This window comes from Pedobacter aquatilis, from assembly GCF_032678425.1.
Taxonomy (GTDB): Bacteria; Bacteroidota; Bacteroidia; order Sphingobacteriales; family Sphingobacteriaceae; genus Pedobacter; species Pedobacter aquatilis_B.
Map to the genome: position 1 here is coordinate 115,343 of NZ_JAVTSG010000002.1, position 115,343 is coordinate 230,685.

103 protein-coding genes, 1 tRNA gene, 1 pseudogene and 1 riboswitch (1 of these 106 cut by a window edge) are annotated in these 115,343 nt (G+C 36.2%); of the genes and pseudogenes, 51 read left to right on the forward strand and 54 right to left on the reverse strand.

Annotated features, from left to right (window positions below; all coding sequences use genetic code 11):
• Positions 1-407: 407 nt before the first annotated feature.
• A riboswitch (TPP riboswitch) is annotated at positions 408-546 on the forward strand.
• Positions 547-645: 99 nt separating this feature from the next.
• Positions 646-1,269, forward strand: coding sequence for a nicotinamide riboside transporter PnuC (pnuC, locus tag R2Q16_RS06435; protein ID WP_316735902.1), 624 nt, complete (start codon positions 646-648; stop codon positions 1,267-1,269).
• The gene (locus R2Q16_RS06440) at positions 1,270-2,358 is read left to right on the forward strand and encodes an acyl-CoA dehydrogenase (protein ID WP_316735903.1); all 1,089 of its coding nucleotides are present in this window, start codon (positions 1,270-1,272) and stop codon (positions 2,356-2,358) included. It begins immediately after the preceding gene.
• Here the strand turns inward: R2Q16_RS06440 and msrA are convergent.
• The 8 genes from msrA to R2Q16_RS06480 all read right to left on the reverse strand — a co-directional run bounded on the left by msrA (position 2,348) and on the right by R2Q16_RS06480 (position 8,611).
• Entirely contained in the window at positions 2,348-2,899 is a 552-nt protein-coding gene (gene msrA, locus R2Q16_RS06445) for a peptide-methionine (S)-S-oxide reductase MsrA (protein ID WP_316735904.1), read from the reverse strand. The genes R2Q16_RS06440 and msrA overlap by 11 nt on opposite strands.
• A gap of 81 nt (positions 2,900-2,980) precedes the next feature.
• Positions 2,981-4,390 (reverse strand): hypothetical protein, encoded by a 1,410-nt coding sequence (locus R2Q16_RS06450; protein WP_316735905.1) that lies wholly within the window; start codon positions 4,388-4,390, stop codon positions 2,981-2,983.
• A 61-nt stretch (positions 4,391-4,451) separates the two neighbouring features.
• Complete coding sequence (locus R2Q16_RS06455; RefSeq protein WP_316735907.1) at positions 4,452-5,498, reverse strand: hypothetical protein; 1,047 nt, start codon at positions 5,496-5,498, stop codon at positions 4,452-4,454.
• A 97-nt stretch (positions 5,499-5,595) separates the two neighbouring features.
• Positions 5,596-6,477 (reverse strand): class I SAM-dependent methyltransferase, encoded by an 882-nt coding sequence (locus R2Q16_RS06460; RefSeq protein WP_316735909.1) that lies wholly within the window; start codon positions 6,475-6,477, stop codon positions 5,596-5,598.
• A 4-nt stretch (positions 6,478-6,481) separates the two neighbouring features.
• A complete protein-coding gene (locus R2Q16_RS06465) occupies positions 6,482-6,865 on the reverse strand; it encodes a type II toxin-antitoxin system VapC family toxin (protein ID WP_316735911.1) in 384 nt (127 codons plus the stop codon).
• Positions 6,865-7,104 (reverse strand): DUF2281 domain-containing protein, encoded by a 240-nt coding sequence (locus tag R2Q16_RS06470; RefSeq protein WP_316735912.1) that lies wholly within the window; start codon positions 7,102-7,104, stop codon positions 6,865-6,867. The genes R2Q16_RS06465 and R2Q16_RS06470 overlap by 1 nt, the downstream gene beginning before the upstream one ends.
• 20 nt (positions 7,105-7,124) lie before the next feature.
• Complete coding sequence (locus tag R2Q16_RS06475) at positions 7,125-7,877, reverse strand: ABC transporter ATP-binding protein (protein ID WP_316735913.1); 753 nt, start codon at positions 7,875-7,877, stop codon at positions 7,125-7,127.
• Positions 7,877-8,611, reverse strand: coding sequence for an ABC transporter permease (locus tag R2Q16_RS06480; protein WP_316735915.1), 735 nt, complete (start codon positions 8,609-8,611; stop codon positions 7,877-7,879). The genes R2Q16_RS06475 and R2Q16_RS06480 overlap by 1 nt, the downstream gene beginning before the upstream one ends.
• Before the next feature lie 146 nt (positions 8,612-8,757).
• On the opposite strand from R2Q16_RS06480, the gene R2Q16_RS06485 reads away from it, so the two are divergent.
• The 7 genes and pseudogenes from R2Q16_RS06485 to R2Q16_RS06510 all read left to right on the forward strand — a co-directional run bounded on the left by R2Q16_RS06485 (position 8,758) and on the right by R2Q16_RS06510 (position 15,507).
• Positions 8,758-9,447: an SDR family oxidoreductase gene (locus R2Q16_RS06485; RefSeq protein ID WP_316735917.1), complete on the forward strand. Its 690-nt coding sequence runs from the start codon at positions 8,758-8,760 to the stop codon at positions 9,445-9,447.
• 19 nt (positions 9,448-9,466) lie between these two features.
• Positions 9,467-10,147, forward strand: a complete 681-nt coding sequence (locus tag R2Q16_RS06490) for a PspC domain-containing protein (RefSeq protein ID WP_316735919.1) — start codon at positions 9,467-9,469, stop codon at positions 10,145-10,147.
• A 5-nt stretch (positions 10,148-10,152) separates the two neighbouring features.
• A pseudogene (locus R2Q16_RS20350) lies at positions 10,153-10,353 on the forward strand (LiaF transmembrane domain-containing protein); the annotation flags it as partial.
• On the forward strand, positions 10,350-10,400 hold the full coding sequence (locus tag R2Q16_RS20355; protein ID WP_410478157.1) for a hypothetical protein: 51 nt from the start codon (positions 10,350-10,352) through the stop codon (positions 10,398-10,400). The pseudogene R2Q16_RS20350 and the gene R2Q16_RS20355, both read left to right, overlap by 4 nt.
• A gap of 840 nt (positions 10,401-11,240) precedes the next feature.
• On the forward strand, positions 11,241-11,843 hold the full coding sequence (locus R2Q16_RS06500; RefSeq protein ID WP_316735923.1) for an RDD family protein: 603 nt from the start codon (positions 11,241-11,243) through the stop codon (positions 11,841-11,843).
• A gap of 153 nt (positions 11,844-11,996) precedes the next feature.
• The gene (ispG, locus tag R2Q16_RS06505; protein WP_316735924.1) at positions 11,997-13,979 is read left to right on the forward strand and encodes a (E)-4-hydroxy-3-methylbut-2-enyl-diphosphate synthase; all 1,983 of its coding nucleotides are present in this window, start codon (positions 11,997-11,999) and stop codon (positions 13,977-13,979) included.
• 253 nt (positions 13,980-14,232) lie between these two features.
• Complete coding sequence (locus R2Q16_RS06510) at positions 14,233-15,507, forward strand: mechanosensitive ion channel family protein (RefSeq protein WP_316735926.1); 1,275 nt, start codon at positions 14,233-14,235, stop codon at positions 15,505-15,507.
• Between the two features lie 85 nt (positions 15,508-15,592).
• Here the strand turns inward: R2Q16_RS06510 and R2Q16_RS06515 are convergent, their stop codons facing one another.
• On the reverse strand, positions 15,593-16,417 hold the full coding sequence (locus R2Q16_RS06515; protein ID WP_316735928.1) for an alpha/beta hydrolase: 825 nt from the start codon (positions 16,415-16,417) through the stop codon (positions 15,593-15,595).
• 325 nt (positions 16,418-16,742) lie between these two features.
• Here R2Q16_RS06515 and hemA point away from each other — a divergent pair, with 325 nt between their 5' ends.
• From hemA to R2Q16_RS06595, 16 genes are all read left to right on the forward strand, one after another.
• The gene (gene hemA / locus R2Q16_RS06520; protein WP_316735930.1) at positions 16,743-17,969 is read left to right on the forward strand and encodes a glutamyl-tRNA reductase; all 1,227 of its coding nucleotides are present in this window, start codon (positions 16,743-16,745) and stop codon (positions 17,967-17,969) included.
• Positions 17,970-18,540: 571 nt separating this feature from the next.
• Positions 18,541-20,121: a hydroxymethylbilane synthase gene (gene hemC, locus R2Q16_RS06525; protein ID WP_316735931.1), complete on the forward strand. Its 1,581-nt coding sequence runs from the start codon at positions 18,541-18,543 to the stop codon at positions 20,119-20,121.
• Between the two features lie 384 nt (positions 20,122-20,505).
• On the forward strand, positions 20,506-21,474 hold the full coding sequence (gene hemB, locus R2Q16_RS06530) for a porphobilinogen synthase (protein WP_316735932.1): 969 nt from the start codon (positions 20,506-20,508) through the stop codon (positions 21,472-21,474).
• 98 nt (positions 21,475-21,572) lie between these two features.
• Positions 21,573-22,943 carry a glutamate-1-semialdehyde 2,1-aminomutase gene (gene hemL, locus R2Q16_RS06535; protein WP_316735933.1) on the forward strand — a complete coding sequence of 457 codons (1,371 nt, stop codon included), beginning with the start codon at positions 21,573-21,575 and terminating at the stop codon, positions 22,941-22,943.
• 446 nt (positions 22,944-23,389) lie between these two features.
• Positions 23,390-24,256, forward strand: a complete 867-nt coding sequence (locus R2Q16_RS06540; RefSeq protein WP_316735935.1) for a sensor histidine kinase — start codon at positions 23,390-23,392, stop codon at positions 24,254-24,256.
• Positions 24,257-24,264: 8 nt separating this feature from the next.
• On the forward strand, positions 24,265-24,969 hold the full coding sequence (locus R2Q16_RS06545; RefSeq protein WP_269413539.1) for a response regulator transcription factor: 705 nt from the start codon (positions 24,265-24,267) through the stop codon (positions 24,967-24,969).
• Positions 24,969-25,484, forward strand: coding sequence for a hypothetical protein (locus tag R2Q16_RS06550; protein ID WP_316735939.1), 516 nt, complete (start codon positions 24,969-24,971; stop codon positions 25,482-25,484). The genes R2Q16_RS06545 and R2Q16_RS06550 overlap by 1 nt, the downstream gene beginning before the upstream one ends.
• A 196-nt stretch (positions 25,485-25,680) precedes the next feature.
• Positions 25,681-26,706, forward strand: a complete 1,026-nt coding sequence (hemE, locus tag R2Q16_RS06555) for a uroporphyrinogen decarboxylase (protein ID WP_316735940.1) — start codon at positions 25,681-25,683, stop codon at positions 26,704-26,706.
• Positions 26,707-26,763: 57 nt separating this feature from the next.
• Positions 26,764-26,973: a hypothetical protein gene (locus R2Q16_RS06560; protein WP_316735942.1), complete on the forward strand. Its 210-nt coding sequence runs from the start codon at positions 26,764-26,766 to the stop codon at positions 26,971-26,973.
• A complete protein-coding gene (locus R2Q16_RS06565; protein WP_316735944.1) occupies positions 26,973-27,254 on the forward strand; it encodes a type II toxin-antitoxin system YafQ family toxin in 282 nt (93 codons plus the stop codon). Before R2Q16_RS06560 ends, R2Q16_RS06565 begins: the two co-directional genes overlap by 1 nt.
• Positions 27,255-27,281: 27 nt before the next feature.
• Positions 27,282-27,836, forward strand: coding sequence for a CopD family protein (locus tag R2Q16_RS06570; protein WP_316735946.1), 555 nt, complete (start codon positions 27,282-27,284; stop codon positions 27,834-27,836).
• A 166-nt stretch (positions 27,837-28,002) separates the two neighbouring features.
• Positions 28,003-29,160, forward strand: coding sequence for a hypothetical protein (locus R2Q16_RS06575; protein ID WP_316735948.1), 1,158 nt, complete (start codon positions 28,003-28,005; stop codon positions 29,158-29,160).
• A gap of 653 nt (positions 29,161-29,813) precedes the next feature.
• Positions 29,814-30,383, forward strand: a complete 570-nt coding sequence (locus R2Q16_RS06580) for an RNA polymerase sigma factor (protein ID WP_316735949.1) — start codon at positions 29,814-29,816, stop codon at positions 30,381-30,383.
• Positions 30,364-31,104 carry a hypothetical protein gene (locus tag R2Q16_RS06585; protein ID WP_316735950.1) on the forward strand — a complete coding sequence of 247 codons (741 nt, stop codon included), beginning with the start codon at positions 30,364-30,366 and terminating at the stop codon, positions 31,102-31,104. Before R2Q16_RS06580 ends, R2Q16_RS06585 begins: the two co-directional genes overlap by 20 nt.
• 102 nt (positions 31,105-31,206) lie before the next feature.
• Positions 31,207-32,001 carry an outer membrane beta-barrel protein gene (locus R2Q16_RS06590; RefSeq protein WP_316735952.1) on the forward strand — a complete coding sequence of 265 codons (795 nt, stop codon included), beginning with the start codon at positions 31,207-31,209 and terminating at the stop codon, positions 31,999-32,001.
• Positions 32,002-32,117: 116 nt separating this feature from the next.
• Positions 32,118-33,110 carry an ABC transporter ATP-binding protein gene (locus R2Q16_RS06595; RefSeq protein ID WP_316735954.1) on the forward strand — a complete coding sequence of 331 codons (993 nt, stop codon included), beginning with the start codon at positions 32,118-32,120 and terminating at the stop codon, positions 33,108-33,110.
• Positions 33,111-33,119: 9 nt separating this feature from the next.
• Here the strand turns inward: R2Q16_RS06595 and R2Q16_RS06600 are convergent, their stop codons facing one another.
• Positions 33,120-33,530: a hypothetical protein gene (locus R2Q16_RS06600; RefSeq protein WP_316735956.1), complete on the reverse strand. Its 411-nt coding sequence runs from the start codon at positions 33,528-33,530 to the stop codon at positions 33,120-33,122.
• Between the two features lie 137 nt (positions 33,531-33,667).
• On the opposite strand from R2Q16_RS06600, the gene R2Q16_RS06605 reads away from it, so the two are divergent.
• Positions 33,668-34,228 (forward strand): DUF4230 domain-containing protein, encoded by a 561-nt coding sequence (locus R2Q16_RS06605; protein WP_316735957.1) that lies wholly within the window; start codon positions 33,668-33,670, stop codon positions 34,226-34,228.
• Positions 34,229-34,232: 4 nt separating this feature from the next.
• Here the strand turns inward: R2Q16_RS06605 and R2Q16_RS06610 are convergent, their stop codons facing one another.
• The 21 genes from R2Q16_RS06610 to atpD form a co-directional block, all read right to left on the reverse strand.
• Positions 34,233-34,583 (reverse strand): cupin domain-containing protein, encoded by a 351-nt coding sequence (locus R2Q16_RS06610; protein ID WP_316735959.1) that lies wholly within the window; start codon positions 34,581-34,583, stop codon positions 34,233-34,235.
• 176 nt (positions 34,584-34,759) lie between these two features.
• Entirely contained in the window at positions 34,760-36,010 is a 1,251-nt protein-coding gene (gene ilvA, locus R2Q16_RS06615; protein WP_316735960.1) for a threonine ammonia-lyase IlvA, read from the reverse strand.
• A gap of 329 nt (positions 36,011-36,339) precedes the next feature.
• Positions 36,340-37,500, reverse strand: coding sequence for a 2-isopropylmalate synthase (locus tag R2Q16_RS06620; RefSeq protein ID WP_316735962.1), 1,161 nt, complete (start codon positions 37,498-37,500; stop codon positions 36,340-36,342).
• A 10-nt stretch (positions 37,501-37,510) separates the two neighbouring features.
• On the reverse strand, positions 37,511-38,602 hold the full coding sequence (gene leuB, locus R2Q16_RS06625; protein ID WP_316735964.1) for a 3-isopropylmalate dehydrogenase: 1,092 nt from the start codon (positions 38,600-38,602) through the stop codon (positions 37,511-37,513).
• Between the two features lie 52 nt (positions 38,603-38,654).
• Positions 38,655-40,145: an ATP-binding cassette domain-containing protein gene (locus R2Q16_RS06630; RefSeq protein WP_316735966.1), complete on the reverse strand. Its 1,491-nt coding sequence runs from the start codon at positions 40,143-40,145 to the stop codon at positions 38,655-38,657.
• A gap of 206 nt (positions 40,146-40,351) precedes the next feature.
• Positions 40,352-40,933 carry a 3-isopropylmalate dehydratase small subunit gene (gene leuD / locus R2Q16_RS06635; protein ID WP_316735968.1) on the reverse strand — a complete coding sequence of 194 codons (582 nt, stop codon included), beginning with the start codon at positions 40,931-40,933 and terminating at the stop codon, positions 40,352-40,354.
• A 67-nt stretch (positions 40,934-41,000) separates the two neighbouring features.
• Positions 41,001-41,777, reverse strand: coding sequence for a class I SAM-dependent methyltransferase (locus tag R2Q16_RS06640; protein ID WP_316735969.1), 777 nt, complete (start codon positions 41,775-41,777; stop codon positions 41,001-41,003).
• A 161-nt stretch (positions 41,778-41,938) separates the two neighbouring features.
• Positions 41,939-42,232, reverse strand: a complete 294-nt coding sequence (locus R2Q16_RS06645) for an antibiotic biosynthesis monooxygenase (RefSeq protein WP_316735971.1) — start codon at positions 42,230-42,232, stop codon at positions 41,939-41,941.
• Between the two features lie 122 nt (positions 42,233-42,354).
• On the reverse strand, positions 42,355-43,761 hold the full coding sequence (leuC, locus tag R2Q16_RS06650; RefSeq protein WP_316735973.1) for a 3-isopropylmalate dehydratase large subunit: 1,407 nt from the start codon (positions 43,759-43,761) through the stop codon (positions 42,355-42,357).
• A 98-nt stretch (positions 43,762-43,859) separates the two neighbouring features.
• Positions 43,860-45,341, reverse strand: coding sequence for a ketol-acid reductoisomerase (ilvC, locus tag R2Q16_RS06655; protein ID WP_316735975.1), 1,482 nt, complete (start codon positions 45,339-45,341; stop codon positions 43,860-43,862).
• A gap of 298 nt (positions 45,342-45,639) precedes the next feature.
• Entirely contained in the window at positions 45,640-46,101 is a 462-nt protein-coding gene (locus R2Q16_RS06660) for a DinB family protein (RefSeq protein ID WP_316735976.1), read from the reverse strand.
• 135 nt (positions 46,102-46,236) lie between these two features.
• On the reverse strand, positions 46,237-46,875 hold the full coding sequence (ilvN, locus tag R2Q16_RS06665) for an acetolactate synthase small subunit (RefSeq protein ID WP_316735977.1): 639 nt from the start codon (positions 46,873-46,875) through the stop codon (positions 46,237-46,239).
• A gap of 80 nt (positions 46,876-46,955) precedes the next feature.
• Positions 46,956-48,701: a biosynthetic-type acetolactate synthase large subunit gene (gene ilvB, locus R2Q16_RS06670; RefSeq protein WP_316735978.1), complete on the reverse strand. Its 1,746-nt coding sequence runs from the start codon at positions 48,699-48,701 to the stop codon at positions 46,956-46,958.
• A 21-nt stretch (positions 48,702-48,722) separates the two neighbouring features.
• Positions 48,723-49,304: an ORF6N domain-containing protein gene (locus R2Q16_RS06675; RefSeq protein WP_316735979.1), complete on the reverse strand. Its 582-nt coding sequence runs from the start codon at positions 49,302-49,304 to the stop codon at positions 48,723-48,725.
• Positions 49,305-49,382: 78 nt separating this feature from the next.
• Positions 49,383-51,065 carry a dihydroxy-acid dehydratase gene (gene ilvD / locus R2Q16_RS06680; RefSeq protein ID WP_316735982.1) on the reverse strand — a complete coding sequence of 561 codons (1,683 nt, stop codon included), beginning with the start codon at positions 51,063-51,065 and terminating at the stop codon, positions 49,383-49,385.
• 55 nt (positions 51,066-51,120) lie between these two features.
• Positions 51,121-51,729 carry an O-methyltransferase gene (locus R2Q16_RS06685; RefSeq protein ID WP_316736767.1) on the reverse strand — a complete coding sequence of 203 codons (609 nt, stop codon included), beginning with the start codon at positions 51,727-51,729 and terminating at the stop codon, positions 51,121-51,123.
• 15 nt (positions 51,730-51,744) lie between these two features.
• The gene (gene ilvE / locus R2Q16_RS06690; RefSeq protein WP_316735983.1) at positions 51,745-52,635 is read right to left on the reverse strand and encodes a branched-chain-amino-acid transaminase; all 891 of its coding nucleotides are present in this window, start codon (positions 52,633-52,635) and stop codon (positions 51,745-51,747) included.
• 518 nt (positions 52,636-53,153) lie between these two features.
• Positions 53,154-53,843 carry a hypothetical protein gene (locus tag R2Q16_RS06695; protein WP_316735984.1) on the reverse strand — a complete coding sequence of 230 codons (690 nt, stop codon included), beginning with the start codon at positions 53,841-53,843 and terminating at the stop codon, positions 53,154-53,156.
• A gap of 153 nt (positions 53,844-53,996) precedes the next feature.
• Complete coding sequence (locus R2Q16_RS06700) at positions 53,997-55,244, reverse strand: sodium:proton antiporter (RefSeq protein ID WP_316735986.1); 1,248 nt, start codon at positions 55,242-55,244, stop codon at positions 53,997-53,999.
• Positions 55,245-55,465: 221 nt separating this feature from the next.
• Entirely contained in the window at positions 55,466-55,711 is a 246-nt protein-coding gene (gene atpC, locus R2Q16_RS06705; RefSeq protein ID WP_316735987.1) for an ATP synthase F1 subunit epsilon, read from the reverse strand.
• Between the two features lie 85 nt (positions 55,712-55,796).
• The gene (gene atpD / locus R2Q16_RS06710) at positions 55,797-57,299 is read right to left on the reverse strand and encodes a F0F1 ATP synthase subunit beta (protein WP_316735988.1); all 1,503 of its coding nucleotides are present in this window, start codon (positions 57,297-57,299) and stop codon (positions 55,797-55,799) included.
• A 161-nt stretch (positions 57,300-57,460) separates the two neighbouring features.
• Here atpD and R2Q16_RS06715 point away from each other — a divergent pair, with 161 nt between their 5' ends.
• From R2Q16_RS06715 to R2Q16_RS06725, 3 genes are all read left to right on the forward strand, one after another.
• Positions 57,461-58,369, forward strand: coding sequence for an NAD(P)-dependent oxidoreductase (locus R2Q16_RS06715; protein ID WP_316735989.1), 909 nt, complete (start codon positions 57,461-57,463; stop codon positions 58,367-58,369).
• A 138-nt stretch (positions 58,370-58,507) separates the two neighbouring features.
• Positions 58,508-58,972, forward strand: a complete 465-nt coding sequence (locus R2Q16_RS06720) for a peroxiredoxin (RefSeq protein WP_316735990.1) — start codon at positions 58,508-58,510, stop codon at positions 58,970-58,972.
• A gap of 97 nt (positions 58,973-59,069) precedes the next feature.
• Positions 59,070-59,143 (forward strand) — tRNA-Arg (locus tag R2Q16_RS06725).
• A gap of 15 nt (positions 59,144-59,158) precedes the next feature.
• Here R2Q16_RS06725 and R2Q16_RS06730 read toward each other — a convergent pair.
• Complete coding sequence (locus R2Q16_RS06730; RefSeq protein ID WP_316735991.1) at positions 59,159-59,470, reverse strand: hypothetical protein; 312 nt, start codon at positions 59,468-59,470, stop codon at positions 59,159-59,161.
• 222 nt (positions 59,471-59,692) lie between these two features.
• Here R2Q16_RS06730 and R2Q16_RS06735 point away from each other — a divergent pair, with 222 nt between their 5' ends.
• The 3 genes from R2Q16_RS06735 (at position 59,693) to obgE (ending at position 64,345) form a co-directional block, all read left to right on the forward strand.
• On the forward strand, positions 59,693-62,068 hold the full coding sequence (locus tag R2Q16_RS06735) for an ABC transporter permease (protein WP_316735992.1): 2,376 nt from the start codon (positions 59,693-59,695) through the stop codon (positions 62,066-62,068).
• A 283-nt stretch (positions 62,069-62,351) separates the two neighbouring features.
• A complete protein-coding gene (locus tag R2Q16_RS06740; RefSeq protein ID WP_316735995.1) occupies positions 62,352-62,921 on the forward strand; it encodes an adenylate kinase in 570 nt (189 codons plus the stop codon).
• 425 nt (positions 62,922-63,346) lie between these two features.
• Positions 63,347-64,345, forward strand: a complete 999-nt coding sequence (gene obgE / locus R2Q16_RS06745; RefSeq protein ID WP_316735996.1) for a GTPase ObgE — start codon at positions 63,347-63,349, stop codon at positions 64,343-64,345.
• Positions 64,346-64,484: 139 nt separating this feature from the next.
• Here the strand turns inward: obgE and R2Q16_RS06750 are convergent, their stop codons facing one another.
• Together R2Q16_RS06750 and R2Q16_RS06755 are read right to left on the reverse strand one after the other, a co-directional pair.
• Entirely contained in the window at positions 64,485-65,048 is a 564-nt protein-coding gene (locus R2Q16_RS06750; protein ID WP_316735997.1) for a YdcF family protein, read from the reverse strand.
• A 228-nt stretch (positions 65,049-65,276) separates the two neighbouring features.
• Entirely contained in the window at positions 65,277-65,642 is a 366-nt protein-coding gene (locus R2Q16_RS06755; RefSeq protein ID WP_316735999.1) for a YtxH domain-containing protein, read from the reverse strand.
• Between the two features lie 470 nt (positions 65,643-66,112).
• Between R2Q16_RS06755 and R2Q16_RS06760 the strand changes: the two genes are divergently transcribed.
• From R2Q16_RS06760 to R2Q16_RS06775, 4 genes are all read left to right on the forward strand, one after another.
• Complete coding sequence (locus R2Q16_RS06760; protein WP_316736001.1) at positions 66,113-66,493, forward strand: OsmC family protein; 381 nt, start codon at positions 66,113-66,115, stop codon at positions 66,491-66,493.
• An 85-nt stretch (positions 66,494-66,578) separates the two neighbouring features.
• Positions 66,579-67,832, forward strand: coding sequence for a DUF2130 domain-containing protein (locus R2Q16_RS06765; RefSeq protein ID WP_316736003.1), 1,254 nt, complete (start codon positions 66,579-66,581; stop codon positions 67,830-67,832).
• A 136-nt stretch (positions 67,833-67,968) separates the two neighbouring features.
• On the forward strand, positions 67,969-70,104 hold the full coding sequence (locus R2Q16_RS06770; RefSeq protein ID WP_316736004.1) for a glycoside hydrolase family 97 protein: 2,136 nt from the start codon (positions 67,969-67,971) through the stop codon (positions 70,102-70,104).
• Positions 70,105-70,464: 360 nt separating this feature from the next.
• The gene (locus R2Q16_RS06775) at positions 70,465-70,941 is read left to right on the forward strand and encodes an acyl-CoA thioesterase (RefSeq protein WP_316736005.1); all 477 of its coding nucleotides are present in this window, start codon (positions 70,465-70,467) and stop codon (positions 70,939-70,941) included.
• Between the two features lie 107 nt (positions 70,942-71,048).
• Here R2Q16_RS06775 and R2Q16_RS06780 read toward each other — a convergent pair whose 3' ends face one another.
• A complete protein-coding gene (locus tag R2Q16_RS06780; RefSeq protein WP_316736006.1) occupies positions 71,049-72,632 on the reverse strand; it encodes a M1 family metallopeptidase in 1,584 nt (527 codons plus the stop codon).
• 488 nt (positions 72,633-73,120) lie between these two features.
• On the opposite strand from R2Q16_RS06780, the gene R2Q16_RS06785 reads away from it, so the two are divergent.
• From R2Q16_RS06785 to R2Q16_RS06810, 6 genes are all read left to right on the forward strand, one after another.
• On the forward strand, positions 73,121-75,589 hold the full coding sequence (locus tag R2Q16_RS06785; protein WP_316736007.1) for a PIG-L family deacetylase: 2,469 nt from the start codon (positions 73,121-73,123) through the stop codon (positions 75,587-75,589).
• A gap of 101 nt (positions 75,590-75,690) precedes the next feature.
• Positions 75,691-77,382, forward strand: a complete 1,692-nt coding sequence (locus R2Q16_RS06790; RefSeq protein WP_316736010.1) for a sodium:solute symporter — start codon at positions 75,691-75,693, stop codon at positions 77,380-77,382.
• 26 nt (positions 77,383-77,408) lie between these two features.
• A complete protein-coding gene (locus tag R2Q16_RS06795; RefSeq protein ID WP_316736012.1) occupies positions 77,409-77,927 on the forward strand; it encodes a DUF2911 domain-containing protein in 519 nt (172 codons plus the stop codon).
• Positions 77,928-78,084: 157 nt separating this feature from the next.
• Positions 78,085-80,163, forward strand: coding sequence for a glycoside hydrolase domain-containing protein (locus tag R2Q16_RS06800; RefSeq protein WP_316736013.1), 2,079 nt, complete (start codon positions 78,085-78,087; stop codon positions 80,161-80,163).
• Between the two features lie 96 nt (positions 80,164-80,259).
• A complete protein-coding gene (locus R2Q16_RS06805) occupies positions 80,260-80,451 on the forward strand; it encodes a hypothetical protein (protein ID WP_316736014.1) in 192 nt (63 codons plus the stop codon).
• A gap of 74 nt (positions 80,452-80,525) precedes the next feature.
• A complete protein-coding gene (locus R2Q16_RS06810) occupies positions 80,526-80,981 on the forward strand; it encodes an NUDIX domain-containing protein (RefSeq protein WP_316736015.1) in 456 nt (151 codons plus the stop codon).
• Here R2Q16_RS06810 and R2Q16_RS06815 read toward each other — a convergent pair.
• Together R2Q16_RS06815 and R2Q16_RS06820 are read right to left on the reverse strand one after the other, a co-directional pair.
• On the reverse strand, positions 80,978-81,355 hold the full coding sequence (locus tag R2Q16_RS06815) for a DUF779 domain-containing protein (protein WP_316736016.1): 378 nt from the start codon (positions 81,353-81,355) through the stop codon (positions 80,978-80,980). The genes R2Q16_RS06810 and R2Q16_RS06815 overlap by 4 nt on opposite strands.
• A gap of 63 nt (positions 81,356-81,418) precedes the next feature.
• Positions 81,419-82,924, reverse strand: coding sequence for an aldehyde dehydrogenase family protein (locus tag R2Q16_RS06820; RefSeq protein ID WP_316736017.1), 1,506 nt, complete (start codon positions 82,922-82,924; stop codon positions 81,419-81,421).
• Between the two features lie 154 nt (positions 82,925-83,078).
• On the opposite strand from R2Q16_RS06820, the gene R2Q16_RS06825 reads away from it, so the two are divergent.
• Positions 83,079-84,005: an AraC family transcriptional regulator gene (locus R2Q16_RS06825; protein WP_316736019.1), complete on the forward strand. Its 927-nt coding sequence runs from the start codon at positions 83,079-83,081 to the stop codon at positions 84,003-84,005.
• Here the strand turns inward: R2Q16_RS06825 and R2Q16_RS06830 are convergent.
• Positions 83,997-85,097, reverse strand: coding sequence for a DNA alkylation repair protein (locus R2Q16_RS06830; protein ID WP_316736021.1), 1,101 nt, complete (start codon positions 85,095-85,097; stop codon positions 83,997-83,999). The genes R2Q16_RS06825 and R2Q16_RS06830 overlap by 9 nt on opposite strands.
• A gap of 94 nt (positions 85,098-85,191) precedes the next feature.
• Here R2Q16_RS06830 and R2Q16_RS06835 point away from each other — a divergent pair, with 94 nt between their 5' ends.
• Positions 85,192-86,046 (forward strand): NAD(P)-dependent oxidoreductase, encoded by an 855-nt coding sequence (locus tag R2Q16_RS06835; RefSeq protein WP_316736023.1) that lies wholly within the window; start codon positions 85,192-85,194, stop codon positions 86,044-86,046.
• A 274-nt stretch (positions 86,047-86,320) separates the two neighbouring features.
• On the opposite strand, the gene R2Q16_RS06840 is transcribed toward R2Q16_RS06835, so the two are convergent.
• On the reverse strand, positions 86,321-87,688 hold the full coding sequence (locus R2Q16_RS06840) for a hypothetical protein (protein WP_316736024.1): 1,368 nt from the start codon (positions 87,686-87,688) through the stop codon (positions 86,321-86,323).
• A 161-nt stretch (positions 87,689-87,849) separates the two neighbouring features.
• Here R2Q16_RS06840 and R2Q16_RS06845 point away from each other — a divergent pair, with 161 nt between their 5' ends.
• The 4 genes from R2Q16_RS06845 to R2Q16_RS06860 all read left to right on the forward strand — a co-directional run bounded on the left by R2Q16_RS06845 (position 87,850) and on the right by R2Q16_RS06860 (position 93,178).
• Complete coding sequence (locus R2Q16_RS06845) at positions 87,850-88,242, forward strand: BlaI/MecI/CopY family transcriptional regulator (RefSeq protein WP_316736025.1); 393 nt, start codon at positions 87,850-87,852, stop codon at positions 88,240-88,242.
• A 29-nt stretch (positions 88,243-88,271) separates the two neighbouring features.
• Positions 88,272-90,146, forward strand: a complete 1,875-nt coding sequence (locus R2Q16_RS06850) for a M56 family metallopeptidase (protein ID WP_316736027.1) — start codon at positions 88,272-88,274, stop codon at positions 90,144-90,146.
• A 29-nt stretch (positions 90,147-90,175) separates the two neighbouring features.
• Entirely contained in the window at positions 90,176-92,629 is a 2,454-nt protein-coding gene (locus tag R2Q16_RS06855) for an outer membrane beta-barrel family protein (protein WP_316736029.1), read from the forward strand.
• A 66-nt stretch (positions 92,630-92,695) separates the two neighbouring features.
• Complete coding sequence (locus R2Q16_RS06860) at positions 92,696-93,178, forward strand: DUF7004 family protein (protein WP_316736030.1); 483 nt, start codon at positions 92,696-92,698, stop codon at positions 93,176-93,178.
• 5 nt (positions 93,179-93,183) lie between these two features.
• On the opposite strand, the gene R2Q16_RS06865 is transcribed toward R2Q16_RS06860, so the two are convergent.
• The gene (locus R2Q16_RS06865) at positions 93,184-94,053 is read right to left on the reverse strand and encodes a DNA adenine methylase (RefSeq protein WP_316736031.1); all 870 of its coding nucleotides are present in this window, start codon (positions 94,051-94,053) and stop codon (positions 93,184-93,186) included.
• A gap of 144 nt (positions 94,054-94,197) precedes the next feature.
• On the opposite strand from R2Q16_RS06865, the gene R2Q16_RS06870 reads away from it, so the two are divergent.
• Positions 94,198-95,340 (forward strand): serine hydrolase, encoded by a 1,143-nt coding sequence (locus R2Q16_RS06870; RefSeq protein WP_316736032.1) that lies wholly within the window; start codon positions 94,198-94,200, stop codon positions 95,338-95,340.
• Positions 95,341-95,674: 334 nt separating this feature from the next.
• Here R2Q16_RS06870 and R2Q16_RS06875 read toward each other — a convergent pair whose 3' ends face one another.
• The 4 genes from R2Q16_RS06875 to R2Q16_RS06890 form a co-directional block, all read right to left on the reverse strand.
• Positions 95,675-96,940, reverse strand: coding sequence for an Hsp70 family protein (locus R2Q16_RS06875; protein ID WP_316736033.1), 1,266 nt, complete (start codon positions 96,938-96,940; stop codon positions 95,675-95,677).
• Positions 96,941-97,103: 163 nt separating this feature from the next.
• Entirely contained in the window at positions 97,104-98,345 is a 1,242-nt protein-coding gene (locus tag R2Q16_RS06880) for a PQQ-dependent sugar dehydrogenase (protein WP_316736035.1), read from the reverse strand.
• A 91-nt stretch (positions 98,346-98,436) separates the two neighbouring features.
• Positions 98,437-100,977: an ABC transporter permease gene (locus tag R2Q16_RS06885; protein ID WP_316736037.1), complete on the reverse strand. Its 2,541-nt coding sequence runs from the start codon at positions 100,975-100,977 to the stop codon at positions 98,437-98,439.
• Complete coding sequence (locus R2Q16_RS06890) at positions 100,970-101,701, reverse strand: ABC transporter ATP-binding protein (protein WP_316736038.1); 732 nt, start codon at positions 101,699-101,701, stop codon at positions 100,970-100,972. Before R2Q16_RS06890 ends, R2Q16_RS06885 begins: the two co-directional genes overlap by 8 nt.
• 79 nt (positions 101,702-101,780) lie before the next feature.
• Between R2Q16_RS06890 and R2Q16_RS06895 the strand changes: the two genes are divergently transcribed.
• Both R2Q16_RS06895 and R2Q16_RS06900 read left to right on the forward strand, forming a co-directional pair.
• Positions 101,781-102,443: an arylesterase gene (locus R2Q16_RS06895; RefSeq protein ID WP_316736039.1), complete on the forward strand. Its 663-nt coding sequence runs from the start codon at positions 101,781-101,783 to the stop codon at positions 102,441-102,443.
• Positions 102,444-102,555: 112 nt separating this feature from the next.
• Positions 102,556-103,758, forward strand: a complete 1,203-nt coding sequence (locus R2Q16_RS06900; RefSeq protein ID WP_316736040.1) for a GAF domain-containing sensor histidine kinase — start codon at positions 102,556-102,558, stop codon at positions 103,756-103,758.
• Between the two features lie 3 nt (positions 103,759-103,761).
• On the opposite strand, the gene R2Q16_RS06905 is transcribed toward R2Q16_RS06900, so the two are convergent.
• From R2Q16_RS06905 to R2Q16_RS06950, 10 genes are all read right to left on the reverse strand, one after another.
• On the reverse strand, positions 103,762-105,051 hold the full coding sequence (locus R2Q16_RS06905) for a gluconate:H+ symporter (protein WP_316736042.1): 1,290 nt from the start codon (positions 105,049-105,051) through the stop codon (positions 103,762-103,764).
• A 10-nt stretch (positions 105,052-105,061) separates the two neighbouring features.
• Entirely contained in the window at positions 105,062-106,540 is a 1,479-nt protein-coding gene (locus R2Q16_RS06910) for a gluconokinase (protein ID WP_316736043.1), read from the reverse strand.
• 86 nt (positions 106,541-106,626) lie between these two features.
• Positions 106,627-107,652, reverse strand: a complete 1,026-nt coding sequence (locus tag R2Q16_RS06915) for a LacI family DNA-binding transcriptional regulator (protein ID WP_316736044.1) — start codon at positions 107,650-107,652, stop codon at positions 106,627-106,629.
• Between the two features lie 145 nt (positions 107,653-107,797).
• Positions 107,798-108,247 carry a DoxX family protein gene (locus R2Q16_RS06920; protein ID WP_316736045.1) on the reverse strand — a complete coding sequence of 150 codons (450 nt, stop codon included), beginning with the start codon at positions 108,245-108,247 and terminating at the stop codon, positions 107,798-107,800.
• A 72-nt stretch (positions 108,248-108,319) separates the two neighbouring features.
• Entirely contained in the window at positions 108,320-108,931 is a 612-nt protein-coding gene (locus R2Q16_RS06925; RefSeq protein WP_316736046.1) for a Crp/Fnr family transcriptional regulator, read from the reverse strand.
• A gap of 169 nt (positions 108,932-109,100) precedes the next feature.
• Positions 109,101-110,207 (reverse strand): helix-turn-helix domain-containing protein, encoded by a 1,107-nt coding sequence (locus tag R2Q16_RS06930; protein ID WP_316736047.1) that lies wholly within the window; start codon positions 110,205-110,207, stop codon positions 109,101-109,103.
• 280 nt (positions 110,208-110,487) lie between these two features.
• Positions 110,488-112,215, reverse strand: coding sequence for a carbamoyltransferase (locus R2Q16_RS06935; protein WP_316736048.1), 1,728 nt, complete (start codon positions 112,213-112,215; stop codon positions 110,488-110,490).
• Between the two features lie 27 nt (positions 112,216-112,242).
• Positions 112,243-112,851 carry an exosortase Y gene (gene xrtY / locus R2Q16_RS06940; RefSeq protein ID WP_316736049.1) on the reverse strand — a complete coding sequence of 203 codons (609 nt, stop codon included), beginning with the start codon at positions 112,849-112,851 and terminating at the stop codon, positions 112,243-112,245.
• 10 nt (positions 112,852-112,861) lie between these two features.
• Positions 112,862-113,737: a glycosyltransferase family 2 protein gene (locus tag R2Q16_RS06945; RefSeq protein WP_316736050.1), complete on the reverse strand. Its 876-nt coding sequence runs from the start codon at positions 113,735-113,737 to the stop codon at positions 112,862-112,864.
• A gap of 361 nt (positions 113,738-114,098) precedes the next feature.
• A protein-coding gene (locus tag R2Q16_RS06950) for an XrtY-associated glycosyltransferase XYAG1 (RefSeq protein ID WP_316736052.1) crosses the window boundary here: on the reverse strand, positions 114,099-115,343 show its 3' portion. 150 nt of this gene lie beyond the right edge of the window; the window shows 1,245 of its 1,395 coding nt (coding positions 151-1,395); the start codon falls outside the window, past its right edge; the stop codon is at positions 114,099-114,101.

The window sequence follows — 115,343 nt, forward strand, 5'->3', positions numbered from 1 at the left end:
CTTTAATTTACAATCAATTAAGCTTTTGTAGAAATAATATATTGAGGATAAATAAAAATTACAGTTTAATTCCGCAAAATTTCCTTATCTTCATTAAGCTTCAATCTTCAGCCTGCTCGAGGCATCATTTAGAATTTCTTTCATAAGTTTGGATTAACCTTACAGCGAGGTTATAGCGACCTTTTAGCGACCTTATAGCGACATATCGTCTATCCGAATCCGACTCTATACCGCAAATGCTTCGATACCAGTTAAGCCTTTTGTTAATCAGAACATGAAAGCCGTTTCTCTATTATACTTCAATCGAATAAAAAAATAAATCTTTCAATTTAAAGACTATATTTGCCCTACTCAAAAGGGGTGCTTTTTGCATATGCAGTTTCTGCTGCTGAGCAAAAGGCTGAGATTACACCCATTGATTTGAAACAACCAAATCATATTATACAATTTTCAAATGTTTGAGAATTGAATTTTGATTATTGGAGTTTTTTAAATCATGCACCTGATTCGGATAATGCCGACGTAGGGAAGAGGTTACTTACAATACTGTTTCGCCCCTGAAAGCAGTCTGCAATTATTTTATTTATTTAAAGATTTTTTGTCGGCACATCTACTGTCAAAAATCGAAAAAGCAATTTATTGTAAATGAATTTTCAGGATTGGTTTAAGCTTTTTGCAGAGCAGATAGCAAACACTTCAATAATTGAGTGGTTGGCAGTTGGCTTCGGCGTTTCAGAAGTATTACTAGCCAAGAAAAATAACATCTGGTTGTATCCAACAGGCATAATTTCAATTTTATTGTCCATGTTCCTCTTGTTAAACGTAAAACTTTATGCAGAAATGCTATTAAGCATATACTATCTGGTGATGAGTGTATATGGCTGGGTTATCTGGAAAAAGCGGAAGGAAGATGGCGAAAACCAAGTTTCCTGGAGTTCAAATAAAGATTTAACCATCGCTGTTTTAATATCTACAATTGGTTTTGTTGTATTCTATTTTGCTTTGCGAAATCATACAGATTCTGATGTGCCAATTTTAGATGCTTTTGTTTCTGCAACCGCCTGGGCTGGAATGTGGCTTCTGGCCAAAAGGAAAATAGAAAACTGGATTTTTCTGAACATTTCCAATATTGTTGCCATCCCATTGTTGTTTCATAAAAAACTTCCGTTGATGGCTTGTTTAACAACTTTTCTGTTCGTTGTCGCCATATTTGGCTTTCTCGATTGGAAAAAAATCATCAATAAAAACAGACTAAAATTCGCTGCATAAATGGAAACATTAACATCAACAGACTGGCAAAAAACGGTTGCAGCCTTTGCAGCTCAATCAGAAAAATTAGGCGAATTACATCCTGAAATTTTGGAGCTTGCCTACCAGGAAGATTGGTTTAAATTATTTGTTCCGGCAGTTTACGGTGGCCCAGGTAAAAAACTTCCTGAAATATTAAAGTTGGAAGAACAGCTTGCCTACGCCGATGGAAGTTTGGGTTGGACGGTTACATTATGTGCTGGGGCAGCTTGGTTTGCAGGCTTTTTAAACCCTGAATTGGCACAAGAAATTTTCGCTGATAGAAGTGTTTGTTTTGCCGGTAGCGGGGCCATTGGTGGTATAGCAATAAAAACAGCTAATGGTTATCAAATCAATGGCCATTGGAAATATGCAAGTGGAGCTTTACATGCAACAATCTTTACCGCAAATTGCTTTATTAAAAATATTGATGGTTCTGATATTTTAGATGAAGATGGAAATCCAAAAGTTTTATCATTTATTCTGAAAAAAGAAGAGGTTGAAATTCTTTCGGGTTGGTCTTACTTTGGTTTGGTTGCAACGGGCAGTCATGCTTTTGAAGTGAAGGATTTACAGGTGCCGCTCAACCGAACTTTTAAAATCAATAATAATATTAATGTAGCAGATGATGGATTTGATTATCCTTTTCTACAACTTGCAGAAACTACGCTTGTGGTTAATACTTTAGGAATGACTAGGCATTTTATTGATTTAGTTGAAGAAGCTTTTCTATCTCGTAGTGGCTTAAAAAGATATTCAGAAGCACAGATTTCGCACTTTAAATCAGAATTAAATAAATGTAAGGATGATGTGGAATTACTTCGCAACAGTTTTTATAAAACTTTTGATGAATCTTGGATCCAATTGGGAAGTAGCAAAACTATAGGAGATGAGTTATTAAAACAATTAAGTTTAGTAAGTAGAAAACTTGCGCACACTTGCTGGGAAGTTACTGGAAAATTATACCCATACGCAGGCTTGGAAGCCGCGAAAACAGAAACAGAAATTAACCGGGTTTGGAGAGATATTCATACCGCTAGTCAACACGCACTTCTTACTTTTATCGATTAGCGTGAATTAAATGAGGTTTTACATGTTGTGTAAACTCTGCAAGCAATTTGTCCAGTTTCGGTTGGATAACAAAGGCGCAATAGGGCTTACCTGCATTTTTAATAAAATAATCCTGATGATAATCTTCAGCCTCATAAAAATCTGACACTGGCGACAGTTCGGTTATTATTGGCTTTTTATAGATCTGCTCATTTGATAACTTTTCTATCATTTCTTCCGCAAGTAGTTTTTGTACATTATTATGATAAAAAATTACAGAACGGTATTGTGAGCCGATATCATTCCCTTGTCTGTTGAGTGAGGTTGGCTTATGCGATTTGAAAAAAACCAAAAGTAATTCGCTGTAAGAAATTATATCTTCATCAAACTCAACCTGAACAACTTCGGCATGTCCGGTATCACCATTAGAAATTTCCATATAAGTTGGGTGCTTCAAAGTACCCCCCATGTAACCCGAAACTACACGCTCTACACCGTTTAAAACTTGAAATACAGCTTCTGTACACCAAAAGCACCCTCCGCCAAATGTTGCTGTTTGCATAATCTATAAACGCAATGCAGTGAGAAATGGTTTTCTTTGTTAAATGAAAATGCCTTACAAGTTAGTTGTAAGGCATCTTATTTAAATTTTTCGCGACTTCATCTTTTTCAATTCCTCCTGAAGATGTCTTGTGTCATGGTTTTCAGATTTTGACTTCTCAATAGCTATTTGTTGATTTTTTACAGCTTCTTCATAATATTCTAATCTGTATAAAATATGAGCCAAAGTATCATAATAGCCGCTTATTGGATTAAGTTCTATTGAACGTCTACTCCAAATCATTGCTTTGGTTAAATGATTAATGTTTTTTGTTCCAGTTTCATAGAACTTATATGCCGCATTATTTAGTTCATTTGCATAATTACTTGATACCGGACCAACGGATATGAAGGATTGGGTTACCGCAGTGGCACCTCTTGCTTTCATAATGCTATCCATTTTCTCTTTGGAAACGATTTTTTGACTTGAAACACCAGGTATTCCCCGTTGTTCCATTGCCTTACGATCTGCAGCTTCTGTTTTTCTAATGCTGTCAGCACTTAATCGCATGTAATAGTTGTCATAATGATATGTAGCCGTTTGGAGATACCTTGTTGTATCTTTTACAGCAAGGTAATAACGCATCATTTGCGTATCATAACCTTTCTGAGCTTTTAAATAATCATTATTCCAGGTGCTTCTAATAAAGTTGGCTGCAGATTGAGCCTTTACAATATTTTTAGCTTTAATAGCATCATTCATGGTATTATTAATCATGAAATTATTAAAGTTAACGCGTCTTTGTATCGGTTCTTTCTTATAAATACTGTCAATTATTTTTCTATTGGTAAAAGCATATTTGTAAGCATTACTATCGGTGTGCGGACCAGCTTCAAGGATATATAAAACAGTTTGGTAATCATTGAAATCTCCAATTTTTAAATTCTGCACATAAGCTTCTATTAATTCTGCATTGTTGTTTATACCGATTTTTTTTCTGGCATCTATTAATTTCTTTAACAACTGAACGTCATTTTTATTTGCAAGGTATTCTTGCTCAATTTCCGAAACAGGTTTTTCTTTCCACGCGTTTAAAGCATTGTCTATCATTAAAGTATATCTACTTTTCATTGGAGAATTTCCAAAGTCTTTAAAAAATACCTCCTTATTTTTGCGAAGAAAAATATATGCAGGGAAAGTATTAATTGCAGACTTAGATAAAATATTTCTGATAGAAGTATCTGTCATAATAGTTTTATACACTATAAAATTTTCATTAATTCTTTTAACAATTTCATCATCATCAAATGCAGAGCTAAAGTCTATTTTAGTTCCATTGGGCACTTGTGGCGCTGTCACATTAGGTACTGAAACAATTAGAATAACAGGTTTATCCTTTTTTATGGATTGCTCGAAAGCCTTTGTTAAAGAAGATTGTGTACTTAATTTTTGAGCAAAGCAATTTACTGTAAATAGAATTACAATAATTAAGGTAGATAAGAAGTTTTTCATGAGAGGTTTAAGATTTTGATTAACAGATAAAAAGCCTGCGTTTTAAGCGCAGGCTTTAATATTACTGGTATTGAATATAAATCGGTTTTGGGTTAAGTTTTAAAAGCTCTTCTGGAGTCATTAACCTGTTTGGAGCTTTTTTCAAATCATTCTTATAAAATATTTTAAAGCCCGTAAACTGAACGGGTTCTGAGAAAATAAAGTGTCTGTAAGTTCCTTTTTTCAATTCTGGTTCGCCCCATCCATCCATGTGCATAACAACCTGTACTTCCGGACGAAGTTTTATGTTTTGCGAGTTGGTTACCATTTTCTTCGTAAAACGATGTAGTACAAAAACCTTTGGAGGAAGGTTATGCTTTTTAACAATATCAGCTAAATAGCCAGTAACATAATTTATATCTGCAGCATCATATGTGCCGATTTTCTTTCCTGGTAACGAACCATCTTTCATAGAAAATTCAGGGTCGATACCTAGGTGTACGTAAGGCAATTCCAAGTATTTCTCAATATGAGGCAATTCAGCTTTGATTGTGCTTAACGCTACCTGTAAATCTAAAAACACAATTGTATTAGGTTGCATTTTAGAGATTTTTAAAACAGAATCAATCTGCTTGTTTCCCATGCGATTGATATACTTTCCATCTTTGCCCGGTGTTCCGCTTGCTACTGCAGCAATGTAATGTAAACCAGGTTGCACAGGAGTTGTAGGATCTGCTTTTTCCCAATGTTTAACCTCCGCATTTAAGCGTTGCCACATTTCTTTTGGCGCGTACTCGCCAAGGGCACCCATTTTTTTTGAATGCAAATTGCCATAGTAAACCACAATTCTTTTGAAAGGCAAAATTGCGCCGGCCAATGGGTAAGGTTGATTTTTTACTGGCCATTTGCCACTTGTATCTGTAATTGATAATTTTTTAACTAATGAATCGTAAAGTTTCGGATCAACCGGTTTCATTACGTTTTCAACTGAATCGGCTTTTTTCTTGGTTGTATCAGAAGATAATATTTTACCAATGCCACCGCCTTTGCCATCAGAATTGCAATTGGCAAATAAGCTTATTGCAGCAAAACCCAGTACGATTGTACCGGTTAATTTTGGAAATTTCATAGATATATTTTAGGTTAAATTTTAGACAGTTTTTCCGAATCTGTTTGGGATGAAATTATAACGAAATGTTGAGCGTTCAAAATAAAATAATTAACATTTACACATTGCAGAATTTACCGAAAACGCCAAGTGGTAATTTTACGCCTTCTGTAGCTTGCAAGTATAATTCGCCAGTTTCAAGATTCTTTACTGATGGGAACGATGTTCTGATCAGGTTCTCTACAATTACTGAAGAAAATCCAAGAGAATATGTATTTAGGATTAAGAAATGCTCTTTTTCATCAAGAAGTTGTACCACATCCTGCATCATTTCCTGTATATGATCTTCTAGTTTCCACTTCTCTCCATTTGGTCCATGACCATAAGCAGGTGGATCTAAAATGATTCCATTATATTTTTTACCTCTTTTAAGCTCTTTCTTCACAAATTTTAGCGCATCTTCAACCATCCAGCGGGTGTTTTTTAAGCCTGAAAGTTCTTGATTTTCATTAGCCCAGGTTACCACTTGCTTAATAGAATCTACGTGAGTGGTTTCTGCACCAGCCGAATTTGCAATTAAAGATGCCGCACCTGTGTAAGCAAAAAGATTTAACACTTTAGGTTGAGGCGTTTTAAATTTTTTGATTGATGATGAAATGTAATCCCAATTTACAGCTTGCTCAGGGAAAACTCCAACATGTTTAAATGAGGTTAAGCCTAAACGAAGTTTAATGGCAACCTCATTATTTTTGTATTCAACATGCCATCTATCTGGTATGTTTTGATTTTTCTTAACCCATTCTCCGGAAGTTGCCGAACGACCTCGGAAAGTTATATTCGCCCTTTTTTTCCATTCCTGTTCAGATAAAGTTTTTTTCCAAACCGCCTGTGGTTCCGGACGAATTAAAATTGCGGTACCAAAACGCTCTAATTTTTCAAAATCCCCGCAATCAATCAGTTCATAATCTTTCCAGTGGGTTGGGGCAAGTAATTGTATCATGTGTTTAAAATAACTTTAATTTTGGGTAATTTATGATGTGTTGATCATCGGTTATTAATGTCAAATCGTTAGCTAATGCTTGCGAAATAATCATTCTATCAAAAGGATCTTTGTGGATTAACGGAAGAGTGAGGTACTTGTCAAAATGTGATTGCTGTAAATCTAATACGGTAATATTAAAGCTTGCAATTACATCATACATTTCTTGAATATTTCTTGTGACGAATAATTTTCCGATATTAACCTTGATCACAATTTCCCAAATACTAGCAATACTTATAAAAATTTTATTGTCTTTATTTTCCAATGCTTTAAGATGCAGATTATTAACATTTTCTTCTCTATTAATTAGAGATATGAAAATGTGTGTATCAATCAAATACTGCATTACAAGTAATCTTTAAGATCTTCTAACGGTTCATTAAAATCTTTAGGGATAATAAATAGACCTTTTGCAGCACCATACAAACCTTTAGGTTCTTCAACTAAATTATTCTCTTGAGAAACTTTTGTAGAATGTTTGGCATGTTTGGCTTTCAAAAAATCAATAAAATCTTCAACCTCATTTACCATATTTTTAGGTAGGCTTTCTAATTTATCGATGATATTTTTTGTTGCCGCTGTCATAATCAAATATAAGAATTTTCTTAAAACTTATCTTTTGCAGCTTTCATAAAGCGGCTAGCGAAAACGAAGTCGTTAAGTTCTTTAATATCGGTATGGGCGATTTCTTTATTGCTGCCTTCCCAGAATTTTTTTCCTTCATGCAAGAATAAAATATAATCTCCAATACCCATTACTGAGTTCATGTCGTGAGTTACTACAATTGTAGTGGTTTTAAATTCTTCAGTTAATTCCTGAATTAATTCATCAATTACAATTGAAGTTTTTGGATCTAAACCAGAGTTGGGTTCATCACAAAATAAATATTTTGGATTCATTGAAATTGCCCTGGCAATACCAACACGTTTTTTCATACCTCCAGATAATTCAGACGGGAATAATTTATTTTTACCGGCTAAATTAACACGCTCTAAACAAAAATTAACCCTGTCAATTTTTTCATTTCGAGTTTGGTCGGTAAACATATTTAACGGGAACATAATATTATCTTCTACCGTCATACTATCAAAAAGAGCCGAACCTTGAAAAAGCATACCAATTTCTTTACGAACATCAATACGTTGTTCATAAGTCATTGGTGTAAAATCACGCCCATCGTATAAAACAGAGCCCGAATCTGGCTGATGCAAACCAACCATACATTTTAGTAGGGTTGTTTTACCCGAACCCGAACCTCCGATAATCAGATTGGTTACACCTTCTTCAAACTTTCCGGAAATGCCTTTTAAAACGTCATTCCCAGAGAATGATTTGTATATATCTTTAATTTCAATCATTACAATAATAATTGGGTTACTAAATAATCGCAAACAAGAATAGAAATACAGCTAATTACAACGGCTCTCGTACTGGCCTGCGAAACTTCTAAAGCACCACCACGAACGTAAAAACCTTCGTAAGCCGGAACCGATGTAATGATGAAGCCAAAAACAAACGCCTTAACCAAAGCCACAACTATTGTGTAAGGATTAAAATCAGTAGTAATACCTTGAATATACTCAGCAGGAGTTACCGCACCTGAAATAGAACCACCAATATAACCACCAGAAATGCTTAAAAACATTGAAATGATAACCAACATAGGTACCATAGTTATGCCCGAAATAATTTTCGGCAGAATTAAATAGCCGGGCGCATTAATACCCATTATTTCCAGGGCATCGATTTGCTCAGTAACCCTCATCGAGCCAATTTCTGAAGAAATTGCAGAGCCGATTTTGCCTGCCAAAACAATTGCACTAATAGTTGGGCTAAGCTCTAAAATACTCGAATCTCGGTTTACAGAACCAATAATTGTTTTGGGGATAAAGTCACTCACCAACTGGAAAGCAATCTGCAAAGTCATTACCGCACCAATAAAAGTAGAGATGATTGCAATTAAGCCAAGTGAGCCAACGCCCACATAATCCATCTGTTTTGCTATTTCCTTAAAGTATATCTTCAGTTTCTCCGGCTTTCTGAATACAGATTTGAGTAGCAGTATGTACCTGCCGAAATTGGTAAAATTCATCCCGTATGTATTGCTTAATTTAAATGTACATTATATAATACTACAAAGAAACGATAAAAAAGTTGTAGCCCTTTGTTAATTACAAAAATATTCGTGGTTTTGAATATAAATATGGTTTTTTGCTTACAAAAATTAAACCACAATACATGAAAGCTTTAATAACTGGTGCAACAAAAGGAATTGGTAGAGCCATTGCGATTAAATTATGGCAAAATGGATATGATTTAGCACTTATTGCCAGAAACAAAATCGAACTGGAAAGTTTTAGAGATGAACTAGTTGTAGAGGGCAGAACAATTTTAATTTACCCTGTAGATTGTGCTGATAAAGAGCAGGTCTATTCTTTTTTAAACAAAGTTGATGATGAATTTGGTTTTGTTGATGTTTTGGTTAATAATGTTGGAACATTTTTACCAGGCAGCTTGCTCGATGAAGAAGATGAAGCGTTCGAAAAGCAACAGCAGCTAAATGTAAATTCCAGCTATTACATCAGTAAGTTTTTTGCAAAAAATATGCGTTCTGCAAAGCGTGGACACATATTTAACATTTGTTCGGTGGCTAGTAAAGCGCCAGTAAAAAATGCTGGAAGTTATAGTGTAACAAAAGCAGCGATATTAAGTCTTAATAATGTATTGCGGCAAGAGTTAGCACCATACAACGTAAAGGTTACTGCTTTTTTGCCGGGTTCAACAAAAACCTCATCCTGGGATGGTACAACAATTCCGAATGAAAAATTTGTACAGCCCGAAGATATTGCAGAAACGCTGTTTACCATTTTAAACTTAAGTAAAGGGGTAAACGTTGATGAAGTTCTAATTACTCCGCTCGATTTTTAAACACAAAATGAACAACGTTATGGAAAAGAAGCTTTTTAGAAACGAACACGATAAAATGATTGCTGGTGTAGCTTCGGGCCTTGCAGAATATATGCAAGTTGAAGTAACCATAGTCAGGCTGTTATTTGCCTTATCTGCAATCTTTTTTGCAGGCGGCGGACTTATCGCTTACGTAGTAATGTGGATAATTGTTCCGGTTAATAATGACCCGGCTGCAAAATTTTCGAAGTTTAACGATTATTTTAAAAATAATCCAAACACACCGCCATTTGGCAATGGTGGGCAATATACTGGTCCGGTAGGTTCTGGCAATACAAATTGGAACCAGCCCTTAAGCGATACTCAGAAAGTACCGTTTGAGAGTCACGCAGATTTTAGTAAATACAATAAACCAAATGATACAGGACGAACAATTGGTGGCTTGGTTTTACTTGTAATCGGCTGTTTCTTTTTGATGAGAGAACTTGATTTTATCCCGGATTGGTTCCGTTTCAGGAATTTTTGGCCGGTTATTTTTATTGTATTAGGCATTAGCATCATCGCGAAAGCCAAAAGAAAAAATGAATGGGCAGCATTTCAAAATCAACAATCGGCGGCTACTGAGCCAAAAACTGAACCCATTACAGATGCGATTATAGTGGAAGAAACGGAAAAACCAAAAGACGATAACAATTCAAATCCTGTTAACCCTCAAGTATAAATATTATGAAATTAGATAGATTAATTTGGGGTATTTTACTGCTTTTTATAGGTGGTGTACTCTTGCTGGAAAACTTTAATGTAATCACTTTTTACTGGCGTAACGTATGGCATTTCTGGCCTGTGTTTTTAATCATAGCTGGTTTAAACATACTTTTTAATAAAAATAATACCCAAACCGGAAGCATCATTTCGATAGGTGTATTGGTTGTTACACTTGCCTTTCTATTTGTAAAAGGGCAGCAACAGCCTGATAGAAGTTCTTGGTGGGGGCATAAATTTAAAAACGATGTTGATGTTAACATTGATGATGATAACGACGACAATGATGATGAAGACACCGCAAGTAATCGTTTAAATTTTTCTGAAACTTTCAATGCCACTGATAGTGCTAAGAAAACTGTTTTAAATATTTCTGGTGGAGGAATTTCTTTCAATCTGGATGGCGAAACATCACAATTGATTAATGCTGAGGTGAAAAAGAAAAGACGTAGCAATTTCTCTTTGGTAAAACAATTAACAGATTCTGCAGTGATTTTAAACTTCAAAATGGAAGGTAAAACCAGCAAATGGAATTTTGGCGATGGCGGTAATGATGTTGATTTCAAATTAAATAAAGCCCCAAACTGGGATATAAATATGAAATTAGGTGCTGGAGAAGCAGATTTCGATTTCGAAAAATATAAAGTAAGGTCTTTCCGCTTTGATGGTGGTGCAGCCTCATTAGATATCAAAATCGGTGACTTATTGCCAATTACAGATGTTGTAGTAAAATCTGGCGTGGCTGATGTGAAAATTAAAATCCCTACAAATTCTGGCTGCCGTATAAAAACAAAAACGGGCCTGTCGGCAAAAGATTTTTCTGGTTTTGAGAAATTAAGTGATGGCGTTTACGAAACTGCGAATTACAAAACATCAACCAAAAAAATATTTATCAATTTAGATGGTGGTTTAAGTAATTTTGAAGTATCAAGGTACTAGGTTTTAAGTTGTAAGTTTAACGTTTTAGTTATATAAGCTATTTACAAAACCTTATAAAATTAGTTTTATAGCCTACATATACTTAAAACTTACTACGTAAAACGAATAACTCAATGGAATATACAGTTGTAATAAATGGCAAGCCACAAGGGCCCTTCAGTTTGGCAGAACTTACCAACTTGAATATTACACCAAATACATTTATCCGTAAACCCGGGATGGATGATTATAAAGAAGCTCATGCAATGCCTGAATTGCGTGAGCTTCTTGGTTTTAATTACCAAAAGACAGCACCACAATACTTCGCAAGTTTCGATTTACGCCTATTGGCATCTGTAATCGATCATTTCCTGATATTTATAATCTACTGCGTTTGTATCTTAATCAGCTTTGCTTTTATTGAAGGGAAAGACCAGCGAATTATGACCTTTGTAACGCCTCTGCCATTAATTTTTATCTCTAAATTGATTTACGGAATTTTTGCGGAATCTTCCAAAAAACAGGCAACAATTGGAAAACGTTTGGTAAATATCAAAGTAACTGATTTTGAAGGAAGCAGGATTTCTTTCGGTCGTTCATTTGCCCGTAATTGTTCGAAGATATTATCAGTAATTCCGGTCTTTTTTGGGTATCTATATAGTTTCCTTAATAAGAAAAACCAGTGCTGGCATGACATTGCAGCGAATACTTTGGTTATAAAAGATAGACTGATTTAACTAATTACTGAGTTTTGAGAGATTTATTTTGAAATTATGCGATTGCAAATAAAATTCAATAATTGAAAATTCAGTCATTCTATCTTTAAAGTTTAGTCATTCTCTCATTCAAAATGCACTCATTCAAAATTCTATCTATATCTTTGCATCAGCATGGAAAATATATTGGCAAAGCATCAATTGGCTGGCGGTTACTGTAATAGTTTAACTTCTTATTCGAGGTTTTTAACTCGTGAAGTAAAAATTGGCGACATTGCTTTGGGCGGTCACAATCCGATTCGTATCCAATCTATGACAACAACCGATACCATGGATACGCTTGGGAGCGTTGAACAAACCATTAGAATGGTAGAATCAGGTTGCGATTATGTCCGTATTACTGCCCCAAGCATTAAAGAAGCCGAAAATCTAGCCAATATTAAGAAAGAATTGCGCTTCCGCGGATACGATGTTCCTCTAATCGCAGATATTCATTTTACACCAAATGCTGCGGAAATGGCAGCTCGCATAGTAGAAAAAGTACGCGTAAATCCAGGTAATTATGCTGATAAGAAAAAGTTCGAGAATTTAGAATATACGCAAGACGCATATACAGCTGAACTAGAAAGAATCAATAAAAAGTTCATTCCGCTAATTAAAATCTGTAAGGAATACGGTACGGCTATGCGTATCGGTACCAATCATGGTTCACTATCAGATAGAATTATGAGCCACTATGGCGATACACCTCGTGGTATGGTAGAATCGGCAATGGAATTTATCCGCATGTGCGAAGCCGAAAACTATTACAACTTGGTTATCTCGATGAAAGCTAGTAATACGCAAGTAATGGTTCAGGCTTACCGTTTGCTGGTAGAAACTATGGTGAAAGAGGGCATGAACTATCCTTTGCATTTAGGTGTAACCGAAGCCGGGGATGGTGAAGATGGTCGTATCAAATCGGCAGTTGGAATTGGTGCTTTGTTAGAGGATGGTTTGGGCGATACCATTCGTGTTTCTTTAACCGAAGACCCCGAATTTGAAGCGCCCGTTGCGAAAGCTTTGGCAGATAGATATGTGAATAGAGTTGAAAGTCAAAAGTTGAAAGTTGAAAACAGCACTGTCGTATGTCATACTGAGCTTGTCAAAAGACAATCAGCAACTTACAGTCCATACCAATATTCCCGCAGAATTACGGAGAGCATTCAACATATTGGTGGGCATTTTCATCCATTGGTGATGATTGATGTTTCAAAACAAAACCTTAAAGACCCATACTTTTTAAGTGCTATAGGTTATAATTATAGTGCTGGTTTGGATAAATACAATATGGCAGACCAAGCCTGTGATTTAGCTTTCCTGGGCGATAATCTGCCTTCATTTTCATTTCCAGGGAATTTAAAACAGATTTACAATTACCAAACCTGGTTAAAACTAAAAGATAAAAATAACTGCCACCCACTTTTTTCTATTGATGATTTTAATAGCGCAACAGTTAAAGATGAAGGTTTAAATTTTGTAGAAATTGATGCTACAGAATTTAATCATATTTCACTTCATCAGCTACATGATGTTGTGCTGGTTCTTAAAACATCTGCTAATCACGGTATGGCCGAGCAAAGGTCGTTTTTTATCGCCTTGCAAAAAAAGAACATCCAAATTCCGGTTATAATTAAAAGAAGTTACGAGCATTTAGATGCAGATAGTTTACAGCTTTACGCATCAACTGATTTAGGTGCTTTGCTAACCGATGGCTTCGGCGATGGCGTTTGGATTGATGCTAATTGTCATGATTTAGCCTTAATTAATTCTACAAGTTTTGGAATTTTACAAGCAACACGAACCCGTATAAGTAAAACTGAATATATTTCTTGTCCGAGCTGCGGTAGGACACTCTTCGATTTACAAGAAACTACCCAGCTTATCCGTTCTCGTACCGACCATTTAAAAGGTTTGAAAATCGGTATTATGGGTTGTATTGTTAACGGACCTGGTGAAATGGCCGATGCGGATTATGGTTATGTAGGTACAGGTCCCGATAAAATTACTTTATATCGTGGGCAAGAAGTAGTTAAAAAAAATGTAAATACAGCTTTTGCTTTAGATGAGTTAATTGAGATTATCAAAGGTGATGGAAATTGGGTGGAGAAAGGTTAGTGATTTAAAGCTGGTCAGCATTTCCGGATTGTAGGGCCTAAGCATTATATCTCCGTTCTGCTCAAATCCGGCCTAACAAATTTTTAGGGATGCATTTACCCGCCAATTTACTGACTTTAAAACAAAAATTTTCAGCCGGCAATTTTTGTTTCTTTTTGTTGTTAAAAAGAAAGAAGCCTGTACGGCCAGGACAATAAGTTATTTGATAAAACATGATTTATTTTTCTAGCCAATAAAAAACTAAATTACGTCCATGAATATTCCAACCTTTCAAACCATATTTGGCGAATTCAGAAACTGGCTAATAGAAAAAGACCTTTCTGGAACCGAATTGGTTTATTCATACTTTTTTATCGGCTTGATTGGCGTAACGCTTTTCCTTTTCATTACCATATTTGTAACCAGGCAAGCATTTATCTTCGTAGTAAAAAGTGCTAAAACTAAACGCGATTGGCAAAACGCCCTTTTCGAATTTAGAGTTTTCAGGGCTTTTGCATTAATTTTCGGCGCATATATTATTTACAACGCCGTTCCATTTGTCTTTATCGATTTTAAAAATTGGCTTTTTTATGCATTGATTCTTTCCAGAATTTATGTTGTAATGGCCATCATGTTTGCTATAAATGCTTTTTTGAATGCTTTGGTTTCGATAATGGAATCTTCTCGAAAGTATGCTGATAAACCCATCCGAAGCTATAAACAAGTTGCCAAAATCATTATCTATATTTTAGGCTTTGTATTGATTTTGTCCATTCTTATAAACCAATCGCCAGTTTATGTTTTTACTGGTTTTGGTGCTGTAACTGCTGTTTTAATTCTTGTATTTCGCGATCCGATTTTAGGTTTTGTAGCGTCGGTACAAATGAGTGCAATTGATTTAGTACGTGCTGGCGACTGGATTACTGTAGAAAAATATGGTGCTGATGGTGAAGTAACAGAAATTAATTTAACTACTATTAAAGTAAGAAATTGGGATAAAACTGTAACTATTGTACCGAGTTATGCAATTGTTAGCGAATCGTTCAAAAACTGGAGGGCAATGGAAGAGAGCGAGGGCAGAAGAATTAAAAGGCACATCAACATCAAAATCTCTAGCATAAAGTTTTGCGATGAAGATTTGATAAATCGCTTAAAAAGTATCGATTTTTTAAAAGATTATCTTCGTGAAACCCAGCAACAAATAGAAGTATTTAATGCAGAAAATACCGTAGACCCAAACAATTTGGTTAATGGAAGGCACATGACAAATATTGGTACTTTTCGGGTTTATGCAGAAAAGTATCTGGAAAGCAATCCATACATCAATACCGATTTAACCTTTATGGTACGCCAATTACAAGCAACAGAAAACGGTTTGCCAATCGAAATTTATGTATTTTCAAAAGAGAAAGGTTTGAAAAAATTTGAAGAAGTTGCGGCAGATATTTTCGACCATTTGCTAGCTGCTGTTCCTTATTTTGATTTAGAAATTTTTCAAAGCCCAAGCGGAAGCGATATGCGTGGTTTTGTAGGTAGAGGAAACGATTAGCATTTAATTTCGAAAAAGGTTTTACCATCTAAGGTCATTTAAGCTAGTTTCTTCTATTTCTTAGATGGTAAAAATTAGATTCTGATTACTCTCCTAAAAAAATCAATACCTTTTCGCAAACCTTAAATAAAAGCGGCGGTAAAGTTTCGCCCTCAAATGGATGAGTTGCACCATAAACGTGGTTTGCCCCTTCAATTTTTATCAATCTGCTACCCAAATTAATGTCTGCTAATTTTTGTGCATTTTCAAATGGCACATTCACATCATCATCACCCTGAACAATTAACCATGGAATATTAACCTGTTTTGCCGCATTGAGAATGTTTAAACGCTCCGCATTTTCTTCAAAGTCGTTTAGCAAAGCAACATTTAACGGCATCTGTTCTTTAGTTCTGGCATTAGTAACGTGGATTTTTCCCGTCTTTTTCCAGTCAGCTTCTTGTTCTTTTTTCCAAAGACTATCAAAACTAGAAATTGAACTCCAGGTAATAATCTTATTAATGCGCAAATCATTGGCAGCTTCTATAATTGCCAAACCACCACCTCGACTATGGCCAATAACGTTAATTTCAGTTTCTTTTCCGTATGATTTTTCGATGAAATCCAAAACTGCATTCACATCAAAAAGCTCTTTAGAAAAAGTATTTTCAGCGAAGACATCTAAATCGCTAACATCTTTAGGATTATCAGCAGGTACACCACTGTGTGATAGATTAAATTTGATATAGCGATAGCCATTTGTGGCAAAGTAACGGGCAACAAGATTATGTGCACCCCAATCTTTAAAGCCTTTAAAACCATGAACAAAAAGTATTATGGGCGTATTTGGATTATTTTCATCAAAAGTTATGTCGCCAATAATTAATTTTTCATCTGAACCTATAAGGCTAAATTCGGTTTGTTTAATCATAATTTAAGAAGTTGATATATTTAATTAACCTATTAATACTGATTTTGTTGTGCTTCAAAATCTTAATATGAAAGGTTGTATTTATTTAAAAAGCCGAATAATCGATGTTAAGTAATTTACAAGCAACCATTTAGGCTGTATTGCGTATAGTAGATTAGTGGATATGAATTACACAGTTTCTTGCACATTGTAGATAAATGTTTTATGTCAGGTTAATGCGTTTATTTAAAACCGTTCTAAATTGACCTAAATTACAGATTAATGACGGTGACATTGGCTAACCGTATTACTTTTGTATCCCGATAATAGTTAATAACGGAATCACTTGGAATATTTAAAAGTAATAGCTTTTACGCATCACCACATCGACCTGAAATCTTTAGGGAAATTAGTTATTTGTGACCAGAGTCTGGATAACAGGTTGAAAAATATTCAAACGGAACTTCCCGTTAGCGAAATTTTTTACATCGGTACTTGTAATCGTGTAGAATTTGTTTTTCTAACAAAAGAAAAAACCAACAAAGAATTCGTTACTAAATTTCTCACCGTTTTAGATATGGGTTTGCCTCCTGAGTTTATGGAGCGTTTTCTCGATAATGTAACGGTTTACGAAAATGAAGAGGCTTTTAATCACTTATTAAGAACGTCTTGTTCTTTAGAAAGTTTAGTTGTTGGCGAAAAAGAAATTCTTGCTCAAATACGTAAAGCTTACGAAAACTGCCGCGACGCAGGTTTTACCGGAGATTATTTGCGTATGATAATGGATAGAGTTGTGAAAACAGCTAAAGAAGTTTACACGCACACCAATATTTCAAAAAATCCAGTTTCAGTAGTTTCATTGGCTTATCGTAAGTTAAAAGAATTAAATATGTGTGGCAACTCACGCGTTTTAATTATTGGTGCTGGCGAAACCAATCAAAATATTGCGAAATACCTTAATAAACATAAATACTCAAATTTTTCAGTTTTCAATCGTACGCTTTCTAAAGCCGAAACCTTGGCAGAAGAACTAAATGGTAAAGCTTATCATTTAGAGGCATTAGAAAATTTTACCGAGGGTTTTGATGTTATTATTACTTGTACTGGTTCTACTGAGGCTATTATTGACGAAAAACTTTATGCCAAATTGCTGAATGGCGATACGGGCAAAAAAGTAATAGTTGATTTGGCTGTTCCTAATGATGTTGCGCCAGCGGTTATCCACAACAATCCGATTCATTACATCGAGGTCGAATCTTTGAAAGAAGTTGCACGCAAAAATATTCAAGAGCGTTATAATGAATTGGTTCATGCCGAAGATATTATCAACGCCAACATTGCCGAGTTTTTTACGGTTTTAAAACAACGCCGTATCGAATTGGCGATGCAAGATGTACCTCGTAAAATTAAGGAAATCAAAAATACTGCCTTAAACGGTGTGTTTGCCGATGAAATTAGTCAGATGGATGAAGCATCTCGTGAAGTTCTGGAGCGTGTAATGAACTACATGGAGAAAAAATGTATCTCCGTTCCAATGATTATGGCCAAAGAAATTTTGGTTAAAGAATCATAACTTAACTATTTTTCTACTGCCGTTAGTGCGAGGCACGAAGCAATCTTTAAGGATTGGTTAATTATCATTCCTCAGCTATTTTTCTTAATCTTTAAAATAATTAGAAAAGCAATTTCCTGTGCTCTTCGGTTATTGCAGTCCCGCTTTTCGTTTCAATCTTTTTTAAACTTCTGTCACCCTCGTTTTATTGTCATTTCGAGGAGGAACAATGTGGCAATCTTTTTCGTTAATCATCAAAAAAGTATTTCCACTTCAATCAGGCGCTCGTCATTGCGAGGCACGAAGCAATCTCTTGAATTCTCGAATACTTGCACTAGCTAAATTATTTTTAGCCTGAACGAAAGGGAAACAGCAAGGCAAAGGCCTCAAATAATTTACAAAAACGGTTTGACGAATTTTTATGACATCATTTACAAGCCTTGATTTTTGTTTCTTTTTATCAAGAAAAAGAAAAAAGCCCTTGCGGCAAGCGAATACATCTTCATATTCTGTAACCTCACTGTCTCATTTTTAAACAAATCATGGTATAAAACAAATTAACCTTAAATTTGCAATTCATTAAAAGTTTATAGTGAAGAAATTAACCATTGGAACACGCGGCAGCGAACTTGCTTTATGGCAAGCTAATCATATTCAAAATGAATTGGCTGCAATTGGAATCGAAGCAGAAATTAAAATTATTAAAACGCAGGGCGATAAAATCCTGAATTTACGTTTAGATAAATTAGAAGGAAAAGGCTTTTTTACCAAAGAACTGGAAGAAGAACTTTTAGCAGGTACAATTGATTTAGCAGTTCACTGCTTAAAAGATTTGCCGACTACGCACCCTGAAGGTTTAACCATTGCTGCAATTCCTCCACGCGAAGAGGCAACAGAATATTTATTGATTTTAAAAGATTGTGTAGACATTTCGCAAAAGCTTTCTTTGAAAAAAGGAGCAATGGTTGGTACTTCATCAAACAGAAGAAAGGCACAGCTTTTGGGTTTACGTTCTGATTTAGAAATTGAAGATTTACGTGGAAATGTTCCAACTCGTATTCAAAAACTGCGTGATGAAGACTACGATGCAATTATGTTGGCAAAAGCCGGTATAAAACGTTTAGGTTTAGATGTTAGCGAATTTCATGTTGAAGAATTAGAACCAACTGAATTTGTTCCAGCTCCGGCACAAGGTGCTTTGGCTATTCAAATTAGAGAAAATGACAGCGAACTTTTTGATGCTTTACAAAAACTGCACGACCCGGCGACAGCAGAAGAAGTTGGCGTAGAACGTAAAGTTTTAAATCTTTTTGAAGGTGGCTGCCACATGCCTTTAGGTTGCTATTGTAAAAAAGAAGATAACGAATTTGAAGTGTGGACTTCAAAAGCTGAAACTTCCGAAGATTTTCCTGAGCGTTTGTTTTTACGTTCGGAAACAACTGATGGTTTAGCAGAAAAAATTGTTGCCAAATTCGATAAAGAACGTAAAAAACCTGCAAAGGTTTTTATCTCTCGAGAAATCGGTGAACACAGTTATTTCCGTAAGGCTTTAGAAAGTAATAATATAGAAGTTGAGGGGCGTTCGTTAATTCGTACTTTCCCAATTGTTACGGTTTTAGACCAATTTATTCTAAAAAATATCGATTGGATTTTCTTTAGTAGCCGTAATAGTGTGGAGTATTTCTTTAACTTAAAACCTTTGTTGCCGAAGAAAACACAATTTGGTGTTGTGGGCAGAGGTTCAGAAGATGCTTTACGCAAGTTTGGTCATTATGCTGATTTCGTTGGTGCAAGTGGCGATATTACCGAGGTTGCAGAAGATTTTGCAAAATTGGTGTCGGGTAAAAATATCTTGTTTCCAAGAGCGCAAGATTCGTTGCAATCGATTCAAAAATCGTTGCCAGAAGACGCTAAAATCATCGATTTGCCAATTTACGAAACGGTAATCGAAGAAAATATAGACCAAAGTTATGCTGATGTATTGATTTTCACCAGTCCATCAAATGTTGATGCTTACTTTGCTGATAATTTGTTAGAGCCTGGTCAGCAGGTTATTGCGATTGGAAATTCAACAGGTAAGAAATTTGATGAAATGGGCGTGAAATATGCTTTGCCTTATTCGCCTGATGAAATCGGATTATCGGAAGCGGTTTTTGGAATAGAGATAAGATAAGAAAGTCAGGAAGTCCGAAGACGGAGGTCAGACGTTTTGACGCAGAAAGTAGACTAAAGCTGAAAGTTTAAAGCAAAAAAAATAGCCACTTCGTCATTGCGAGGTACGAAGCAATCTCTTAAGCGTTAGATTGCTTTGTGCCTCGCAATGACGGAATTGATCTAAACCCGATTGAAGTGGAAATACTTTTTGTTGCAGGTCTTCGACAAGCTCAGACTGACAACAACAAAAAGATTGAAACGAAAAGCGGGGCTGCATTAACCGAAGGGTTACTGAAAATGCTTTTCAAATAAATAATGTTTCATAAAGACGCAAGCCATAATACGCTGAAAATTAAAATACTCAAGTCTTGATACTTGATACTAAATACTTGATACTAAAAAAATGTTACATCGTCCGCGAAGATTAAGGAAAAACCCGTTAGTTAGAGAGATGGTAGCCGAAACCCGACTATCGAAAGATATGTTTGTGTACCCATATTTTGTGGTGCCTGGAACGAATGTTACGCATGCTATTGATGCCATGCCTGGTGTAAACCATTATTCGGTTGATACTTTGGTTAAGGATGTGGAGATTGGAATGAAAAAAGGCCTGAATAAAATCATGCTTTTCGGTGTGGGCGATGAAAAATCTGCAGATGCAAAATCAGCTTATCACGACCACTCGTTAGTTCCAACTGCTGTACGAGAGTTGAAAAAACAATTCGGTGATGATTTATATGTGGTTACGGATGTTTGCGTTTGTTCTTATACCACTCACGGACATTGCGGCATTATGGAAAACGATTACGTTCAAAATGATAAAACAGTTGATGTAATTGCAAAAATGGCTTTGGCGCATGCACAAGCTGGTGCGGATATGTTTGCACCATCGGATATGATGGATGGCAGAATTGAAGCGATGCGTAATTTGTTGGATGAAAATGGTTTCGTAAATGCAGCTATTATGAGCCATGCTACCAAATTTGCTTCTGCTTATTATGGGCCTTTTAGAGAAGCGGCCGATTGTGCACCAAGTAAAGGTGATAGAAAAGCATATCAAATGGATTTTAGAAATCCTTTGGAAGCCTTGCGTGAAGCACAATTGGATGAGCAAGAGGGTGCTGATGTTTTGATGGTAAAACCAGGTTTAGCTTATTTAGATATTATTCAGCAGTTAAAACAAGATACCAATTTGCCAATTGCAGTTTATAATGTTTCGGGCGAATACTCGATGGTTAAAGCAGCTGCAGAACGTGGTTGGATAGATGAACAAAAAGTTGTAATGGAAACCATGCATGCTTTTGCAAGAGCAGGAGCGAGTATTATTACCACTTACCATATCAAAGATATTTTAAATAACGATTGGATGTAATTTGAGCTGAAAGCTTAAAGCAGAAAAACTAAGGCCATTATATTACGCTTTACTTTTTGCTTTGAGCTTTAGTCTTTCAGCTTTAAGCTTAATAAAAAATGTTAGATTCATTAAAGAAAATGTTTTCAGGCAACGAGGCCGATATTCCTGTAAATACTGGAAGTAAACCTGATATTTCGAGGGTAAAATCGGCGGAGTTGTACGAGAAATCAAAAACGTATTTCCCTGGAGGTGTTAATTCTCCAGTTAGAGCTTTTAAATCTGTTTACGGTACGCCACTTTTTATAGAAAAGGGCGACGGTTGCTACATTTGGGATGCTGATGGTAATCAGTTTATCGATTTTTGTGGAAGTTGGGGGCCACTGATTTTAGGGCATAACAATCCAAAAATTAGGGAAAAAGTTACCGAGGTAATGCAAAACGGAATGAGCTTTGGTGCGCCAACTGCTTTGGAAAATGAACTGGCAGAATTGATTATTAAAAACAATCGTTTTGTAGAAAAAATTCGTTTTACAAGTTCTGGTACGGAAGCGGTTATGTCGGCGATTCGTTTAGCTAGAGGTTTTACTGGCAGAGATAAAATCATCAAGTTCGAAGGCTGTTACCACGGTCATAGCGATTCGCTATTGGTAAAAGCTGGTTCTGGTTTAGTTACTTTCGGCGAGACTTCTTCGGCCGGTGTTCCAAAATCTTTTGCTGAAGAAACCATCGTAATTCCATTGAATGATACGGCTGCAATTGAGCAGGCTTTTGGGCAATTTAAAGACCAGGTTGCTGCGGTAATTATAGAAGGTATTCCTGCAAACAATGGCTTAATTTTACAAGATGAGGAATACATCAAATTCTTAAGCAAGATTACTAAAGATAATGGTGCACTATTAATCTTTGATGAAGTAATTACAGGTTTCCGTGTTGGTTTTGAAGGTGCTGCGGCATATTACGGTATTACGCCTGATATTGTTACTTACGGAAAGATTATCGGTGGCGGTTTGCCTGTTGGGATGTACGGTGCAAGAGCCGAAATTATGGCGCATATTTCGCCTGATGGTGGCGTTTACCAAGCGGGTACATTATCTGGTAATCCAGTAGCAATGGCTGCGGGTATTGCAACTTTAACAGAGTTAAATAAATCTGGTTTTTACAAAGATTTGAATAATAAAACGCAAGATTTTGTTGCGAGTATCCAGCGTTTTGCTACCGCTAGAAATTATAAATTTAAGGTGTTTACGGTTGGTTCTATCTTTTGGTTTGCTTTTACGGATAAAGATAAAATTCAATCGGCTGATGATATTGATGCGAGCAGCATGGAGAAATTCAAGGTGATGCACCGTGAGTTATTAAACCGTGGTATTTACTTAGGTCCATCTGGATATGAAGTTGGTTTTGTTTCTGCTGTGCATACTAAAATTGAGTTAGAAAAAGCGAAAAGAGCAATTTTTGAAGCGCTTGATTTGGTGTTTAAAAAGTAGGATTTTACCACAAAGAGTACGAAGGTTTTCACAGAGGAAAAAGAGTTTTTTAACCATTAAGATATTAAGAAAATAGAAGCTAATAAGTCGTCATTGCGAGGCACGAAGCAATATCTTTTGGTGGTTGGCTGTTTTGTATCTTGAAATGGCGGAAGTTAAATAAACCCGATTGAAGTGGAAATACTTTTTTTGCAGCAACTTTGAATAAATTGTCATGCTGAGGCACGAAGCATCTGCAACCGATGAAACAGATTCTTCGTTCCTCAGAATGACAGAAGTTTAAAAAAGATTGCAACTGAAAGCGGGACTGAAATAACCGAGAAAAACAGAAACTTGCTTTTCATACTTCGGCTACGCTTAGTATGACAGATATGCTCCGGAAAGATATTGTTAGATTAGAAAGTAATCTTAAAATCCTTAAATCAAAATAATCCTAGTAAAGACAGATGAAAAAATCGATTATCATATTTTACGCATTACTGCTTTATGCGTTAATCCAGCTCATTTCCTGGGGTACTTTGGTGGTGCGTTTGCAGCCAAGCCGTATGACAATGATTATGGGCGAGGGTTCTGTATTTTTATTTTTACTTTGTATTGGTGGGTATTTTTTACATCAATCGTTAAAACGGGAAGATAAATTAAGAGAGCAGCAACAGAATTTCTTAATGTCGATTACGCATGAATTAAAGTCGCCATTGGCTGCCATAAAACTTTCTATTCAAACCATTGTTAAAAGAGATTTGGATAAAGCTCGTCAGGTTTCGTTGTTGAATAATTCTTTGAAAGATATTGAACGTTTGGACGATTTGGTAGAAAATATGCTTTTGGCTACAAAAATTGAAAACCGTTCTTATACTTTTCCGAAAGAAGAATTTAATTTTTCGGAGTTGGTTTACAGAATTACTGATAGATTACAGGTGCATTCTTGCGGCAACGAACAGCTTATAAATGCACAAATTCAGCCAAATTTGCAGATAATGGGTGACAAATTTGCCTTATCGTCAGTTGTGACGAATTTGATAGAAAATGCGGTTAAATATTCAAGTCCTTGTGATGAGATAAATGTGGGTTTAGATATGGTTGATGGGCATATTCGACTCAGTGTAACGGATAAAGGACCAGGTATTTCAGATGCCGAAAAAATGTTGATATTTGATAAGTTTTACCGTGTTGGTAATGAGAATGTCAGGAAAGCGAAAGGAACAGGTTTAGGCTTGTTTATTGTGAAAGAGGTTTTACAATACCATGATGCAGATATTACAGTAAAAGACAATTTGCCTCAAGGAAGTATTTTTGAAGTAACATTTAGTTAATCTCAATTATGTCACAAAAATTAAGAATTCTATTGGTAGAAGACGAGGATCACTTGTTAGATGCTATCAAATTAAACCTCGAACTTGAGGGTTATAAAGTTCACGCCGTTAAAGATGGCAAAACCGCTCTTAAAGTTTTTAAAGAAGAACGTTTTAATCTAATCGTTTTAGATGTTATGTTGCCCGAAATGGATGGTTTCCAGGTTTGTGAAACAATCCGTTTAGAGAATGCAGAAGTTCCAATTATGTTTTTAACAGCTAAAAATACTTCGGAAGACCGTGTTTTAGGCTTGAAAAAAGGAGCTGATGATTATTTGGTTAAACCTTTCAACTTAGAGGAATTAATTCTTCGTGTTGGTATCTTAGTTAAACGCAGCTTAAAATCAGACGATTTAAAAGAATTAAATTCTTACAAAATCGGCGATAAAACTATCTATTTCAATTCTTTTGAGTTGAAACACGATGATGGTACAATTACACCATTAACTAAGAAAGAAACGATGTTGTTAAAGCTTTTAATTGAGCGCAAAAACGATGCAGTTTCTCGTGAGCAGATTTTAGAAACCGTTTGGAATTACGATGTTTACCCATCAACCAGAACGATTGATAACTTCATTTTAACGTTTAGGAAGTATTTTGAACCAGACCAAAAAAACCCAGTTTATTTTCACTCTATTCGTGGGGTTGGCTATAAATTTACTGATATCCATTAATGTATAACAGTATTGGCAGATATGCCTTAATGGCTGTTTTTATAGTTGCTACATTAGTTTGTATCTTCTTTAATCAATATGAGCTCGCAGCGGTTTCAGGCTTTTTATTTGGTTTCGTAGTTTGGAGTCATATTAGGCATGGTTCTGTTTTAATGGCTTCGAAATATTTTAAAAATAACGAATACGCAAAGGCGAAGCTGATGCTGGCCGAGGTGCCTAATCCTGAACGTTTATCGAAAAACAGGAGAGGTTACTACGAATTTATGCAGGGTAATATTGCTTTGAAAGAGGAAGATTACGATAGTGCTGAATATCATTTTCAGTTGGCAAGTCGTTTTCCAGTTGGTGGTAAAACCCAAAAAGGTTATGTTTTAATACATTTGGCAAATCTCGCTCTGCGAAAAAAGGATAAAGAGAAAGCAGAAGCTTATACAAAAATTGCGAAAGAACTTGCCGATACAGACCGTTCAAAGGATATTATTGTTAAAATAGAACGAGAAATTAGCAAATTATAATATTCGTATTGTCATTTTGAATAACGAAGAACCAGTTTAGGAATAAAAAGGTACTTCGTTTTTTTTTTATTTATACCTTTGCGCAATTAAAAATTTGCTCATCGTCATGCTGTCCCGAAAGTTCGGGATCAGCATCTTTTACAACTTAGACCCTGAAATGAATTTAGGGTGACGACATGGAAACACACAACAAATCATGAAGAATAATTTATTTTTAGACGCAGCATTTTCAAAACAAACAGAACGTCCACCGGTTTGGATGATGCGTCAGGCAGGTCGTTTTATGCCACAATATTGGGAAATTAAAAACAAATACTCTTTTTTAGAGATGTGCAAAAATCCTGAAATTGCTGCCGATGTAACCATGTTGCCTGTTGATTTGTTAGATATTGATGCTGCGATTTTATTCTGCGATATTTTAGTAACAGGTGAGGCAATGGGAGGCGATTTAAGTTTTACTCAAGGTGTTGGACCGAAGTTTGCAAACCCTGTGCGTAATGCTCAGGATATTGAAAACTTAAATGTTGATTGTTTGGATGAATTGCAATATGTTGCCGATGCGATTAAAGTTATTCAACAACGATTAGATAATCATATTCCTTTAATTGGTTTTGCTGGTGCACCTTTTACGGTTATGAGCTATTTAATTGAAGGTGGTTCATCAAAAGATTTTAAATTAACAAAGCTTTTTATTCATAACCAACCAGAATTGGCACATAAACTTTTGGCTAAAATTGCAAAGGTTACGGCTGATTATTTAAACTTGCAAATTGCTGCTGGTGTTAATGCACTTCAGATTTTTGATAGTTGGGCATTGGCTTTATCATGGAATGATTATCAGGAATTCTCGCACCGTTATATTCAGGAAATTATTGCCAACCTAAATAGAAAAGATATTCCAGTAATTTCTTTTTGTAAAGGAAGTTCTGTTTTCGCCCCAATTATGGCAGAAGCAAAACCTGATGTAATTTCAGTTGATTGGAACGCTGATCTACTGAACATTAAAAATGCATTGCCAAAAGGAATAGCCGTTCAAGGGAATTTAGATCCACATATTTTATATGCTGATAAAGCGGTAATCAAGGCGCAAATTCATAAATTGTTTGAGCGTATGCGTGGCACAGAAGGTTTCATATTTAACTTAGGTCATGGTATTATGCCTGATATTCCTTTCGATAACGTAAAATATGCGATTGATGTAGTAAAGGAGTTTAGGTATTAATCCCTAAATCCCTCAAAAGACACTTTGAATAGCAAGCGTAAATGATTAAATTTGAGTATGGAGACATTAATTATCGATATTCCTGAAAACAAAAGTTCGCTAGTGAAAAGCCTTTTGAAAGAGCTTGGTGTTACTATCCATAAAAAAAGCGCTAAGAAAGTTGGTGTTCCAAATAAACTTACCCGCAAAACAATTGAAGATGCACATAATGGAATTGGAATAGGAGAACCAATAAAAGATGTAAAATCATTTTTAGGTTCTCTATAATGTTTACTTTAAAGCCTACTAATCAGTTTAAAAAGGATGCTGAAAGAGTAATAAAGAGAGCTTCTAAAAATTTGGTTTTGATTGAGGATTTCTTAGAAAAGCTTAAGACCAATGGCGCAATCGGTATAGACAAGAAATATCATCCACACAAACTTTCAGGAAATTATAAAGACAACTGGGAAGCTCACATTCAGCCTGATTTATTAATAATTTGGTTTGAGGTAACTGAAGAGAACGATATTATTTTGTTGAGGTTAGGTACTCATTCTGACTTGTTTTAATTTGCAATTTTATTTCTTCAATACCTAATGATAGAAACCCTACAGCCATATTATTACTATTTCCTAGCAGTTCACATTGTATTCGTGATTAGCTGGATGGCGGGTTTGTTTTATATCCTAAGTCTTTTTATTTACCATACCGAAGCAAACGAAAAACCAGATCCTGAAAAAAGTATTCTGATTAAACAGTTTACAAAAATGGAAGCAACTTTATGGAAAATTATTGCAACTCCTGCAATGGTGATTTCTGTAGTGGCTGGTGTTTCGATGCTAACATTACATCCGGGTTTATTACAAGCTGATTGGATGCATGTTAAACTCGGCTTTGTTATTGGGTTAATTATTTACCATTTCATTTGCCAAAATATCGTAAAACAGCTTAAAAACAATCAGTTCAAAATGACAAGCTTTCAATTACGTTTATGGCGTGAGTTAGCTACGATTTTTATGATTGCAATTGTTTTCGTGGTTATCCTTAAAAATGCGCTAAACTGGATTTATGGTTTAATTGGCATTATGGGCGTTGCGATGGCAATTATGGTAGCTGTTAAGCTATATAAGAATTACCGGTTGAAAAAGTAAGCTAAAAAGGTTAAAGCAGAAAGGCCAAAGAATATATTTGAAAGTAATAACATCAGCACATTGTTAACCTTTCGTCAACTTGTATTCCGTTCTTGACACTTGATACCTGCAACTTTATACTTTACCAAAAAACTATTCTAAATTTGAGCGATAAAAAACCAAGCTCATGTTTACAACCCCAGGTTTGAAAAAAGCCTTACTCTTTATATCATTTCTTTTTACAAGTCATTTTGCTTCGGCGCAGTTTAATCAAGCTGCTTTAGAAAATAGAATTCGCCCAGATAGCAGCTTAACCAACGAAGTTCATTTTAATTTCTACAACTTTAACTACGTTCGTAATTACGAATATACCAACGATTTTCACGATGGTTATACCTTGTATGGAACGCAGCTACAACCTCAACTTGTTTATTATGCACATCCTAATTTAGCAATAACGGCAGGCGCTTTCATTCGTAAAGATTTTGGAAGAAATGGTATTACCGATGCAAAACCATTATTTAACTTAAAATATCATAAAAGAAATTTAACCTTAATTTTTGGAAGTTTGGAAGGCGGAATTCAGCATAAATATATTGAACCGCTTTATAATTTTGAAAGAACGATAACCAACCCAATTGAATATGGTACTCAATTATTGGTTGAGCGTAAAAGGTTTAATCTGGATGCATGGATTGCCTGGCAAAAAATGATTGAAAAAGGCGAAGCTGCAAAAGAGGAAATTGTAGGTGGTTTATCTACCGAAACAACTATTGCCGAAAACAATGGCTGGAAATTTAGCTTCCCTGCACAATTTTTAGCTTTTCACCAAGGCGGGCAAATTGATATTTTAAAGGAAATTCCGATTAGTACAGTTTTTAACGGGGCTGCTGGATTGAAATTGCACAAAGAAATTAACAATAACATTAAACAAGTTTATACAGATAACTATATTGCCGTTTATAAAGATTTATCGCCTGATAAGCGACGTGCTTTTCAAGGTGGTTTTGGGATGTGGTTAAATGCAGGTGTTGAGAGTAAATGGGGAAGTTTGGTTGCTTCTTATTGGAAAGGGAACAACTTCATTTCGATTAAAGGAATGCCTTTATATGAATCGGTTTCGAGTAATTTATATACTAACGGCTTAAAGCAAAGCGGCAGGAACATTGTTTCTTTGCGTTATGCCTACCAAAAGGAATTGATTCCGAATTTATACCTTGATGTTCGTTTTGAACCACATATTGACTTGGATAATACGGATAAGCAATTGCAGTTTAATCACTCATTTTTCTTGACTTATAAACAGGATTTTAGATTGTTTAAGGTTAAAAAAGCAGAAAGGTAAAAGACTAGAGTTAAAAATTAATTGCATTAGCGAACCGTTAGCTGAAGCAGATGGCAATGAAATGTTAATTGTTTTAAATTCTTTGCTATTCCTTGCCGTTGGCTTTAGCCAACTTATAAACAGGATTTTAGATTGTTTAAGGTTAAAAAAGCAGAAAGGTAAAAGCAAGAAAGGCAAACAATTAATTGCATTTGACCGTCAGCTGAAGCAGACGGCAATGAAATGCATGGCTGTATAAACTATCGCTATTCTTTGCCGTTGGCTTTAGCCAACGGAACAAGAGTCAGGTTTTTGGGCTTTGGCCAAATTTTGCACATTGCTGCTTTAGGTTAGCGAAGACCTAACATTTCTAAACCCGATAGAAGTGGAAATACTTTTTGTAGATGCTAATGTAAAAGATTGCCGCATCGTTCCTCCTCGCAATGACGACTATGGAGAGCATGATAGTTACAAAAAGATTGTAACGAATAGCGGGACTGACAATCAAAAAAGCTTCTGCCTTTGCTTTCCAAATCAAAAAAATATATCTTTCCAAGAAATTTATTTAAACTTTATCTTATTGATAATCAGTATTAAATAATAAATTTTAACTTTTTTTAACACCTCATGCAACCAATGTTTGTAATCTGCCATCTACTACATACAAACACACAATGAAATTGACGCGAAGCTATACGATAAACGATTTGATGGAGGGCTGCAAAGCTGGCGACCGGAAGATGCAAGAGCTGCTTTATAAGCAAACTGCATCTAAAATGTTGGCCGTTTGTATGCGCTACGCTAAAGATAGGATGGAAGCTGAAGATGTATTGCAAATGGGCTACATCAAAGTTTTTCAAAAGATTAAGGAATACAGAGGCGATGGTTCTTTTGAGGGTTGGATTAGAAGAGTGATGGTGAATACAGCAATTGAAAGTTACCGCAAAAATTTACGCAGTTTAAATGTGGTGGAAATAGATGAGGCGTACGAGCAACCATCAACCGGATTTGATTTTGGCACTTTGGGCATGCAAGATTTGATGAAGGTAATACAAAAATTGGCCGATGGTTATAGAATGGTTTTCAATATGTATGTAATTGAAGGTTATTCACACAAAGAAATAGGAGAAACTTTAGGTATCTCAGAAGGCGCTAGCAAATCTCAATTATCGAGAGCTAGAGCAATTTTAAAAGAAGAAATTATAAAAATGGAGGGATTTGGTTATGCAACCTATACAGGATAAGGATTTTGATAAATTATTCCAAAATGCTTTCGAAGATGCTGAAATAACACCATCGAGAGATTTGTGGAATAGTATTGAAAGTGAAATTGAACCTAAAAAGAAAAGGGTAATTCCAATTTATTGGTTATCTGCCGCGGCGGTTTTGTTAATTGCAACAGTTGGTTTTTTAGTTTACCAACAGCAAGAGGTTAAACCAAAACAATATGCGGATAATGTTACACCAAAAGTTGAAATGCCTGTCGTAACAGAACAGACAACTAAAGATTCATCGATTGCGATTTTATCGCCCGTTGAAAAGCGTGAACAGGCTTCGCCTGTAAGTGCTAAGCCAATTACAACTAAAGTAAAAGATGAGGTAAAACCTGTAGAAAAGCAAAAAGTGATTAACGCATTTGAAGTTCAAAAACAGGAACAGGTGATTGCCAAAGTTGAAGAATCCCAAAAAGATATTAAAACGAAAATTGAAGAAGCCATTTTACAACCAAAGCAAGAAACTGTAATTGCCGCTAATCCAACGATTATTAAAACTGATGATGTTGAAAACGATAATAGTCAGGTTGAAAATAAAGGAATTAGGAATGTTGGCGATGTGGTGAACTTGATTGTAAACAAAGTGGATAAGAGAAAGGATAAGTTTATTCAATTCCGTACGGATGATGATGATTCTTCACTTTCTTCGATAAATATTGGACCGTTTAAAATTGGTAAAAAGAGAAAATAGAACAGGATAGATAAGATTTAAAGATTTTTAGGATTTGGGTAGTTAAAATTCAATCATTCAAAACTCATTCATTCAATAATTAATTAGATAAACACACAAAATATGAAACGTTTAATTTTAACAGCACTTTTGGTAAGCGGACTTGCCGGTGTTATAGCTCCAAGTGTTTTTGCACAACAAGATTCGGTAAAGAAAAAAAGAGTAGATATTAACCTTGGAATGGTAAGATTTACCAAAGGTGGAAAAGACAGCGCGGCTGTAGCGGCTAAACCAGGTCGTTTTGTAGGTGGAATAACCTTTACCAGAGTTGATTTAGGTTTCTCGAGATTAATCGATAACGGCGACTTTAATTTATCACCAAATAATGAATTTTTGGATTATAAAGGTGGAAAAACAAGTACTTTCTCTTTCGACATCCTGCAATTCGGATATCGCTTTAATTCTAACTTTAAGGTTTATGTTGCCGGTGGTTTCGACTGGACTTTAATTAGATTGAGAAAAGATATTACCATCGCAAAAAACTCTAATGAATTTGTTTACACAGATCAATCAGTTCATTTTTCAAAAAATAGATTTTCGAGCAGTTATGTACACATCCCTTTAAACTTCGAATTTCGAACAAAAGAAAATAACAAGGGTAAAAGATTTTACTTTGTAGTTGGACCAGAAGTGAGTTTCTTACTAAACGGGAAAATTAAACAAGTAAGTGAAGAACGTGGTAAGGAAAAACAATACGATAGCTACCACTTTCAAGCGGTTCGTTACGGTGGTACACTTAGATTTGGTTACGGCGGTTTAGGTTTGTTTACCAAATACTATTTCAATGATATGTTTACTACTGCACAACAAGCAGGTTTAAAAAATATGAGTTTCGGAGTAACCTTTGGTTTGAATTAAGATATAATAACACACAAAATGTTAAATCCTGTTTCGGTTAGGCGGAACAGGATTTTTTGTTTAAAACATTTTCGGTAAAGCTTTAGTCTTTCTGCTTTAAGCCTTATCTTTACCATGTGAGCGATACCATAATCAGTGTAAAAAATCTAACGAAACAATACCAGACCGAACAAGCTGGTGGAATAAGAAACGTAAGTTTTGATATTAAAAGAGGCGATGTTGTAGCCATTATCGGCGAAAGTGGTAGTGGTAAATCAACTTTGTTAAAATCGATTTATGGGTTATTAAAAACCGATGAGGGCGAAATTTTTTTTAAGGATAAACGTGTTTTAGGTCCGGATGAACAGTTAATTCCTGGACATAAGCAAATGAAAATGGTTACCCAGGATTTTTCGTTGAATATTTACGCTAAGGTCTATGATAATATTGCCTCACAACTCTCTAATACAGATTTAAAAACTAAAGCCGAAAAAACTTTGGCGATAATGGAGCATCTTCGTATTCTTCCATTACAGAATAAAAAGATAATCGAATTAAGTGGTGGAGAACAACAACGTGTAGCAATTGCCAAAGCAATGGTTGCCGATACTCAAGTTTTATTATTAGATGAACCTTTTAGTCAGGTTGATGCGCTACTTAAAAATCAGCTTCGAGCAGATATAAAACGTGTGGCGGCTGAAACGGGCGTTACGGTTATTTTGGTTTCTCACGACCCTGCTGATGGCTTATTCTTAGCCGACCAGCTTTTGATTTTACGTAATGGTGAACTCTTGCAAACAGGTAAACCATCTGAAATCTATCAACAACCTAAACATATTTATACGGCACAAATTTTAGGTAATGCGGTGGTTTTATCTCGTAGCGATGCCGAAAAACTAGGCTTGAAAACTTTTGCGGGCAATGTTGTTTTTTATCCCGAATGGGCAGAAATAAATAATGGTTGGAATAGCAGGCGTTTTGAAGTAAAAGATGTTTACTACAAAGGGTTTTACGATGAATTATTGTTAGAAAGAAATGGTGTAACCGTTCGAGCCTTGCAATTAAATAGGGGCGAGCACAAAAAAAACGACCACGTTCAGTTGAACATTAGTCGTTTTTTAGAGTTTTAGATAAAATTTTTAATCTGCAGATGATGCAATAAGAACAATTCTGGCGCCTATACTAGCCGTTGGTCTTACAGGTAAGGTATTCCTATTGTTATTGTATTGCAGATAGACTCTAATTCTACCCGGAAATGAACTATAACTATATGAATCCGTTCCGTAAGTAAATGGTAATGCATCATAACCATCATCATTAAACCTCGCAAACGATAATATAATGCCATCATCTTCATATTGCTCAATTCTATTATCCATTATATCTACGTAGTAATAGAGACCATTAGCATCACTTCCAGAAAGCCATTGGTTAGGCTGAATGGTTTTATAAAGTGTTATGTTAGGCGTATTTTGAACAATTGTGTCTTTTTTGCATGATGCCAAACCTAGTGTGACAATGCAAAGCATTAAAATAGTGAGTTTTTTCATGTTGATTTTGTTTAATTTGTGTGTGTACGTTGCGTAATACAAAACAACTGCCAAAAAATCAGCTAAACACAATATGGATTAATAATTGTTAATTCATTTGTACACAACATTGAAATTCGAATTAATTTTAGCTTAAAATGAGAGTATTTTTTAGAGTTTTACCTTGGCTGATTTTATTGATTGCAGGCTACTTTTTTATCTCAAAAAAGTTTAGTATTAATACTTCTGTAGAAAGCAAACATCAGCTTTTAGTAGAAAAAATAGAGGCTATTGGTAAGTTGGAGCTGGTTCGTTACCAAATTAGCGATGTGTTGGAGCATAAAAATAAAACTGACTTTTTACCCGAGGCCAGCGTCTTACTCATTATAAAAGCAGAGGCTGTTGGTTGTATCGACCTTACAAAAATTACAAGAGATAATATCGAAATTGTTGCAGATACTGCTGTAGTAAATTTACCACAGCCAGAAATTTGTTATGTAAAAATCGACCATAAAAATTCTCGTGTATACGATACTAAAATGGCTTTCTTCCGCGAAGCGGGATTAGTTGATGAAGCTTATAAAGCCGCTGAAAAACATATTGCTGCCGAAGTAAAGAAATCTGATATTTTATTACAGACAAAAAATAACGCTACAGATGTTTTGAAGCCATTAATTGAAGGTTTGGGTTATAAAAATGTACGGTTGACTTTCGAATAATCCATTATTTTAGAAAATCCTCACGATGTGGATTAAAAATATCAATCAGCAAGCCATCTTCTAAACAAACCACACCATGAAAAACCATCGTTGGTGCAAAGAAAACATCGCCTTGTTTTAGTATTTTTTTATCGTTACCCATTGTTACTTCGAAACTGCCTTTTGCCACATAACTTAATTGTAAATGTGGATGGTCATGAATCGTTCCAACAGCACCTTTATCAAAATGAACTTTAACCAACATCAGGTTATCATCATAAGCCATTATCTTACGCTTAACGCCAGCGCCCAAATCTTCCCAATCGATATCGTTATCTGCGATTAATGTTTTGTTTGATAAATCTTTAAAATTCATTTTTATTTAGAGTTATGTCACGTTGAGCTTGTTGAACCGCTAACAGATTCAAGATGAATAAAGATGAGTTAAAATACTTTGTTTACACTATCGTCATTGCGAAGCTGGGTATGAGCGAGCTGAAGCAATCTTTTTACATTAGATTGCTTCGTGCCTCGCAATGACGAAGAGCCAAATTATACCAAATATTCAAACAAAGTCTGGTCTTGGTTTAACTCGATAATCTCGAATTTAAAATCTTTCATGCGTTGCAATAAACTTGCATAATCCTCTTTATTCGTAAGCTCGATGCCAACTAATGCAGGTCCGTTTTCCTTATTCGTTTTTTTGATAAACTCAAAACGGGTAATGTCATCATGCGGACCTAAAACTTCATTAACAAATAATTTTAAAGCACCTGGTCGCTGCGGAAAACGAACGATGAAGTAATGTTTCAAACCTTCGAAAAGCAAAGATTTCTCTTTAATTTCCTGCATGCGTTCAATATCGTTATTACCACCACTAATTACGCAAACCACATTTTTTCCTACAATTTGGTCTTTAACTTGTTCCAATGCAGCAACAGATAAAGCACCTGCAGGTTCTACAACAATCGCATCTTCATTATAAAGTTTTAAAATTGTTGTACAAATTTGCCCTTCTGGGATTAAATAAGTAGAGCTTAGCAGTTCTTTACAGTATTGATAAGTAATCCAGCCCATTCTTTTTACTGCAGCGCCATCTACGAAACGTTCAATATTTTCAACAGTTATAGGACCACCATTTTTCAGAGCCTCGCTTAACGATGGCGCACCCATTGGCTCTACACCAAAAATTTTTACATCAGGTTTTACCGTTTGCAAATAGGCACTTACGCCCGAAGCCAAACCACCACCACCAACAGGCACAACTATAGCATCCAAATCTGGCAAATCTTCAAAAATTTCCATGGCAACCGTTGCTTGACCTTCAATTACTTTTTCATCATCAAACGGCGGAATAAATGTCGATGCTTTTTCCTCACTATAAGTCAACGCCTCTTTCAAACAATCATCAAAAGTATCACCAACTAAAACAATTTCGATGTTATCGCCACCGAACATATTTACTTGTTTAATCTTTTGTTTGGGCGTTATTTCAGGCATAAAAATTACACCCTTAATACCCAGTTTTTTACAAGAATAAGCCACACCTTGCGCATGGTTACCCGCACTTGCACAAACGATACCATTTTTTAATGAATCGGGATTTAAAGCACTTATTTTATTATAAGCACCACGCAACTTATAAGAACGTACAATTTGCAAATCCTCTCGTTTGAGGTAAATATTAGCCTTGTATTTTTGCGATAATCCTTCATTAAACTCTAAAGGAGTGCGTTTTACCACACCTTCCAAATTTTTAAAAGCGCTTTCAAAATCGAAAGTGTTTTTTATTGTATCATTCATAATTATTCTCAAGTATTAAGTATCAGGTATAAAAACTTGATGCTTATTTTTATTTTTTGAAAAGCAGGTTTCTGTGCTTTTCGGTTATGGTAGTCCTGCTATTCGTTACAATATTTTTTCAACTTCTGTCATGCTTCCAATGTCGTCATTGCGAGGAGGAACGACGCGGCAATCTTTACAATGAGAATAACTAAAAATATTTCCATTGCTATCAGGTTTATTACACTTTCGTTATTGCGAGACACAATGAAATCCATTCTAATAAAGATTGCTTCGTGCCTCGAAATGACGGTACGGTTTTCAGCTTAAGCCTTTCACCATTAAGCTCACTAAGCCAAATGCAATGCAACCAATTGGTTCAAATCATTATCGTTAATGCCTTGTTTGCTATCGGCTAAAATTAAAAATTGTTTGTAAACGATATCCAATTCTTCTTTCTCCAATTTATGACTCAAACGATCTAAATGGTGTTTCAAAGCCGCACGACCGCTTCTCGCCGTTAATACAATTGTAGCATCAGGGAAACCAACATCTTCAGGTTTAATAATTTCGTAGTTTTCACGGTTTTTTAAGAAACCATCCTGGTGAATACCAGAACTATGTGAAAATGCATTGCCACCAACAATCGCTTTATTCGGTTGCACAGGCATATTCATTTGGTTTCTCACCATGTGGCTCATTTCATAAAAACGAGTCGTATCAATTTGAGTATTTAAGCCCAAAACTTTGTGCGTTTTCAAAATCATGACTACTTCTTCCATCGAAGTATTACCGGCACGTTCGCCAATACCGTTAATAGTACATTCTACCTGGCGAGCACCGTTTTGTAATCCCGCAATTGAATTTGCTGTCGCTAAACCTAAATCGTTGTGGCAGTGAACAGAAATAATTGCGTTATCAATATTTTTAACGTTTTCTTTCAAAAACAAAATTTTTGAACCGTATTGGTCTGGTAAGCAGTAACCGTTTGTATCTGGAATATTTACAACAGTTGCGCCAGCAGCGATTACGGCTTCAACCATTTTAGCTAAAAATTCAATATCGGCTCTGCCTGCATCTTCTGCATAAAACTCAACATCTTCCACATATTTTTTTGCATACTTTACGGCATCAACAGCACGTTGCAAAATATCTTCTCGTGTACTGTTAAATTTATGTTTAATGTGGAAATCAGATGCGCCTATTCCAGTATGGATACGTGGTCTTTTAGCATAACGCAAGGCATCGGCAGCAACATCAATGTCATTTTTGTTTGCACGGGTTAAAGCACAAATAATTGGGTTATTTACTGCTTTCGAAAGTTCGATAACGCTGTTAAAATCGCCAGGACTTGATACTGGGAAACCAGCCTCAATTACATCAACACCTAAAAGTTCAAGCGATTTAGCGATTTCTACTTTTTGGTTTGTATCTAATTGGCAGCCTGGAACCTGCTCACCATCACGTAAGGTGGTGTCGAAAATATAAACTTTGTTCGGGTCGTGAATCATAATCTTGTATTTAGGAATTGACTAATTTTTGTGATAAGAATTTTAAAACCAATTTGCCCATTTCGGCTGTGCCTAAAACTTTAAATCGGTTTGTAGTTTGGTCGGCAATATCATGCGTTCTGAAACCTTCTTTCAAAACAGCATCTACAGTATCAACCAGTAATTTGGCTTCATCTTTTAAGCCGAAACCAATTTCGAGCATTAATGCTGCCGATAGGATAGATGCTAATGGATTTGCTAAATCTTTGCCCGTAATATCGTGTGCTGAACCGTGAATTGGCTCGAAGAAACCTGTACTCTCGCCAACTGATGCCGAAGCCAGCATACCCATCGAACCTGCAATTTGCGAAGCTTCATCCGTTAAGATATCACCAAATAAATTCGCCGTTAAAACCACATCAAATTTTTTCGGGTTTTTGATTAATTGCATAGCTGCATTATCAATAAACATATGTTCAGTTTCAACATCAGGGTATTGTTTAGCAATTTCCTGAACGGTTTCTCGCCATAAACGAGAACTTTCTAGAACATTCGCTTTATCTACCGAACATAACCTTTTGCTACGCTGTTGCGCTGCCTGATAAGCTTTATGAGCGATACGTTCTACTTCGTAACGGTGATAAATCATTAAATCCGAAGCTGTATTTCTATCTTCTGAACGAGATTTTTCGCCGAAGTAAACATCACCAGTTAACTCACGGAAGAATAAAATATCTGTTCCTTTTAAAATTTCTGGTTTAATACTCGATGCCTGAAGAAGTTCATCAAATAGTAATATCGGGCGGAGATTTGCGAATAAACCTAATTCCTTACGGATTTTTAATAAACCTTGCTCTGGTCTAACTTTTAAACTTGGGTCGTTATCGTATTTGGCATGACCAATCGCACCAAAAAGGATTGCATCGCTTTTTCTTGCTTTTTCTAAAGTTTCATCAGGTAGTGGTTCTCCAGTAACTTCTATAGCTGCATGTCCCATCAGCGCTTCGTCAAACTCAAATTCATGTCCAAAAATCTCAGCAACTTTTTCTAATGCCGCTTTTCCCCATGTGGTTACTTCGGGTCCGATACCGTCTCCAGGTATTACTAAAATGTTCTTCTTCATTGTATTATATTTTTCCGTCATTGCAAGGTACGAAGCAATCTTTTGCTTTATCCTAAACAAGATTGCTTCGTCCCTCGAAATGACGAGTTTGAGTATTTAAATTTTCGACGACTTTAACCTCGCCTTTTTCTAATAATATTCTTTTTTCAATGCAAGTTGGCAGTTGCGATTCAAAATGGCCAACATAAATTAAGGTCATCCCGTTGCTACACAATTCATCAATTAATTGGTTAAAATGTTGTGTTTGCTGTTGGTCTAAACCTTGGCAAGGTTCATCCAGAATTAATAATTCAGGATTTTTAATGATTGTTCTCGCTAACAAAACCAAACGTTGCTTTCCTAAAGGGAGCGAGGTTAATAATTCGTTTTTAGATGCCGTTAAACCAAAATATTCTACCAGTTCATCAACTTGAGCACTTTTGGTATATGGTAATTGTTGGAACAATCCGACAGTATCATAAAAACCAGAAGCTATACTTTGCCAAACAGTTGCGCTTGCATCAAAATACCAATGAAATTCTGGAGAGATTAAACCAATATGTTGTTTGATATCCCAAATGCTTTCACCACTTCCGCGTCTGTTGCCAAATAAATAAAGTTCATTTGCATAAGATTGCGGATGGTCGCCATTAACTAAGCTTAATAAAGTTGATTTTCCCGAACCATTATGACCTTGTAACAGCCATTTTTCGCCTGCCTTAACTTCCCAATTGATGTTTTTTAAAACCTGTTTTTCTCCATAGCTGATGTTCACGTCAACCATTTTAACAATGTTTTCAGACGAATAAATTGGCGATTCCTTTAAAAAATCTGGGATTTCTTTATTGTGTTTTTCAGCAAAGGCTAATGTAATTTCCCTTGATTCAGAAACTGAAATTTGTCCGTCTTTTATCTCCGCAAAGCAATTAATTGATTCAGGTAATTCATCATCATTACAAATCAAAATCAACTGAACGCCATTTGCTGAAACCTCATCCAACAAAATATTTAAATTTTTACGTGATGCAGCATCTAATCCAGTGTAAGGCTGGTCGATAATTAACAACTGTGGTTTTAACCACAAAGCTTTAACCAATTGTAACTTTTTGTGTTCTCCACTTGATAATTCGATTAGCTGCGAACTTGCAAATGATGAAAAGTTTAACGCTTCTAAAATAGGCTCTACTTTATCTAAGTGAAGTCCTTTCTCTTTACCATAACTAACCAATTCTGCATGAACGGTTAATGTATCTTTGGCCTGCTGGCTGGTGTAACGTTGTTGGTAGTAGAAATTTGCAACGCCCTCTAAGTTTTTAAATTGATACCAACTTTCAACAAATAAAACTTCAGCTGGTAAATTGTTTTCTTTGAAATTGATTTTTACATCGCCGATTGCACTTTGCAAACCTGCTATTATTTTGGCTAACGAGGTTTTTCCACTTCCACTCTCGCCGTGCAAAACATAATGCTCACCAGTATTTATAGTCCAGTTCAAATCCTTTAACACCGATTTTTGTTGGTGTTTTAGGTTTAAATCTTGAATACTGACGAAACTATCTTTCATATTTTTATTTTTTTACCATCTAAGAAAACCTAAGTAAATCTAAGTTGGGTATTGATGTTTATTTGAACCGCGGATGTTCGGCGGTCGTCATTGCGAGGCACGAAGCAATCCTAAAAATATAGCTAGGATTTTAACCCCTCGCTTTAAGATTGCTTCGTGCCTCGCAATGACGAGTGTGTTCGCTCTAACCTTTATTCTTTCAGCTTTTAGCCTTTTTCAAATTCCTCTATTAATCCTTTTTGTGCTAAGATGAAATCGATGTCATCATAACCATTAATCAAACACGATTTTTTGTAAGGATTAATTTCAAAAGATTCGCTTGCGCCAGTTTCAACAATGGTAACCGTTTGGTTTTCCAAATCAACTTGTAAAGGGGCATTTGCATTTCCATCAACTGCTTCAAAAATTTGAGCTAAAAAGTCTTCGCTAACTTGTATTGGTAATAAACCATTATTTAAAGCATTGCCTTTAAAAATATCCGCAAAGAAACTGCTGATTACTACATCAAAACCAGCATCCTGTATTGCCCAAGCTGCGTGCTCGCGACTGCTTCCGCAACCAAAGTTTTTACCCGCAACTAAAACCTGTCCGCTGTAGGTTGGATTGTTTAATACAAATTCTGGCTTTGGCGTATTGTCGCCATTGTAACGCCAATCGCGAAACAAATTTTCGCCAAAACCTTCACGAGTAGTCGCTTTCAAAAACCTCGCAGGAATAATCTGATCGGTATCAATGTTCTCTATGTTTAAAGGCACTATTGCCGATGTTAATTTTGTGAATTTTTTCATTTTATTAGTATCAAGTAGCGAGTATCAAGTAACAAGACTTAATTTTCGCAATTTTGTATTTTGCTTTTCACTTTAGCCTTTCAGCTTTTTTTATCGCTTTCACTCTCAATCTTCTGTAATCTGCAACCCATTCTCCATTAATGAAATAATTGGGTTTCAGAATCTCAACCGCTAAATTTTTAATAGATTCAGCTTGGTCATTAGTTATGTTTTTAAAGGCGTGCTGTGCAAATTGATTAATCCAAGCATACATGCCTTCTTCGCCAATAAGTTTTGTAGGTCTGTCGAACAACCAAATTTGTTCTACTTCAAATCCTTTCGATTCTAGAAGGTTAGCATATGTGCTAATTGATGGAAAATACCAAAAATCAGTAATTACTTTATCTGCTAAACCTAACTGTTCAGCAGCAGACTTTATGGCATCGGTAATACTTTTTACATTGCCTTTACCGCCAAATTCAGCAACTAATCTTCCTCCAGTTTTCAGGCTTCCAAATAAACCTTCAACCAAATTATTTTGATCTTCAATCCAATGGAAAGTAGCATTGCTGAAAATGGCATCGAAGTTTTCTTTGTAAGGAAGTTTAGTTCCATCGACCACTTCAAAGTTTAAATTTGGATAGGCCGTTTTTGCATTTGCAACCATATCCGCTGATGCATCAGTTCCTAAAATAATCGCTCCGCTTTCGGCAATTTGTGCCGCCAGCTGACCAGTTCCACAACCCACATCTAAAATCTGCTCGTTGATTTTTGGCGCTAACCACTGCAAAACATCTGCTCCGTAATCAGATACGAAATGATGTTGTTTGTCGTATAACGTTGCATCCCAAACTATTTCTGGCATAACTTTTTCTTCTTTGAACAAGATTTTTAAGATTCAAGGATTTTAAGATTATTGAGGAATGCAAAAAGTAATCATCAAACCCTTTAAAATCCTAATTTTTTAGCTTCTTTTATTTCAATCTTTTATAGGTATATTTTAAAAACATTAAAGCCCTTAACCTTTTAACCTTCGACATTTGTATAATGTTCTACAACTGGAAAAGGCTCATAAAAATGATGCAATAATTTTTTCCAATCTTGATATTCTGCTGAACCTCTAAAACCTTCTGTATGCGCTTCCAATGTTTTCCAGTTTACTAATAGAATGTATTTATCAGTTTCCTCTAAACACTTTTTTAGCTGATGCGAAATGTAACCTTCCATAGAGGAAATGATTTTCTGAGCCTCTATAAAAGCTTTTTCAAAATCAGCTGATAAACCAGCCCTTACATTTAATATCGCAATTTCTAAAATCATTTCTCTATGTTTCCGTCATTGCGAAGTACGAAGCAATCTATTACTATAGAGATTGCTTCGTGCCTCGCAATGACGAGAGGATTAGCTCTTCTTGTTTGTTTTTTTCTTTCAGCTTTAACCTTTTAGCTTTCAGCTAAAAACTCCCTCACATCGGTAATCACTCCGGTTACAGCAGCAGCAGCAGCCGTTAAAGGACTAGCTAATAATGTTCTTGCGTTTTGTCCTTGTCTACCTTCAAAATTTCTGTTAGATGTAGAAACACAATATTTTCCAGCTGGAATTTTATCCTCATTCATACCTAAACAAGCACTGCAACCTGGTTCACGCAATTGGAAACCTGCCTCTTCGAAAATTTTATCTAAACCTTCGTTTTTAGCCTGCTGTTCAACTTGTTTCGAACCCGGAACAATCCAAACGGTAACATTATCCGCTTTGCGCTTATCTTTTACAAAATCTGCAACCTCACGTAAATCTTCAATACGAGAATTGGTACAACTGCCGATGAAAACATAATCAACAGGTTTGCCGATTAATGATGCATCATCATCAAAGCCCATGTAATCCAATGCTTTTTGATAAGAAAGTTTTTCTTTTTCTGGCTGTGCATTGGTTGCAGGAATATTTTCATGAATCCCCATTCCCATTCCTGGATTAGTGCCGTAGGTAATCATTGGTGCAATATCTTCAGCTTTAAAAGTTAAAACACTATCAAATTTTGCATCAGCATCGCTGTATAAAGTTTTCCAATAAGCTAAAGATTTATCCCACTCTTCGCCTGCTGGCGCAAATTCTCTGCCCTTAATGTAATCGAAAGTGATTTGGTCTGGCGCAATTAAGCCACCTCTCGCACCCATTTCGATACTCATGTTGCAAATCGTCATACGGGCTTCCATACTTAAACTTTCAATTGCCGAACCTGCATATTCAATGAAATACCCAGTTCCACCAGCGGCAGAAATTTGAGCAATGATGTAAAGGATAATGTCTTTTGCACCAACACCTTTTCCAAGCGTTCCGTTAACCTCAATTTTCATGGTTTTAGGTTTCGATTGCAATAAACATTGTGTTGCGAAAACCTGCTCAACCTGCGATGTTCCAATACCGAAAGCAATTGCACCAAAAGCACCATGTGTAGAGGTATGACTGTCGCCGCAAACCATTGTTTTTCCTGGCAAGGTTATACCCAATTCAGGACCGATTACGTGAACAATCCCTTGAAAAGGGTGACCTAAGCCATAAAGTTCAATTCCGAATTCTGCACAATTTTTAGTCAGCATATCTACTTGATAGCGAGAAAGCTCTTCTTTAATCGGCTGCAATTGGTTTAAAGTTGGCACGTTATGGTCGGCAGTTGCTACCGTTTGCTGCGGACGGAAAACAGGTAAGCCTCTTTTGCGCAAACCATCAAAAGCCTGCGGAGAAGTTACCTCATGTATTAAGTGTGTATCAATGTATAAAATATCAGGAAATCCCTCTTCACTTTTTACAACGTGCGCATCCCAAATTTTTTCTACTAATGTTTTTGACATTTTGTTTTGTATTTAATGTTGTCAGTCTGAGCTTGTCGAAGACTTTTCAAGAATAAAAAGAATTCCTTTGACAAGCTCAGGAAGACATTTTTTTTATTCTATGCAGTTTTAATCGCCTTCATTGCAGTCATCGCTTTGCGTAAAGTAGCGCCAATTTGTTCTACTTCGTGCGAGCGAATCGCTTCATTTACATCGATTAATTTTCTGTTATCTACAGCACCATCTTTGCCCTCGTTAAAGTTTTTACCAACTAAATCAGTATCTACTTTTTTCATGAAATCAGCTAATAACGGTTTGCAAGCTTGGTCGAATAAATAACAACCGTACTCAGCCGTATCAGAAATCACACGGTTCATTTCAAATAATTTTTTACGGGCAATGGTGTTTGCGATAAGTGGAGTTTCGTGTAACGACTCATAGTAAGCAGATTCTGGTTTGATTCCAGCTTGTACCATTGTTTCGAAAGCCAATTCAACACCTGCACGAACGAAAGCAACCATTAAAGTGTAGTTGTCGAAATATTCTTGCTCACCGATTTTAACATCGCCAGCTGGCGTTTTTTCAAAAGCAGTTTCACCAGTTTCAGCTCTCCAAGCTAATAGGTTTTTATCGCCAGCAGCCCAATCTTCCATCATAATACGGCTGAATTCTCCACTCATAATATCATCCTGGTGTTTTTGGAATAATGGTCGCATAATATCTTTTAGTTCTTCCGAAATTTCAAAAGCTTTAACTTTAGCAACATTGCTTAAACGGTCCATCATTGCCGTAATACCACCTTGCTTTAAGGCTTCGGTAATTACCTCAACGCCATATTGAACCAGTTTAGATGCATAACCTGCGTCGATTCCTTTTTCTACCATTTTATCGAAAGATAGGATAGAACCTGTTTGCAATAAACCACAAAGAATGGTTTGCTCGCCCATTAAATCAGATTTTACCTCAGCTACGAAAGATGATTTTAAAACACCAGCCCTGTGTCCACCAGTACCAACTGCATATGCTTTAGCCTGTGCTAAACCTTTACCTTGAGGGTCGTTTTCTGGGTGTACAGCAATTAAAGTAGGTACACCGAAACCACGAACGTACTCTGCTCTAACTTCGCTACCTGGGCATTTAGGTGCAACCATAATTACCGTTAAATCTTTACGGATTTGCATACCTTCTTCCACAATATTGAAACCGTGCGAGTAAGATAATGTTGCTCCATCTTTCATTAAAGGCATAATAGCATTCACAACTGCAGTGTGTTGTTTATCAGGCGTAAGGTTAATTACCACATCAGCAGTAGGAATTAATTCTTCGTAAGTACCAACTTTGAAGTTGTTTTCAGTTGCATTTTTCCACGAATCTCTTTTGCCTTCAATAGCCTCCTTACGCAACGTGTAGCTTACATCTAAACCACTATCTCTTAAATTTAAACCTTGGTTTAAGCCTTGTGCGCCGCAACCTACAATTACCAGTTTTTTGCCTTTTAAAGCGCTAACGCCATCTAAAAATTCATTGCTGTCCATGAAATCGCAAACACCAAGCTGGTTTAATTTTTCTCTAAGAGGTAATGTGTTAAAATAATTTGACATCGTTTTTATTGGTTAATTTCTATTTATTTATCGGTTCAATTATCAAGATTAAATGTTCTTCTTCTCTTGATGGTTAATATTTTCTTTTATTTGAAAAACAAGTTTCTATGCTTTTCGGTTATTTCAGTCCCGCTTTTCGTTGCAATCTTTTTAAACTTCTGTCACCAGTTCCATTTCCGTCATTGCGAGGAGGAACGACGTGGCAATCTTTTAAGTTAAGCCATTAAAAAAGTATTTTCACTTCAATCAGGTTTATAAAACTTCCGTTCGGTGTTTCAAACCATCACCTGTTCCATCCCTAAACAAGCTTTCTCAACGCTAAGGCATATCCAAAATGTAGGTTGTCATGGCCTATGGTTGTAGTTAAAACTTCTTCAATAGTATTTAACTGAACACCATAAGTTACAGTAGAGTAAGGTGTGATATTTGCAAATACGCCATGCTCATAATCCTCTTCAATTTTTTTGATGCTGCCCAAAGCAATACTTTTCAATTCAGCTACTTCTTCTGCAGACACAATGTAAGTCGGTTTAGTATCTTTCTTGTAACTATCTACAAATTTCACCGAACTTGCATCTTCCAAAATACCAGTTCTAACATAGCAAAGCGTTTGCGTGCTCACTACTATATGGCCGAAATTCCAAATAATGTTGTTGTTAAAACCATCAGGAATTTTATTCAGCTGTTCGATAGTTAAACCATCAATTAACTGAATAAATGCTTTTCTCGAGTTTATTATAAATTCAAATGCTTGCTTCATTATTTTTATTTTTCCGTCATTGCGAGGCTGGGTTGTGCGAGCCGAAGCAATCTTTCTTTTTTTTTGTGCTTCGACAAGCTCAGCATGACAATTTGCTTTAGTCTTTCAGCTTTTATCTTTTGGCTTTCAGCCTGCTTACATCGTAAATATCTTCTCGCCTTTATCTAAAAACTCATTTTCAACAAGTTCTTCTCCAGGTTCAAAGGCTTCAAATTCTTTTAATTTTTCGTGGAAACCGGCACTATCCTTAATAATTGCAACTCTAGCCGAACGCACAAATTCGATTAATTCGTAAGGTTCTAGAGCTTTTACTAAAGCGTCAGTCTCTTCTCTATGACCAGTTACAGCAAAAACCGTATAATCTTTTCTAATAACAACAGCACTTGCGCCATATTGTCTAAGCAATCTTTCTACAGTTACCTTCTCCGCAATTTCATCTGTAGAAACTTTGTATAAAGCCAACTCCTGCCATATAATTTCTTCGTTAGTATTGAAATAAACCTTCAAAACTTCAATTTGCTTTTCAATCTGACGAGCTAATTTTCTAACTACTTCATAGCTCTCTGTAATCACAATATTAAAGCGGTGAATCCCGTCAATTTCAGACGGAGAAGTATTTAAACTCTCGATGTTGATTTTTCTTTTAGAGAAGATAATCGCGATCCTGTTTAATAAACCGATACGATTTTCTGCATAAACCGTGATGGTGTATTCCTGCTTACCTTCAAAATCAGCTTTCGTTATTTTATGTTCTAATGTATTTTCAGTACTCATGTTTTTTGGATTAAGGATGAAAGAACAAAGAATAAAGACGTTTCAATCATTGCTCCTTGCTCATTTATCTTTGTTCTTAATTACTTCAATCTAATCTCACTTACGCTCATTCCTTGCGGAACCATTGGGAAAACGTTATTTTCTCTTCCAACCATTACCTCCAATAAGTAAGAACCGTCATGGTTAATCATGGTTTCCAAAGCGGTTTTCAAGTTTGCACGTTCATCAACTTTGTTGGCTTCAATGTAGTATGCTTTCGCCAAAGCCACAAAATCAGGACTGGTAATGTTCACCGAGGAATAACGCTTATCGTTAAATAATTCCTGCCATTGGCGAACCATTCCTAAGAAACGGTTGTTCAAAATCAAGATTTTAACAGCTGCACCAAATTGCATAATGGTTCCTAATTCTTGTGGTGTCATTTGGAAACCACCATCGCCAATAATGGCAATCACTGTTTTATCAGGCGCACCATATTTAGCACCGATTGCTGCGGGTAAACCAAAACCCATTGTGCCTAAACCACCAGAAGTGATATTACTTCGGGTATTATTAAATTTCGCATATCGGCAAGCTACCATTTGGTGCTGACCAACATCAGTAACGATAACCGCTTCGCCACCGCAAATTTCATTAATGTTCCGTAATACTTCGCCCATTGTAATTTCTTCACCAGTTGGGTAAAGTTCTGATGTAATTACTTGGTCTATTTCTTGTTGATTATATTCTTTGAATTTAGCAACCCAATCATCGTGTTTTTTGGCTTCAACCAAGTTGGTTAATAGCGGCAAGGTTTCTTTACAATCGCCCCAAACGCCAACTTCTGTTTTAACGTTTTTGTCAATTTCAGCAGGGTCAATATCTAAATGGATAACCTTTGCTTGCTTAGCGTATTTATCCAATCGGCCAGTTACTCGGTCATCAAAACGCATCCCGATAGCGATTAAAACATCGCATTCGTTAGTTAAAACATTCGGTCCATAATTGCCATGCATACCTAACATACCAACATTTAGAGGGTGATCAGTAGGAATTGCACCTTCTCCCATAATTGTCCAAGCGGCTGGAATACCACTTTTCTCAATGAAAGCCTTAAATTCTTCTTCAGCTGTTCCCAAAACAACACCTTGTCCGAATAATACAAATGGTTTTTTTGCTGAATTAATTAATGTAGCAGCTTGCTCAATATACTCAACCCTAACTTTTGGCTTCGGGCGGTAAGAACGGATATGATTACACTTTACATATTCGGGAAATTCCTCGATTTGTAATTGTGCATTTTTCGTAATATCAATTAAAACAGGGCCTGGTCTGCCGCTTTTAGCTATGTAAAAAGCTTTAGCTAAAACTTCTGGGATTTCTTTCGCATCAGTTACCTGATAATTCCATTTGGTAACCGGAGTTGTAATATTAATTACGTCCGTTTCCTGGAAAGCATCCGTTCCTAATAAATGGGCGAAAACCTGACCTGTAATACAAACTAAAGGTGTACTATCGATTTGTGCATCAGCTAAACCTGTTACCAAGTTGGTTGCACCTGGTCCACTGGTTGCAAAACAAACCCCTACTTTACCGCTAGTTCTTGCAAAACCTTGAGCCGCATGAATCCCACCTTGTTCATGACGAACTAAAATGTGTTGCAACTTATCGGTGTAATCATATAATGCATCGTAAATTGGCATAATAGCTCCACCGGGATAACCGAAAATCGTAGTTACGCCTTCTTCAATTAATCCATTTAAAAGAACCTGTGAACCTGTTCCTTTAAATAATTTCTTTGAGGTTTCTGCTTTTGCCTCCGTCTGTATTTCTTGTGCAGTTTCCATAATTATATTTTTACGGTTGTATTATTCTTTAATCTTAAAGCCTATTCGCTCCCTATCTTTCCACTTGAGTTGAGCAATTTTCTCGTCTAGCAAATTATCCATTGCATCATACAATTCATTTAGTTGAACATCGTGTTCTCCTAGTCGCTCTTTTATCTCTAATAATTGCTCACTAATGTTAGCTTGTTTAGATAAGAATTTTCTTACATCAACAAAAGCCCTCATAATGGCAATGTTCATATTTATTGCCTTTTCGCTTCGTAGCACGCCACTTAACATCGCTACCCCTTGTTCTGTGAAAGCGTAGGGTAGATTGCCACGGTGTTTTTGAGAACCGGTCACAATTTGTGACCGGTTCATCAGCACAATTTGTGAGGATGAACTAGTTTCACTTGAGGTTTCAATTTGAAACCTCAAGTTGTCCCATTCTTCTTTTGCGAGTTGAAACATAAAATCTTCTGGAAAACGTTCTGTATTTCGTTTTACTGCTTGATTCAATACTTTCGTTTCAACCTCATAAAGTGCTGCTAAATCGAAATCCAACATTACTCTTTCACCCCGAATTTCATAAATTCTACTTTGAATACTTTTAATGATTTGCATAGTAATTCATTTTAATATTTAATTCTTAGTCGGGATGACTAGTATATAAGGTTTGCATCCACAAACCTCAGCTAAATTCTAATACTCATCAGTTACGCAACCACTGGCTGCATCTGAAACGGTTTTAGCATATTTATATAAAACCCCTTTAGTTACTTTTAATGCTGGTTGTATATATTTTTTTCTTCGCTCTGCGATAACATCTTCGCTTACTTGCAATTCTATAATATTATTTACAGCATCAATTAAAATTGGGTCTTCATCTTCTACTAAGCCGATTAAACCACCTTTGTATGATTCTGGCGTGATGTGACCAACTACGAAACCATGAGTTCCACCAGAGAAACGACCATCGGTAATTAAAGCCACCGATTTACCCAAACCAGCACCAATAATTGCTGAAGTTGGTTTTAACATTTCGGGCATACCTGGCGCACCAACCGGACCAGAATTTTTAATCACAATTACATCGCCTGGTTTTACACGACCGCTTGAAATACCTGCAATTAAATCATGTTCACCATCAAATACACGAGCCGGTCCTTCAAATTTTTCACCTTCTTTACCAGAGATTTTTGCAACTGAGCCTTTTTCGGCTAAGTTTCCGTAAAGAATTTGTAAGTGACCTGTTGCTTTAATCGGCTCGCTTAATTTTTGGATGATTTTCTGATCGTAGTCCATGATAGATTTTACATCAGCTAAGTTTTCAGCCATTGTTTTGCCAGTGACAGTTAAACAATCGCCATGTAGTAAACCTTCGTTTAATAAGAATTTTAATACCGCAGGAATTCCTCCATATTGGTGTAAATCTTGCATTAAATATTTACCACTCGGTTTGAAATCGGCTAAAACAGGGGTAACATCGCTCATGCGTTGGAAATCATCTTGCGTAATTTCTACACCGATTGCTTTACCCATCGCGATAAAATGCAACACCGCATTTGTACTTCCACCTAAAATGATAATAGAACGAATGGCATTTTCGAATGCCTTTCTCGTCATAATATCAGACGGTTTTATATCTTTTTCTAATAAAACTTTGATGTATTTACCCGCATCCAAACATTCTTGTTTTTTTTCAGTACTTACCGCTGGATTTGAAGATGAGTAAGGTAAACTCATGCCCAAAGCCTCAATTGCCGAAGCCATGGTATTTGCTGTGTACATACCACCACAAGCACCGGCGCCTGGGCAAGTATGTTTGATAATGCCCTGATAATCCTCGTCAGATAAATTACCACAGATTTTTTGTCCTAAAGCTTCGAAAGCTGAAACGATATTTAATTCTTCTCCTTTGTAATGACCAGGAGCAATAGTGCCACCGTAAACCATAATTGACGGGCGGTCTAAACGAGCCATAGCCATAATTGCACCCGGCATATTTTTATCACAACCTGGAATAGAAATAATGCCATCGTAATACTGACCACCGCAAATGGTTTCGATGCTATCCGCAATTACATCACGGCTTACTAAAGAATAACGCATACCATCGGTACCATTACTCATGCCATCGCTTACACCAATGGTATTAAAAATCAAGCCCACTAAATCATTTTTCCAAACACCTGCTTTAACATCTTTTGCAAGATCGTTAAGGTGCATATTGCAGGTATTGCCATCGTAACCCATACTTGCAATACCGACTTGCGCTTTGGCCATATCAGCATCGGTTAAACCGATTCCATAAAGCATTGCTTGCGCCGCGGGCTGCGTTGGGTCTTGTGTAAATGTTTTACTGTACTTGTTTAATTCGCTCATTGTTAAAATATATTGTGGTTCTGTTAGTTGTTCTATTTCGAGGTAAAATACCTCCTTATTTTTTTACTGCGATTACAATCCCTGTTGCCCAAACTTGTTTGGTTAAATGCAAATCTTTTCGAGATTCTAAATCTGCAATTAACTTAATGGCTTTTTCCTGATGGCCATCAGGCCAATTTGGTTGTGGTAACATATCATCGATTATGTACAGTCCGCCTGGATTTAGCATCTCAATTGCTTCATCTAAAAGCAAATATTTTCCGTGCCATGTATCAGCAAAAATATAATCAAATTTTTTTTCTCTGTTATTTTCTAGCCATTCGCCGCCATCTGATAAAACTAAATCTAGACGTTTGTCATCTCCTAAAAATGTTTTCGCGATATTTAAAAACTGCTCATCATTATCTACCGAAATCAGGGTCGAATTTTCATCAATCCCATCTAAAATCCACGAAGTTGATAGACCAGTTCCCGTGCCTAACTCTAAAAAGCGACCATAAGGTTTTGATGCTGCGAGTGTTTTTAATAATGAACAGGTCAAAACATCTGAAGCCATATTAAACCCCGATGCTTTAGTTGCATCATCGATTTGCTGGTATGCTTTTGGAAATGTTTGATTGATATCCTGATTCATTGTTTTTATAATCTTATCTTGATACTCGATACTAAATACTTGATACTAAATAATTACTTCGTAATTCACTTTCTCAAGCACTAAGTTTTTATAAGCACGTTGTATGGTATAACCTAGTGATTCTCTCCATAGCGAACGAAAAACAATATCATCGATTGAAGCAATGCCCGCAATTTCTGTAGCTGTTCCGCATAAGAAAGCAGAATCTGCCTGGCGTAAATCTTCAACAGTTAATTTTTTCTCGATGCATTCAATATCTAAAACTGCACAAAGCTCTTTAACTGTTGCTCTAGTAATGCCTGGTAAAATATTTCCTAAAGATGGCGTGTAAAGTTTGCCGTCTTTCTCTAAGAAAATGTTTGCACCTGAAGCTTCAGCTATAAAACCATGCATATCTAAAAGCAAGGCTTCATCATAACCCTTAATATTTGCTGCGGTTGTTGCTAAGATTGAGTTTACATAATTTCCGCTCAATTTTGCCTCCATTGGCGTTGATTTCGGATTTGGTCTTTCGTAATCTGAAATGGTTAATTTCAATAATTTATTGCCAGAATATGCATCCCAATTCCATGCGCAAATTAAAATTGAAACACCACTCGGTTCATTCAATTTCATGTTTGGATGGCAAAAAACTAAAGGGCGGATATATGCATCCTTTAACTTATTTAAGGTAAGAAGCTTATAAGTCTCTTTAATTAATTCCTGCTTATCCCATGGAAAAGGAATATTTGCCAGCTGGCAAGAACGCTCTAAACGGTCGAAATGGGCAGCTGCTTTAAAGATTCGGTTGCCATTATGGGTTTTGTAGGCTCTAATACCCTCGAATGCTGCATAGCCATAATGTAGCGATTGCCCATAAAGGTCGGTACTGCTATCTACAGCCTTTTCAAACTTTCCATCAAGGTAAATAATTGTATTAGAGTTATAGTATTGCATAATACCGATGTTTTGTTATTTAAAAAAAGCGTCCTGTTTTTGTCAGGACGCTTTAAGTATATTTAGTTTATATCTTTTAAAAGCAGTCCGTTTTCTTTCCTAGTAAAATGTTTAGGAGTAGCAGGTTAATAATAATGACAGGTAACAACACAACGTTGCCAGATGCAATTGCAGTAGCGTTGTTTAAAAATGTGTTGCCTTGATTAGTCATTATTTCCTTATTCTTTATAAATACCAATTTAGTTTTTGGTTCAGAAATATGCAAGGGAAATCAAAAAAAAATGAAATAAGAATAATATTTTGATTTTAATTTATAAATCAGAATTTTATTCTTCCTGATGGTGTGTTTAGTGATTTTATGCTGATAGCTGTAGACCGAATATCAAAACGGTATATGGTATGTTTGTTATGCTTGCATTGTAAATTTATATTTTTTCTTCCTAAAATGAAGTGAACCGTTTAAAAATTTGAAAATTTTCATGCTTAGTTTAAAATAAAATTTAAGCTGAGAAATGGCTTTATTTCTTAATATCTGGATATTTATAATGCATCATTTTCATGCCATAGAGCCATCTATCTTTAATGTTTAATAGATTTCCTTCAAATTCAAAACCTGAGAATAATTTAGAAAGTGTAGTTTCTCGTCTTATTGATTTTTGAAGTTTTTTAAGTGATAATTCTCCCAGTCTTTGGTAGTAAGGGTCGATGATATTTTGCTCTCTTAATAAGAGACGTCCATCCCAGACTTCAGCATCTAATCCTTTTAAAGGTGCGTGTTCAAAAAGGGATTTTAAATCCTTCCAAATATCATCAAAAATAATTGCGTTGCCTGTAATTACAAATGTTTCAATTTCCTTATTTGAGTTTCCTGCAGCAAGTGCAATAGGATTAAGGAGGTTTTTAAGTTTCGATGTGGTTTCTCTTGCTGCCGCTGGCCATCTGGTTTGAAAACCTAAAGAATCTGTTTTTTCTTCAAACCATTTATAGAAATCGCAACGCTGATAAATATCCTGATATTCTAAATAGCCATTTGTTTTTTTTAAGTTGATTTTATTAGCTTGATTCCAAGTCTCTGAATTTTTTTCTCTATCGTCTTTTAGCCAATTGCCATCATTTCCGTTGAGCTTCCGCTCAGGATAAGTTTTACGGTAGTCATTAAAGGTTAAAAACTCTTTTGCATTCACTCTTATGGAAAGAAGAATAAGCAAAAAAACACATAACTTTTTTGAGTTAACCATCTTATTAAAGTGTACTTTAATAAGATACGATTAAAACGAACGGTTGGGTTGCTAATTGGGAAATAAAAAAAGCCTTTCCGAAATAATCGAAAAGGCTCTGAATAAATTATGATTCAGCTGCAACTATTCTTCTTCTTTAGAAAGCACTCTTGATGCAACTTTCCCAACGGTCAATCCCTGAACGATAATTGAGAACACTACTACAAAATAAGTAGCCGCAATTAAAGTTGGTTTATACGGACCTTCATCCATCGATAAGGCTAATGCAATAGAAACACCACCTCGCAAACCTCCCCAAACCAATACCTTAATTGTGCCATTGCTGAATTTATTTTTGAATGGAATAAGTAATACAGGAATGTATATCGATAAAAATCTGGAGAATAATACAATAACGATACTTGCTGTTCCAATTATCCAGTAAGATGTTATGTTTTGGATGATTAATAATTCAAAGCCAATAAAGAGGAATAAAACAGCATTTAAGATTTCATCTATCAGTTCCCAGAATTTGTTTAAGTAATCCTTTGTTGTTGCCGACATTGCTGTTCGCTTTCCATAATTACCAATAACTATACCTGCTGCAACCATGGTTAAAGGTCCGGATATATGCATAGAGTGCGCAATAAGATAGCCACCCATTACAACCGAAAGTGTAATTAATACGGAGACTTTATAATCATCAATTTTTCGCATTGCGTTAGATGCGCCTAAACCTAAAAGCGCACCAAGGATGAATCCACCTAAAGCTTCTTTAATTAGTAACCATGAGATATTTAAGAATGAGATTTCGACCTCGCTACTTTGCGTTAGCTGAAGAATTACGGCAAAAACCACAACAGCAACACCATCATTAAATAGCGATTCTCCCGCAACTTTAGTTTCTAAAGATTTTTTCACTTTGGCTTCTTTCAGCACGCCCATTACGGCAATTGGGTCGGTAGGGGATATTAAGGAACCAAAAAGTAAGCAATAAATAAAAGGAATATGAACGCCTAGTATAGGTCCTAAATAAAATAAAATTCCACCGACAGCAAAGGTTGATATGACAACACTTACGGTTGAGAATATAATAACTGGTCCTCTTTGTTCTTTTAAATCAATTAAATTGATATGTATCGCTCCAGCAAATAACAGGAAGTTAAGCATGGCGCCCATAAGCACTTCTGTAAAATCTACATCAGAAAGTAAAGTAGAAAAATGATTGAAAGCTTTGGGAAATAAATTGCCGGTAATAACTAAGATAATAGAGGCGAGCATGGCAATAATCATGATGCCAATTGTTGATGGTAGTTTTAAGTAGCGTAAATTGAGATAGGCAAAAAATGATGCAATAACAATAAGCACCGAAAACGAATAGTATAATTCCATTTAAAAAATTTAGTATAAAAAATTATGCTTTGCAGCTATCCCGGTAATATAATTAATTCAATTTTTTTACAAGAATACAATATCTATGGTATTGGGAATTTTTACTCAAAAAGGAGTTTAAAATGAAATTTGTTTAACGAAATGAAAAAAGCCTTTCCGAAATTAATCGAAAAGGCTTTTTAAATTGCAATTCCTAATTAGGAAAGCTTAACGAATGTCGATTAAGCGATACCTTCTGCTAAAACAACAATCTTATTATTTAAGGCTTCAACAACTCCACCTTTAATAAAGAAACGTTGTTCGTCGTTTTGGTTTGCTTTTATAATAACTTCTCCATCCTCTAAAGTTGAGATAATAGCAGCGTGGTCTTTCAAAATTTGAAAAGAGCCTGAAGTTCCTGGAACGGTAACCGCTGTTACTTCGCCTTCGTAAACTTTTTTATCTGGAGTTAATATTTCTAAGTTCATTTTTTTTGATTTGAGTATCAAGTAGCTAGTATCAAGTATCAAGAGGGTAATGGTGGTCTTGATACCCGATACTCAAATCTCGATACTAGTTCGCTTCTGCTAATAATTTTTTACCTTTTTCAATAGCATCTTCAATGCTACCAACTAAGTTAAATGCAGCTTCTGGATATTCATCAACTTCACCATCCATAATCATGTTGAAACCTTTGATGGTATCTTTAATGTCAACCAATACACCTTTTAAGCCTGTAAACTGCTCAGCTACGTGGAAAGGCTGTGATAAGAAACGTTGAACACGACGAGCTCTTGATACAACTAATTTATCTTCCTCAGATAATTCGTCCATACCTAAAATCGCGATGATATCTTGTAATTCTTTATAACGTTGTAAAGTTTCTTTAACACGTTGTGCAGTGTTATAGTGCTCATCGCCTAAAACAGCAGGAGAAAGGATACGAGAAGTAGAATCTAATGGATCTACTGCTGGATAAATACCTAACTCAGCAATTTTACGAGAAAGTACTGTAGTTGCATCTAAGTGGGCGAAAGTTGTAGCCGGAGCCGGGTCAGTTAAATCATCTGCAGGTACATATACCGCTTGTACAGATGTGATTGAACCACGTTTAGTTGAAGTAATACGCTCTTGCATTAAACCCATCTCAGTTGCCAATGTTGGTTGGTAACCTACCGCTGATGGCATACGACCTAATAAAGCCGATACCTCAGAACCTGCCTGAGTAAAACGGAAGATGTTATCAACGAAGAAAAGGATGTCTTTTCCAGCGCCTTCGCCATCACCATCACGGAAATATTCTGCAACTGTTAATCCTGATAATGCTACACGAGCACGTGCACCAGGAGGCTCGTTCATTTGACCGAAAACCAATGTTGCTTTAGATTCTTTTAATTTTTCAGTATCAACTGATTTTAAATCCCATCCACCTTTTTCCATTGAGTGTAAGAAATCATCACCATAGTTGATTACGCCTGATTCGATAAACTCACGTAATAAATCGTTACCCTCACGAGTACGCTCACCAACACCTGCGAATACTGATAAACCAGCATAAGCTTTTGCGATGTTGTTAACCAACTCCATAATTAATACCGTTTTACCTACACCAGCACCACCGAACAAACCAATTTTACCACCTTTAGCATAAGGCTCTAATAAATCGATTACTTTAATACCTGTAAAAAGTACTTCAGTTTCTGTTGATAAATCTTCGAACTTAGGAGGAGTTGCGTGAATCGGACGACCGTCTACTTTATCTACCGCTGTGATACCATCGATAGCATCGCCAACTACGTTAAATAAACGACCTTTAATTTGGTCACCAACTGGCATTTTAATCGCTGAACCAGTATCAACTACTTTCATTCCACGAACTAAACCATCAGTAGAGTCCATTGAAATTGCACGTACACGGTCTTCACCTAAGTGCTGTTGAACTTCTAAAACAATTTTTTGTCCATTTTCTTTTGTTATCTCTAACGCATCGAAAATTTTAGGTAGATGGGCATCATCAGCAAAGCTAACGTCAACCACTGGGCCGATAATTTGTGCTATTTTTCCTAAGTTAGGCATATCTGTTGTGAGTAAATTTATTATAGTCAATGAATTAAAGCTGTTTGTAAGGGCTTCAATTCGGTTGGCAAAGTTAAGTTATTATTAGCGAATTTTAAATATATATTACAAATTTTTCTTAGACGATTTTAATAGGTATTTTAGAGGCATAAATTCATCAAATGAAAACCGTTTTAACTACAGGTAGTAATGGCCTTTTGGGACAGAAAATAACTGAAAAGGTATTGGCAGAAGGCAGAGTAAAACTTATTGCTACATCAAAGGGCGCAAATCGTTACCCAACTTCAATTGGTTATGATTACGCTGAAATGGATATTCTGGATACTGCCCAAGTAAGAGCGGTAATTGAAAAGTATAAGCCCGATGTGATTATTCACACGGCTGCAATGACGAATGTGGATACTGGAGAAGCAAATAAGGAACTCTGTCACCAATTAAATGTAGATGCAACTCAAAATTTGGTATCACTTTGTGAGGAATTGAATATTCATTTTATACATTTAAGTACCGATTTTATATTTGATGGGGCAGACGGGCCTTATCAGGAAGATGATGCACCAAATCCGCTGAGTTATTACGGCGAAACCAAACTTTTAGCCGAGCTTGCGGTTAAAGAATCAAAAGCCAATTGGACAATTTTACGTACCATATTGGTTTATGGCATTACCAATGATATGAGCAGAAGCAACATTGTACTTTGGGCAAAAGGTGCATTAGAAAAAGGCCAACCGATTAATGTGGTAAACGACCAATGGAGAATGCCTACTTTAGCTGAAGATTTAGCTGAAGCTTGTTTACTGGCGGTTGAGAAGAAAGCTCAAGGTGTTTATCATGTATCGGGCAAAGATTACATGAGTATTGCCGATTTAGTGCGAAAAGTTGCCGATTATTGGTCGCTCGATAAATCGATTCTATCTGAAATCAGTTCTGAAAGTTTGAATCAATCTGCAAAAAGGCCAGTTAAAACAGGTTTTGTGTTGGATAAAACAGTTAAAGATTTAGATTATAAACCACATAGCTTTGAAGAAGGATTGAAGATTGTTGATGAGCAGATGAAAAGTAGAAAGTAGAAAGTAGAAAGTAGAAAGTAGAAAGTGAAACTGGACCAACAAGATAGCACTTCTCTTTTGAAACTTTGCACAGCAATTCACCAATTACAACACTTAACCATTTTAACAATTCAAACAATTAACCAATAACAACAATATATGTCACTACAAATTGGCGATAACGCCCCAGATTTTAAATTATACAGTTCTGATTTAACAGAAGTTTCTTTAGCAGCCTTTAAAGGCAAAAAAGTTATCATTCACTTTTTTCCGATGGCTTTTACAGGAACTTGCACAGAGCAATTATGCACGATGAGAGATAACTTTAGCTATTATGAAGGCGTAAATGCACAAGTTTTAGGTATCTCTGTAGATTCTCCTTTCTCTTTAGCTAAATTCAAGGAAGTTCAGAATTATCAGTTTCCTTTATTGTCAGATTTTAACAAAGAAGTATCTGAAGCTTATGGTTCATTATACCCTGAATTTGTATTCGGATTAAAGGGAGTATCGAAAAGGGCTGCTTTTGTTATCGATGAAGAAGGAAAAATTGCTTACGCAGAAGTTTTGGAAGATGCGAAGGAATTGCCTGATTTTAAAGCGATTGATGATGCAGTGAAAGCATAACGCTTTTTAGAGGTTAAGATTTCGAATATTTTTTTAAAAATTTATTTTGAATTTTGATTTCAAATCTTACCTTTGCAGTCCGTTAACAAACGGAAATGCATTTGTAGCTCAATTGGATAGAGCATCTCACTACGGATGAGAAGGTTTGGGGTTCGAATCCCTACAAGTGCACTTAAAAGGATTTCATTAATTTGAAATCCTTTTTTTGTTTGATGCTTTTTCAGGCATTATCGAAAAGTTTAAGTAGAAACCAATTTCAATCAGAAATTGGCAAAATATGTTTGGCTTACCTGAAATGAAAAATGGTACTAAACAAACAAATTCTTCAATATTTATGCGGTATTTCATCGTGAATCCTTCGGGAAGTGTTCGGAAATCCTTCGGGAAAGATTCGGGTTTTGGTTTAGATTTTCCTAAAGTTCGGGCAAATGCTTTGTAATCGTAATATGATGTTGTTTTAAGTCTAACCTGGTTTCTTTTCGATTGATGCCTCGACAAATGCTGTTTTTATAGAGGTTTAAGTCAAAAACAAGTAAATAAATGCACAACTTTTTAAGAGCATTAAATTGATGAAATGCAGCAAGAAATGTGAACTGTCCATATATGAACATAGGCTGTTCGCAATCGGACAAAAATGATATTCAGATATCATCTACTGGTTCTCATTTAATGTTTTTAAGCTTGGCACATGAATTGAATCGCTTGGTGAAATTGTCAAATATGCTTAGACACCATCTGTTACTCGTTTACAGAAACTTCAGGAAGTATAAAACTTCTTTCCTGATAAATCTCCTCGGCCTAAGCGCCGGACTAACCTGTAGTTTATTAATTTATTTATGGGTTAATAATGAGTTGCAGATGGATAGCTTCCACAATAAAAGAATCTATCAGATTATCCAGAATGAGCATTTGAGTGATGGTGTCGAGACAGTAGAAGGAACACCCGGAATTTTGGCTGAAGCTATGGCAAAAGAACTACCAGAAGTTGAGGTTGCGGCGGCTGCTTCCCCGGCCTTTTGGCTTGCACAGAGTAAGGTTTCTGCAAAACAGAAGCCTGCAATTAAAGCGGCGGGGAAATTTGCAAGCGCTGATTTCTTCAAGGTGTTTTCTTATCCGCTTATTACTGGCAACAAAAATAATGTTCTTAGAGGTGTTAAAACGGTTGTTATTTCAGAGAGTATGGCAAGAAAGCTCTTTAACAGCGTTGATGTAATAGGGGAGAAAATGGTTTGGAGCAATACCGAAATGCAAGCTGAAAACCAGGCTACCATATCAGGTGTATTCAAGGATATGGCTCAAAATACATCAGAAAGGGTAGATTTTTTTGTTTCTTATGATGTTCTATTGGGTCCTGATGGAAATTCCGGTTACAGAAAATGGATAAACTATGGCCCAAGTACTTATGTATTGCTTAAGAAAGATGCTGAAATAGATGTATTCAATTTGAAAATAAAAAATTACCTTAAAACTAAAGGTGTTAAAAGTTACACGCTATTTGCAAGACCTTTTGACGAAAGTTATCTCTATAATAGATTTGAAAATGGCAAACTCACCGGCGGACGAATTACGTATGTTAAGCTTTTTTCTTTATTAGCAGTTTTTATCCTCACTATTGCTTGTATTAATTTTATGAACCTTTCTACCGCAAAAGCGTCCAGAAGATCAAAAGAGGTTGGGGTTAAAAAAGTTTTGGGTGCACAAAGAGGGGCTTTAATTCTGCAGTACCTTTCAGAATCTATTCTACTAACTATTATTGCTGTATTTGTTTCATTGCTTGCTGTTGAATTGTTGTTGCCGCAATTTAATCAAATAACAGGGAAGCAACTGAGCCTGGAATTTAATGTTCCTTTAGTAGTTGGCATAATTATAATAACTGTTTTTACAGGATTGCTTTCTGGCAGTTATCCGGCCTTATTTCTGTCTGGTCTAAAACCATCTACAGCCTTGAAAGGTAAACTTCAGCTTACAGCGGCAGCACTATTTACAAGGCAGGGTTTGGTAGTATTTCAATTTGCTTTCTCAGCGATTCTCATTGTGGCGGTAATTGTAATCTATAAACAGATTGAATTTGTGCAGAAATCCAATCCAGGATTTCAAAAAGACAATGTGATATATTTCGAAGCTAATGGTGCATTTAAAAATAGAACAAACTTCATAATAGAACAGGTCAAAAAAATTCCTGGAGTCGTTAATGCGTCGAGCATTGATAGGGAGCTTTTAGGCGACCTGAGTTATACATTAGGAGATTTTGACTGGGAAGGAAGAGACAAAAGTGAAGTTATCAAATTTCAACGGGCAGATGTAAATGCTGGCTTGATAGAAACTTTGGGAATGGAAATGGCAGCGGGGAGAAGTTTTTCAGACCAATATCCTGGCGATACTTCAAAAATTATCATCAATGAAGCTGGTATAAAAAAAATGGGACTCAAAAATCCGGTTGGAAAACTATTTAGGTTATGGGGCATTGATATGCAGATTATTGGTGTGGTAAAGAATTTTCATTTTGAATCGTTACATCGAAAAATAGATCCTTTATTTATTAGATATAAGCCGTCACATACTAATCGGGTAATGGTTAAAATTAGGGCTGGATATGTAAACGAAGTTCTGGAGGCACTAAAGAAGTTTAATGCCAAATATAATCCCGCCTATGAATTTGACTATAAATTTCTCAGTCAGGATTTTCAGGCTCAATATAACTCAGAAAACAGGGTAGCGGTGTTGTCGAAATATTTTGCTCTGCTTGCAATTATAATTTCTTGTCTGGGTTTGTTTGGCCTAGCTGCCTTTACCGCCGAGAGAAGATTTAAGGAGATAGGTATTAGAAAAATATTAGGTGCTTCCGAAATTAATGTGGTGTATATGCTTACAAAAGATTTTACAAAACCTGTAATTATTGCAATTGTTATTGCATTACCGCTTGGTTATTTACTTAGCAAAAGCTGGCTAAATTCCTTTGCATATCGAATCGATTTGAAATTCTGGTTCTTTTTAATTTCGGGTTTCGTGGCTTTCCTTATCGCCTTATTAACAGTATTCTTTCAGGCGATTAGGGCGGCAAAAATGAATCCAGTTAAGGCAATTAAAACAGATTGATATATTTTATCTGGTAAGAAATTGATTTTGCCTCTCAAGCAAAATTTGTGTTTCTTGATAGAATATTTGGTTAAAATTCAATATTTCCATTGATTCTTTTTAAAACCATTTAGAATGGTTTTAAAAAGCCCTGATTTACAAATTAATTAGCGAATTTAAACGGCATCTAAATTAATAATTATATATTTGCAGCCTTGAAATGCAGCACCTTGTGCAATTTTCAATTTTAATATTCGGCCGCATTACGGCTTTTTTAATTTTAAAGACAACCTAAACCACGTTAATGCTTAATTTAGTTCTCTTTGGCCCTCCGGGGGCGGGTAAAGGCACCCAATCAGCAAAATTGATTGAAAAATATCAGTTAGTACATGTTTCAACAGGCGATCTTTTTAGAGCACACGTTAAAGGAGAAACAGAATTAGGAAAAAAAGTTAGTCAATTGTTGGCCGATGGAGAATTAGTTCCGGATGCGATTACAATTGCAATGCTTGAAGAAGAAGTAGACAAAAACCCTGATGCAAAAGGTTTTGTATTTGATGGTTTTCCTCGTACGGTTCCACAAGCGATTGAGCTTGATTTATTTTTAGAGCGTAAAGGCAGTAAAATTGCTGGAGTTATTGCTTTAGATGTAGACCAGGATGAGTTAACAAAGCGTATTGCAGAGCGCCATAAAATTAGTGGCCGTCCTGATGATGATGCAGAGAAGTTGAAAAAACGTATTTCTGAGTACTTCGATAAAACTATCCATGTTCTACCTTATTACGAGGAACAAGGAAAGTTAGAAAAGGTAAACGGAATTGGCGAAATAGATACAGTTTATAATAACCTTTGTTCGGTTATTGATAAATTTTAATAGAATATTTAATTTTTAAGCATCCGCAGAAAAGCATAAATTGTTTTTTGCGGATGTTTGTTTTTTAGCGATTTTTGAAAATCAAAAATTTAATTGCTTAATAATAACGGTTTGATGTAAAATTTAAAATCGTCAATTCAAAAATCTAATTGCTTAATAATAACGGTTGATGTAAAATCAAAAATCGTCAATCAAAAATTTAATTGCTTAATAATAACGGTTGATGTAAATCTAAAATCGTCAGTCAAAAATCTAATTGCTTAATAATAACGGTTGATGTAAAATCAAAAATCGTCAATCAAAAATTTAATTGCTTAATAATAACGGTTGATGTAAAATCAAAAATCGTCAATCAAAAATTTAATTGCTTAATAATAACGGTTGATGTAAAATCTAAAATCGTCAATCAAAAATCGTAAATCAATATGTCGCAAGGGTCAAATTTCGTAGATTATGTAAAGATTTGTTGCCGTTCTGGTAAAGGCGGTGCAGGTTCTGCACATTTACATCGTGATATTTTAACATCAATGGGTGGCCCTGATGGTGGAGATGGTGGTCGTGGTGGACATATTACCGTTGTTGGTAACAGCAACATCTGGACATTATTGCATTTAAAGTACCGTAAACATATTATTGCCGAAGATGGCTTAGCTGGCGGAAGCTCACACAAATTTGGTCGACAAGGTAAAGATGAGATTTTAGAAGTTCCACTTGGAACAATTGCTAAAGATGCCGAAACAGGTGAAGTACTATTTGAAATTACTAAACACGGCGAAACCAAAATTTTAACGGCAGGTGGCCGTGGTGGATTAGGTAATGCACACTTTAAAACCGCAACGCAACAAACACCACGCTTTGCACAACCTGGCGAACAAGGTAAAGAGGTTTGGAATATTCTCGAACTTAAAGTTTTGGCCGATGTTGGTTTGGTTGGTTTCCCGAATGCGGGTAAATCTACTTTGCTTTCTGTAGTTTCTGCTGCGAAACCAGAAATTGCCGATTATCCTTTCACTACAATTGTTCCTAATTTAGGTATTGTAAGTTATCGTGGAGGCAAATCATTCGTAATGGCCGATATTCCTGGAATTATCGAAGGTGCATCAAAAGGTAAAGGATTAGGTTACCGTTTCCTACGTCATATTGAGCGTAATTCTGTATTGCTTTTCATGGTTCCTGCAGATACAAGCAGAACAATTAAAGAAGAATATGAAATCTTGAAAAGTGAATTGCTTTCTTACAATCCAGAATTAATGCAGAAACCACATATTTTGGCAATCACCAAATCAGATATGCTGGACGAAGAATTAATGGCAGAAATGAAGCAAGATTTGCCATCAAATATTCCATCGATTTTCATATCATCTGTTGCACAAAAAAATCTGTTAGAATTAAAGGATTTGCTGGTTAAGGCAATTGAGGGGTAGTTTTTAGTCCGGAGTTGGTAGTCTTAGGTTTTCGTCATGGGGCCTGTTGTTTTCTTGCTTAGAACAATTAAACAATTAGACAATTTAACAATTCCAGCAATTAAACAATTCAAACTTTCCAATATTCCCAAAACCAAACCTATCCCCTAAAACGGTCAACAACACAACCCACCCATTCTTTTAAAATATACTGCCAGGCCGCTAGTGCACCTGCATCTGGCATGTAATAATCAGATATATCGTAACTTTCTTTGCCTATATAATCTGTAGGATAATAATCCAGTTCGCGTTTAAAAGCACGATTAAAAATCATTTTAGAGCGAGGGATGTGCCATGCACTTGTAATGATCAGAACGGAGGCATTCGGGCGATAGTTATTGGCCAGTTCTACACTATATTTAGCATTCTCGATGGTGTTTTTACTTTTATTTTCAACTATAATCGAAGAATCAGGTATGCCAATATCTTTTAGGTATTTTAATGTAATATCTGCCTCAATCGGTTCAGTACCAATTAACTTACCTGAACCACCACTAATCAGAATTTTTTTAACAACCCCAGTTTTAAACAAATGTATCGTTTGAATGAGCCTATCTCCACGGTCGCTAACAGCTAGTTCGCCATCCTTATTAGATTTTGAAAAACCACCTAAAAGAATACCAATATCATATTTTCTTTGTGGGGGATATTTAGCCTCATACAAATTATAGATTTTGCCTATCAGGAAACTGTTAGAGAAAACAAAAAATAAAGAAACTGCGAGTATAAGAAAACGTTTCCTGCGAATGGGTTTTTTTGAGAAAAGCGCAAATAATAAAGCAACAGAGATCCAGATAATGGGTTGCAGAATGAATATTAAAATCTTCGAAAGAATAAAAACCATAAGAGCAAAATAATCCTGTAAAACTAAGATTATTTTGCCAAATGTTTATTACCCTTGTCCTTCTTGAACCTGCCCATTTTGATGCGCGTGTTCCAGGATATCCTGAACGTCAGATTTACGTTTTTTCTCTACTTTGTGTTTGAAATGTGGCACTTCATGCTCAACAATATCATTTTCTATGGCTTCTACGCCAAATACTTTTTCTTTTAATAGGTTGTATTTATCCTGAAAACCATAGCGAAGATTTCTGGCGCCACCAGCGATTTTTCCTCGTGTTCCTGCGCCACTATCTGGTGCAAATAAAATGCTTATCACCGCACCAACAGCTAAACCAGCAACCAAAGCGATGGCAATTTGTGCGTTATTATGAGATTTGTGCGTTAAATATTTTCCGATTAACTTTCTGTATTTCATGATAATATATTTTTAAATGGAACAAATGCTACCTGATAATGTTTCGTTATTTTTTAAATTCAACTGTAATTCAGAATCTTAAGAAATGATTTTTTGGAGCGCAATTGCACTGCTACTATTAAAAGTTAGTCCCGCTTTACGTTTCAATCTTTTTTAACTTCTGTCAATTCTAGTCATTTTTGTCATTGCGAGGAGGCACGACGTGGCCAATCTTTTTCGCAAATACTTAAAAAAGTATTTCCACTTCAATCGGGGCTGAATGGCAAAGGCATTTTTTAATTTTGAAAGTTTGCATGGTACCAAACCCTTGTTTCTAAACCTGATTTTAATGGAAAGCCCGCAAGCGAGGTACGAGTGCGGACTTGTAATGGTAAGCAGGGCTGCAAACCGCCAAAAGAGCCGAATCTTTCGTTTTCAAAAAAAAACAATTTGATTTTAACTAAGTTTAAATTTTATAAATCGAAATTAATATGGTAAAAGCAACGATAAATAAAGAACATTACGCTTGTTCGGTAAATAATGGCTCGCATGATATTGTGGTTGATGAACCTGTAGAACTTGGTGGAACGCATAAAGGTTTTGCACCAAAAGGATTGTTAATGGCGTCATTGGCTTCTTGCGTAGCGATAACTTTGAGAATGTATGTGGATAGAAAAGGTTGGGAAGTGGATAAAATAGAGGTAGAGGTGAATATGGGGATTGAAAATGCGCAAAATATTTTCTTAGAAGAAATTACTTGTACGGGTAATTTAACCGCTGAGCAAAAAGAAAGACTTGAAGATATTGCTGCTAAATGCCCCGTGAGTAAAATCTTAACTGCTGGTAATGAAGTGCGCTCGAAAGTCTTATAAAAAGGTGCAAAACTCGTTTATCTATTCCTGAAAAGCTTTGGTATCTTTGTAAAACCCTGGCTTTCTCTGGAGTAAAAAATTATTTATGGCTACTGAAATTAAATGCCCCAACTGTGCCCATGTTTTTCCGATGGAAGAAGCAATGGCCGAAGATTACAAGAAAGAGCTGCGTGAGAAAATGGTCACATTTACGAAGCAAAAAGATGAAGAATTTCAGCGGAAATTAGCTACGCTTGAAGCTGAAAAGCAACAACAACAAAAAGCATTTGACTTGAAATTAGTCGACGAAAAAAATAAATTGAAAGGCGATTTAGAAGAAAATTTGCGTAAAAGCATTGCTTCTGATTTCGAAACTAAATTACAATTGTTGGAAGGCAATGCCAAAAGTAACGAGGAAAAGTTAAAAATTGCCCGTGAAAAGGAATTGGAATTTCTACGTCGTGAGCAGGGGTTGAAGGATAAAGAAGCCGAAATGGAAATTGCCTTTCAGCGTAAAATGCAGGAGCAACGTACAGAACTTGCCGAACAAATTCGCAAGCAGGAAGCCGAAAAAAACAGCATAAAAGAAACCGAGCATCAGTTACGTTTAAGAGAGCTAGAAAAGCAACTCGACGACCAGAAGAAGCTTGCCGAAGAAATGAAACGTAAGGCCGAGCAAGGCAGTATGCAATTGCAAGGCGAAGTGCAGGAATTGATTTTAGAAGAATTGCTGCGTAGTAATTTCCCTTTCGATTTAATAGAAGAAGTTGGTAAAGGTGTTCGCGGTGCAGATTGTGTACAAGTTGTACGTAATCAATTTGGGCAAGAATGTGGCAAAATTATATATGAAAGTAAACGTACTAAAGACTTCGGCGGCGACTGGATTGAAAAGCTAAAAAAAGATATGCGGAGCATGGGCGTTGATGTTGCAGTAATTGTAAGTCAGTGTTACCCTAAAGGTATGGATTGTTTTGGTCAGCGGGATGGCGTTTGGATTTGCTCTTTTGAAGAAGTTAATGCGGTTGCCTACGTTTTACGTGATGGCATTTTACGTTTATCAACGGCAATGAAATCACAAGAAAATCGTGGCGATAAAATGCACATGCTTTACGATTATTTGACTGGGGCGGAATTTTCGGAGCAATGGAAGGCCATTCGTGAAGGTTTTATGAGCATGAAACTTTCGATTCAACGGGAACGTGATGCAATGGAACGCTTATGGAAGGCCCGTGAAAAACAACTGGAAAAAGTGTTGTTAAATGCAACACACATTCGTGGCTCAATTGAAGGTATTGCGGGCAGCGATAGCATTCAACTAAGTTTAACGGATGATGAAGATGAAACTTTGTTGTTGGATTAATAACTAGTAACTCAGATAAAAGAACTCGTCATTGCGAGGAACGAATCAATCTACTAAAGAAATATTGAAATGAGATTGCTTCGTTCCTCGCAATGACGGATTACATAAACACAATTAAAAAATTAAACTATATAAAGTGAATAAAAACCAAAACAAAAAAATCATTAACCTCTCTACATTATTAGCATTAATTTGCGTTTTATTATTTTCCGGGAACGTTTCCGGACAGCAATTAAAATCTCCTGATGCGAATTTGGTGGCTAATTTTTCTTTGGCTGATGGCGGCGTGCCAACCTATAGCTTAAAGTATAAGGGCAAAGAAGTTATCAAAACAAGTAAGCTTGGTTTGGAACTTAAAGAAGGTAAATCATTAATGAATGGTTTTACAATTTCAGATAGCAAAACATCTACATTTAAAGAAACCTGGAAACCAGTTTGGGGCGAAGTAAAGGAAATTTTAAATCACTATAACGAATTGGCGATTACTTTAACTCAAAAGGAAACCAATCGTTTTATAATCATTCGTTTACGTTTATTTAATGATGGTTTGGGTTTCAGATATGAATTTCCAGAACAAAAAAATCTGGATTATTTCGTAATTAAGGAAGAAAAAACACAGTTTGCCTTGGTTGGCGACCATAAAGCTTTCTGGTTACCAGGCGATTATGATACACAAGAATACAGTACGGTAACTTCAAACTTATCAGAGGTTCGCGGCAAGATGAAAACGGCGGTAACACCAAATGCATCGCAAACTACTTTTTCACCAACAGGTTTACAAACACCTTTAATGATGAAAAGCAAAGATGGTTTGTATATCAACATTCATGAGGCCGCTTTAATCAATTATTCGTTAATGTCGCTTAATCTTGACGATAAGAACATGGTTTTAGAATCGTGGTTAACGCCAGATGCTGTAGGAGATAAAGGTTATATGCAAGCCCCTTGTTTAACACCATGGAGAACCATTATTGTAAGCGATAAAGCTGCTGATATTTTAACTTCTAAATTAACCTACAACCTTAACGAACCGACCAAATTCAAGGATGTATCTTGGATTAAACCGACAAAATATGTTGGCGTTTGGTGGGAAATGATTACTGGAAAAAGCACCTGGGCATACAATGATTTAACCAGCGTACAATTAGGGGTAACCGATTACTCGAAAACTAAACCTAATGGAAAACACGCAGCAAACACGGCTCATGTTAAAGAGTACATTGATTTTGCAGCAAAACATGGCTTAGATGGTGTTTTGGTAGAAGGTTGGAATGAAGGTTGGGAAGATTGGTTCGGTAAGACCAAAGATTATGTTTTCGATTTTGTAACGCCTTACCCAGATTTTGATGTAAAGGAATTGCATCGCTATGCCGCAAGTAAAAACGTTAAAATGATCATGCACCATGAAACTTCTTCATCGGTTCGTAATTATGAACGCCATTTAGATACGGCTTATAAATTTATGAAAGCCAATGGTTATGATGCAGTAAAAAGTGGTTACGTGGGCAATATGATTCCTCGTGGCGAACACCATTACGGACAATGGTTAAACAACCACTACTTATATGCCATTGAAAAAGCGGCTGAATATAAGATTATGGTGAATGCACATGAGGCCGTTCGTCCAACAGGTTTGGCTCGTACTTACCCGAATTTAATTGGAAATGAATCTGCCCGTGGAACGGAGTATGAGGCTTTTGGCGGTAACAATGCCGACCATACTACGATTCTACCATTTACACGTTTAATAGGCGGACCGATGGATTACACACCAGGTATTTTCGAAACTAAGGTAAGTGCTTACAATCCAGAGAACAATTCTTTCGTACATAGTACTTTGGCTCGTCAGTTGGCATTGTATGTTACGATGTATAGTCCGCTACAAATGGCGGCTGATTTACCTGAAACGTATAACAAATATCTTGATGCTTTTCAATTTATTAAAGATGTGGCTGTTGATTGGGATGATACCAAAGTTTTAGAAGCTGAGCCTGGAGATTACATCACCTTCGCCCGCAAAGCGAAAGGAAAAAATAACTGGTTTGTTGGTCGCACGAATGATGAAGTTGCCCGTACTTCGAAAATTGATTTCAGCTTCTTAGATGCTGGTAAGAAATATACAGCAACCATTTACGCGGATGCTAAAGATGCGCACTACGAAACCAATCCAAAAGCCTATACTATTCGTAAAATGGAAGTAACGAATAAAACAAAGTTAACCTTGAACTGTGCACCCGGCGGTGGTTATGCAATTAGTGTTATGGCTAAATAAGATTATGATTTAACCGCAAAGAACGCTAAGTTTTTCGCGAGGGATTTTAATGAGTCGTTCCATTCGGAACGACTTTTTTGTTTTAAAATGCTCCCGCAGATTAAAATGATTTACGCAGATTTATAATTTTCTCTGCGCTTTACCATACTCTTTCCGTCATTGCGAGGCACGAAGCAATCTCCTTTAATATCAATTGTTTTGAGATTGCTTCGTGCCTCGCAATGAAGAGCATAAAGCATGTTTCTTATCCGCTACGCAATCTCAAAATTAAAATGATTTTCACGAAAGCCATAATTTTCGCATATTGCTGTTGACAAAATTATCTGCGTAAATCATTTTAATCTGCGAGACTTTACAACCATGGCGAGAACTAAAAACCACATCGAACTACAATTTTTAAGTGAACCATCTGATGTAAATTACGGCGGTAAGGTACATGGTGGAATGATGATGAAATGGATTGATCAGGCGGCTTTTGCCTGTGCCTTGCAATGGAGCGATTCATATTGTGTAACGGTTTACGTTGGAGGCATTCGTTTTTTTCATCCCGTTCATATTGGGCATTTGGTTAAAATGGAAGCCAGGATAATTTACACTGGCAAAACCAGTATGCACATTGCTGTTGATGCCTACTCAAAGCCTGTAGGTAAAACCGATTTTGTTAAAAATACACATTGCATTATCGTTTTTGTTGCAGTTGATGATGAAGGACAACCAAAACAAATTCCTGCTTTTAAACCTAAAACAGATAAAGAAATTGCCATGCACGGTTATGCGATAAAGTTGATGGAACTAAGAAAAAGCATTGATAAAGAAATGGAACCTTACATCGCTTAAAATACCCCTAAATAAAAAAAAGTCTTAGTTTTCGCTAAGACTTTTTTTATTTAATGTAGTCGTCATGCCAAGCTTGAGTGCCAGGCCAACCGAAATATTATTTCAATCTATTGAAACTTCCCTTTTTGATTTAACAAAGAAAAATATTTATCAAGATTTACGCCTAACGATTTTTCAAAAGACGCCTTAAAATCAGCAGGCGATGGGTGCTTGTTTTTCCACTCGCTAAAATAGGCCTGAAATGCCTTATCAAACCTTTCCTGCCCAATTTCAGCTTCCAGAATATACAACCAAAGTGCTGTTTTGGCATAAGAGATTAAACCATATTCTTCTGATGTTTTGAAATCTGCTGCAGGCGTTTCAATTGCCGATTCCATTGGAACGTTTGATAAAGCACCATAAATACTTGCCTGAAATTTATCTGCTGGTAATTCTTTAATATTCGCCGGAATTACATCGCCAAAAATTGAATTTGCCCTGTATTTTTCTGCTTCATATCTAAATTGATAGAAAGTGTTAAAACCCTCATCTTGCCAGGTGTGCATTCTTTCGTTACTTCCCAGCATACTCATAAACCAGTTATGGCCAACTTCGTGTGTAATTACACCATCCAATGTTTCTTTTTTCGCATCAGGACTGGTAATCAAAGTAATTGTTGGATATTCCATACCACCACTAGCATTATTTTTGGAACCTTCTATGGCTTGTACAGTTGGATATTCGTATTCACCAACCCATTTGCTGTACTTTTTCGTTGCATCTTTAATGTAATCGATGCTATTTACCCAAAGCGTATTTTTCTTATTATGGTAATAGCTAAATGCGTCAACCACTTTCCCCGATGCAAGTTTTACCGTGTCGTATTGTATAACCAAATCCTTATCTGCAAACCAAGCAAAATCGGGTACGTTTTTTATCGAATAGGCTAATTTTTTCTCTGCTGATTTGCCAATCGGTTTATATAGTTCCGGTTTGTTTCCTCTGTTTACCGTATTTTTTGCACCGATGGTTTTGTATGCCTTTAATTCATCGGCATTTTCCAGAACACCTGTTGCACCAACAACATAAGAAGATGGTAAGGTAATATTTACCTTATAATCTGCATACTCGCTGTAAAATTCTCCCATATCTAAATACGGAAACTCATGCCAGCCATCTTTATCGAAAACTGCTGGTTTTGGATACCACTGTGTAACCATAAACTGAGTTTCTGCATAGCCCGAGCGTGAAAAATAACTTGGTAATTTTACATTAAAATCAGTGGAAATAGAGATTGAGTCGCCAGGTTTTAGAGGCGATGGAAGCAAAACTTTAACCACATCAATATATTGCGGATTTGGGTGCGCTTCAATTTTAGCCACATTGCCATCAACCTTAAAATTTAATCCATCAATACTGCCATAAGCAACGTTTTTAAGTTTTTCCTTACGCGAGGTATCGTTTCTAATTTGCTGAAATAATGCAGTAGATTCATTTTTATACGCATTTGGCCAAATATGAAACCAAATAAAATCTAAGTTAGATGGCGAATTGTTCTTGTAAACAATAGTTTCAAATCCTTTTAAAGATTTGTCTTTATCGTTTAAAAAAACATCAATATTATAAGTTAAATGTTGTTGAAAGTAATTTTGCTGAGCAAAGATTGAAAAAGCAAAGAAGGAGAATAAAATGGTTAGAAAGCTTTTATGCATATTGAATTTGTTTAAAATATTTAATGAGCTAATAAACTAAAATCGATTTTAAAAACAACGTAATTATCTAAATTAAATTCTAAAACTGCTTTAAGTTTCTAGTTTGCATTAATTAGAAAATGAAAAATTGAAGCTTTTGGAGGACAACAGTCCCGTTGTTCGCTTTATCTTTTTGTTAATGTTAGCGATACTTTGACTTAAGCGCACCAAAAAGTATGCCGTTACCACCGGGTTTATGATGAAAGGGCGGAGCATTAAACCCCAACCCATTTGCACAACATTAAGTTTTATAGCCCCCGATTGACGCGTAAAACGCCCGTCTTTTACGGGCTTTGGAGCAAAAAGCGGGACTGAAGCAACCGAAGGATTACAAGGCCTTGCGCTTCAAAATATAAATATGCAAACATTTACATTTGTACCTTTTTCGTTTCCTGCGCATTAAAATAAAAAGCAATTTAGCATCTTTGAACCAATACAAAGCAAATTCTATGTTTAAAGTTATAAATGCCGCACTTGGACTGGTTTTTTTCTCCTTTCTATGTTCGGCTCAACAAGTTCGTCCGGCTAAATCCTCAGAAATATATCGCGATTTAAAAACGCTTAAACACATGCCAAAGGTATTGTATTTGGCTGCACATCCGGATGATGAAAATACGGGTTTACTTTCCTGGTTAATTAACGAGCAAAATGTAGAAACAGGCTACTTATCTTTAACCAGGGGCGATGGTGGTCAGAACCTTCTAGGTACAGAACAGGGTGCTGCTTTGGGTTTAATTAGAACACACGAACTTTTGGAGGCCAGGAGATTGGATGGTGCACAACAATTTTTTACCAGAGCGATTGATTTTGGTTTCTCCAAAAATACAGACGATACTTTTAAGCAATGGGATGCCGATAGCATAACGGCGGATGTAGTTTGGGTTATTCGTAAATTTCGTCCGGATGTAATCATTTGCCGTTTTCCGCCAACTGCTGCTGCAGGGCATGGGCAACATGCTGCATCGGCTGTAGTTGCAGAAAAAGCCTTTAAACTAGCTGGAGATAAAAACGCATTTCCCAATCAGCTAAAATATGTTCAAGTTTGGCAACCCAAGCGCTTACTTTGGAATACCTTTAGGTTTGGTGCTACCAATACCACTTCCGAAAGCCAATTAAAGGTTAGTGTTGGTCAGTACGATGCGCAATTGGGTATGGGCTACGGCGAACTGGCAGGTTTAAGCAGAAGTTTGCATAAAAGCCAGGGTGCCGGAACACAATCTGTTGCGGGTGTGCGAACAGAATATTTTTCTCCGGTTTTGGGTGATATTGCTAAAAATTCCTTATTCGATAGAGTTCCGTTAAACTGGTCGGAGAAGGGAATAGGAGATATTGATGATTTGATTGATGTGCTTTTGCTTTCTTTCGACTACAATCATCCTGATAAAAGTTTGCATGGTTTGTTAATGTTACGCAAAAGAATTGCTGCCATACAAGATGCTGGTTTAAGAAAAGATAAATTGGCATCGATTGATAAAATTATTTTAAGCTGCACTGGGTTTATGGGCGAGGTAGTGACCAACCAACCCGAAGCCAATGCAGGTAACAGCTATAATTTCCGTTTAAATGTGGTTTCGAGGTCTGCAGAACCTGTTATTTTAGAACAGGTAAATTGGATTAATCAAACTGATAATTTGAACAGGAGAATTACTGGCGATTCGTTAGTTACCATTGAACGTAAAATTCAAATACCTGCAAACGCGGCCCCAACAGAGCCATATTGGTTAGAAAAACCAGCAAAAAATGCAGCAACTTTTAGTGTAGCAAATGATACCTTAATTGGTTTGGCGGAACAAGAAGCTGCATTGAATGTAGTGATATTGTTAAAGATTGGCGCCGAGAAATTTACAGTAAACTTACCACTATCTTTTAAAAAGCTAGACCCGGTTAAAGGTGATGTTGTGGAACAATTACGAATTGTACCAGCGCTTGATTTAAGCTTTACCGAACCTGTTTATTTTGCCAAAGAGAAGGAAGGCTTGGCGCTTACCTTAAAATTAAAGGCAAACAAAAACCTTAATTATGGTAAGGTAAGTTTCAAAATTGGAAATAATACCATCAAAACTTTCACTGGAATAAATCTGGCTGAGAATACTGTAACGATAAAAGACTTTTTAATTCCGGCTGAGGATTTGGCAAAAATTAAAACCAGTCAGAATAAATTAGAAGCTGTTTTCACTTCTGAAAACAACGATTTTACTAAAGGTCAAATCCTGATTCAATATCCTCATTTACCATCCTTACAATATTTCGTTCCGGCAACAACATGGCTCTTGAAAGATGATGTTAAGGTATTGGCAAAAAAGGTGGGCTATATACAAGGTGCGGGTGATTTAATACCCGAATTTTTAAGACAAGCTGGTTTGCAAGTAGATGTTTTAAGTGAAGCTGATATTTTAAATCCAACAAAGTTGATTACCTACGATGCAATTGTAACCGGAGTAAGGGTTATCAATACTGAAAAGAGAATAAAAAACTGGCAAGCCGCTCTAAAAAATTATGTTGAGAATGGGGGCACAATTGTAATGCAATACAACACCACTCAAGATATGGCTTTGCAAGATTTTGGGATTTATCCTTTCAGTATTAGCGGCAAAAGAGTTACCGAAGAAAATGCTACAGTTAAATTTTTAAATCCGAAACACAAGCTGCTAAATTATCCTAATAAAATTACTGCTGAGGATTTTAACGGTTGGGTTCAAGAACGAGGTGCTTATTTCCCTGATAAGTGGGATGAAAAATATGAGCCACTTTTCGAGATGAATGATACAGGAGAAGAGCCATTAAAAGGCTCAACATTGTATGCAAAATACGGGAAGGGTAATTTTATTTATACGCCATTAGCATTTTTCCGCCAATTACCGGCCGGAAATGTTGGCGCAGCAAGATTGTTTTTTAACTTTATATCAGCAGGGAAGTAAATGAAAAAAAGCTTTAAAAATTGGAACACCTGGTATATTTTACTGGCGCTAGCATTAGTGTTTCAAATTGTGTTTTACTATCTGTTTACTAAATTCTGGGCATGAGTAATTTAGATTGGTTTGTACTCATTTTTACCCTGGTTGCCGTTGTTGCTTATGGTGTTTTTATTGGTCGTGGGCAAAAGAGCAACGAATCTTACTTAAAGGCCGATAGTAAAATGCCTTGGTACATTGTGCTACTCGGTATTATGGCTACGCAGGCTAGTGCAATTACTTTTTTATCAGCACCCGGACAAGCCTATACCGACGGGATGCGTTTTGTGCAATATTATTTTGGTTTGCCATTGGCGATGATAGTAATCTGCATCACCTTCATTCCGATATTTCAAAGATTGAAGGTTTACACCGCTTATGAATATCTGGAGAATCGTTTTGATAAGAAAACAAGGGTTTTAACTTCATTACTTTTCTTGTTCTCCCGCGGTTTATCAACCGGAATAAGTATTTATGCCCCAAGTATTATTTTATCGAGCGTTTTAAACTGGAATATTTATTTAACTAATGTCTTAACCGGGGGTATACTTTTAATCTACACCTATATCGGAGGCGCAAAAGCCATTGCACATACACAGAAACTACAGTTTTTAATTATTTTAGGAACGATGGCTTTTGCAGGCTATTTATTGGTACAGAACATGCCAAATGGGATAGGCCTTAAAGATGCTTTATACCTTGCAGGGAAATCTGGAAAGTTAAATGTTATCACCACAGATTTCGATTGGAAAGATAAATACAACATTTGGAGTGGTGTTTTTGGTGGTTTTTTTCTTGCGCTTTCTTATTTCGGTACCGACCAAAGTCAGGTTGGACGATACATCACCGCAAAAGATAATACCAATGCAAAAATGGGTTTGCTCTTAAATGGCTTAGTTAAGATTCCGATGCAGTTTGCCATTCTTCTAATCGGAGCCTTGCTTTTTGCTTTTTTCTCTTTAAAACCGGCGCCTATTTATTTTAATGAACGCTCTTATCAATATTTAAAAGAAACTAAACCAGAACAAGCAGCGGTTTTTGAAAAGGAGCATCAAGCTTTACAGCAAAAGTTCAATACCGAATCGAAAGAAATATTAGCAAAGAAAGAAGATAATTCAGCATCTTTAAATCAATCAATAGAAAGTTTTAAAACGACTCAAAAAGAGGTTGCTGCTTTGCATGGCAGGGTAGAAGAGGCTATTAACAGCTCGAATTATAATGCCGAAAAAACCGATACAAACTACATTTTTTTATATTTTGTTAAGAATACACTCCCTGCCGGGATGATTGGATTACTCTTTGCGGTTATTTTCCTGGCAAGTTGGGGTTCAATTTCTGCGGCATTAAATTCATTGGCGGCCTGTTCTTTAAAAGATGTGCATTTAATTTTTAATAAAAATAAACCAGATGATGCGACTGAATTAAAATATAGTCGTTTGCATACATTGGCTTGGGGTATTTTTTCTATAGCGGTTGCGATGTTTGCAACCCAGATGGGTTCGCTTATCGAAGCGGTAAACGTACTTGGCTCACTTTTTTACGGGCCAATTCTAGGTATTTTTCTGGTTGCGTTTTACTACAAGAAAATTAATGGAGCTAATGTTTTTATTTCAGCAATTTTATCCGAGATAACGGTTATCGCCATTTATAAGTTCGATGTGGTTTCATTTCTCTGGTTAAATATCATTGGTGCGGTAGCGGTTGTACTTTTTTCGACAATTGGATTATTATTTTATCGGCCCAAAGCTTTAAATTCGTAAAATCAAAAACAACAAAAACAAATACTATGAAAACAATGATTAAATCAGTTTCCCTATTGTTTGCTGCAATCACAATTTCAGTAAGTGCAATGGCTCAAGAAGCTAAAAAACCAGCTAGTCCGGCAGCAACTGCTACAGGAAAAGTAAAGGATGCAACCATTACAATTGCGTATAGCAGTCCTTCGGTAAAAGGACGTAAAATTTGGGGTGGTTTAGAAAAGTATGATGTGGTTTGGCGTGCAGGTGCTAACGAAGCAACAACTTTCGAAACCGATAAAAACATTACCGTACAAGGCAAGGCTTTACCAGCAGGTAAATACAGTTTCTTTTTAATCCCTAAAGAAAGTGGGACCTGGACTGCAATTTTTAACAAAGAACCAAAACAGTGGGGTGCTTACAAATATGAAGAAGCAAAAGATGCTTTACGCGTAGATGTAAAAGTAAAAGCTTTAAAAGCAACTCAAGAAACGTTAGTTTACAAGGTGAATAAAGGTGGTTTTACTATGGATTGGGATAAAGTTTCAGTTCCGGTAGCGATAAAATAAACCAATTTTTATAAGATATTTAAGCCATTCTGATTTATCAGGATGGCTTTTTTTGTTGCCATACTTTTCTGTAAAGAAGATAAAATATAACGATATATTAACCTTAAAATACATACTTTAGCCGGAAGAAATCCCAAACAAATTATTGATATTAAAGATGAGAAGAATTTTAACTGCTATCTGCTTTTTAGTTTACTTAAACGTTTTAGCTCAGAGCAAATCAACTAATTTTTCAATTGCAACAAGCCGTCCGGTAGATTTGGTTAACGTCTTTTTAGGCTCATCCGGAGACCATGGGCAAATGTCGCCAGCTGCTTCGTACCCCTTTAGTATGTTGAGTATTTGTCCGCAAACTTATCCTAAAACGCACACCGGATATGAGTTTTTGGCTAAGAAATTTGAAGGGTTTACGCATAATCGTTTTGAAGGTGTAGGTTGCCAGGGTTCGGGCGGAAATATTTTGATAAAACCATTCTTAGGAACTGAGCCTTCAAAATCTGTTCTATTAAAATCAACAGAAAAAGCTGAGCCTGGATACTATGAAGTTGGTTTTGAAAATAAAATTAAAGCGCAGTTTTCGGTTTTGGGTAACGCGGGTAAACATGCTTATCAATTTCCAAAAGGTGAAAAAGGATTTTATCTGGATTTAGGTTATGCCTTTAATGGAGCTTTTGTATCTGAAGAACATATAATAAACGGTAATGTGGTGAGTGGAACATTGGTCTCTAAAACGACATGTAGCGTAGGCAAATATCGCTTATATTATTATTTGGTTCTTGACGGAAATGCAATATGGAAAGAACAAAGTAATCATAAACTGATTGCCATGCTAAATAGCACATCTACAATGGCTGATATTAATATTGCATTTTCATCTGTAAGTGTTGATGCTGCTAAGAAATCGGTAAATAAGGGTTCGTTTGCGCAAATGAAAGCACAAAGCAGTAAAGATTGGAATGATAATTTAAGCAAAATAGCGGTTGATGGAAATATTGAAGATGCGAAGTTATTTTATTCTCTTTTGTATCGTACAATGCAGTCGCCTTATGTAATTTCAGAAACTGATGGACAATACCGCAACACAAAAGGCGAATTGAAGAACGATACTGAAAAACGATATAATGGTTGGGCAATTTGGGACAATTACCGTACGCAATTGCCTTTGCTTTCTATAATAACGCCAGAGCGTTATCAAGGTATTGTAACTTCCATTGCTGATTTGTATAACTCAGGCAAAAAGGATTATGCAACACAAACTGAGCCATCAAATACTGTTAGAACGGAGCATGGAATTGTGGTTTTATTAGATGCATATAGAAAAGGTTATAAAGTCGATTTTAAAACTATAACTGATTCTTTGGTAAAAGAAGTGAATGGTTTGGATTACAAATCTCCCGATAAAGCATTAGAATCTAGTTATGATAACTGGGCGCTTGCTGAAATTTTTAAGATTCAGAATAATAAAGAAAAAGCAGACAATTACTTAAATAAGGCTTTAGAATATAAAACCTATTGGAACAAAGATTTTAAAGATTTAGCAAAGAATGATGTAGATAGAATGCAGGCCAGAGGCTTGTATCAAGGAACGATTTGGCAATATCGTTGGTTTGTACCTTATGATTTTAAAGGCTTAATTGAACTGGATGGTGGCGAAACCAATTACCTTAAAAACTTAGACGAATTTTTTGAAAGAGATTTGTACAACCACGCAAACGAGCCTGATTTACAAGCACCTCTAATGTATAACGTTACCAAAGCAGGCTATAAGTCTCAAGATTGGATGCACCAGTTGGCTGCGGATACAGTTATTCAAAACTACTTTAATGATAATAGCAGAGGTATTGGTTCTTTTATTGGTAAAATTTACCAGAATAAACCACAGGCATATGTACGTACAATGGACGATGATGCAGGTGCAATGTCGGCATGGTATGTATTTACAGCCAGTGGATTTTCACCCGCTTGTGTGGGTTGGCCGGTTTATTATTTAAATGTTCCGCTTTTTAAATCGGTTACTTATAAAGTTAAAGCTGGTAAAACATTTAAAGTAGATGTAGAGAATTTCAACCTAAAAAACAAATACATAAAGGAAGTTTTTCTGAATGGTAAAAAGTTTAACAAAAACTATATTACACAAGAAGAAATTAATGCTGGTGGGGTTTTAAAAATCGTTGCCTCAGCTACGCCAATTTTGGTTTCAGAAACTGAAAACTGGATATCGAGCTTGGAAAAATAAAAGTGATTTGTTGTTTTTTAGTCAGATTGATTTTTATTTGTTTTAGAGGCAAACAAATTTGATTTATGTGGTGTTCTTGATTAAAATATACATCACATGGCCCCTTTAAAAACAGACGAAATTCAGAATGATACCTTAACACGTAATAGCATTTCAGAACAAAACAATAATAGTCATAACACAATGCATCCAGAGGCATATAAAGTAAAAGGACCTTCTCCTGAAAAGATGAAGACGGTTTCAGAATCTTTGCGTACTTATGCTCATGGAATATACGGGTTACTTTAATCCAAATGTTTAACTTATTAAAAAAGCAATCTGGTTCAGGTTGCTTTTTTGTTTTGTATTAAAAATTAAAAATTTTGAAAATAAGCGCCGGCATATTGACTTTCAGAAAGATTGCACCCCAACTGGAATTTTTTCTGGTTCATCCGGGCGGGCCATTTTTTGCAAAAAAAGATGCCGGTGTTTGGACAGTGCCTAAAGGCGAATTGCTGGATGGAGAGGAAATGCTTGAAGCCGCCATTCGCGAATTTGAGGAAGAAACTTCTATTAAAATTACTGGCGATTTTCATCCATTAAAAGAAATTACCCAAAAGGGAGGGAAACAGGTTTACTGTTGGGCGGTTCAATTCGACTTTGATGCCTCGAAAGTTGTGAGCAATACATTTGAAATGGAATGGCCTCCGCGAAGCGGAAAAAAACAAATAATTGCTGAAATTGATAAGGGCGAATGGTTTATTTATACGCAGGCCAAGATTAGAATTAACGAAAGGCAAATCCCTTTTCTTGATGAAGTTATAGAACGTTTTGGCTAATCTTCTTCTAAAGAAATCAATGGTTCTAAATTTTTAATTTCCTCATCGCTAAATAACCTCGAATCGATGTAAAAACCTACGTCCAAAGTTGATTCAAGTGAAAAACTCGCTGCTCTGCCTTCCATTGCATCAAGCGTTAACTGCGTATGTTTCCAATATTCAAATTGGTCGCCTGCCATGTAAAATTTACAACCTTCTATTTCGCCGATACATACATCGTTCGATCCGATTAGAAAACCACCCTTTTCGAAACAATGTGGATAAGAACCCTCGCAACAGCCGCCACTCTGGTGGAAAATGAGTTCGCCATATTCTGCTTTTAGTTTATTGATAACTTCTGCACCTTTTTCTGTAACTAATACTCTTTTTATCATCTTACCTAAATTTAATAAATAAAAACCGGCTGTTCCATTATAAACAGCCGGAAAATTGTCCCCTTAAAAGAAACCTAACTTATTTTTATCGTAAGAGATAAGCATGTTTTTGGTGCTGCGGTAGTGGTCTAACATCATTTTATGGTTCTCGCGACCAAAGCCTGATTTTTTATAGCCGCCAAATGGTGCATGGGCAGGATAAGCATGGTATTGATTTACCCAGACTCTTCCAGCCTGAATAGCTCTCGGAACCTGGTAAAGTTCGTGTGCATCTCTAGTCCAAACGCCTGCACCTAAACCGTAAAGTGTGTCATTCGCAATTTCAATTGCTTCTTCAACTGTTTTAAATGTAGTAACACAAACCACCGGACCAAAAATTTCTTCCTGAAAAACACGCATTTTATTGTGGCCTTTTAAAATGGTTGGTTCGATGTAATAACCGGTTGATAAATCGCCTTCCAATTTATTTGCTTCACCACCAACTAAAACTTCTGCACCTTCCTCTTTACCAATTTTTAGGTAAGAAAGAATTTTCTGGTATTGCTCATTTGATGTTTGTGCACCCATCATGCCTGTTCTATCCAACGGGTGATTAATCTTAATCGCTTTTGTGCGTTCAATTACCTTTGCAATAAACTTATCGTAAATGCTTTCCTGGATTAACAAACGAGAAGGACAGGTACAGATTTCACCTTGATTTAAGGCAAACATTACAGCACCCTCTACAGCTTTATCTAAAAATTCATCATCTGCGTCTGCGACCGATTCAAAGAAAATATTCGGCGATTTCCCACCAAGTTCCATTGTAGATGGAATGATGTTTTCTGCGGCGTACTGCATTATCAATCTACCAGATGTGGTGCTACCTGTAAAAGCTACTTTCGAAATTCTAGATGAGGTAGCCAACGGTTTGCCAACTTCTATACCGTATCCATTTACAATATTTAACACACCAGGAGGCAATAAATCGCCAATTAATTCCATTAAAATAATAATGGATACTGGTGTTTGTTCGGCAGGTTTTACCACTGTACAACAGCCAGCAGCCAAAGCAGGCGCAATTTTCCAGGTTGCCATTAAAAGTGGGAAATTCCATGGAATGATTTGTGCTACTACGCCAATTGGCTCGTGTAAAGCAATGCTTACGGTATGTTCATCATGTTCTGAAATGCTTCCTTCATCACCTCTGATTACACCTGCAAAATAGCGGAAATGGTCAACAACTAATGGTAAATCGGCAGCTAAGGTTTCGCGAACGGCTTTGCCATTATCAATCGTTTCTACAGTTGCTAAATATTCAAGATTATCTTCAATTTTTTGAGCAATTTTAAGAAGGATATTACTTCGATATGTCGGGGCACTTTTACTCCAGGTTTTAAAGGCTTCGTGTGCAGCATCAAGCGCAAGTTCTACATCTTCTTTGCTCGATCGGGCTGCTTTTGTGAATACCTTTCCATCGATAGGAGAGATGTTATCGAAGTAAATACCTTTTACGGGTGGTACAAATTTTCCTCCAATAAAATTGTCGTAATGTGGTTTAAAGCTCGGTTTGCTTATTAAATTTTCCATGATTTTGAGATTTGGTTAATACAAACCTAAGGGCAAAGCCATTGGCACAGATAGTGAAATTGTAGCAAATGGTAGCATTATTGTTTCAGGCTATGTAACCTTATCGAAATACACTTATATTTGAATATCAAGTAAATAATCTAACCAAATTAATATGCAGCATACTTTGGATACCGTTAACTTGAGCAAAACGGAAAATTTACAAACACTGGTCGAAAACAGAACCTCTTACACTTTAGAACGTTGTGAGCTGAATGTTTTTGAAACTTATACAAAATCTTATATGGTTCCATTAACCTTTAACGATTTTGTAATTACCAGTATGCTTCGCGGAAAAAAGGTAATGCATTTGTTTGATAAGCAGGGATTTGATTACAACCCTGGCCAAACCGTTATTGTGCCGGCTTCGGTTACCATGAAGATTGACTTTCCAGAAGCAACCGGTCAAAATCCAACTCAATGTATTGCACTTGCCATCGAACAAGACCAGATTAAAAAGACGATTAATTACTTAAATGAATTTTTTCCAAAAGAGGGAAGTGCTGAGAAATGGGCTTTAGATTATAATCAGTATCATTTTCAAAACAATCAGGAAATTGCATACCTGATTAATAAAGTGGTGAAAATTTGTGCCGAGAAATCGGTAGAAAAAGATATTCTGGCCGATTTAACCTTAAAGGAACTTTTGGTGAGGATAATGCAAAGTCAGAATTTATATGCACTGAGTAATACACAAGAGAGCGTAAACCAAAACCCAATAGCTTACATCATCGATTACATCAAATCAAACCTCAACGAAAAAATAAACATTGATGGCTTAACCGACAAAGCCTGCATGAGCAGGGCAACATTTTACAGACTTTTTAAAAGGGAATTAGGCATTTCTCCTAACGATTTTATATTGAGCGAAAAGATAAGCAAAGCGAAAACCCTTTTAGCTAATCCGGCAGCTAAAGTTACTGCAGTGAGTTACGAATTAGGCTTTAGCGATGCAAATTATTTTATTCGTGCTTTTAAGAAGATTGAAGGTGTTACGCCGGGCAATTACCAAAGTAACATTATCAATCAAATTTTACACTAATTCAAAAACTGAAATCTCTTTCTCAACACCGTTAATTATAATGGAAATTTGATGTTGACCCGGATAAAATTTCCTTGTCGTAATTAATACAAATTTCTGTTTACGATTTAACATTACGCTGCTACCTGGTAAATAATCACGCTCAGAAATTTTAAATACCTTCTTGCTTAATTGACCATTTTGCTTCATGTAATAAACACCATATTCTAACCTAACCTTTTGCTGAACGGTATTCGTGTTTGCAATATTGAAAGAAAATTCGAGATGCCCACCTATATTTACCACTGGTGTTAATACCTTGAAATTTGAAAGGTCGATGCCTTTATCGCTTAATCCGTAGTGTTTTAAAATTTCTGAATGCCCTTGTTTCAGCAGTGTTCTGCTGCCATGTTTTATAATTGCATCAGTTTCTTTGCTTAAACCAGACCATCGTGTTGCAATTTCTAAAACAATTTCAGGATGGCTCTTTGCAATATCATTCAGGTTGTTTGCTACACTTCTGCGTACGTACTCAGAGGTATCTGCTTTTAAATTTTCTAATATTGGCAATACACCAGAAGGGTCTTTTTTTAATGCCGGAATACCCATAGCCCAAGGTAAACGCGGTCGGCTGCCTTCACTTGCTAATCGGCGAACTTTAAGGTTTTCATGTTTAGACCATTTTAACATTTCCTCAAGCATTGCATCACCATATTTTAAAATAAACGGCCGAACGGCAAATTCACAACTTGTAAATTGTGTAGTCAATTCCAAAGCTTTTACTGCACTTTTGAAATCATTTAAGCCATAAGTTTCGATGTAATCTGGCAGAAACATATAAGGTAAAGAATCTTCGCCAATACGTTCAATTCTTAATTGCGCAATTATTTTTTCAATCAATAAAGCACTTTCATCAAAGTTTTTTGGCATAAAATGATGTAAAACAACTGTGGTATGCTTCATCCTTTCCTTTAGTTCTTTTGATTCAAATTCCTTAATATAAATCATTTTGATAAACTTATCCTTACTAAAATCTGGTAAGGTTTTAATCAAAACATTCGATAGGTTTTCGTAGAAATTTGGAGAATATAAATCTTTTAAAAGGTAGCTCATGGTCTTAAATTGAATCACAAATTAACTCATAATTTTAACATCGTGTAAAAAAGCTTTTGCACATTTCAATTGGTATTTTGTTGATATTTGCCAGATGGAAAAATTAAATATCGGGTGGATTGGACTTGGCAATATGGGTAATCCTATGTCGGCGCAATTAATTAAAGCAGGTTATCAGGTTACGGTTTTCAATCGAAGTAAAGATAAAGAACATGCACTTTTAAATATGGGTGCCAACTTATCTGCAAGCCCGGCCGATTTAATTAAGCAGAATGATATTGTTTTCGTAATGGTTTCTGATGATGCGGCAATTAAACAAATATTTACTGAAACAGATGGTTTGCTGGAGCACGATTTAACCAATAAGATTATCGTAAATATGAGTACGGTTTCGCCAGGCGTGAGTAAGGAAATGGCTTTGCTTTGCAAGGCAAAAGGTGGCGCTTATTTGGATGCTCCTGTTTCAGGCAGCATTAAGCAAGCCGAAACGGGAACTTTAGTCATTATGGTTGGCGGCGATGAAGCAAGCTTTAATCAGGTAAAACCTGTTTTTGAAAAACTTGGAAAACTGGCCATGCTCATTGGTGAAACTGGTGCTGGCAATAATGCAAAACTTGCCATTAACGGACTTTTAGCTTTACATGCACAAGGTTTGGCAGAAGCAGTTTTATTTGCACAATCGAAGAACATTGATACTCAAAATTTACTTACGCTGATAGAAAATAGTGCAATCGGTAATATCTTTAGTAAAATAAAGGGCGATGCAATTGTAAATAACAACTATAATGCAGCTTTCGCTTTAAAGCACATTGTAAAAGATTTAAACCTTGCAAAATCTGAAGGTTTAACTTCACCGCTTGCCCAAACGGCGCTAAAAACTTATGAGGATGCTAGTCAAGTCTATGGAAATGAAGATATTATAGCGGTTTTAAAATCTTTAAAAGTGTAAGGTTTACCGATACATTTTGGCAATACATCGATTCATTGGAGATTACGGATTTAAAAATTTCGTACTTCACTCCATAATCGATGTATAATGAAAAATTTAATCGCGTCCCTTTTATGCCATCATGATTATCAAGATGCATTTATAACTAAACCTATAAAATTTAGGATGATGAGCTATGTTTATTCTACAAAACATATTTGCTCAAAATGTGGTAAAGTAAAGTTTTTCCCTGCTAAGGAGAAAGATTCTTTCATATTTTAAGCATTTCTGGGGTCTACATTTTCATTAGCGAAGGATAAATACGTATAAAAATTTGTCCGCCGATAGGATTTTTTCCATAAAGATTATCCAATGCTAAGTTGGTGTTGTAAATAGAAAACTGCCCGCCAATTGCTGACCTGAATTTAGAAAATTTAAGTAGGTCATAATTTATTCCCAAGCTCAAAACATTAACGCCGAATAAATTTTTGCTATATAGGTTTTCATTCAGATTTAATTCTTCTGTTGATTTTTGAACCCACTCGTATCTACTATACAACGAAAGCTTCTTTATTCGATAAGCAGCTTCGAGTAGTGCAGCATTTTCTCCCTCATGACCTCTGCTTTTATTCAGGCCCCACAAAGCGGTTGCATTTAAGTTTTGTTCATCGCCTAATGGCAAAGCATAAATTGCAGATGCAATTGTTCGATTAACATTTTCATTATCGTGCAATAGTTCCGGGCTTTTAATCCAGCCTTGAGAAATTTGCAATGCCCAGTTTTTATTCGGGTTGAAGGATAATCGGGCCGAATAGGAGTCAAATCTGGGCTTATCAAAATCAAATCGGTTTTCATCAGGTTCTCGGCCTGTGAACGATGAAGCTTCGATTTTGAATTTATCATATCTGAAACCAATGGTGGCTACGCCGAAAGTAATGTGTGTGCCGTCATTCCAGTGGTGCGAAATTGGGGCATCGGGATTAGCTAAGGCAGATGGGCGATGCATAAACGCCACAGAACCTAATGCAGGTTCGCCTGGATAACCTAAATAAAAAGTAAGGTCGGACTTCTTAGAAAAGGAGTAGGTGTAGGCAACTGATAGTTCTGAAAATAAATCATGGGGATGTTGCTTATCCACTAACGGATTTCCTTTCCAGCTTTCGCCTGTTTGAAATAATAGCGGATATCCTGCGCCACCTTCAGTCAATCTATCAAAAGAAAGCATGGCGCCAAAATGAAACAATCCTTTTTCACCAACCTTTCGCTGGCCCATTGCCATAAACCAATTTGGAGCATCAAATTTGTCGCCACCTCTACTGCCTTTATTTCCAATGTCTTGTTTAGTGTAACGCAGCGCCACGTTTCCATGTAGCATATACATCCATTTTTTAGAATGGAGCATTAGGCCATACATCGGGGCTGCATCTGGCAACCACGATGTTCCTGAGCCGTTTCTACTCATCGGTAAATTGAGGGAATAGGCGTGGCTCATTGGTATAGCGTGTTTCATGTTATGCATGGCATGGTCGGTGTGTTGCATGCTTGTATCCGCATTAATTTTTGCCGTATCTTTTTTAACAGAGTGATGCATTTCGTGTTGCGCATTTGCTATCGAAAGACTACCGATAAATAAAATGCCAAATAATTTGAATTTCAAATCCATATAAAACTAATTGATGATTTCTTGTGTGTAGTGCAAAATTAGGCTGATTTGCGTATCTGGTGTTACATGATTTAGAGAATGATTTATATAATTCTTTATTCATTAAAAAGAAAAAAATAAATAATATTTGTTTCGTACGAAAAGTATCGTACCTTTAGAATATGAAAATTAATATAGCGGAAAATAATTTACCAGAACCTACAAAAGCAGAACTGGAAATTCTTCAGGTTTTGTGGGAATTTGGTCCTTCAACCGTTCGTTTTGTAAATGATAAGTTAAATGAGCAACGTGAGGTAAATTACACTTCTACACTAAAACAAATGCAGATTTTAGCTGAAAAGGGGATCTTAAAGCGAGATGAAAGCCAGATGAAACATATTTACATTCCGGTTGAGGCAGAATCTAAAACTAAAGACCAAATGCTTGATAAGTTTGTGAATACGCTTTACAAAGGTTCGGCATCATCATTAGTGATGCAATTATTAGGAAACGAAAAAACTTCTAAAGAAGACATCGATAAGATTAAGAAGCTACTCAACGATTTAGATAATTAAAGCTACAAACTCATAAAAGAACCACAATTATGAAATTTAATTTAACAGATTTTTTTGCTCTGGATTGGCTTAATGCTTTTGGTGCTATGTTATTCCACTCACTTTGGTTGGGCGTAATATTATCGTTTTTAGTTGCAGTTATTATCTTTTTTACAAGAAATGGATCTGCAAATTTGAGGTATAACTTACTTATTTCAGCAATGGTTTTATTTGTTGCCTCGGTTTCTTTTGTATTCTATAATGCTTTCGATAATCAAAATGTAATTGAAATACATGTGGCATCTAATTTAGCCGTAGATAAATCATCATCACAAATAAATACAACTACTGCCTACAATGTTACGGCAGGTTTTGAAACCTTCCGAAACATCTGGAATGCTTATTCCCCACAAATTGTTTTGTTATGGTTTATTGTGATTTGCATAAAAAGCATTCAGTTATTTGTTGGCTTGAATGGCGTTTATCACCTCAGAAAAACTAAAGTTTATTCGGCAGGAAAAATATGGGAAGATAAGTTAGATACATTAGCTCATCAATTTGGAATAAGCAGAAAAGTGAAAATTGTGCAATCGGGATTGGCACAAGCACCGATGGTAATAGGACATTTAAAGCCATTGGTATTAATTCCACTTGGTTTGCTCAATAGCATTTCTATAGCAGAAGTAGAAGCAATTTTATGCCACGAATTGGCGCACATTAAACGAAAGGATTATCTGGTAAACTTATTACAAAGTTTCGTAGAGATTATATTTTTCTTCAACCCGGCGGTGATTTGGGTATCTAAACTTATCCGTGAGGAACGCGAAAACTGTTGCGACGATTTAGCAGTCGCCAAAGTGGAAAACAAGAAAAGTTATGTTAAGGCATTAATCGTTTGCCAGGAATTTCAATTAAATGCACCAAAATATGCAATGGCATTTAGCAATAAGAAAAGTCCGTTGTTCGAACGGGTTAGCCGAATGCTTTTTGATAATAAAAAAACTTTAAATAAAATGGAAAAAACAATTCTTAGTGCTGCCTTAGTATCGGTTGTGGTATTTTCAGCAGCTTTCAAAAACCTGAGTGCAAAAGATAATCATGCAAAAAATACAGCAGCCTTCACGATAAATCAGCCCGCTCAAAGTTTACAAGATTCTTTAAAAAATAAATTAGCTAAGCAAAAGGCTGATGCTGATAAAAAACAAGCAGAAAAACTGAAAGCAAATGTTGATTTAGAGAAGGAAATCGCACTTCGTATGGAATCGCAGGAATTAAAAGATAAAGAAATCAAAGCGGATGCTGCTCGAAAGTTGGCCGATGAAAAATACGTTGAAGATCAGAAAAAATATGATGAACATCAAAAACAATACGATGCTGAACAAAAAAAATATGATGCTGAGCAAAAGCGCTATGATTTAGAGCAAAAACGTTATGATTTGAAACAGAAACAGATGGAGACAGATCAGAAGTTGAAAACTGCCATGCAGAAATCCATTAATAATGCTCGTGAAAAAGCCGAACTTCCTGTGCCGCCAACACCTCCGAGTCATGGTGCTGTTAATGTACCTCCTGCAACACCAACTCCACCATCTGTTAATATAGATGGAGATGTATCAGTTTCGGTAGAACAAAATTCTAAAAAGAGTAAAAGCAATTCAAAAGTTTCAGTTAAAACGGGTACTCAAAGAGTGGTAGAATCTGTTACAAGCACAGATACAGATGATCACGATTATAAGGGTATCATTAAGGATTTAATTAAGGATGGTATTATCAAAACCCAAAATAAGCTATCGTACAAGCTTGATAAAGATAACTTCATTATTAATGGCGTAAAACAAAATAGCAGTTTTCATCAGAAATATAAAAGCAAATATTTACCTAAGAATAACAGCGCATTGTTATACGAATACGAAGAATCTAACTAGCACTTCACGCTAAAATAAATCTCAATTTAATGAATAAAAAATTAACGGCTTTTTTTGTCGTGTGGATAAGTATTGCCCTTAATTTCGTACAAGCACAGCAAAATTCATCAAAAATTTCCGGCCGTGTGGTAAATGGCGAAAATAATAATCTCGAGCTTGCAACAATAGCGTTGTACAATAGCAAAGATTCAGTTTTACTTAAAACAACACTGAGCGAAGCGAGTGGACAATTTAGCTTTAATAATTTAGCTTTTGGTAAGTATCATCTACGGGTTTCATCAATTGGTTTTGGCCTTTATAAAAGTGGCGAAATAGAATTGAGCGAGAAAGATAATCAGATAAATATTGGTGATGTAAAGCTTCTGGCCAATCAGAATATGCTAAAAGAAGTTACGGTAAGTGGTAAAAAAGCTTTCGTTGAACAGAAAATAGATAGAATGGTGGTTAATGTAGATGCATTGATATCTAATGCGGGTACTAACGCTTTGGAGGTGCTTTCTAAATCGCCGGGAGTAAACGTAGATCAAAATGGAGTTATCAGTTTAAAAGGAAAAAGTGGCATTAATATTTTTATCGATGATAAACCAACTTACTTATCGGGACCTGATTTAGAAAATTATCTGCGCTCGTTACCATCTTCTACGTTAGAACAAATTGAGATTATGACAAATCCTCCGGCAAAATATGATGCCGCCGGAAATGCAGGCGTAATAAACATCAAAACTAAAAAGAATAAGGTTGCGGGCTTTAACGGAGGCATAAATTTGAGTTTAACTCAAGGGCAATTAACCAGATCTAATAATAGTGCAAATTTCAATTTCAGGCGAAATAAACTTAACGTTTTTGGCAACATAAGCCATAACCTAAATAACAGTTTTACGGATTTAGATTTAAACCGGACTTACAAAAACGCAGACGATTCGCCAAAGTACTACTTTAATCAAAACTCGTATTTTAGGCGACACGGAAATACGTTTAATGCAAAGGCTGGTGTAGATTTTTATCAAACAGAAAAAACAACCTGGGGTTTTGTTTTCACGGGAATGAGCCGCATTTCTGAACAGGTTAATAATAATACGAGTAATTTACTAAATGCAAATAAACAACCAGACTCTGTAATTAAGGCTAAAAATATTGATAACATAAATTATAAAAATGCAGCTTTTAACCTAAACTACAGGCATAAATTTGATAAGGAAGGTGGCGATTTTTCTTTTGATTTAGATTACCTTAATTACCGAAACCAAACCGAACAAGCTTATACTAACGATAGTTATTTTGCCAATATGCAGCTTAAATCTCAGGATTTGCTTACCGGCGATTTACCATCAAACATCCAGATTTATACAGCAAAAACCGATTATTCTAAAAACTTAAATAAACATTGGAAATTTGAGGCAGGTTTAAAATCTAGTTATACCAAAACTGATAACGCAGCAAATTACTTGTATACTGCAAACCAGGTTACGGTTGTAGATTACGAAAAAACTAATCAGTTTGTATACAAGGAGAACATAAATGCAGCCTACGCTAACGTAAGTATGGAAGGCAAAAGGTTTTCACTGCAAGGTGGATTAAGGTTTGAAAGTACAATCTCCGATGGGCATCAGCTTGGTAATTTGCTCAAGCCAGATTCATCTTTCAGAAGAACATACAACAATCTGTTTCCAACTTTATATTTCTCTTATAAGCTTGATACGGCAAGTAAAAATCAAATTGGTTTAAATTATGGAAAACGGGTTGATAGACCATATTATCAAGACTTGAACCCTTTCTTCTCTCCACTTGATAAATTTACCTATTATGTTGGAAATCCTTTCTTGCGTCCATCGTTTACGCAAAGTTTGGAGCTTTCGCATACTTATAAAAATAAGATAACAACCACATTGGGCTATAGTTGGGTTAAGGATGATGTAAACGAAACCATCGAAATAGTTGAAGGTACCTATTACAGCCGACCAGCCAATATTGGTAAAGGAACAGTTAAAAATATTTCAGTAAATGCCGATTTTGATATTACAAAATGGTTAAGCACGCACATTTATGCTGAGCTTGCCAATATTGTATCTAAAACAGATTTTTATACCGGCTTTTTAAAAACCAATGGAACTTATTTCAGAACAAATCCAAATCTTCAGTTTAAAATAAGTCCGACCTGGAGCGCTGAAGCGAATTTAAGATACCAATCGAAGTTTTCGAGCGTGCAGTTTTTAATTGGCCCTATACACGAATTTGGTGCTGCCGTTCAGAAAAAATTATCAACAAGAAGTACCTTGAAATTATCTGCATCAGATATTTTTAGAGATAGAGTAGTAGTTGGTGTAATCAATAATTTAGCAGCAACAAACGCTGGTTGGATAAACAGACAAGATTCCAGAAGTTTGATTTTAAGTTATAGTTATCGTTTTGGAAAGGCATTCTCTGCTCCAGCTAAGCATGAGTCTTCTGGCGCAGATGCCGAAAAAAACAGGGTTAAAAATTAAAAATGATAAAGGAAATTATTTAGCTTTAATATACATCCCGTTTTAATTGATTTTAAATTTTACGGTATGCCCACGCTAATTAAAATACTTAATAATACACGCATCGAATTTGATAATGGAAATTTTGACGATTGGTGCGTATATCTTTCCAAACCAAATGAACGTAGGTATGCACCTTTAGATACAGAGTACTTTGAGCGATTGCAGGCTTTGGGCAGGAAATACACAACTCAAAAAATCTACAACGATTTTATAAAATTTTACACGCTCACAGATAAAAATATTAGTGAGGTAATTTTAAGGTTAATAGATGCGATATCGGATGAATATGTTGAAGACGAGCAGGAAATCAACATTTGGTTTACGGTAATTTACGCAGGAATGATTGCCGAAGAAAATAAAGCCAATGCTATTTTGAAAAAACGTGTTAAACGTTTGGGCATGCATCAGGTTTTAATTCAGCACTTATCTCCGGCTTATGCTGCAAATTTTTCAAAAGGTAAGAAATGGAAAGAATTGGATTTAATTATGAAAACGAACGGATTTTAAATCTGCTAATAATTCATAATTAAAACCTCATTTATTTCGCCGCGTTTTGCTGCGTTAGAATTAATCATTCTTTTAGCTTTTACCCGAACAATTGTATTTGAAGGTTTATCGTAAAGCTGATCGAAAAAATCATCGTCTGGATTGATATTTTTCGGGTCAGAATTACTCAGCAACCAATACTTGTTTTGCGATGTTAATTTTTCAGTAAAAACAGCGAGCCTTCTTTGTTCAGTATCATCGAAACTTCCGGTTGCATATGCGTTAAAAGATGCAGTCTGACTAATCGGTTTATACGGTGGGTCGAAATAAAAAAATGCATTTTCTCCAGCGAAATTTAGTGTGTTTTCGTAGTCTCCATTAAATATTGTAACCTTTTGCAATAATTCGCTAATGGCTAAAATATTTTCTGCATCGCATATTTTTGGTTTAACATACTTCCCGAAAGGGACATTAAATTCATTTTTTTTATTAACCCGATATAGCCCATTAAAGCAGGTTCTATTTAAAAAAATAAATAAAGCTGCACCAACAATTTCAGTTTCTGATTTTGAATTAAATAAAGTTCTCTGATTTAAAAAGTAAGTTTTTTTATCTTCTTCGCTTCTCAAAGCGTAGTATTCGTTTTGGATGGACGCTAAATTTTCAATCAATTCTTTTGGAGCAGTTTTGATGCTTCGATAAACGCTAATTAAATCTGAATTTACATCATTAATAATAGCGTGCTTTATTTCAAAATTCTGGATAAACCAGAAAAATACCGCACCACTTCCGATAAATGGTTCAACATAGTTCAAATCCTGTAAAGTTTTTATATTTTCGGGTAAGTAGCTTTCAATAGCAGGAATTAATTGTGTTTTTCCTCCTGCCCATTTCAAAAATGGTTTGGCTATAAGTGATTTTGTATGGCTTGGCAATGGTATAAAAAGCTGCTGAATTAATATGCAAGTTATAAAAATAGATTGATCTGTAATTCAAAACATAATTAGTTTATTACAATTAAATTCAACCCCCTGTTAATAATGAAAACGAAGTTACATTCCATTTGCTTATTTGTGTTTTGCTTGTTTGCAGCTACACAGACATTTAGTCAGAACGTAAAATTCGAAACTGAATTTAAAGAAATAATGCAACGCTATAAAAATGTTGGGGTTTCGATAGCCGTAATTAAGAATAATAATGTGGTTTTCAGTAAAGTTTATGGTTTAAAAAATATCGAGCGAAATGAAGCTTTAAACGAACAAAATTTATTCCGCATCGCTTCCATATCAAAATCATTTTCCGCAACCTCAATTATGCAACTGGTGGAAGCCGGAAAAGTAAAATTATCTGATGATTTTGGAGATTTGATGGGCTTTAGAATCAGAAACCCAAAGTTTCCTGATAAAGTGATTACGCTTAAAATGGTGATGTCTCACACCTCGGGCATAAATGATAGTCAGGGATATTTAAGTTTAAACGTGATTAATCCGGATAAAAACCCAGATTGGGCTAAATGCTACAGCGATAACGAACCCGGTAGCACTTACGATTATTGCAACCTGAATTATAATATGGTTGGAACATTGATTGAAAAATTATCTGGAGAACGTTTCGACCAATACGTGAAAAAGCACATTTTAAATCCACTAAAATTATATGGCGGCTATTGTGTAGATTCTTTAGATAATTCGCGGTTTGCAAGCTTGTATGAATATAATGCTAAAACTAACGAGTTTACTGAGGCAACTCAGGCTTATGCGCCACGGCGAGAAGAAATTAGCAAATATGTTATGGGCTATTCGACACCAATTTTTTCGCCAACCGGCGGAATGAAAATTTCGGCAGTTGATTTGGCAAAATATATGACGATGCACATGAATTTGGGTACTTCCGCAGGCGTAAAAATTATTTCGAAAAAGAGTGCAAAATTAATGCAGACAAAAGTTTCTGAGCCTGAGCAATATGGTTTGGCATTACTTAAAACGAGCAAACTTATACCTGGAATTGAACTAACCGGGCATACAGGTTCTGCGTACGGTTTATACAGCACTATGTTTTTCTCTAAAAAGGAAAACTTCGGAATAGTAATTATAACAAATGGTTGCAACCCAACTTATACTGATGGTTTTCCAGATTTTAGCAGGGCTGCGATAAATTGTGTGTATAATAATTTGGCGAAATAGCTAAATTTTAAAAGGTATCTTTTTTCGGCGCTCGTCATTGCGAGGTACGAAGCAATCTTACTACATTGGTTATAGCTATCGCATCAGAATTGCTCAAAGGTTTTATTCACCAACCTTAATTCCTAAACCCGACATAAACGAACACGAATCCCGATTCTTCATCGGGAGAAGTAAAGTGCCTGCCTACCGCAGGCAGGTTTGGCGGGACTGAAAGCCGCCATTAAAACACAGCTTTCATTTCCAAGTTATAAACGTAATATTTAAAAGAGATTCTGAAATAAATTCAGAATGGCGATAGCGGAATACATAACGCAATGACGAAAGCAGCTTTGACCTAATTAAAAAGGTAACCACTATAAGCCAAACCTTTTGCCACACTTTTAAAATTATCGCCAGAATTTAGGCTAATATGCGGAAAACGGGTTTTAAATAGGTTTTGTACCGCCGGAACTAACGAAGTTCCGCCTGTTAAAAACAAACTATTTATATCGCTTGGATTAATGTTGTTCTTCTCCAGAAACTCATTTAAATAGTTATTGATTCGGTTAAGGTCTTTATCAATAATTGCGTTGTAATCTGATGAACTAATGCTGTCATCGATAGAAATACCCATGTTTTTATATTTGAAATTACTTTCATTTCTTGAAGAAAGTTCAATTTTTGTCCGCTCGATGGATTGGAAAACTGAATACCCTAAATTGTTATCCACCAAGGTAATCAGGTTTTTAAATTTTGGGTCATTCCCCGAATAGTAATAATAGTTTTCGATATCCTTTTTGATTCTCAAACCATTAAAAAAGTTCATTTTATCCCATGTACAAATATTTGCAAAAAGCGATTTAGGAACCATTAACCTCTTACCCGGACTGGCCTCGTATTCGGTGTTTTTACCAAAATGTGGCGTGCCTTGTTCCCACATAAAGGCCGAATCAAAACTGTCGCCACCAATGTAAATACCACCAGTCGCCATCATATCGTTCTTTCTGTCAAGGCTTCCAACTTTAGCAGGATCTAAAACCAGATAAGTGAAATCGGTTGTACCGCCACCAATATCAGCCACCAACACATTTTCTTTCTGCTGAATTGTTTTTTCATAAGCAAAGGCAGCACCGATGGGTTCAAATTGAAACCTTAACTCGTTGAAACCAGCTTTTTCAGCAGCTTTGTTTAAACGGCTTTGGGCAAGTGTATCTTTCTGACTGCTGTCGTCATCAAAAAATACCGGGCGACCGATAACTGCTTTTTTACAATCTATACCGGTTATTTTATCTGCTCTTGATTTCAACTCTGTTAAAATAATGGCCACTAAATCTGAAGCATTATATCTTTTATTTTGGATGAGCGTTTCGGTAAAACTACTTCTGGATAAAATCTGTTTTATGGATTTGATGAAACGACCTTTCATACCATCTTCAAGATAGGTTTCTATCGCTTTTTCACCGACAACGTATTTCTGTTCATCAGCAAGTGAGTGGTTTTCCGGAAAATAAATCAGGGAAGGAATAATTATCGTATCAATGATTTCTGCTTTTTGCTCATCATAAATGGATAAGGCAGAATTGGTTGTTCCAAAGTCGATTCCATACAGGTATTTACTCATTTTGAAGAAGATTTATTTTTAACAGATTTTCGGCGGGGTTGCGAAAGTATGAAAAATTGGTCGATTCTCCAATGGGGGAAAAATTAATTTTCGACAAATTTAAACAGCAAAAAAACAGCCACCTGATTTAGGTAGCTGTAGATGTTTTTCTAAAGCGGAAATGTTATTGCTTATCAATTTTATATAACCTTCCAGCATCTGTAACGGCATACAAGGCATTGTCTGTTCCTTGGGTAATGTCTCTAAATCGCTGACCTTCGCCACTTAATAACCGTTCTTCACTAATTACTTTATTATTCTCAATAGCTAACCTAACAATGTGAGTGCCGCTTAATGAGCCAATAAACAGGTTGTTTTGCCATTCCGGTACACGATTTCCTTTATAAAAAGTCATACCGCTTGGCGATATTACCGGGTCCCAATAATAAGCAGGTTGTTCTAATCCATTTTGTTGTTGTATAGACGAGCCTATTGCCGCCCCGCCATATTCAATGCCATAAGTTATGGTTGGCCAACCGTAATTACTTCCTGCTTGTATTCTATTAAGTTCATCACCGCCACGAGGGCCATGTTCGCTTTGCCATAAATCGCCGGTTGTTGGGTGTATTGCCAATCCTTGAGGATTTCTGTGGCCCATGCTATAAAGTTCTGGTAAAGCTCCAGCGCCGCTAAATGTTGGGTTTCCTGCTGCCGCTGCTCCGCTTGTGGTGATTCTAACAATTTTACCTAATGCTGCAGAAACAGATTGAGCAAGCGGCCTTGTCGCTAAATCTGATCTTTCTCCCGTACTTACAAATAAATTTCCGGTACGGTCAAATAGGATTCTTCCGCCGTAGTGTAATGTGCCATTGTACACGGGGTTTGCCCTATATATAATTGTTGCGTTTTCAATGGTACGTTCGTTATCAGCAAGGCGTCCTTTTGCCACCGCAGTCTGTGTCCCTCCGGTAGAATTAAGAGAGAAAACCCAGTAAACCATACGGTTTGTGCTAAACTGCGGGTCGATACACAAACCCAATAAACCACCTTGCCCAGAAGAATTTACAGACGGAAGGCCTGTAATTGCAGCGCTCAAAGTTCCGGTGGCAGTTGCAATGCGCATTGTTCCGGTTTTTTCTGTTATCAACAGTCTTCCATCTGGTAGTGTGGTTATGCCCCAAGGTGATGAAAGTCCTGAAGCAATTGCTGTACCTTGAAAAGGAGTAGTTGTAGCTACTTTGCCAACTCGTGTTTGACCAGTAAATGCAGGTTTATAGTTTGTATTTGGTGCAGCGGTTTCTACTCCAGGCCCGGTTGCAGGTTCTGGTCCGGGCTCTTCAGTACCACCATCGCTTACTTTAGAGCAAGAAGTGAATACGAGCATTGAACCCGCTAGTAATAAGCAATAAAGTTTTAATTTCATCATGTTTTTTAGTTTTAGGTTTAACATAATAGATGGTAATACTTTAACACTCATGTTGTTAAAAGGTTTCTAAGTCTGTACTAATTTTATTGCCTTAACTGGCTTCGTTTCTTAAAATTTGCAGCGGGGGCTTGTTTAATATGCTTCTACTGCTCAAATAACCAGTAACTACCACTAAAACTATAACGCTTGTAAATAATATTATTGTTGGCAAGAATGGCGGGATAAAATTCGAATCAAAACTAAATTTTGCCAATCCCCAACTGCCGGCCAATGCTAATATTAAGCCTGCTGATGCAGCAAGTAAGCCCAAAAAGAAGTATTCGATTACATTAATGGCCAATATTTGCTTTCTGCTGGCGCCCATGGTTCTTAGCAAAATACTTTCTTTAATTCTTTGGTTCTTACTTGTAAGCACAGCTGATACTAAAACTATCCAACCGGTTATCATACTGAAACCCGCCATAAACTGAATAACAAAACCAATTTTACTTAATATTTCATCTAAAAGTTTTAATACCAAACCTAAATCTATAACTGAAATGTTTGGAAACTTCCGAACCACATTGCCCTGAAAAGCGGCAGAGGTCTCACTGTTCGGAATCCGTGTCATTAACACATGGAATTGAGGCGCTTGCTCTAAAACTCCCGCCGGAAAAACAACTCTGAAATTTGTTTGTAGTCTGGTCCAGTTTACTTCTCTTAAACTTCCAACTACGGTAGGTAGCAACATGCCCTGAACGTTAAAGGTAATTTTATCATTAACCTTAACTTTAATGCTGCGGGCAAAATTCTGGTCTAAAGAGATATAAATTATGTCATTTGGGTTGTTAACCTTCGGCACCCATTTACCATCTATAATTTTTTCGGCAGCCGTTAATGTATCCTGATAAGTTGCCCGAAGTTCATTTCTAAATGCTCTGTTATTTGTGCTGTCTTGTCCAGCTTTCTTTCCATTTATTTCCTCAATGCGCATGGTAATCACCGGAACCTGATTCATCAATGGCAATTTATAAGATTTGGTTAAATCGGTAACGGCTTGCTTTTGCGAAGTCTGGATATCAAACAAAACCATATTGGGTTGATTTGTTCCAGAAGATAAGGTTACCCGATTGATTAATATTCCCTGAACAAAATATAGTGTACAAATAAATGCCGTTGATAGTCCGATAGATACCGTTAGCATTAAGGTTTGATTGTTCGGGCGATACAAATTAGCAAAGCCTTGTCGCCATAAATAACTTAATGATGATGGAATTAGCTTTTTGACGAGGTACATTAAAGCGCTTGAAAGTGCCATCAGCAACAAGAACGCAATTAAAATCCCAACGGTAAAAACTAAAGTTTGCAGCCAGCTTTTCATCTGCAAATAGGTAAAGCCTGCAACAAAGCCTATCATTAACAAATAAACAATGGCTTTTAAATAATCTCTTTTCTTAGATGAATTACCTTCAAAGGTTGCCCGGATTGCATTTAGCGGAGAAATTCTTCTAACCGAAAGGAGCGATGGTAGCGCAAATAAAACAGAAATGACCAAGCCAAGCAATAAACCCTGCCCAATTGCCGACCATGAAATTTGCATGGTTATTTCAACCGGGAGAAAATCTTTTAGTACAATTGGTAGCAGAAATTGTATCATCGTGCCCAATAACGAGCCAATTACAGCTGCAATAATTCCGATGAAGGAAACTTGTATGAGGTAAATATAAAAGGCATCCCAAGCTTTTAAACCCATACAACGAAGCGTTGCAATAGCAGAAAGTTTTTCCTGTATGTAAACGTGTATTGCACTGCCCACGCCTACACAACCAAGCAATAAGGCAATAAATCCGGTTAGTGCCAAAAAACGATTCAAATCTCTGAAAGATCGTCCGGTTTGTTCTTTTCTTTCGGCAACGGTATCAATGTCTAAACCTTCTTTTTCAGCTTTAGGTTGAAGACTTTTAACAACCTCGTTTAGTTGTTCATCACTATTAAATTTATAATAAAACTTGTAATTTATTCTGCTTCCTGTTTTTACCAACCCGGTTTTATCCAGATATTTTAAAGGGATATACACAATTGGTGCAACGCTGGCCGCAATTCCGGTTTGTCCCGGTGCTTTGTCCAAAGTTCCGGCAATTTTAAATTTTAAATCGCCAACAATAATCGAATCTCCGGTTTTTGCACCAAACTGAAGCATTAATGTTTTATCAACTAAAGCATCACGACTATTAAAAAAACTTTTGGCTGCGCTTGATGGAGTAGTTTCTATATTGCCGTAAAACGGATAATTTCCTTGCAAGGCTTTCATTTGCACCAATCGGCTTCCGCCACCTTTTAGAAAATAAACCATAGATGCGAATGTGCTTTCAGTAGCCCTGTCATCACCCATGGTTTTAAGTTTGGCTCCTGTTTGCTTATTTATCGCCCTGCGACTTTCGATAATTAAATCGGCTCCTGTAAGTTCTTTTGCCTGCCTGTCTAAATCGTTTTGTAAATTATCCTTAAAAGAATAAACGGCAACAAGTGCAGCGATTCCTAAAACTATCGATGATACAAAAAGGAGTAAGCGTGAACGGTTTTGGCGACTATCTCGCCAAGCCATTTTAAAAATCCACGAAAGCGGAACGGTTTGTCTGGTTTGATTATGCATAACTTGGATTTTCGTCAGCGATGATTAATCCACCTTTCATTTTTACAATTCTGCTTGTTCTTGATGCTAAATCTAAATCGTGTGTTACAATAACCAAGGTTGTACCTGCATCGGTATTTAAATCGAAAAGCAATTTTATAATTTTTTCACTCGTTTCGGCATCAAGATTTCCGGTTGGTTCATCAGCAAACAAAATAGCAGGCTTATTCGAGAATGCCCTCGCTAACGAAACCCTTTGCTGTTCGCCACCAGAAAGTTGTATTGGATAATGATGCGCCCTTTCTGCCAGTCCAACTTTATCTAAAAGTTCCATGGCTTGCGGTTTGATGTTTTTTATCCCCCTTAATTCTAAAGGAACCATCACATTTTCTAAAGCTGTTAGCGTTGGCAGTAACTGAAAATTTTGAAAGATGAATCCCACATGTTGGTTACGTACCGATGCCCTTTCATCTTCAGATAGCTTATCTAATAAAATGCCGGCAAGTTCTACACTGCCTTCAGTTGCCCGGTCTAAACCTGCACAAAGACCTAATAAGGTGGTTTTTCCGCTTGCGGATGGACCAGTTATGGCTACAGTAGAACCCTTTTGTATGCTTAGGTTAATGTTGTGTAAAACGGTAAGTTCGTGGCCTGCACTCTGATAAATTTTGCTTACATTTCGGATGTTCAGAATATTTTCCAATGGCTGAATAATTAAGTATGAAGACGGATACGCAGGAAACATAATGTGCGTTTATCCTGTTAAAGATATTGTTTTTTGATAATTAGAGGTTGAAATTATAGATATGTTACGAAAACGCATAATGAGTTTAATTGTTTTTGCAGGAATGTTTGCCGCCTGTTCAAACAGCAATAATTCAGATAAAATAGTGGATAAAGATTCGGTTAAGAATGGTAAGGCTGCGGTAGATGCTCCAATCAAAACCATTTTGTTCTTCGGAACAAGTTTAACAGCAGGATTAGGCTTAGACCCAACTGAAGCTTACCCGGCCATTATTCAGCAAAAAATCGATGCAGAAAAACTGCCCTACAAAGTAATTAATGGTGGTTTAAGTGGCGAAACTTCAGCTGCTGGTAAAAGCCGTATCGATTGGCTGCTTAAACAAAAAATTGATGTTCTTGTGCTCGAATTAGGCGCTAACGATGGTTTACGAGGATTGCCAGTTGCAGAAACGGCTAAAAACCTGCAAGCCATTATCGATAAGGTTAAAGCAAAATATCCTGATGTAAAAATTGTAATTGCAGGTATGCAAATGCCGCCGAGTATGGGTGCAAAATACACGGAGGATTTTAAAAATATATATCCGGCGATTGCCGAAAAAAATAATGCAGCACTAATTCCATTTTTGTTAGATAAAGTTGGTGGTGTGGCAAAACTTAACCAGGCCGATGGAATTCACCCAACAGCAGAAGGTGATAAGATTTTGGCTGAAAACGTATGGGTGGTTTTAAAGTCTGAACTATAATACAAGCCCGCTAAAAATTGTACAAAAAAATGTTAATTTTTATGGATAAATATTTTTGAATAATAAGTTAATGTTATAAATTGGCGTACGCTCGGTACTTTTAATATTATACATGACTCCCGTTACAGAACACATCCGCCCGATCCCCGAGAATGAAGTTGATAGGTTAGCTGATTTAATAGAATTTGACCCTGATTATACTGACCTCCAGAACGATTTTAAGCATTTAACTGCCCTTGCAGCTAAAATTGCTGGTACAGAAATATCTTTAGTAAACTTAATAGATTCCTTTACGCAATGGTCGATATCGCATTATGGAATTGATATAGAACAAATGCCGAGGGAGGAATCCATTTGCCAATATACCATTATGGAAGATGGCCATTTTGAGGTTAATGATTTAACACAGGATGACCGCCTTAAAAATTTCTTTTATGTAGGAAATCCCCTAAACCTAAGGTATTATTTTGGTGTACCACTTACTACGCCAAATGGTTACAATATTGGTGCATTATGTGTTTTAGATACCAAAACTAAAAAGCTTAATGAAGAGAAGATCGAACTGCTCAAGCTTATTGCGAATGAAGTAGTTGATAAATTGATTAACCTGCAAATTCTGCACAGTATAAAAACAGAATTAGACGAATATAAAAACGATCAGCGTAAAACAGCTCATGATATTAGAGGGCCTTTATCGGGTATTACAGGTATTGTAGACATCATTCGTAAAAAAATGAATAAGGCAAAGCCTGAAGATATTCTCGATTACATCGAAATGATTGATAAGACAACAAAAGCTGTTCTATCGCTTTCAGAGGAAATCCTGAACCGGGAGAAATTCCCTAAAGACAATGACTTTGATTTAATCGTTTTTAAGGATAAGTTGGAAAAACTGTATCTGCCGCAGGCAAAGGCAAAAAATATCTTTTTCAAGGTTACCATAGGCAATCAAAACACTAAAGTTTTATTTGCCAAAAGTAAAATGTTGCAAATTGCAGGAAACCTGATATCTAATGCGATTAAGTTTAGTTCTGATTACGGAACCGTTACGGTTAAACTTGAAATGGAGATTAAAGACAACTCAAAAACCCTAAAACTGAATGTTTCTGACAATGGGAATGGTTTAAACGAAGCTGCAGTACAGAAAATACTGAATGGAAATTTAGAAACCACACCTGGAACTAAAGGCGAGCGTGGTTATGGTCTAGGCCTTCCTATGGTTGTAGAAAATATTAGAAGTTTAAATGGCGATATTCAAATCGAATCGCAGGAAGGTTGGGGTACCAATTTTGAAGTTACCATTCCTTTGGTGTAAAAATTAAACGAAATTATTAATCAGCAAAACGCCTACTAAACCAAGTACAGAAACAATGGTTTCCATCATGGTCCAGGTTTTAAACGTTTGCTTTAAATTTAGGTTGAAGTATTCTTTAAACATCCAGAATCCGGTATCGTTTACATGAGAAAACATTAAACTGCCTGCACCAACGGCTAAAACCATAAGTTCGGGAGAGGCACCTGTACCGATTAATGGGAGTACAATTCCTGATGCAGTTAGGGCGGCAACTGTTGCTGAACCCAATGTAACCCTTAAAGCAGCGGTGATTAGCCAGGCTAAAAATAATGGCGATAAACTTAAACCCATCGTAAGTAATTTAACGGTTTCACCAACACCGCTATCAACCAGAATTTGTTTAAAAGCACCGCCTGCCGCAATAATCAGAATAATCATGGCAATACTTTTTACACCCTCAATACATGATTCCATAGCTTTGGCAATTGGGTTATTTTGAACCATAACCGTTATCAAAACTGCAACAAGCAATGCGGCAGTTGGGTCGGCAAGGAAGAAAAATATCGGTTTTAACAAATAAGGTTGCGAAATAGCCGTTCCAATTGTACCGGCAACGATTAAAAAAACAGGGAGCAGAGCCGTAAAAAAGCTTTTTCCTCCCGAAGGTAAACTTTCATCTTCAGCAATGGTAAACTGCATTGAATCGCTACCAACAGGTTTTTTAATAATTAAACGAGGGAAATAAACCCCTGCAATTATTGCAATCGGTATGCTTAACATCAAACCATAAATTAAGGTTTTGCCAACATCAGCCTTAAAAATTGCAGCTAGTGATACCGGACCTGGATGAGGCGGTAAAAAGCCATGCGTTACTGAAAGAGCCGCCGCCATTGGAATACCGATATAAAGTTTTGGTAAACCTGTTGCACTTGCAATCGCAAAAACAAGCGGTATCAACACCACAAAACCCGCATTGTAAAAAAGTGGAATCCCGACAAGCAAGCCTGTAATTAATACCGCCCATTGAATATTTTTTTGTCCGAAGGCTTTAATTAAAATAAAAACAATTTTACGGGCAGCACCACTATCTTCAATTAATTTGCCCATCATGGCGCCCAAAGCGAGTACCATAACCATTCCACCAAGTGTACTGCCAATCCCATTGCTCACCGCACTCATCACTTTAGCAGCTGGCATCCCTAAAAACAAACCCGTTATTATAGCTACTAATAAAAGCGCTATCATTGGGTTTAGTTTTTTAATTATCAGGATAAAAAGCAGCAGTATACCAAGAAGAACAATGAGTAGAGACATAATTATGGATTTATGGTTGGTTGATTTCCTGCATACATTCTTTCAAATTAATATATGCTTTTTTGTATATGGTAAATCTTTGTTTATAGAAAATATGGTTCGCAGGGTTCGGTTTAACCATATTAAATGTTTCATTCTTGCCTAATGGATAGGATTCCACAAGACCAATAGCTTTAGCAGCAAGGTAAGCAGCACCAACTGCTGAGGCATCTTCTTCAGTAATCAGCAAAATCTCTTTACCAGTCACATCAGCTAAAATTTGCATCCAAACTTTTGAGTGTACAAAACCACCACTGGCATGAATGCTTTTAATATTTGCACCACCAATTTCCATTTCGGCGAGTACATCATATAAAGAAAAACAAATACCTTCTATAAGTGCTCTTGCCAAATGCTTTTGCTCATGCTGGTTACTTAAACCTATAAATGTTCCAGATGCTTTACTGTTCCAGATTGGCGCTCGCTCTCCGGTTAAATAAGGAAGGAAAATTAAGCCATTGCTACCAATGTTAGTGGTTTCAATTTGCTTAAATAGGTTTGTATAATCATCGCTTGTTAATTCATTTTTTCCGAATACATTTTTCATCAGCCACTGCAAGGCCAAACCGCCATTATTAATAGGCCCTCCACAGATAAAGGTTTTATCATCCAAGATGTAGTTGAACGTCATGGCCTTTTTATTCACAATCGGCTTGGCACTGGCAACACGTAATGCACCCGATGTACCGATGGTTAATGCTGCTGTACCTTCAAATATTGCTTCGCTACCTAAATTGGCGAGGCAGCCATCGCTTGCGCCAATTACAAAACTTGTTTGTTTAAGTAGGGATTGATGTTTTGGCAACAGTTTGATGTTGCTATAGGAAGTAGAAACTGGTTTTGATAAATTGGAGTGACTGAGGTTGCACAATGCTAAAGCCTGCTCATTCCATTTTAAGCTGTTGATGTCGAATAATCCGGTGCAGGAAGCGATGGAATAATCGATAATATATTCGCCAAAAAGTTTAAACCAGATGTATTCTTTTATGGAGATGAACTTGTGGGTTTTGCTAAATAATACCGGCTCGTTTTCTTTCAACCAAAATATTTTGCACAATGGCGACATTGGATGTATTGGCGTTCCGGTTAATGCATAAAGTTGTAAGCCTTCATCACCATTGAGCAATTTATCGGCAATTTCTGCGCTGCGGTTATCTGCCCAGGTTTGCATAGGCGCTAAAGGTAAACCCACTGAATCAACCATAATTAGGCTATGCATTGCACTACTTAAACCTATCGAAATGGGTTCTGCTTTTAATTCTTCCTTTAAGTCTGATATACAATTTAAAAAAGCTTGCCAAATCATTTCAGGATCTTGCTCGCTATAACCTGTTTTTACGGATTGAGTGGGGTAGTGGTGCTGACTTGTACTAATCGGTCGAAAGTTTAGGTCTAGTGCCACCGCCTTTGTACTTCCCGTACCAATATCAATTCCTAAAATATATTTCATGGTTATGCCTACAATTAATTACACCTGTTTTCAGGTTAATAGATCTAGTTATCAGAAATTCTATTAAACTTAAATAAACAGGGCCCTTATTTTAATATTGTTTGGGATGTTGATTGCCTAACATTTAGTTTTGCTTCAATTTTGAAAATATCATGTTCAGCTGGTTTAGTTTCCCCATTTAATTTTTTTAGCAGCATTTTAACAATTTTCTCCCCCAATTGTTGAATAGGCTGTTCAATTGCAGTGATGGATGGTTTTATAAATTCAAGTAATTCAAAATCATCAAAAGAAATAACCGCCCTTGAGCTGATTAACTGCTCTTTGCCAATTCTGGATAACTTAAGTCCATCCATAGTTAAATAATTGGTCGAAAAAATAACTGAATCTAATTCTGGGTTTTGCTCTAAAAAAGTTTTGATATTTTCTGTAGCTTCTTCAGAGTTAGTGTATTTAATCTTTAGAACATTCTGTTTATTGCCAGATTGTACCATTGCAGCGCCATAACCGTTCAAACGATCTATCATTTGCTGTTGCTGTGTATCAATGGTTATAAATCCAGTGTTCTTAAAACCTTTATCTAATAAATGCTTTGCGGCGTTGTAGGTTGCCAAATGGTTATCAGTAAGGATATAATCGGCTTTTAGCTCCGGTAAATACCTGTCGAAAAGCACAACGGGCGTTTTACCATTAACAAGCTCGCCAATTTCTTCCTCCAATCCTTCTGCGGTGGCAATAATGTAACCATCAACATGTCTTTCCTTAAACATGCTTAAAATTTCATTAATTCTTTTCTTATCATTTCCGGTACTGCTGAATATGATTTTATAACCATGCGCAGAAGCAGTATGGTCAATTACGCTGGCAAGGCCAGAAAAGAATGGTTTTGAAATATCATCAACCAGAAAACCTATAATTTTTGATTTACCTGTTCTCAAACTGCGGGCAATGGAGTTGGGCTGATAGCCTAATTCGGCCACAACGCTTAATACTTTTTCAGTAATGCTGGCACTGATGTGTTTTTCTTTTGCTTTGCCATTTAAAACAAATGATACGGTGGTTGTTGAAGTACCCACACGGTTTGCGATATCTTTAATCGATATTTTTTCGTGCATTGATTTATTTATGCTTAATAAGTTATTATCAGCCAGAATATTATTGAGGCGTAAAGCAAATATATAATTAATAATTGCCCATCAGCATCAAATTGCATTTAAGCTTGCATAAATCATGAGAAATAGAGATTTTTCTGATTAAAGATTATGGTTTATTGAGGTTTGCATCGCCTTGCGTTTTATCTACAGAAAGGATTCCATTTCCCTCAATCAGAAAGCAAATAAGTGCTATCAAAACAATAAGCGATAGCCAAAATTCGCTATATGGTTTAAATATCCCATGCGATAAATTGATGAAAAATGTTGCGCCTACAAGAATTGGCAAATTTAGTAGACAAAACGTTCGGGTGTAAGTGCCTAACGTTATGGCTAAGCCACCAATAATATGCATTAAGATAATTAAATGGGCAAATAAACTAATGGAAACCGCAGCACCCAAATGCGCTCCCCGCATTAAAGCGTTAAAGGCATCAAGATTTATCCAGAAAGCGATACCTTTCCAAACCAGTACTAAACCTAAAATAATTCTGAAAACATCGATCCATGCAGGGTGGTGACTATCGCCCCAATTCTGTATTTTTTTTATTGCGCCCATAACAATTAAACTTGGTTAGTTTAATTTACGAAAAAAAACGCATTAATCTGTTTTGAGAAAAATAAATTTTATTTAACTGGCGTTAGATAGTTGCAATGATTTAGAACGGATTCTACTGAGCGTTTCTAATCGCATGCCCAAATAACTGGCCAAATAACGAAGCGGTATTCTGTTGCTGTTTAATTGTGTGTTTTCGAGTTTTAAATACCTGCCCATTGCAGATGGAATTCTAGCTAAAATGGCACGTTCTGCTGCAGCATGGTATTGCAATTCGAATAATTTTCTACTGATAAGATTCGTTTCATCCAAATGTGATAAGAAATCTATATTTTGATAAGGAATGGCAATTAACTCGCTATCCTCCAATGCCTGCACATATTCGTAAGATGGCTTAGTATTTTGTTCTGGTTTACGGATGGCGGTTATCATTTCATTATCAAAACCAAACCAGGTGCTAATGTCTTTAGGTCCTTCTTTTATAAATCCCCTAACTAAACCTTTTACCAGGAAGTAAACGGAATTATTATTTTCCATCGGAGAAAGAATAAATTTATTCTTCTTAATGTGTATATACCTACAGGTTTTCATATGGTAATGAATAAAACTTTCGGATAGGGGATGAAACTGCTCCAGGAAGTTAAAAAGCGGTTGGATAAATAAAGGATTTTCTGAATCTTTTATCATTTTGGTTCGGGATAATTTAGAGATGTATGCTTATGTAGAAAAATATCTGATTAGGATTTTTTTCTTAAACCAAAGGTATCTGCGATTATTCCAAACCAACCAAAATTAAGGCTCGATAAGCCCTAACGATTCAACGGTTAGACGAATTTATATTCCTAAAAGTGCTTGTTTAAGGTTCCTGATTAAAATAACTGCTTGGTAAAGAGCCTTTTTCCTTTTTAAAGGCATTGTAAAAAGTTGCCAGATTTTTAAAGCCCGATTCTTGTGCAATGGCTTCTATAGTCATTCTCGAACCCTTCAAAGGATAAGCTTTTAGAAAATATTCAACTCGGTAAGCATTAATCCAATCTCTGAAATTCTTTCCAATTTGCTTGTTTAAAACATAAGAACAATGGTGAACCGGAATATTAAGTTTAGTTGCCAAATCAATTATTTGTAAATCAGATTTTAAGTATAACTGTTCTTCTTCCATAGCTTTAGTGATAAGTAAAGAATAGGAGGATAGTTGTTCATCGGAAAGATTATTTCTTTTTTTATTTGGCGAAACTTGTTCTTCTATGGGCGCTGCTTCTTGAATAACAATAGGTTCGTCTGTTATGGTTGGTACCAGATAAGATTTTCCTTCCCACGTAGTGGCAACTAATAAGTAACCGTAAAAAAGCTTGGGTTTGTGTAAAGCATAGGATAAAATCAATAATAATGCAACACAGTTGAAGATGATGAATGAAGTATGATTTAAAGGAATATTTAGTGAAAGATAAATAATGGGCGATAATCCTATAATTTGAAATAAGGAAGCTACGCCAAGTATAAACAATACCCAATCTCTCCCTAAATCTTCTTGTTTGTAGGTTTTAATAATGCCAGATTTTAGCACAGCCCGCCAGCAAAGAAATAGATAAAGCAACATCAATGCAGTTCTACCCAAATTATGAAAATAACCTGGAAATAATCCGTTTCTCGCCGTTAAAGTTAAATATCCGTTTTTTGCAAGTTGGTCTGAAATTAATGACCAATCTAGTTGCGGGACGCCTGGCCATGGGATTACGTGTATAATTGCCAATAGCGCTGGCAAAAAATGAAGCCACTGAGTTTTTGTAATTCCTTTTCTATCGGTTAAAACCCCTGTAACATATAAATAAAAACAAGCTGGCGCTGCAAAATATAGCGGCGTTAATATTTGAAAAAGGACGGCTAAAATCTGTTCATGACCTGCCGTGATAACTATTGAATTTAGTATTTGCCCAAATCTGGTAAAGAAAACAATAGACAGCAAAATGTTATTCGTTCGGTTGCCCTTTTTTGCAAAAAAAAGATGTACCGAAAAAAGTAGAAGAAAAAAACAAGTAATGCTAACTAAAAAATTGAGAAAATACATAAGCGCTGCCTCCAAGATAGTGCATTAAAATGAATTAAAGCTACATTATTGATAAACTTTTAGTAAAATTTAACAAAAAACATTCTGATAAGGTGTTTACAGAATGAAACAATAATTAGGTTTTTTGTAAAATAAAAAAGCCGCAAAAGCGGCCTGTATTTTTGATTTTTAGCAATATTTATTGCCTTATAATGATGATATCTTCCATCACTAACATATCCATTTTTGTTCTTAAGAAACAATCCAATGCTTCTTCAGGCGCATTTACAATTGGCTCATTTTCGTTAAATGAGGTATTTAACAAAATCGGTGTACCTGTTTCCTTATAAAAATGACTAATTAGTTTGTGGTATTTCTGGTTATATCTGGCTGTAACCGATTGCAATCTTCCTGTTCCATCCAAATGTGTAACAGCCGGAATTTCAGCTCTCTTCTCCGCTTTTATTTTGAAAACTTTCTCCATAAACGGCACTTCATCACTTTGTTCAAAATAATCAGGAACAAATTCCTTTAAAATGGATGGCGCAAATGGTCTGAAAGATTCTCTGCGTTTGATTTTTGTATTTAACAACTCTTTCGCAGCATCATTTCTTGGGTCGGCTAAAATTGAGCGATTCCCCAAAGCCCTTGGACCAAATTCAGCCCGACCTTGAAACCAACCCACAACGCCATTATTCATTAAACAATTGGTTACAGATGCATAGAATTCTTCTTCTGCTGGTTTTAAATATGTTATTCTCCGCTCCTGCAATAGGTTTTCAATGTATTCATTAGTGTAAGTACTGCCAAAGTAACCGTGTTGCATAGCCTCCGTTCTTGGAGAGCCAAGCACTTGATTATAAATCCACAATGCAGCGCCAATTGCCGTGCCTGCATCGTGTCCGGCTGGCGGTATATAAATATTTTTAAACTTGGTAAATAATTTAATCTTGCCGTTGGCAACAGAATTTTGCGCTACACCTCCGGCAATGCAAATTGAATCGAGCTGGGTTGATTCTTGCAAATGATTTAAAACATGATACAAAACGTTTTCCGCAACCTTCTGAACACTTGCTGCAATATCTTTATGTTTTTGATGGAGTTCTTCTTCTGTCTTTCTTACCGGACCGAGCAATTCTATTAGTTTATCAGAAAATACATTTTCCATTGATGGAATGCCATTTTCCCAAACCATTTGCACCCCTTTTTTGGTATGATTGAAATAAGCTAAATCGAGTTCAAATAATCCATTCGGTTTTAAATGCACCAATTTTTGAACCTCAGCTTCATATTTTGCTTCGCCATAGGGCGCAAGTCCCATTACTTTATATTCATCTCCATAATGAGGAAAGCCAAGATATTGGGTTAAAGCTGTATAGAACAATCCAAGTGAGTGCGGATAACTAACCGAATTCAGAACATCAATCTGATTATCCTTCCCTGTAGCAGTCATGGTACTGGTAAAGTCACCAAAACCATCGATACTTAAAATGGCTGACTCATTAAATGGTGAAGCAAAAAAGGCACTGGCTAAGTGCGAACGGTGATGCTCCACATTGTGTATTTGTGCTCTTAATTCGCCAGGTTTTAAATCGAAATGATTGATAAACTCCTCCTGAATGCTTTTTGCTTTTTGAAGATTACGCAACCTATCCGCAATGTTTTTAAGGCTTAATCTGTTTTTTATTGCCATTAAAACCTTATTGCCAAAGTTTGCTTTTGGGTCTCTCGAAATGGCAATATGATCAACCATCCGGATATCGATTCCGGCTTCTTGCAAACAAAATTTAATGGCAAGCGAAGGGAAGCCCGCCCAGTGCTTTATTCGCCTGAAACGTTCTTCTTCTGATGCTGCAATAATTACCCCATCCTTATAAATGCATGCCGAAGAATCGCCATGATATGCATTTATGCCTAAAATATACACGTTGTTAATCTGTTTTATTTGATGGATTTATTTGCTGCCTGGAACAGTAGCCTTTAGTTTATTGCCTTTTGTGTTTTTTCTAATCCAGAAGAAGAGAATCACAAATATAATGATGTACACAATCACGTTAAAAATTTCATGGTGATATTCAAAGTAGTTTCTTTGGCTTTGAAAAAAACCGAACAATAATCCTAAACCGGCAATGCGCATAATGTTTAAAATGTATATTGTAATAATGCCTAAAATCAACATCTTAAACGTTTCTTTCCAACTTGCAGGAAATGATAAAACGAAAGCCGCTAAAAAACTCATTACACCTAAGCCCAGGCAAGAATAATTAATACGGAGTAAAGGACCATTAACCACCATTACATCCATTTCATTGTGTATGGCGTAAAAACCAAAAAGTTTAATTATCCAAACCGCCGGAATGATGAGTGCATTTTTTAAGCCTTGTATATAATCAAAATTTTCAGCGATGAAAGCATTATAGTATTTACCGCCCGGACTCATTACGCTGTTCATATATAAATTGCCTTGACTAAATAATATATAAAGAATGAATAACGACAGGATAAACTTAATGGCCTTTCTATCGGCTTGTTTCTTAGCTGCTTTAACTTCGATTTCGTTCATATTCGAGTAACTATCTGTTTTGTTTGGTTTTGTGTTGTTCAGCAATTTTTAAGGCTTTAATTTTTTTATCAACCTGCATCCTAAACCAAAAGCCTTGCAGATAATGAAAATATATGCCTTTTCTTCCTTCAAAAATACCAAACTTAAACAGCATTCTGTATAAAAAGTATAAATACGGACGAAAACCTAATGGCAATTTCCACCAGATGTTTTTAAACCAGGCCCTTTGCTCATCGGGGCTGCCTAAAAGTGAAGGCTTAATCGTTTGATTTCTGATGTTGTGTTGGCGTTCGATTTCCTCTTCAGCAATTAAATCGCTGTACCTTTCGTGCTTTTTGAACCAGAAGTCCGTATCATATTCCTTTAAATTATCTTCCAGAAGAAAGCCCTCTTTCCAAATTTTGGTTTTGCCGGGAACGATAAATCGGTGATCCATATTCTCATTTAAATCAGAAAAACCTACACCATTTCTGAACATCTTTAAAAGATAAAAAGGGTAATAGCCCCCAAATCTTATCCACTTACCTCTAAAATAATTTTTCCTGTTGAAATAAATGCTATTAATACAATTATAATCTTCATCTTTAAAATGAGCTAAAAGCTTAAAAAGTTCAGGTGTAACGATTTGATCTGCATCCAAACCAATTATCCAGGGCGTTTGTATGTCGAAGTTTTTTAATGCAAAATCCCATTGTTTAGGATGATTAACAAACGTATTAACCTTAACCTCAGCCTGAAATTCTGCTGCAATTTTAAGGGTGCTGTCGGTACTTCCACTATCCAGGATAAATAACGGAGCATTTAAATCCCTAATAGATTTTAAAAGTCTCGGCAAATGAATTTCTTCATTATAGGTAAGAACAATAAAACTGAAATTTTTATTCATAGTGTCACGCTGACCGGAGTCGATTGTCGCCAACTTTGTCATTTTGAGCTTGTCGAAAGCACTCAACTACATCATTCCAAGTGTTTAGAGCTGTCCTCCTGAGCGGATTCCAAGGACATATTTCGATAAAGTTGCATATACCCCTCAGCCAACTCCTCATCATCAAAATTCCAGATATTTAGGGTTGTCCTCCTGAGCGGATTCCAAGGACATCCGATAAAGTTCCAGATACCACTCAGCCAACTCCTCATCATCAAAATTCCAGATATTTAGGGTTGTCCTCCTGAGCGGAGTCGAAGGACATTTCGGTAAAGTTCCAGATACCGCTCAGCCAACACCTCATCATCAAAATTCCAGATATTTAGGGTTGTCCTCCTGAGCGGAGTCGAAGGACATTCCGATAAAGTTCCATATACCGCTCAGCCAACACCTCATCATTAAAATCATTAAGTATAATGTTTGGCGCTTCTTGCCTGATAAAATCTCTTTTTAATTTGTTTTGATAGGCTGTAGCAATCTTTTCTTTAATATCGAAACTATTTAAAGTGCAAACCCATCCAAAATCATTTGATTTAACATAAGCCGCAAGCCCTACATTTTCACTCACCAAAACTGGTGTTCCAACACTCAAACTTTCTATAACCACATTGGCAAAGTTTTCATTGTAGGAGGGAAGTACGAGTAAATCATGTCTGGCCAATAGCGAAAATTTTTCCTCATTATTAACCTGCCCAAGCCAATCAATCTGTCCGCTAAGCTTTAAGCTTTCCACTTTCGCCTTTAAGCTTTCCACATATTTTTCGTGTCCACTTCCAGCAATAGTTAACTGATAGTTCAAACTGATTGTCGATAGCGCTTCAAATAAAAGTTCTAAACCTTTCTTCTGCTCAATACGAGATAAAAATAATAACCTGAAAGTACTACTTCCTACGTCGCTTACTGCTTTAGTCTCTAAGCTTTCCCCTTCGCAAAGCTCCTCGCTCTTTGTTCCTTGCTCTTTATTCTTTGTTCCCTGCTCTCCACTCTCCGCCCTCTGCCCAACACTCACCAAATTAGGGATAACGGTAATACTTTTTGGCGATACGATTTTAAGCACTTCTAACTTTTCCTGTTCACTTGTTGCATGAATATGGCTGTAACTTAATAGTCTTTTACCAATCAATAGGTGCAAAAATCGTTTTGGAAATGAATTTCTACTATTTTGAGTGTAGCCCGTTAACATCCCCCTTGGCGATAATACAACAGGAACGTTATACCACTTTGCAACCAAACAACTCAGCACCGAAACCAAATTCCACCAGGCGTGGATGTGTATAATTAAGTTGTCATGCTGAGCCTGTCGAAGCATCCGGTATAAACCCCACAACAAGCCAGGCGAAAAATGACTGTGATCCTTGGTCCAACGTTTAAAATACTTAACATGCACACCATCAACAGCTATCGACTGACCAACTTCCACATCTAATTCAATTTTACCATTAGCGGTTGTTGTTAAAACCTCAAGCTTAAGCCTTTCACTTTCCACTTTAAACTTTTCGTTTTCAGCTTTAGTCCTTAAGCTTTCCGCTCTTCGCATCATGTCATCCTGAGCAGAGTCGAGGGACTT

What these genes read in the sequence shown, in the direction of transcription:
- R2Q16_RS06570 (WP_316735946.1), top strand. Translation starts at nt 27,282, where the DNA reads ATGATAGAAACCCTACAGCCATATTATTACTATTTCCTAGCAGTTCAC.
- R2Q16_RS06925 (WP_316736046.1), bottom strand. Translation starts at nt 108,931, where the DNA reads ATGATAAAAGATTCAGAAAATCCTTTATTTATCCAACCGCTTTTTAAC.
- R2Q16_RS06600 (WP_316735956.1), bottom strand. Translation starts at nt 33,530, where the DNA reads ATGAAAAAACTCACTATTTTAATGCTTTGCATTGTCACACTAGGTTTG.
- xrtY (WP_316736049.1), bottom strand. Translation starts at nt 112,851, where the DNA reads ATGAACGAAATCGAAGTTAAAGCAGCTAAGAAACAAGCCGATAGAAAG.
- R2Q16_RS06820 (WP_316736017.1), bottom strand. Translation starts at nt 82,924, where the DNA reads ATGGAAAATTTAATAAGCAAACCGAGCTTTAAACCACATTACGACAAT.
- R2Q16_RS06450 (WP_316735905.1), bottom strand. Translation starts at nt 4,390, where the DNA reads ATGAAAAACTTCTTATCTACCTTAATTATTGTAATTCTATTTACAGTA.
- R2Q16_RS06720 (WP_316735990.1), top strand. Translation starts at nt 58,508, where the DNA reads ATGTCACTACAAATTGGCGATAACGCCCCAGATTTTAAATTATACAGT.
- R2Q16_RS06835 (WP_316736023.1), top strand. Translation starts at nt 85,192, where the DNA reads ATGGAAAAATTAAATATCGGGTGGATTGGACTTGGCAATATGGGTAAT.
- R2Q16_RS06515 (WP_316735928.1), bottom strand. Translation starts at nt 16,417, where the DNA reads ATGATTAAACAAACCGAATTTAGCCTTATAGGTTCAGATGAAAAATTA.
- hemE (WP_316735940.1), top strand. Translation starts at nt 25,681, where the DNA reads ATGAAGAATAATTTATTTTTAGACGCAGCATTTTCAAAACAAACAGAA.
- R2Q16_RS06945 (WP_316736050.1), bottom strand. Translation starts at nt 113,737, where the DNA reads ATGAATAAAAATTTCAGTTTTATTGTTCTTACCTATAATGAAGAAATT.
- leuD (WP_316735968.1), bottom strand. Translation starts at nt 40,933, where the DNA reads ATGAAAAAATTCACAAAATTAACATCGGCAATAGTGCCTTTAAACATA.
- R2Q16_RS06885 (WP_316736037.1), bottom strand. Translation starts at nt 100,977, where the DNA reads ATGCATAATCAAACCAGACAAACCGTTCCGCTTTCGTGGATTTTTAAA.
- pnuC (WP_316735902.1), top strand. Translation starts at nt 646, where the DNA reads ATGAATTTTCAGGATTGGTTTAAGCTTTTTGCAGAGCAGATAGCAAAC.
- R2Q16_RS06560 (WP_316735942.1), top strand. Translation starts at nt 26,764, where the DNA reads ATGGAGACATTAATTATCGATATTCCTGAAAACAAAAGTTCGCTAGTG.
- R2Q16_RS06630 (WP_316735966.1), bottom strand. Translation starts at nt 40,145, where the DNA reads ATGAAAGATAGTTTCGTCAGTATTCAAGATTTAAACCTAAAACACCAA.
- R2Q16_RS06845 (WP_316736025.1), top strand. Translation starts at nt 87,850, where the DNA reads ATGAAAATTAATATAGCGGAAAATAATTTACCAGAACCTACAAAAGCA.
- R2Q16_RS06800 (WP_316736013.1), top strand. Translation starts at nt 78,085, where the DNA reads ATGAGAAGAATTTTAACTGCTATCTGCTTTTTAGTTTACTTAAACGTT.
- R2Q16_RS06545 (WP_269413539.1), top strand. Translation starts at nt 24,265, where the DNA reads ATGTCACAAAAATTAAGAATTCTATTGGTAGAAGACGAGGATCACTTG.
- ilvB (WP_316735978.1), bottom strand. Translation starts at nt 48,701, where the DNA reads ATGGAAACTGCACAAGAAATACAGACGGAGGCAAAAGCAGAAACCTCA.
- R2Q16_RS06715 (WP_316735989.1), top strand. Translation starts at nt 57,461, where the DNA reads ATGAAAACCGTTTTAACTACAGGTAGTAATGGCCTTTTGGGACAGAAA.
- R2Q16_RS06840 (WP_316736024.1), bottom strand. Translation starts at nt 87,688, where the DNA reads ATGGATTTGAAATTCAAATTATTTGGCATTTTATTTATCGGTAGTCTT.
- R2Q16_RS06910 (WP_316736043.1), bottom strand. Translation starts at nt 106,540, where the DNA reads ATGAAATATATTTTAGGAATTGATATTGGTACGGGAAGTACAAAGGCG.
- R2Q16_RS06440 (WP_316735903.1), top strand. Translation starts at nt 1,270, where the DNA reads ATGGAAACATTAACATCAACAGACTGGCAAAAAACGGTTGCAGCCTTT.
- R2Q16_RS06455 (WP_316735907.1), bottom strand. Translation starts at nt 5,498, where the DNA reads ATGAAATTTCCAAAATTAACCGGTACAATCGTACTGGGTTTTGCTGCA.
- leuB (WP_316735964.1), bottom strand. Translation starts at nt 38,602, where the DNA reads ATGAAGAAGAACATTTTAGTAATACCTGGAGACGGTATCGGACCCGAA.
- R2Q16_RS06485 (WP_316735917.1), top strand. Translation starts at nt 8,758, where the DNA reads ATGAAAGCTTTAATAACTGGTGCAACAAAAGGAATTGGTAGAGCCATT.
- R2Q16_RS06550 (WP_316735939.1), top strand. Translation starts at nt 24,969, where the DNA reads ATGTATAACAGTATTGGCAGATATGCCTTAATGGCTGTTTTTATAGTT.
- R2Q16_RS06900 (WP_316736040.1), top strand. Translation starts at nt 102,556, where the DNA reads ATGACTCCCGTTACAGAACACATCCGCCCGATCCCCGAGAATGAAGTT.
- R2Q16_RS06740 (WP_316735995.1), top strand. Translation starts at nt 62,352, where the DNA reads ATGCTTAATTTAGTTCTCTTTGGCCCTCCGGGGGCGGGTAAAGGCACC.
- R2Q16_RS06920 (WP_316736045.1), bottom strand. Translation starts at nt 108,247, where the DNA reads ATGGGCGCAATAAAAAAAATACAGAATTGGGGCGATAGTCACCACCCT.
- R2Q16_RS06860 (WP_316736030.1), top strand. Translation starts at nt 92,696, where the DNA reads ATGCCCACGCTAATTAAAATACTTAATAATACACGCATCGAATTTGAT.
- obgE (WP_316735996.1), top strand. Translation starts at nt 63,347, where the DNA reads ATGTCGCAAGGGTCAAATTTCGTAGATTATGTAAAGATTTGTTGCCGT.
- R2Q16_RS06580 (WP_316735949.1), top strand. Translation starts at nt 29,814, where the DNA reads ATGAAATTGACGCGAAGCTATACGATAAACGATTTGATGGAGGGCTGC.
- R2Q16_RS06850 (WP_316736027.1), top strand. Translation starts at nt 88,272, where the DNA reads ATGAAATTTAATTTAACAGATTTTTTTGCTCTGGATTGGCTTAATGCT.
- ispG (WP_316735924.1), top strand. Translation starts at nt 11,997, where the DNA reads ATGGAAAATATATTGGCAAAGCATCAATTGGCTGGCGGTTACTGTAAT.
- R2Q16_RS06540 (WP_316735935.1), top strand. Translation starts at nt 23,390, where the DNA reads ATGAAAAAATCGATTATCATATTTTACGCATTACTGCTTTATGCGTTA.
- R2Q16_RS06605 (WP_316735957.1), top strand. Translation starts at nt 33,668, where the DNA reads ATGAGAGTATTTTTTAGAGTTTTACCTTGGCTGATTTTATTGATTGCA.
- R2Q16_RS06675 (WP_316735979.1), bottom strand. Translation starts at nt 49,304, where the DNA reads ATGCAAATCATTAAAAGTATTCAAAGTAGAATTTATGAAATTCGGGGT.
- ilvD (WP_316735982.1), bottom strand. Translation starts at nt 51,065, where the DNA reads ATGAGCGAATTAAACAAGTACAGTAAAACATTTACACAAGACCCAACG.
- R2Q16_RS06765 (WP_316736003.1), top strand. Translation starts at nt 66,579, where the DNA reads ATGGCTACTGAAATTAAATGCCCCAACTGTGCCCATGTTTTTCCGATG.
- R2Q16_RS06805 (WP_316736014.1), top strand. Translation starts at nt 80,260, where the DNA reads ATGGCCCCTTTAAAAACAGACGAAATTCAGAATGATACCTTAACACGT.
- R2Q16_RS06760 (WP_316736001.1), top strand. Translation starts at nt 66,113, where the DNA reads ATGGTAAAAGCAACGATAAATAAAGAACATTACGCTTGTTCGGTAAAT.
- R2Q16_RS06830 (WP_316736021.1), bottom strand. Translation starts at nt 85,097, where the DNA reads ATGAGCTACCTTTTAAAAGATTTATATTCTCCAAATTTCTACGAAAAC.
- R2Q16_RS06785 (WP_316736007.1), top strand. Translation starts at nt 73,121, where the DNA reads ATGTTTAAAGTTATAAATGCCGCACTTGGACTGGTTTTTTTCTCCTTT.
- R2Q16_RS06825 (WP_316736019.1), top strand. Translation starts at nt 83,079, where the DNA reads ATGCAGCATACTTTGGATACCGTTAACTTGAGCAAAACGGAAAATTTA.
- ilvN (WP_316735977.1), bottom strand. Translation starts at nt 46,875, where the DNA reads ATGAGTACTGAAAATACATTAGAACATAAAATAACGAAAGCTGATTTT.
- R2Q16_RS06620 (WP_316735962.1), bottom strand. Translation starts at nt 37,500, where the DNA reads ATGATTCACGACCCGAACAAAGTTTATATTTTCGACACCACCTTACGT.
- R2Q16_RS06735 (WP_316735992.1), top strand. Translation starts at nt 59,693, where the DNA reads ATGCTTAGACACCATCTGTTACTCGTTTACAGAAACTTCAGGAAGTAT.
- R2Q16_RS06870 (WP_316736032.1), top strand. Translation starts at nt 94,198, where the DNA reads ATGAAAACGAAGTTACATTCCATTTGCTTATTTGTGTTTTGCTTGTTT.
- R2Q16_RS06645 (WP_316735971.1), bottom strand. Translation starts at nt 42,232, where the DNA reads ATGATTTTAGAAATTGCGATATTAAATGTAAGGGCTGGTTTATCAGCT.
- R2Q16_RS06465 (WP_316735911.1), bottom strand. Translation starts at nt 6,865, where the DNA reads ATGCAGTATTTGATTGATACACACATTTTCATATCTCTAATTAATAGA.
- atpD (WP_316735988.1), bottom strand. Translation starts at nt 57,299, where the DNA reads ATGCCTAACTTAGGAAAAATAGCACAAATTATCGGCCCAGTGGTTGAC.
- R2Q16_RS06795 (WP_316736012.1), top strand. Translation starts at nt 77,409, where the DNA reads ATGAAAACAATGATTAAATCAGTTTCCCTATTGTTTGCTGCAATCACA.
- leuC (WP_316735973.1), bottom strand. Translation starts at nt 43,761, where the DNA reads ATGTCAAAAACATTAGTAGAAAAAATTTGGGATGCGCACGTTGTAAAA.
- msrA (WP_316735904.1), bottom strand. Translation starts at nt 2,899, where the DNA reads ATGCAAACAGCAACATTTGGCGGAGGGTGCTTTTGGTGTACAGAAGCT.
- R2Q16_RS06790 (WP_316736010.1), top strand. Translation starts at nt 75,691, where the DNA reads ATGAGTAATTTAGATTGGTTTGTACTCATTTTTACCCTGGTTGCCGTT.
- R2Q16_RS06575 (WP_316735948.1), top strand. Translation starts at nt 28,003, where the DNA reads ATGTTTACAACCCCAGGTTTGAAAAAAGCCTTACTCTTTATATCATTT.
- R2Q16_RS06890 (WP_316736038.1), bottom strand. Translation starts at nt 101,701, where the DNA reads ATGTTTCCTGCGTATCCGTCTTCATACTTAATTATTCAGCCATTGGAA.
- ilvE (WP_316735983.1), bottom strand. Translation starts at nt 52,635, where the DNA reads ATGCAATACTATAACTCTAATACAATTATTTACCTTGATGGAAAGTTT.
- R2Q16_RS06610 (WP_316735959.1), bottom strand. Translation starts at nt 34,583, where the DNA reads ATGAATTTTAAAGATTTATCAAACAAAACATTAATCGCAGATAACGAT.
- R2Q16_RS06565 (WP_316735944.1), top strand. Translation starts at nt 26,973, where the DNA reads ATGTTTACTTTAAAGCCTACTAATCAGTTTAAAAAGGATGCTGAAAGA.
- R2Q16_RS06780 (WP_316736006.1), bottom strand. Translation starts at nt 72,632, where the DNA reads ATGCATAAAAGCTTTCTAACCATTTTATTCTCCTTCTTTGCTTTTTCA.
- R2Q16_RS06895 (WP_316736039.1), top strand. Translation starts at nt 101,781, where the DNA reads ATGAGTTTAATTGTTTTTGCAGGAATGTTTGCCGCCTGTTCAAACAGC.
- R2Q16_RS06640 (WP_316735969.1), bottom strand. Translation starts at nt 41,777, where the DNA reads ATGCCAGAAATAGTTTGGGATGCAACGTTATACGACAAACAACATCAT.
- R2Q16_RS06880 (WP_316736035.1), bottom strand. Translation starts at nt 98,345, where the DNA reads ATGATGAAATTAAAACTTTATTGCTTATTACTAGCGGGTTCAATGCTC.
- R2Q16_RS06475 (WP_316735913.1), bottom strand. Translation starts at nt 7,877, where the DNA reads ATGATTGAAATTAAAGATATATACAAATCATTCTCTGGGAATGACGTT.
- R2Q16_RS06915 (WP_316736044.1), bottom strand. Translation starts at nt 107,652, where the DNA reads ATGCACGAAAAAATATCGATTAAAGATATCGCAAACCGTGTGGGTACT.
- R2Q16_RS06755 (WP_316735999.1), bottom strand. Translation starts at nt 65,642, where the DNA reads ATGAAATACAGAAAGTTAATCGGAAAATATTTAACGCACAAATCTCAT.
- R2Q16_RS06460 (WP_316735909.1), bottom strand. Translation starts at nt 6,477, where the DNA reads ATGATACAATTACTTGCCCCAACCCACTGGAAAGATTATGAACTGATT.
- R2Q16_RS06500 (WP_316735923.1), top strand. Translation starts at nt 11,241, where the DNA reads ATGGAATATACAGTTGTAATAAATGGCAAGCCACAAGGGCCCTTCAGT.
- R2Q16_RS06480 (WP_316735915.1), bottom strand. Translation starts at nt 8,611, where the DNA reads ATGAATTTTACCAATTTCGGCAGGTACATACTGCTACTCAAATCTGTA.
- R2Q16_RS06875 (WP_316736033.1), bottom strand. Translation starts at nt 96,940, where the DNA reads ATGAGTAAATACCTGTATGGAATCGACTTTGGAACAACCAATTCTGCC.
- atpC (WP_316735987.1), bottom strand. Translation starts at nt 55,711, where the DNA reads ATGAACTTAGAAATATTAACTCCAGATAAAAAAGTTTACGAAGGCGAA.
- hemB (WP_316735932.1), top strand. Translation starts at nt 20,506, where the DNA reads ATGTTACATCGTCCGCGAAGATTAAGGAAAAACCCGTTAGTTAGAGAG.
- ilvA (WP_316735960.1), bottom strand. Translation starts at nt 36,010, where the DNA reads ATGAATGATACAATAAAAAACACTTTCGATTTTGAAAGCGCTTTTAAA.
- R2Q16_RS06775 (WP_316736005.1), top strand. Translation starts at nt 70,465, where the DNA reads ATGGCGAGAACTAAAAACCACATCGAACTACAATTTTTAAGTGAACCA.
- R2Q16_RS06490 (WP_316735919.1), top strand. Translation starts at nt 9,467, where the DNA reads ATGGAAAAGAAGCTTTTTAGAAACGAACACGATAAAATGATTGCTGGT.
- hemL (WP_316735933.1), top strand. Translation starts at nt 21,573, where the DNA reads ATGTTAGATTCATTAAAGAAAATGTTTTCAGGCAACGAGGCCGATATT.
- R2Q16_RS06470 (WP_316735912.1), bottom strand. Translation starts at nt 7,104, where the DNA reads ATGACAGCGGCAACAAAAAATATCATCGATAAATTAGAAAGCCTACCT.
- ilvC (WP_316735975.1), bottom strand. Translation starts at nt 45,341, where the DNA reads ATGTCAAATTATTTTAACACATTACCTCTTAGAGAAAAATTAAACCAG.
- R2Q16_RS06700 (WP_316735986.1), bottom strand. Translation starts at nt 55,244, where the DNA reads ATGGAATTATACTATTCGTTTTCGGTGCTTATTGTTATTGCATCATTT.
- R2Q16_RS06660 (WP_316735976.1), bottom strand. Translation starts at nt 46,101, where the DNA reads ATGAAGCAAGCATTTGAATTTATAATAAACTCGAGAAAAGCATTTATT.
- R2Q16_RS06815 (WP_316736016.1), bottom strand. Translation starts at nt 81,355, where the DNA reads ATGATAAAAAGAGTATTAGTTACAGAAAAAGGTGCAGAAGTTATCAAT.
- R2Q16_RS06585 (WP_316735950.1), top strand. Translation starts at nt 30,364, where the DNA reads ATGCAACCTATACAGGATAAGGATTTTGATAAATTATTCCAAAATGCT.
- R2Q16_RS06855 (WP_316736029.1), top strand. Translation starts at nt 90,176, where the DNA reads ATGAATAAAAAATTAACGGCTTTTTTTGTCGTGTGGATAAGTATTGCC.
- R2Q16_RS06590 (WP_316735952.1), top strand. Translation starts at nt 31,207, where the DNA reads ATGAAACGTTTAATTTTAACAGCACTTTTGGTAAGCGGACTTGCCGGT.
- R2Q16_RS06905 (WP_316736042.1), bottom strand. Translation starts at nt 105,051, where the DNA reads ATGTCTCTACTCATTGTTCTTCTTGGTATACTGCTGCTTTTTATCCTG.
- R2Q16_RS06510 (WP_316735926.1), top strand. Translation starts at nt 14,233, where the DNA reads ATGAATATTCCAACCTTTCAAACCATATTTGGCGAATTCAGAAACTGG.